Source organism: Apilactobacillus kunkeei DSM 12361 = ATCC 700308, assembly GCF_001281265.1.
Taxonomy (GTDB): domain Bacteria; phylum Bacillota; class Bacilli; order Lactobacillales; family Lactobacillaceae; genus Apilactobacillus; species Apilactobacillus kunkeei.
In genome coordinates this window covers 173015-288357 of the sequence record NZ_JXDB01000007.1, presented here as the reverse complement: position 1 = coordinate 288357, position 115343 = coordinate 173015, and the positions used below count along the sequence as shown (strand labels likewise).

106 protein-coding genes, 1 tRNA gene and 1 riboswitch (2 of these 108 running past the window's edge) are annotated in these 115343 nt (G+C 36.1%); of the genes, 100 read left to right on the top strand and 7 right to left on the bottom strand.

Annotation, left to right across the window (positions count from 1 at the left end):
* Positions 1 to 405 carry the 3' portion of a ribosome biogenesis GTP-binding protein YihA/YsxC gene (gene yihA / locus RZ79_RS04235; protein WP_053795605.1) on the top strand. It extends 186 nt beyond the left edge of the window, so 405 of the gene's 591 nt are visible here — the last part of the coding sequence; its start codon lies beyond the left edge, outside the window; the stop codon is at positions 403 to 405.
* On the top strand, positions 406 to 678 hold the full coding sequence (locus RZ79_RS04230) for a nucleoside triphosphate pyrophosphohydrolase family protein (protein WP_053795604.1): 273 nt from the start codon (positions 406 to 408) through the stop codon (positions 676 to 678). It begins immediately after the preceding gene.
* 40 nt (positions 679 to 718) lie between these two features.
* On the opposite strand, the gene RZ79_RS07265 is transcribed toward RZ79_RS04230, so the two are convergent.
* Positions 719 to 859, bottom strand: a complete 141-nt coding sequence (locus tag RZ79_RS07265) for an SPJ_0845 family protein (RefSeq protein WP_167540463.1) — start codon at positions 857 to 859, stop codon at positions 719 to 721.
* 87 nt (positions 860 to 946) lie between these two features.
* On the opposite strand from RZ79_RS07265, the gene uvrC reads away from it, so the two are divergent.
* The 9 genes from uvrC to RZ79_RS04185 all read left to right on the top strand — a co-directional run bounded on the left by uvrC (position 947) and on the right by RZ79_RS04185 (position 11642).
* The gene (uvrC, locus tag RZ79_RS04225) at positions 947 to 2734 is read left to right on the top strand and encodes an excinuclease ABC subunit UvrC (protein WP_054450176.1); all 1788 of its coding nucleotides are present in this window, start codon (positions 947 to 949) and stop codon (positions 2732 to 2734) included.
* A gap of 70 nt (positions 2735 to 2804) precedes the next feature.
* The gene (gene obgE, locus RZ79_RS04220; RefSeq protein WP_053795602.1) at positions 2805 to 4097 is read left to right on the top strand and encodes a GTPase ObgE; all 1293 of its coding nucleotides are present in this window, start codon (positions 2805 to 2807) and stop codon (positions 4095 to 4097) included.
* An 87-nt stretch (positions 4098 to 4184) separates the two neighbouring features.
* A complete protein-coding gene (gene rnz / locus RZ79_RS04215) occupies positions 4185 to 5120 on the top strand; it encodes a ribonuclease Z (protein WP_053795601.1) in 936 nt (311 codons plus the stop codon).
* Positions 5121 to 5138: 18 nt separating this feature from the next.
* Positions 5139 to 7442 (top strand): single-stranded-DNA-specific exonuclease RecJ, encoded by a 2304-nt coding sequence (recJ, locus tag RZ79_RS04210; protein ID WP_054450174.1) that lies wholly within the window; start codon positions 5139 to 5141, stop codon positions 7440 to 7442.
* A gap of 20 nt (positions 7443 to 7462) precedes the next feature.
* On the top strand, positions 7463 to 7981 hold the full coding sequence (locus RZ79_RS04205) for an adenine phosphoribosyltransferase (RefSeq protein WP_034531719.1): 519 nt from the start codon (positions 7463 to 7465) through the stop codon (positions 7979 to 7981).
* A gap of 32 nt (positions 7982 to 8013) precedes the next feature.
* Positions 8014 to 8100: transfer RNA gene (locus RZ79_RS04200), tRNA-Ser, on the top strand.
* A 676-nt stretch (positions 8101 to 8776) separates the two neighbouring features.
* Positions 8777 to 9922, top strand: a complete 1146-nt coding sequence (locus RZ79_RS04195) for a family 20 glycosylhydrolase (RefSeq protein ID WP_054450172.1) — start codon at positions 8777 to 8779, stop codon at positions 9920 to 9922.
* 103 nt (positions 9923 to 10025) lie between these two features.
* Complete coding sequence (locus tag RZ79_RS04190) at positions 10026 to 11192, top strand: hydroxymethylglutaryl-CoA synthase (RefSeq protein WP_054450169.1); 1167 nt, start codon at positions 10026 to 10028, stop codon at positions 11190 to 11192.
* Positions 11193 to 11201: 9 nt separating this feature from the next.
* Entirely contained in the window at positions 11202 to 11642 is a 441-nt protein-coding gene (locus tag RZ79_RS04185; RefSeq protein WP_053795537.1) for a nucleoside 2-deoxyribosyltransferase, read from the top strand.
* Here the strand turns inward: RZ79_RS04185 and lexA are convergent.
* Positions 11639 to 12274 carry a transcriptional repressor LexA gene (lexA, locus tag RZ79_RS04180; RefSeq protein ID WP_054450167.1) on the bottom strand — a complete coding sequence of 212 codons (636 nt, stop codon included), beginning with the start codon at positions 12272 to 12274 and terminating at the stop codon, positions 11639 to 11641. The genes RZ79_RS04185 and lexA overlap by 4 nt on opposite strands.
* Positions 12275 to 12360: 86 nt before the next feature.
* Here lexA and RZ79_RS04175 point away from each other — a divergent pair, with 86 nt between their 5' ends.
* Positions 12361 to 12618 (top strand): DUF896 domain-containing protein, encoded by a 258-nt coding sequence (locus RZ79_RS04175; RefSeq protein WP_054450165.1) that lies wholly within the window; start codon positions 12361 to 12363, stop codon positions 12616 to 12618.
* Between the two features lie 70 nt (positions 12619 to 12688).
* Positions 12689 to 12907, top strand: a complete 219-nt coding sequence (locus RZ79_RS04170; RefSeq protein ID WP_034531707.1) for a YneF family protein — start codon at positions 12689 to 12691, stop codon at positions 12905 to 12907.
* A gap of 43 nt (positions 12908 to 12950) precedes the next feature.
* Here the strand turns inward: RZ79_RS04170 and RZ79_RS04165 are convergent, their stop codons facing one another.
* Complete coding sequence (locus RZ79_RS04165) at positions 12951 to 13574, bottom strand: lysophospholipid acyltransferase family protein (RefSeq protein ID WP_054450163.1); 624 nt, start codon at positions 13572 to 13574, stop codon at positions 12951 to 12953.
* Between the two features lie 86 nt (positions 13575 to 13660).
* On the opposite strand from RZ79_RS04165, the gene RZ79_RS04160 reads away from it, so the two are divergent.
* The 35 genes from RZ79_RS04160 (at position 13661) to RZ79_RS03990 (ending at position 55594) form a co-directional block, all read left to right on the top strand.
* Positions 13661 to 14410 (top strand): tRNA1(Val) (adenine(37)-N6)-methyltransferase, encoded by a 750-nt coding sequence (locus RZ79_RS04160; RefSeq protein WP_054450161.1) that lies wholly within the window; start codon positions 13661 to 13663, stop codon positions 14408 to 14410.
* Positions 14403 to 14687: a GIY-YIG nuclease family protein gene (locus RZ79_RS04155; RefSeq protein ID WP_053795533.1), complete on the top strand. Its 285-nt coding sequence runs from the start codon at positions 14403 to 14405 to the stop codon at positions 14685 to 14687. The genes RZ79_RS04160 and RZ79_RS04155 overlap by 8 nt, the downstream gene beginning before the upstream one ends.
* A gap of 59 nt (positions 14688 to 14746) precedes the next feature.
* The gene (locus RZ79_RS04150) at positions 14747 to 15745 is read left to right on the top strand and encodes a D-2-hydroxyacid dehydrogenase (RefSeq protein ID WP_054450159.1); all 999 of its coding nucleotides are present in this window, start codon (positions 14747 to 14749) and stop codon (positions 15743 to 15745) included.
* A gap of 159 nt (positions 15746 to 15904) precedes the next feature.
* Entirely contained in the window at positions 15905 to 16651 is a 747-nt protein-coding gene (gene rpsB, locus RZ79_RS04145; protein ID WP_034531696.1) for a 30S ribosomal protein S2, read from the top strand.
* A 113-nt stretch (positions 16652 to 16764) separates the two neighbouring features.
* Positions 16765 to 17640 (top strand): translation elongation factor Ts, encoded by an 876-nt coding sequence (tsf, locus tag RZ79_RS04140; protein ID WP_054450157.1) that lies wholly within the window; start codon positions 16765 to 16767, stop codon positions 17638 to 17640.
* 133 nt (positions 17641 to 17773) lie between these two features.
* Complete coding sequence (gene pyrH / locus RZ79_RS04135) at positions 17774 to 18496, top strand: UMP kinase (protein WP_034531692.1); 723 nt, start codon at positions 17774 to 17776, stop codon at positions 18494 to 18496.
* Between the two features lie 3 nt (positions 18497 to 18499).
* Complete coding sequence (gene frr, locus RZ79_RS04130; protein WP_054450156.1) at positions 18500 to 19063, top strand: ribosome recycling factor; 564 nt, start codon at positions 18500 to 18502, stop codon at positions 19061 to 19063.
* Between the two features lie 22 nt (positions 19064 to 19085).
* Positions 19086 to 19484, top strand: a complete 399-nt coding sequence (locus tag RZ79_RS04125) for a hypothetical protein (protein ID WP_034531688.1) — start codon at positions 19086 to 19088, stop codon at positions 19482 to 19484.
* Between the two features lie 68 nt (positions 19485 to 19552).
* Complete coding sequence (locus RZ79_RS04120; RefSeq protein ID WP_054450155.1) at positions 19553 to 20311, top strand: isoprenyl transferase; 759 nt, start codon at positions 19553 to 19555, stop codon at positions 20309 to 20311.
* 15 nt (positions 20312 to 20326) lie between these two features.
* A complete protein-coding gene (locus RZ79_RS04115; RefSeq protein WP_054450153.1) occupies positions 20327 to 21115 on the top strand; it encodes a phosphatidate cytidylyltransferase in 789 nt (262 codons plus the stop codon).
* Between the two features lie 19 nt (positions 21116 to 21134).
* Positions 21135 to 22406, top strand: coding sequence for an RIP metalloprotease RseP (gene rseP / locus RZ79_RS04110; protein ID WP_054450151.1), 1272 nt, complete (start codon positions 21135 to 21137; stop codon positions 22404 to 22406).
* A gap of 22 nt (positions 22407 to 22428) precedes the next feature.
* On the top strand, positions 22429 to 24138 hold the full coding sequence (locus tag RZ79_RS04105) for a proline--tRNA ligase (protein ID WP_054450150.1): 1710 nt from the start codon (positions 22429 to 22431) through the stop codon (positions 24136 to 24138).
* Positions 24139 to 24195: 57 nt separating this feature from the next.
* Positions 24196 to 28521, top strand: a complete 4326-nt coding sequence (locus tag RZ79_RS04100; protein WP_054450148.1) for a PolC-type DNA polymerase III — start codon at positions 24196 to 24198, stop codon at positions 28519 to 28521.
* Positions 28522 to 28636: 115 nt separating this feature from the next.
* On the top strand, positions 28637 to 29110 hold the full coding sequence (rimP, locus tag RZ79_RS04095; protein ID WP_034531677.1) for a ribosome maturation factor RimP: 474 nt from the start codon (positions 28637 to 28639) through the stop codon (positions 29108 to 29110).
* A 19-nt stretch (positions 29111 to 29129) separates the two neighbouring features.
* Positions 29130 to 30218 carry a transcription termination factor NusA gene (nusA, locus tag RZ79_RS04090; RefSeq protein WP_053795523.1) on the top strand — a complete coding sequence of 363 codons (1089 nt, stop codon included), beginning with the start codon at positions 29130 to 29132 and terminating at the stop codon, positions 30216 to 30218.
* 26 nt (positions 30219 to 30244) lie between these two features.
* Entirely contained in the window at positions 30245 to 30544 is a 300-nt protein-coding gene (rnpM, locus tag RZ79_RS04085) for an RNase P modulator RnpM (protein WP_034531674.1), read from the top strand.
* On the top strand, positions 30534 to 30836 hold the full coding sequence (locus RZ79_RS04080; RefSeq protein WP_034531672.1) for a L7Ae/L30e/S12e/Gadd45 family ribosomal protein: 303 nt from the start codon (positions 30534 to 30536) through the stop codon (positions 30834 to 30836). Before rnpM ends, RZ79_RS04080 begins: the two co-directional genes overlap by 11 nt.
* 20 nt (positions 30837 to 30856) lie before the next feature.
* Positions 30857 to 33097, top strand: coding sequence for a translation initiation factor IF-2 (gene infB / locus RZ79_RS04075; protein WP_054450146.1), 2241 nt, complete (start codon positions 30857 to 30859; stop codon positions 33095 to 33097).
* A gap of 14 nt (positions 33098 to 33111) precedes the next feature.
* Complete coding sequence (gene rbfA, locus RZ79_RS04070; protein ID WP_041152352.1) at positions 33112 to 33465, top strand: 30S ribosome-binding factor RbfA; 354 nt, start codon at positions 33112 to 33114, stop codon at positions 33463 to 33465.
* 113 nt (positions 33466 to 33578) lie between these two features.
* Positions 33579 to 34490, top strand: a complete 912-nt coding sequence (truB, locus tag RZ79_RS04065) for a tRNA pseudouridine(55) synthase TruB (protein WP_054450144.1) — start codon at positions 33579 to 33581, stop codon at positions 34488 to 34490.
* 17 nt (positions 34491 to 34507) lie between these two features.
* On the top strand, positions 34508 to 35446 hold the full coding sequence (gene ribF, locus RZ79_RS04060; RefSeq protein WP_054450142.1) for a riboflavin biosynthesis protein RibF: 939 nt from the start codon (positions 34508 to 34510) through the stop codon (positions 35444 to 35446).
* Positions 35447 to 35550: 104 nt separating this feature from the next.
* Positions 35551 to 36591 carry a heat-inducible transcriptional repressor HrcA gene (gene hrcA, locus RZ79_RS04055; RefSeq protein ID WP_054450140.1) on the top strand — a complete coding sequence of 347 codons (1041 nt, stop codon included), beginning with the start codon at positions 35551 to 35553 and terminating at the stop codon, positions 36589 to 36591.
* A 14-nt stretch (positions 36592 to 36605) separates the two neighbouring features.
* Positions 36606 to 37178, top strand: coding sequence for a nucleotide exchange factor GrpE (gene grpE / locus RZ79_RS04050; protein ID WP_181401462.1), 573 nt, complete (start codon positions 36606 to 36608; stop codon positions 37176 to 37178).
* Between the two features lie 25 nt (positions 37179 to 37203).
* Positions 37204 to 39063, top strand: coding sequence for a molecular chaperone DnaK (gene dnaK, locus RZ79_RS04045; protein ID WP_053795517.1), 1860 nt, complete (start codon positions 37204 to 37206; stop codon positions 39061 to 39063).
* A gap of 81 nt (positions 39064 to 39144) precedes the next feature.
* Positions 39145 to 40302 (top strand): molecular chaperone DnaJ, encoded by a 1158-nt coding sequence (gene dnaJ / locus RZ79_RS04040; RefSeq protein ID WP_054450136.1) that lies wholly within the window; start codon positions 39145 to 39147, stop codon positions 40300 to 40302.
* Positions 40303 to 40429: 127 nt separating this feature from the next.
* The gene (lepA, locus tag RZ79_RS04035; protein ID WP_054450134.1) at positions 40430 to 42268 is read left to right on the top strand and encodes a translation elongation factor 4; all 1839 of its coding nucleotides are present in this window, start codon (positions 40430 to 40432) and stop codon (positions 42266 to 42268) included.
* A 177-nt stretch (positions 42269 to 42445) separates the two neighbouring features.
* Complete coding sequence (locus RZ79_RS04030) at positions 42446 to 43696, top strand: uracil-xanthine permease family protein (RefSeq protein WP_054450133.1); 1251 nt, start codon at positions 42446 to 42448, stop codon at positions 43694 to 43696.
* A 151-nt stretch (positions 43697 to 43847) separates the two neighbouring features.
* On the top strand, positions 43848 to 48887 hold the full coding sequence (locus RZ79_RS04025; RefSeq protein WP_054450131.1) for a bifunctional glycosyltransferase/CDP-glycerol:glycerophosphate glycerophosphotransferase: 5040 nt from the start codon (positions 43848 to 43850) through the stop codon (positions 48885 to 48887).
* Between the two features lie 360 nt (positions 48888 to 49247).
* Positions 49248 to 49988, top strand: coding sequence for a DUF6198 family protein (locus RZ79_RS04020; protein WP_053792770.1), 741 nt, complete (start codon positions 49248 to 49250; stop codon positions 49986 to 49988).
* Positions 49989 to 50165: 177 nt separating this feature from the next.
* Entirely contained in the window at positions 50166 to 50495 is a 330-nt protein-coding gene (locus tag RZ79_RS04015) for a hypothetical protein (RefSeq protein WP_034531650.1), read from the top strand.
* Between the two features lie 75 nt (positions 50496 to 50570).
* On the top strand, positions 50571 to 51455 hold the full coding sequence (gene prmA / locus RZ79_RS04010; RefSeq protein WP_054450129.1) for a 50S ribosomal protein L11 methyltransferase: 885 nt from the start codon (positions 50571 to 50573) through the stop codon (positions 51453 to 51455).
* Positions 51456 to 52199, top strand: coding sequence for an RsmE family RNA methyltransferase (locus tag RZ79_RS04005; RefSeq protein WP_053795510.1), 744 nt, complete (start codon positions 51456 to 51458; stop codon positions 52197 to 52199).
* Positions 52200 to 52242: 43 nt separating this feature from the next.
* Positions 52243 to 54465, top strand: a complete 2223-nt coding sequence (locus RZ79_RS04000) for a RelA/SpoT family protein (protein ID WP_054450127.1) — start codon at positions 52243 to 52245, stop codon at positions 54463 to 54465.
* Positions 54466 to 54475: 10 nt separating this feature from the next.
* Complete coding sequence (gene dtd / locus RZ79_RS03995; RefSeq protein WP_054450125.1) at positions 54476 to 54922, top strand: D-aminoacyl-tRNA deacylase; 447 nt, start codon at positions 54476 to 54478, stop codon at positions 54920 to 54922.
* Between the two features lie 42 nt (positions 54923 to 54964).
* Positions 54965 to 55594, top strand: coding sequence for an HAD-IA family hydrolase (locus RZ79_RS03990; protein WP_054450121.1), 630 nt, complete (start codon positions 54965 to 54967; stop codon positions 55592 to 55594).
* Here the strand turns inward: RZ79_RS03990 and RZ79_RS03985 are convergent.
* Complete coding sequence (locus RZ79_RS03985; RefSeq protein WP_053795506.1) at positions 55591 to 56439, bottom strand: fructosamine kinase family protein; 849 nt, start codon at positions 56437 to 56439, stop codon at positions 55591 to 55593. The genes RZ79_RS03990 and RZ79_RS03985 overlap by 4 nt on opposite strands.
* 349 nt (positions 56440 to 56788) lie before the next feature.
* Here RZ79_RS03985 and hisS point away from each other — a divergent pair, with 349 nt between their 5' ends.
* The 7 genes from hisS to RZ79_RS03950 all read left to right on the top strand — a co-directional run bounded on the left by hisS (position 56789) and on the right by RZ79_RS03950 (position 65058).
* Positions 56789 to 58078, top strand: coding sequence for a histidine--tRNA ligase (gene hisS, locus RZ79_RS03980; protein WP_054450119.1), 1290 nt, complete (start codon positions 56789 to 56791; stop codon positions 58076 to 58078).
* 23 nt (positions 58079 to 58101) lie between these two features.
* Entirely contained in the window at positions 58102 to 59883 is a 1782-nt protein-coding gene (aspS, locus tag RZ79_RS03975; protein ID WP_054450117.1) for an aspartate--tRNA ligase, read from the top strand.
* A gap of 90 nt (positions 59884 to 59973) precedes the next feature.
* Positions 59974 to 60852 (top strand): YitT family protein, encoded by an 879-nt coding sequence (locus tag RZ79_RS03970; RefSeq protein ID WP_053795503.1) that lies wholly within the window; start codon positions 59974 to 59976, stop codon positions 60850 to 60852.
* A gap of 65 nt (positions 60853 to 60917) precedes the next feature.
* On the top strand, positions 60918 to 62084 hold the full coding sequence (locus RZ79_RS03965; protein WP_191978968.1) for a CDP-glycerol glycerophosphotransferase family protein: 1167 nt from the start codon (positions 60918 to 60920) through the stop codon (positions 62082 to 62084).
* 16 nt (positions 62085 to 62100) lie between these two features.
* Positions 62101 to 62910, top strand: coding sequence for an ABC transporter permease (locus RZ79_RS03960; protein WP_034530755.1), 810 nt, complete (start codon positions 62101 to 62103; stop codon positions 62908 to 62910).
* A 38-nt stretch (positions 62911 to 62948) separates the two neighbouring features.
* On the top strand, positions 62949 to 64163 hold the full coding sequence (locus RZ79_RS03955; RefSeq protein WP_054450260.1) for a CDP-glycerol glycerophosphotransferase family protein: 1215 nt from the start codon (positions 62949 to 62951) through the stop codon (positions 64161 to 64163).
* Entirely contained in the window at positions 64153 to 65058 is a 906-nt protein-coding gene (locus RZ79_RS03950) for a deoxyribonuclease IV (protein ID WP_080997455.1), read from the top strand. Before RZ79_RS03955 ends, RZ79_RS03950 begins: the two co-directional genes overlap by 11 nt.
* 24 nt (positions 65059 to 65082) lie before the next feature.
* On the opposite strand, the gene RZ79_RS03945 is transcribed toward RZ79_RS03950, so the two are convergent.
* On the bottom strand, positions 65083 to 65895 hold the full coding sequence (locus RZ79_RS03945; protein WP_053791816.1) for a pyruvate, water dikinase regulatory protein: 813 nt from the start codon (positions 65893 to 65895) through the stop codon (positions 65083 to 65085).
* Positions 65896 to 66069: 174 nt separating this feature from the next.
* Here RZ79_RS03945 and rpsU point away from each other — a divergent pair, with 174 nt between their 5' ends.
* The 15 genes from rpsU (at position 66070) to clpB (ending at position 82368) form a co-directional block, all read left to right on the top strand.
* On the top strand, positions 66070 to 66264 hold the full coding sequence (gene rpsU / locus RZ79_RS03940) for a 30S ribosomal protein S21 (protein WP_034530758.1): 195 nt from the start codon (positions 66070 to 66072) through the stop codon (positions 66262 to 66264).
* An 80-nt stretch (positions 66265 to 66344) separates the two neighbouring features.
* Positions 66345 to 66788: a GatB/YqeY domain-containing protein gene (locus tag RZ79_RS03935; protein ID WP_054450113.1), complete on the top strand. Its 444-nt coding sequence runs from the start codon at positions 66345 to 66347 to the stop codon at positions 66786 to 66788.
* 120 nt (positions 66789 to 66908) lie between these two features.
* Positions 66909 to 67877: a PhoH family protein gene (locus RZ79_RS03930; RefSeq protein WP_054450110.1), complete on the top strand. Its 969-nt coding sequence runs from the start codon at positions 66909 to 66911 to the stop codon at positions 67875 to 67877.
* A gap of 24 nt (positions 67878 to 67901) precedes the next feature.
* A complete protein-coding gene (ybeY, locus tag RZ79_RS03925) occupies positions 67902 to 68381 on the top strand; it encodes an rRNA maturation RNase YbeY (RefSeq protein ID WP_054450109.1) in 480 nt (159 codons plus the stop codon).
* Positions 68359 to 68754, top strand: coding sequence for a diacylglycerol kinase family protein (locus RZ79_RS03920; protein WP_054450106.1), 396 nt, complete (start codon positions 68359 to 68361; stop codon positions 68752 to 68754). The genes ybeY and RZ79_RS03920 overlap by 23 nt, the downstream gene beginning before the upstream one ends.
* A 15-nt stretch (positions 68755 to 68769) precedes the next feature.
* Entirely contained in the window at positions 68770 to 69681 is a 912-nt protein-coding gene (era, locus tag RZ79_RS03915) for a GTPase Era (RefSeq protein WP_420313688.1), read from the top strand.
* Positions 69682 to 69709: 28 nt separating this feature from the next.
* Positions 69710 to 70471, top strand: coding sequence for a DNA repair protein RecO (gene recO / locus RZ79_RS03910; protein WP_053795497.1), 762 nt, complete (start codon positions 69710 to 69712; stop codon positions 70469 to 70471).
* Between the two features lie 281 nt (positions 70472 to 70752).
* On the top strand, positions 70753 to 71685 hold the full coding sequence (glyQ, locus tag RZ79_RS03905; protein ID WP_034530772.1) for a glycine--tRNA ligase subunit alpha: 933 nt from the start codon (positions 70753 to 70755) through the stop codon (positions 71683 to 71685).
* Positions 71685 to 73763, top strand: coding sequence for a glycine--tRNA ligase subunit beta (glyS, locus tag RZ79_RS03900; RefSeq protein WP_054450101.1), 2079 nt, complete (start codon positions 71685 to 71687; stop codon positions 73761 to 73763). The genes glyQ and glyS overlap by 1 nt, the downstream gene beginning before the upstream one ends.
* 111 nt (positions 73764 to 73874) lie before the next feature.
* On the top strand, positions 73875 to 75716 hold the full coding sequence (gene dnaG / locus RZ79_RS03895; protein ID WP_237756538.1) for a DNA primase: 1842 nt from the start codon (positions 73875 to 73877) through the stop codon (positions 75714 to 75716).
* 16 nt (positions 75717 to 75732) lie between these two features.
* Positions 75733 to 76845, top strand: a complete 1113-nt coding sequence (gene rpoD, locus RZ79_RS03890) for an RNA polymerase sigma factor RpoD (RefSeq protein ID WP_053795494.1) — start codon at positions 75733 to 75735, stop codon at positions 76843 to 76845.
* A gap of 88 nt (positions 76846 to 76933) precedes the next feature.
* Complete coding sequence (locus RZ79_RS03885) at positions 76934 to 77629, top strand: tRNA (adenine(22)-N(1))-methyltransferase (RefSeq protein WP_054450097.1); 696 nt, start codon at positions 76934 to 76936, stop codon at positions 77627 to 77629.
* Positions 77630 to 78433 carry a Nif3-like dinuclear metal center hexameric protein gene (locus RZ79_RS03880; RefSeq protein WP_054450095.1) on the top strand — a complete coding sequence of 268 codons (804 nt, stop codon included), beginning with the start codon at positions 77630 to 77632 and terminating at the stop codon, positions 78431 to 78433.
* 11 nt (positions 78434 to 78444) lie between these two features.
* Positions 78445 to 79680: a peptidase T gene (gene pepT, locus RZ79_RS03875; RefSeq protein WP_054450093.1), complete on the top strand. Its 1236-nt coding sequence runs from the start codon at positions 78445 to 78447 to the stop codon at positions 79678 to 79680.
* Positions 79681 to 79785: 105 nt separating this feature from the next.
* Positions 79786 to 82368: an ATP-dependent chaperone ClpB gene (gene clpB / locus RZ79_RS03870; RefSeq protein WP_054450091.1), complete on the top strand. Its 2583-nt coding sequence runs from the start codon at positions 79786 to 79788 to the stop codon at positions 82366 to 82368.
* Between the two features lie 36 nt (positions 82369 to 82404).
* On the opposite strand, the gene RZ79_RS03865 is transcribed toward clpB, so the two are convergent.
* On the bottom strand, positions 82405 to 82593 hold the full coding sequence (locus RZ79_RS03865; protein WP_034530781.1) for a DUF2929 family protein: 189 nt from the start codon (positions 82591 to 82593) through the stop codon (positions 82405 to 82407).
* Positions 82594 to 82710: 117 nt separating this feature from the next.
* Here RZ79_RS03865 and dnaE point away from each other — a divergent pair, with 117 nt between their 5' ends.
* The 17 genes from dnaE (at position 82711) to RZ79_RS03780 (ending at position 101348) form a co-directional block, all read left to right on the top strand.
* Complete coding sequence (gene dnaE, locus RZ79_RS03860; RefSeq protein ID WP_054450089.1) at positions 82711 to 86079, top strand: DNA polymerase III subunit alpha; 3369 nt, start codon at positions 82711 to 82713, stop codon at positions 86077 to 86079.
* 142 nt (positions 86080 to 86221) lie between these two features.
* On the top strand, positions 86222 to 87982 hold the full coding sequence (gene pyk / locus RZ79_RS03855) for a pyruvate kinase (RefSeq protein ID WP_054450087.1): 1761 nt from the start codon (positions 86222 to 86224) through the stop codon (positions 87980 to 87982).
* Positions 87983 to 88090: 108 nt separating this feature from the next.
* The gene (locus RZ79_RS03850; RefSeq protein ID WP_034530787.1) at positions 88091 to 88975 is read left to right on the top strand and encodes a CvfB family protein; all 885 of its coding nucleotides are present in this window, start codon (positions 88091 to 88093) and stop codon (positions 88973 to 88975) included.
* Positions 88976 to 88989: 14 nt separating this feature from the next.
* Entirely contained in the window at positions 88990 to 89877 is an 888-nt protein-coding gene (gene xerD / locus RZ79_RS03845) for a site-specific tyrosine recombinase XerD (protein WP_054450085.1), read from the top strand.
* A 23-nt stretch (positions 89878 to 89900) separates the two neighbouring features.
* Positions 89901 to 90269: a hypothetical protein gene (locus tag RZ79_RS03840; protein WP_034530791.1), complete on the top strand. Its 369-nt coding sequence runs from the start codon at positions 89901 to 89903 to the stop codon at positions 90267 to 90269.
* On the top strand, positions 90250 to 91005 hold the full coding sequence (locus tag RZ79_RS03835; RefSeq protein WP_054450083.1) for a segregation and condensation protein A: 756 nt from the start codon (positions 90250 to 90252) through the stop codon (positions 91003 to 91005). The genes RZ79_RS03840 and RZ79_RS03835 overlap by 20 nt, the downstream gene beginning before the upstream one ends.
* Complete coding sequence (gene scpB, locus RZ79_RS03830; protein WP_054450081.1) at positions 91006 to 91566, top strand: SMC-Scp complex subunit ScpB; 561 nt, start codon at positions 91006 to 91008, stop codon at positions 91564 to 91566. It begins immediately after the preceding gene.
* Entirely contained in the window at positions 91535 to 92260 is a 726-nt protein-coding gene (locus RZ79_RS03825; protein WP_034530795.1) for a pseudouridine synthase, read from the top strand. The genes scpB and RZ79_RS03825 overlap by 32 nt, the downstream gene beginning before the upstream one ends.
* Before the next feature lie 58 nt (positions 92261 to 92318).
* Positions 92319 to 92439, top strand: a riboswitch (FMN riboswitch).
* Positions 92440 to 92520: 81 nt separating this feature from the next.
* Positions 92521 to 93102 carry an ECF transporter S component gene (locus RZ79_RS03820; protein WP_054450079.1) on the top strand — a complete coding sequence of 194 codons (582 nt, stop codon included), beginning with the start codon at positions 92521 to 92523 and terminating at the stop codon, positions 93100 to 93102.
* Positions 93103 to 93105: 3 nt separating this feature from the next.
* Entirely contained in the window at positions 93106 to 94143 is a 1038-nt protein-coding gene (locus tag RZ79_RS03815; protein WP_054450077.1) for a helix-turn-helix domain-containing protein, read from the top strand.
* A complete protein-coding gene (locus tag RZ79_RS03810; protein ID WP_054450075.1) occupies positions 94133 to 95578 on the top strand; it encodes a RecQ family ATP-dependent DNA helicase in 1446 nt (481 codons plus the stop codon). Before RZ79_RS03815 ends, RZ79_RS03810 begins: the two co-directional genes overlap by 11 nt.
* A gap of 50 nt (positions 95579 to 95628) precedes the next feature.
* Positions 95629 to 96183 (top strand): LysM peptidoglycan-binding domain-containing protein, encoded by a 555-nt coding sequence (locus tag RZ79_RS03805; protein WP_054450073.1) that lies wholly within the window; start codon positions 95629 to 95631, stop codon positions 96181 to 96183.
* Positions 96184 to 96204: 21 nt separating this feature from the next.
* Positions 96205 to 96885, top strand: coding sequence for a (d)CMP kinase (gene cmk / locus RZ79_RS03800; protein ID WP_054450071.1), 681 nt, complete (start codon positions 96205 to 96207; stop codon positions 96883 to 96885).
* Between the two features lie 77 nt (positions 96886 to 96962).
* Complete coding sequence (gene rpsA / locus RZ79_RS03795) at positions 96963 to 98168, top strand: 30S ribosomal protein S1 (RefSeq protein WP_053795478.1); 1206 nt, start codon at positions 96963 to 96965, stop codon at positions 98166 to 98168.
* A gap of 80 nt (positions 98169 to 98248) precedes the next feature.
* On the top strand, positions 98249 to 99556 hold the full coding sequence (gene der / locus RZ79_RS03790) for a ribosome biogenesis GTPase Der (RefSeq protein ID WP_053795477.1): 1308 nt from the start codon (positions 98249 to 98251) through the stop codon (positions 99554 to 99556).
* Between the two features lie 173 nt (positions 99557 to 99729).
* The gene (locus RZ79_RS03785; RefSeq protein WP_034530808.1) at positions 99730 to 100005 is read left to right on the top strand and encodes an HU family DNA-binding protein; all 276 of its coding nucleotides are present in this window, start codon (positions 99730 to 99732) and stop codon (positions 100003 to 100005) included.
* Positions 100006 to 100085: 80 nt separating this feature from the next.
* Positions 100086 to 101348: a tetratricopeptide repeat protein gene (locus tag RZ79_RS03780; RefSeq protein WP_054450068.1), complete on the top strand. Its 1263-nt coding sequence runs from the start codon at positions 100086 to 100088 to the stop codon at positions 101346 to 101348.
* Here RZ79_RS03780 and RZ79_RS03775 read toward each other — a convergent pair.
* The gene (locus RZ79_RS03775) at positions 101345 to 102166 is read right to left on the bottom strand and encodes a phage integrase N-terminal SAM-like domain-containing protein (RefSeq protein ID WP_054450066.1); all 822 of its coding nucleotides are present in this window, start codon (positions 102164 to 102166) and stop codon (positions 101345 to 101347) included. The two genes, RZ79_RS03780 and RZ79_RS03775, sit on opposite strands and share 4 nt — an antisense overlap.
* 128 nt (positions 102167 to 102294) lie before the next feature.
* Between RZ79_RS03775 and RZ79_RS03770 the strand changes: the two genes are divergently transcribed.
* From RZ79_RS03770 to RZ79_RS03710, 13 genes are all read left to right on the top strand, one after another.
* Positions 102295 to 103503: a CCA tRNA nucleotidyltransferase gene (locus RZ79_RS03770; protein ID WP_054450064.1), complete on the top strand. Its 1209-nt coding sequence runs from the start codon at positions 102295 to 102297 to the stop codon at positions 103501 to 103503.
* A 4-nt stretch (positions 103504 to 103507) separates the two neighbouring features.
* Positions 103508 to 105412, top strand: coding sequence for an ABC-F family ATP-binding cassette domain-containing protein (locus RZ79_RS03765; RefSeq protein WP_054450063.1), 1905 nt, complete (start codon positions 103508 to 103510; stop codon positions 105410 to 105412).
* Between the two features lie 10 nt (positions 105413 to 105422).
* Positions 105423 to 106373, top strand: coding sequence for a thymidylate synthase (locus RZ79_RS03760; RefSeq protein WP_034533914.1), 951 nt, complete (start codon positions 105423 to 105425; stop codon positions 106371 to 106373).
* Between the two features lie 22 nt (positions 106374 to 106395).
* Positions 106396 to 106887: a dihydrofolate reductase gene (locus RZ79_RS03755; protein WP_054450060.1), complete on the top strand. Its 492-nt coding sequence runs from the start codon at positions 106396 to 106398 to the stop codon at positions 106885 to 106887.
* Positions 106888 to 106943: 56 nt separating this feature from the next.
* The gene (locus RZ79_RS03750) at positions 106944 to 107828 is read left to right on the top strand and encodes a GDSL-type esterase/lipase family protein (protein WP_054450059.1); all 885 of its coding nucleotides are present in this window, start codon (positions 106944 to 106946) and stop codon (positions 107826 to 107828) included.
* A gap of 11 nt (positions 107829 to 107839) precedes the next feature.
* Positions 107840 to 108430, top strand: coding sequence for a YpmS family protein (locus tag RZ79_RS03745; RefSeq protein ID WP_053792735.1), 591 nt, complete (start codon positions 107840 to 107842; stop codon positions 108428 to 108430).
* A gap of 10 nt (positions 108431 to 108440) precedes the next feature.
* Positions 108441 to 108659, top strand: coding sequence for a YozE family protein (locus tag RZ79_RS03740; RefSeq protein ID WP_034530821.1), 219 nt, complete (start codon positions 108441 to 108443; stop codon positions 108657 to 108659).
* A gap of 82 nt (positions 108660 to 108741) precedes the next feature.
* Positions 108742 to 109599 (top strand): ribosome biogenesis GTPase YlqF, encoded by an 858-nt coding sequence (gene ylqF / locus RZ79_RS03735; RefSeq protein ID WP_054450057.1) that lies wholly within the window; start codon positions 108742 to 108744, stop codon positions 109597 to 109599.
* A gap of 2 nt (positions 109600 to 109601) precedes the next feature.
* Complete coding sequence (locus RZ79_RS03730) at positions 109602 to 110366, top strand: ribonuclease HII (protein WP_054450055.1); 765 nt, start codon at positions 109602 to 109604, stop codon at positions 110364 to 110366.
* A gap of 40 nt (positions 110367 to 110406) precedes the next feature.
* A complete protein-coding gene (gene dprA, locus RZ79_RS03725; protein ID WP_054450053.1) occupies positions 110407 to 111285 on the top strand; it encodes a DNA-processing protein DprA in 879 nt (292 codons plus the stop codon).
* A 52-nt stretch (positions 111286 to 111337) separates the two neighbouring features.
* The gene (gene topA, locus RZ79_RS03720) at positions 111338 to 113446 is read left to right on the top strand and encodes a type I DNA topoisomerase (RefSeq protein WP_054450051.1); all 2109 of its coding nucleotides are present in this window, start codon (positions 111338 to 111340) and stop codon (positions 113444 to 113446) included.
* A 66-nt stretch (positions 113447 to 113512) separates the two neighbouring features.
* Positions 113513 to 114424, top strand: a complete 912-nt coding sequence (xerC, locus tag RZ79_RS03715) for a tyrosine recombinase XerC (protein WP_054450050.1) — start codon at positions 113513 to 113515, stop codon at positions 114422 to 114424.
* 67 nt (positions 114425 to 114491) lie between these two features.
* Positions 114492 to 115343, top strand: the 5' portion of a protein-coding gene (locus RZ79_RS03710) for an aldose 1-epimerase family protein (RefSeq protein WP_225428466.1). 24 nt of this gene lie beyond the right edge of the window; only the first 852 of its 876 coding nucleotides appear in the window; the start codon lies at positions 114492 to 114494; the stop codon falls past the right edge of the window.

Here is a 115343-nt window from a genome sequence, read left to right as displayed (position 1 = left end):
AACTTCTATAACTTAGACGAAAAACTATTCTTTGTTGATATTCCAGGTTATGGTTATGCGAAAATTTCAAAGGCACAACGTGCTAAATGGGGAGAAATGATTGAAACATATCTAACCACTAGAAGACAACTAAAAGGGGTTGTTTTATTAATTGACGGTAGACGTGCACCAAGTCAAGATGATTTGCAAATGTACGAGTTTCTAAAATACTATGACATTCCAACTTTAGTCTTGGCTACTAAGATGGATAAGACTCCTAAGAGCAAGTGGAATAAAGAAGTAAGTATTTTGAACAAGACGGTTGACTTAAACGACGGTGATGAAATACAATTATTCTCTGCTTTAAGTAAGTACGGAAAAGAAGAAGTTTGGAAATGGATCGAAAATAAAACGGGGGTAAAATAATTGGAATTTAACGAATACCAAAAAGCTGCAAATAAAACATTACACGGAAATGAACAAGTCTTAACTAACTGTGCACTAGGATTAGCTAGTGAAACCGGTCAAGTTGTTGACCTAGTTAAGAAGTACACTTTCCATGGCGATTCACTAGATCGTGAAAAGCTTGTTAAGGAAATGGGTGACGTACTTTGGTACCTATCTCAAGTTGCAGAATGGAACAATATTGATTTTGAAGAAATTGCTGAATTCAATATTAACCGCCTAAATAAACAATAAAAAATAGGCATCACAATTTAATTGTGATGCCTAAATTATATTATTTTTCTTTCTTTTTATCGGTTGATTTTTTATCTTTACGTTTTAAAAATTTATCGCGATCTTCGTTCTTAGTGTCCAGTTTGGCAAACTTATCGAACATAGCATTTAAGTCGTTGTTACGTTGAATATTTAAACCCATAATTATGCATCTCCTTATTTATGGTATATGATAGCAAATTAAATCGAATTTGTCATATTGAAGTGTTTTTTCAAACGAGGTGATAAAATGGCAACTTCACACATTGAGCATAAACTTAGATTATTACCAGATTTACCTGGATGTTATTTGATGAAGAATAAATTAGGTAAAATCATTTATGTTGGTAAGGCAAAAAATCTAAAGAATCGTGTTAGGTCATACTTTAAGAGTAGCCATGAGGGAAAGACAGCCAAGTTGGTTTCACAAATTAGGGACTTCGAAACCATTATTACTACTAATGATAAAGAAGCATTCCTACTAGAAATCACATTGATTCAAAAGCATCGACCTTACTATAATATTCAATTAAAACAAGGTAATGGTGGATACCCATACATCAAGATTACAAACGAACGTGATCCACAACTAAAAATTGTTAATACTATTAAAAAAGACGGTGGATACTACTTTGGTCCATATCCAAACGTATACGCTGCTGATGAAACGTTGCACTTCTTACAAAAGGTTTATCCACTGAGAAGATGTAATGGTTATCAACACAGACCTTGTCTTTACTATCACATGGGACAATGTTTAGGAGCTTGTTTTAAAAAGGTTCCTAAGTCTGAATACCAAAACCAAATTCGCCACATTAAGTCGTTTTTAAATGGTGATGTGGGAATTGCCAAGAAGATGTTAACTGAAAAGATGAAGATTGCTGCGGATTCATTACAATACGAACGCGCTGCCGAAATCAGGGACCAATTAAAGTACATCGAAATCACTGTGGAAAAACAAAAGATTATTTCAAATGACACCACACCTCGTGACATTTTCAATTACTATGTGAACCATGGATGGATTTCAATTCAAATCTTCTTTATCAGACAAGCTCGTTTATTGAAACGAGTTAAGCGTAGTTTTCCAATTGTCGATGACCCCGTTGAAACAATGGAAGACTTTATCGGTCAGTTCTACTCTGAAGAAAATCACCAAACACCAAGGGAAGTCTTGATTCCTGAAACTTTGGATGCTGATTTGATTTCAGAAGCGATTGGAACACCGGTGAGAGTTCCACAAAGGGGTCAAAAGAAAGACTTAATCGATATGGCACAAAAGAACGCCAAGCTAGTCTTGGATGAAAAGTTCCGTTTAATGGAATTGGATAACATCAAGACTAAGGGCGCTGCCGAAGAATTAGCGGTTGCCCTGAACATTTCTTCAGCTAAAACGATTGAAGCCTTTGACCACTCACACATTCAAGGGGCTGACATTGTTTCAGCCATGATTCAATTCGTGGATGGTAAACCAAATAAGAATGCTTATCGTAAGTACAAACTCCAAAACGAAGATCACGCTGATGAAGCAGCAAGTACCAGAGAAGTTATTAGAAGAAGATATACAAGACTTTTGAAGGAACATGCTGACTTACCAGACTTAATCCTAATGGATGGTGGAGAAATCCAATTGAACGCCGTTAAGGATGTTTTGGAAAACGAATTAGGTTTGGAAATTCCGGTTGCCGGAATGGTTAAGAATGATAAGCATAAGACTGCCGACTTATTGTTTGGACAATTGGATGAACATATTTCGTTGAATCCAAAGAGTCAGGCATTCTATCTTGTTCAAAGAATTCAAGACGAAGTTCATAGATTTGCGATTAACTTCCATCGCAAAGTTCACACTAAGCACTCACTTAGCTCGGAACTTGATACAATCGAGGGAGTTGGACCAAAGACTAGAAGTAAGTTGTTGAACAAGTTTAAGACAATGAAGAAAATTGCCAACGCGCCAATTAACGAAATTGAGGCGTTGGGGATTAATACCAAAACAGCAAAGAATATCAAATACTCATTAAATAATATTGAAAAATGATGTGGACTGTTTACGGTCTTCAAAAATAAAGTTATACTATGTATAAAATAAAAAGTAGAGCGGAGATAACATGTTTGTTGATCAAGTAAAAATTAATGTAAAGTCAGGAAAAGGTGGTAACGGAATAGTTGCCTTTAGAAGAGAAAAATACGTTCCAAACGGTGGACCTGCCGGTGGTGATGGTGGCCGCGGAGGAAACGTTATTTTTGCTGTGGACACAGGGATGAACACCTTGATGGACTTCAGATATAAGCGTAAGTTTGCCGCTAAAAACGGGGCAGACGGTGGAAATAAACGAATGACCGGTAAGAGTGCCGATGATTTATATATTTATCTTCCAGAAGGAACATCAGTATATAATGATGATACCAACCAATTGTTATTTGACTTGGTAAATCCTGAAGATGAATACGTTGCATTGAAAGGTGGACGTGGTGGACGAGGAAACACCCACTTTGCTTCTGCCAAGAACTCAGCACCAGAAATTGCCGAAAACGGTGAACCTGGTGAAGAATTAAACATTCGTTTAGAATTAAAAGTATTAGCTGATGTTGGACTAGTTGGATTCCCATCAGTTGGTAAATCAACACTACTATCTACAATCACTAGTTCAAAACCTAAGGTTGCTGAATACCACTTTACAACATTGGTACCTAACCTAGGGATGGTTAGACTAGATGACGGTAGAGACTTCGTAATTGCCGATTTACCTGGATTAATTGAAGGAGCATCATCTGGAATTGGTTTAGGTTTCCAATTCCTACGTCACGTTGAAAGAACACGTGTCATCTTGCATTTAGTTGATATGAGTGGCCAAGAAGGAAGAGATCCTTACGTTGACTACAAGAAAATTAACGATGAATTAGCTAAGTACGATGAAAATCTGCTAAAACGACCACAAATCGTGGTAGCAACCAAGATGGATATGCCTGATGCTGCTGAAAATCTAGAAACATTTAAAGAACAAATTAAAGACGATGAATTAGCTCACGAAGTATTGGCTATTTCTTCAATCACCCATGAAGGCCTTAAGGAATTAATTTCTAAGACTTCAGACCTATTGGAAACTACTCCTAAGTTCCCAATCACTGACGTTGAAGACGTTGATGAAGAAGTTGAATACAATGCTGATGATGAAGAAGCACCATTCAACATCAGACGTGATGAAGACGGTGTTTGGGTTCTATACGGTAAGAAGATTGAACGTCTATTCCAAATGACAGATACAACTCACGACCAAAGTATGCTACGTTTCGCAAGACAGCTTAAGGGAATGGGTGTAGATGACGCACTAAGAGAACATGGCGCAAAAGACGGCGACATGGTTTCAATTCTAGACTTCACATTCTCATTTGTGGACTAATAAAAGTAGATGGGACTAATCCCATCTTTTTTTATGTGCTACAATTTATATATCGAATATTACGAATAGAAAAGGAAAAATGAATTTATGCAATTAGAATTTTTAGGAACTGGATCAGGGGTTCCAGGTAAATTTAGAAATGTGGCTGCAACAGCATTAAAACTATTGGATGAATGCAACTCAGTATGGTTGTTTGATTGTGGTGAAGGTACTCAACAACAAATCTTGAGAACTAACTTAAAGCCTCGTAAAATTAATAAAATTTTCATTACTCATTTACATGGTGATCATATTTTTGGTTTACCAGGTCTATTAAGTTCACGTTCATTCCAAGGTGGCGACACTCCATTAACAATTTATGGACCAAAGGGAATCGCCGACTTTGTTCGTGTAAGTTTAGCAGTATCTCAAACTAAACTTGCTTACAAGATTAATTTTGAAGAATTAACACAACCAGGTGTTGTTTTTGAAGATGATAAATTTAAGGTAACCATGGGTGAATTAGATCATCAAATTACTTGTTACGGCTTTAGAATCGAAGAAAAAGACCACCAAGGTGAACTACTAGTCGATAAGTTAAAAGAAGCAAACATTCCATCTGGTCCGGTATATGGAAAGATTAAGAACGGTGAAACTGTTACTTTAGATGACGGTAGAGAAATTAATGGCCAAAACTTCATTGGACCAGCTCAAAAGGGTAGAACAGTTACCATTATTGGTGATACTAGAAGCAACCCAACCAGCTACAACTTGGCACAAAATGCCGATGTATTGGTTCATGAAAGTACATTTGGTAAGGGCGAAAGCAGATTGGCTCACAACTACTACCATTCAACCAACATGCAAGCTGCGAAGTTAGCAACTAAAGCTAATGTTGGTCGTCTATTACTTACTCACGTTTCGGCCAGATATACAGGTAAAATGGCTTATGAATTACAAAATCAAGCAAAAACTGTCTTTAATAACACTAAGGTTGTTAAGGACTTCGACGTGATAGATATACCATTTGAAAAAAATAATTAAGATAAAAGGATTGATTAGATGATCTCCGCTAATTTTGATTGGAAACATACGAATACGAAACTCTCAAATGATGCTACGACAATTGGGAAATCACTATCGATTAGCCCTAGAATTGTCGAATCATTGATTGAGAAGGGATATGACAGTGAAGACAAGATAAATGGTTTCTTAAACCCTCAGTTGAGTGATCTAAGAAATCCTTTTTTGTTGCATGATATGGAAAAGGCATGCAAACGAATTTTTAGAGCCATCGAAAACGATGAAAAAATCACCGTTTATGGTGATTACGATGCTGATGGAATCACAAGTACATCGGTGATGTATGAAACACTAGAAAATTTGGGTGCCAACGTTGAATACTTTGTTCCTAATCGTTTTACCGACGGTTATGGTCCAAATCCTGAAGTATACAAGCGTTTAATTAATGACGGGACCAAATTAATGGTGACCGTTGATAACGGTGTCTCCGGCAAAGAATCTGTCGATGCCGCAAACAAAATGGGATGCGATGTCATCATTACCGATCACCATCAAATGCCAGATGAACTACCCGATGCTTATGCGATTGTGCATGCTAGATATCCTGGCCATGAATACCCATTTGGTGAATTCTCTGGTGTGGGAATCGCTTTTAAAGTAGCAACTGCGCTATTGGGTGAACTACCAGAAGAATTCTTGGATTTAGCCGCAATTGGGACTGTTGCCGATTTAGTTTCCTTAACTGATGAAAACAGGGTGATTGTAAAGTACGGTCTACAAATGATTGCTAACACTGAACGTCCAGGTTTATACAGCTTAGCTAAGCTAGCCGGGATTAAAGAGGTTGTTAACGAACAAAGCATTGGTTTTGGCTTAGCACCTCGTTTGAACGCATTAGGTCGAATGGGTAGTGCCAGTTCCGGAGTTGAACTATTAACAACATTTGATGATATCAAGGCCGAAGAATTAGCTAAGGACACTGAGGACCAAAATAAAAAGCGTCGTAAGTTTGTAGAAGACATCAGTACCGAAGCAATTATTCAAGCTCAAACTCAACCAGAAAGTGCGGTGTTGGTCGTATATGGTCAAAACTGGCACGAAGGAGTTGTTGGAATTGTTGCCAGTCGTTTGGTAGAACAATTCCATAAACCAAGCATCGTAATGAACTTGGATACTAATACCAGAATCCTAAAGGGGTCAGGTAGAAGTGTCGAAGGATTTAATTTATTCGATGCAATCAATGGTATGAGAAATCAAATGGTTTCATTTGGTGGACATGAAATGGCTGTTGGACTAAGCATCAAAGAAGATGACGTCACGGCATTAACTGATCACTTAGATGAATATGCTAAGGAACACGAATTATCAGACCAAGTTAAAGCACCATTGAACATTTTTGCGGACTTAAGTTGCAGTGATGTAAACGAAGACTTGTTTAACCAAGTTCAATTATTGGCACCGTTTGGTACCGACAATGAATTCCCAGTATTCGAATTTACACCACAAAACGTTACTAACGTTCAAACAATGGGTAAGGATAATAGTCATCTAAAATTCCAAATGGTTGATCATGGTAGTAAGGTCAATGTACTAGCATTTAAGAACGGTGCACTTGCCGATGACCTATTGGACAATAGCGATGCAATGAAAGTTGCTGGTCACTTGGAAAAGAATACCTGGAAAGGTCGTACGACCATTCAAATCATGTTGGATGATATGTACAGCAGCGGTGTTGAAATTGTTGATAAAAGAACACAAGTTGTAGCAAAAGAAATGTTTGAACCGGATGCTGCATACTTATTCTTTAATGAAAAACTATACAACAAGTTGCGTCCATTTGTAGGATCTGACTCCACTGTTGGCTTATATCCTGATTTGTCATCATTTGATAAATTTGATAATATAATAATTGTTGATTGTCCTAGTGATATTTCACATTTGCAAGATGCTTTAAGTGAAATTAGTTTTAATAGCGTGACATTTTACCTTTTCAAAAATCATTATATTTTTAAAAAGGGGATGCCAAACCGTGCTCAATATGCTAAACTATTTAAGTTCATTAAGACGCATAACAACATTCAGATACATGATAAAGTAGATGAAATTAGTCGCTATTTAGGCATTGACCGTGATATATTTATCTTCATGGTAGATGTATTTAATGAACTAAATTTCGTTTATATTAATGATGGAATTATGAATTACAATCCTGATCTGGTTAACAGTGATTTATCAAACAGTCGCGCATACCAGAATAGAGAGAAACAAATCGAAGCTGAAAAACAACTTTTGACAATTAGTAAAGAGAAGTTTAAACAAGCTATTCGTATTTGTTTGGGTTAATGAAAGGAAGTTATTGGCTAATGGCACTTGATTTGCATGACTACATTGCAAGTTACGAAGATTTTCCAGAACCAGGTGTTTTATTTAGAGATATCTCACCATTAATGGAAGATGGACAAGCATATCACCAAGCTACCGATGAGATAGTAAAATATGCTAAAGAAAAGAAAGTCGACTTAATCGTTGGCCCCGAAGCGCGTGGCTTCATTGTTGGTTGTCCAGTTGCTTATGATTTAGGCATTGGATTCGTACCAGCTAGAAAAAAAGGTAAATTACCAGGTAAGACAGTTAGTGCTTCTTACGGATTAGAATACGGAAAGTCATCACTTTACCTACATTCTGATGCTGTAAAGCCTGGCCAAAGAGTTCTTATCACTGATGATTTACTTGCAACTGGTGGAACAATTGAAGCAACAATCAAGCTTGTTGAACAATTAGGCGGAATTGTTGTTGGAGCTGCTTTCATTGTTGAAATTGAAGCATTAAAGGGTAGAGAAAAGATTAAGGATTACGATATTCTTAGCCTACTAAAATACTAAATTTATTGGATGCCTAGTACATCCTTTTTTATGGAGAGTTGGCAGAGCGGTAATGCATCGGACTCGAAATCCGACGACCCGGTAACACCGGCGGGCAGGTTCGACTCCTGTACTCTCCTTTTGATACTTTCATGATCATAAATGTAAAAGAAAAAAGCACCTTACTATACAGATAGTAGGGTGCTTTTCATTTAGGAATTTCAATTTAAGTTAAATATTTTTTTATCAATTATTAACAAAAGAAGAATTATTAAAATGGATGCAAGAAATTGCATTGTTGCTGCTTATAATATGTAAAGGACAAAACCTAATATGAATAATACGAGAGAAATCATCGCTTCTTTTTTCAAATCTATTTTACGGATGAAGAATGAAATAATTTGAATTAATGCTAAGACTACAAACAAAAGTTGAATAACAATTACTGAATCTATTTTTAAATTATTTAAGTAAGTTTCAGCTGAGTACCAGTTAGAACAAACTCCAAACATTGTAAATACAATTAATGAAAAGTTTATCAATGTGCAGATTAGTTTAAAAAATTGATGACGCTTTTTTTCATGTATAACATACTCCTATTATCATACATGTCTATTTGTAACATCTTTAATCGTATTACCGTGGAGAATAATTAAATTATTGTATATCTTAGATTTAAATTAGATTTAAGATTAAAACACTATTATTAACATGTAACTATTTCATAATGATTACAAAATATGAAAATAGATAGATTTATGAAATTTTAATGCTATACTAAAAAATATAATAATCGCAAAGAAAAGAGTGGTGATTATGCCGAAAAAAAGATATCTAATCATAGGAGCAGTTCTTGCTTTAATTTTGATTTTTGTTCAAATGGGTTCACTTTCTAAAAAGACCCTAGCAGCAACTAATAATAATACCAAACGAATTGGTTTGTCATTGGATTGTTCAAGAACATATTACGCACCATCAACAATCAAAAAGTACATTGAGTTACTTAAAAAAGATCACGGTACATATCTTCAACTTCACTTAAATGATAATGAAAGATATGGTGTTGAAAGTTCAACATTAGGTCAAACTGTTAAGAATTCATATGAAAAAAATGGTGTTTACTATAACAAAAAGACTAAGAGGGCGTTTTTAACCAAGGATCAACTATTGGATATCATTCAATATGGTTATATGAATGGAATCGAAGTTATCCCGGAAATTGACCTGCCCGGACATGATAAATCTATTATTAAACTTCTTTCTTACACATCTGCTGGTAAGAAGTTAGCTAAACAATTGGATAACAAAGATGGTTATAACGAAATGTACTACCACAAGAAGGCGACTCTGGATTTTTCTAAGAAACTTTTGAGTGAATACGTTGGATTATTACCAAAGGGATACCACATTATTGTTGGTGCTGATGAAATCACCATTAATAATCGTAGTGATCAAAATGCTGCTGTTAAATACATCAATGCAATTGATGATTACGTTAAACAACATAATTTAAAACTTGAAATGTGGAATGATAGTTTCCATAAAGCGGTTTTAAATAAGTATCACAAGGATATTTTGATTAATTACTGGAGTTTAACTGGTGAGGTTAGTTCAAGTAAGGACCGTAAGGATAACATCAGAATGCGTGCAACTTTGCCTGAACTAAACAAGGCCGGTTTTAAGACAATCAACTACAATAATTACTACCTATACATGATTACAGATCCTACTTCATTCACAAAAGAATCAAAGAAAATTTGGACAAGTGAATTTAAGAAGTGGAAGATGAGCATGTGGAATGACCAATCCAAGAAGAATCTTGCTAAGAGCAAGAACAATATTGGAGCGGCATTCTCCATTTGGGGTGAATATCCTAACCAATACACAGGTGAACAAACCTACCAAAAAACTTATTACTATGCTGATGCATTCTTAAAGGCAAAGAAGCAATTTAAAAAATAAAAAGACGCACTTAACGGTGCGCCTTTTTATTATTTCTTTTGTGAAGAATGTTGTTTCATAGTACAATTAAAATAATATTTATATGAAAGTGTGGATTATCATTATGAATGTTGGAATTGACAAGATGAGTTTTTACTCATCAGATATGTATTTAGATATGGTCGATCTAGCTAACGCTAGAAACGAGGACCCAAACAAGTATTTGATTGGAATTGGCCAAAAGAAACAAGCTGTAATTCCAAATACCCAAGATGTTGTCACAATGGCAGCAAATGCTTGTACCAAGATTATTGATGATGATAATCGTAAAAAAATTGATCTAATTATTTTTGGAACAGAAACCGGGGTAGATAACTCCAAATCTGCTGCCATTTACTTACAAAACATGTTAGGGTTAAACCGTCGAGCTCGTGCTTTTGAAATCAAGCAAGCTTGTTATGGTGCAACTGCTGGTCTTCAAATGGCCAAAGAATATGTGCAAAACCATCCTGAAAGACAAGCCTTAGTAATTGGTGCCGATATTGCTAGATACGGTATTAAGACACCTGGTGAAGTTACTCAAGGTGGGGGCGCCGTTGCCATGGTAATTTCTGCCAACCCTTTAATTGCTGAATTCGATGGCCCAAGCACATTCTATTCTGATGATGTAATGGACTTCTGGAGACCATTATACAGAACAGAAGCCGTTGTTGATGGTCATTATTCAAACGATGTTTACGTTGATTTCTTCAAGAAGACATGGGATGAATACAAGGAAATCACTGGGCAAACCATCGCCGATTTCAAAGCAATGACATTCCATTTACCTTATCCAAAGATGGGAATCAAGGCACTAAGATCAATCATTGATGAAGCCGATGAAGAACAACAAGCTAACTTGAAGAAAGAATTCGAACAGGGTCGTATTTACAACGAAAATGTTGGTAACCTATACACCGGTTCATTGTACCTAAACTTCCTATCATTAATTAATAACTCAGATGATTTACAATCTGGTGATCGTATTGCGTTATTCAGTTATGGTTCTGGTGCCCAGGGTGAATTTTTCCCAATGAAACTAAGGGATAACTTTAGAAATGATGAATTAGCTAAATCATTAGATGATGCTTTGAAGTCAAGAAAACAAGTTTCTGTTGAAGAATACGAAGAAATCTTTACTAACTGGATTCCAATCGCTGATGGTGATATCAAGTTGGATACTAGTAATGATAAGGCGGAATTTTTCCTTGAAGGGGTAAAAGACCACCAAAGAATTTATGGAAGAAAGTAGGAGACTGACATGAAATTATATTTAGCAGGACCATTTTTCGATGATGAACAAATTGACCGTATTCAAAGAATTGAAAAGGCATTGGATAACAATCCTTCAGTTTCAGAATACTTTAGCCCAAGAAACTCAAATGTAAACGACGGGGCAGAAATTGGCAGTAGCCAATGGTCTAAAGATGTTTTTCAACTTGATGTGGATGAAATAAAAAAAGCTGATGCCGTTATCGCGATTATCGACTTTGTAGACGACAATGTTGACAGCGGTACAGCTTTCGAAATTGGGTATGCTTATGCAATTGATAAACCAGTTGTTTTATTCCATGAAAAAGATGCGATTGTTAACTTAATGTTATCAAACGGATCAAAATCATATCTAACAAAGGTGTCCGATGTTGAAAAATTTGATTTCCAAGAAATGCCTGAATATCACTACGAAGGTGAAGTATTTTAAAAAATACTGTCACGGTATAATCCGACAACCTTACCAACGATTGATACGTGATCCAATATGATTGGAGCTAAGTTATCGTTTTCAGGCTGTAAGCGATAGTGACTGGATTCCTTGAAGAATCGTTTGCAAGTGACTTCGTTTTCATCAGTCATTGCAATAACGATATCACCATTTTCAGCAGTTGATTGCTTTTTAACGATGACTTTATCACCGTTTAAAATACCTATGTTGATCATACTTTCGCCTTGAATGACTAACATGAAAACATCATCTGAGTTTTCATATTGGTCGGGCATTGAGAAGTATTCTGATGTATCTTCAACCGCTAGGATTGGTTCACCAGCAGCAACGGTACCTAAAACAGGGATTTCACCAGGGTGAGTGTTAACACCAATTTTCTTAAGACCATCTTCGGTGATTTCAAGTGCTCTTGGTTTAGCAGGATTTTTAACGATAAAACCCTTCTTTTCAAGGCGACTTAAATGACCGTGGACGGTTGATGTGGATGAAAGATTAACGGCTTCACCTATTTCTCTTACTGTAGGAGGATAGCCTTGGCTATTGATTCTTTTCCAGATAAATTCTAAAATAGCTAATTGTTTAGAAGTCTTTTCTTCTTTTGAAAAAGTCACATAAATACCCCGTTTCTTGTAATATAATAGCTTTAATATAGCATAACGGGAAAATAAAAACAAATGTTCGCAAAGGAGATAATTAAATGTCAGAAGCAGAAGATCCAATTTTAAAGAAACTTATTCCACGTATTAACGAATTAGCACATAAAGCTAAGGAAGGTGGATTGACTAAGGAAGAAGAAGCTGAAAGAGCTGACCTTAGAAAACAATACCTAAAACGTTTTAAAGAAAACATGAGAAGCCAAATTGAAATGGTTCAAGTTTTCAATAAAGAAGGTAAAGAAGTTACACCAGAAAAGGTTAAGGAAGTTCAACGTAAAAAAGGTTTACGTGACGATTAAAACTTTTTTTGAATTTAATAATTAAGTTGTGTAAAATTAATATTAGTAACTAACGGGAGGAGGAAGAATTATGTCAACATTCTTATGGATTATCCTAATTCTTTTAGCTTTAATCGTAGGTTTGATCGGTGGATTCTTCATGGCACGTAAGTACATGGAAAAATATCTTAAAGATAATCCCCCAATTAACAAGGATCAATTAAGAGCAATGATGCTACAAATGGGTCAAAAACCTTCAGCTAAGAAGTTAAATCAAATGATGAACAGTATGAAGGCTAACGCCAAATAAATAAAAAAAGACTTAATTCAAAGATTAAGTCTTTTTTTATTGCTTATTTTTTTGATGAAGGATCAACGTACTTAAAGTCAGGATTAATTTCTTTATCTAATTTATCGAAAGCATCTTGCATTTGCTGTTCGACTGCTTTTTGACCTTCTTCGTTTAGCTTAATTGATTTGTCCAAGTAAATAGGGTCACCAAAGTTGATGACAGCTTTCTTACGTGAGAACAAACTCTTAAATGTAAGTGGACCTTGGTAAACAGCAGGAAGTAAAGGTGCTTTAGAAAGCTTGGCGATTAAAGTAGCGCCACCTTTTAGAGCCTGAGAATGTCTAGTTCCTGAAGGGAAAATGATTAGTGACTTATCAGTGTTTTGAAGAATCTTAACAGGTTCTTTAATTACTGATGGACCAGGATTTTCACGATCAACACTTAATACGTTTGCATGTCTTAATACGTATGCTAAAAGTGGGTTTTTGAATAGTTCCTTTTTAGCGATGAAAGCAAATTCTTTAGGACTTGCTGCTAGGGCAAAGTACAATGGGTCAAACCATGTACGGTGCGGTGCAACTAATATGTAATTGCCTTCCGGAATTCTTTGTTTATTTTCAAACTTAGGCATTCCATTAATTGGATATAAAATGATTCTACATAAGAACTTTAAAAAAGAATACATTAAATAAACTCCTCTCGTACTTTATTATTTAATAGTATTCTATTATTATTGATTTATGCAAGAAAAAAATAAGGTGGAATATTCAAGTGGACGATGTTTTAAAGGAAAACGAAAGAATAGATCAACTATATAGTAATGATATAAAGATAATTCAAAATCCCGAAGTGTTCTCATTCTCTTTGGATGCGGTGCTTTTAGCAGATTTTGCTAGATTGCCTAAGAAGAGTGCTTCAAAGACTGTCGATTTGTGTGCCGGCAATGGTGCAGTTGGATTATTTATGTCACATAAAACCAATGGAAATATTTACGAAATCGAACTACAGGACAAACTGGCTGACATGGCAAAACGCAGTGTTAGTCTAAATAGATTAGATGACAAGTTGACCGTGATAAATGATGACCTTGATAATACATTTGATTATGTGGAAAAAGATTCTGTTGACGTGATAACTTGTAACCCACCTTATTTCCCTGACTTAGAGGACAGTAAGAAAAATCCAAATCCATATTTAGCAATCGCTAGACATGAAATTACAACTAATCTAGATAAAATCCTAACCGTGTGTGAGGGACTCTTAAAGACAAACGCTAAAGCGTTCTTTGTTTACCGTCCTGATCGCATGCTAGAACTATTTGATGCCATGCAATCTCACAACGTAATGCCAAAAAGAATTCAATACATTTATCCACGTGAGGGAAAAGAGTCAAACATGATTCTAGTTGAAGGAATTAAAGCGGGAAAGAATGGTGGAACTAAGGTACTACCACCTATTTTTGTTTACAAAGATAATTCGAACGAATATACAGATTTTGTAAGGAAGATTTTATATGGATAATAATTTTTATATGTATGTTTTAAAGTGTGGAGATGGTTCGTTGTATGGTGGGTACACGACCGATTTGAAACATCGGTTAGAACAACATCAAAGTGGAAAAGGTGCCAAGTACACTAGGAATCATTTGCCAGTGGAAATGATATATTCAGAAAGTTTTGACAATAAACATGATGCTTTGAGTGCCGAGTATCATTTTAAGCATCAAAGTAGAGCCAAGAAGTTAGAATACCTAAATGAAAATGGGGTAAAGTTAGCTAAATACGGCCTAAATCTTTAAGACGCGATGTAAAGTGTTATAATTCTAACTGTAACGATGAATATTTGGAGGTTTTTGTATTGAAAATTATTGCTTATGGAATCAGAAATGATGAAATGCCATATTTAAAAGAATGGGAACAAAAAAATCCGGAAGTAGAAGTAAAGGTGGAAACCAAATTACTTGATTCATCAACTGTTGAAGAAGCTAATGGATTTGATGGTGTGGTTGCTTACCAACAAAAACCATACACTAAAGAAATTTTAGATAAATTAGGTAGTTTTAACATCAAGTACTTATCACTAAGAAACGTTGGGGTAGATAACGTTGATTCTGATGCTGCAAAAGCAAATGGAATTACCGTAACAAACGTTCCAGCATATTCTCCAAACGCAATTGCGGAACTAGCAATTACTGAAATTATGAGATTACTAAGAAATACAAAACGTTTTGAAGACAAGCAACGTTCAGGTGACTTAAGATGGGCACCTGAAATCGGTCAAGAATTAAATTCAAAGACTGTTGGTGTTTTCGGAACAGGTCGTATTGGTCACGTATTGGTTGATATCTGTCGTGGATTCGGCGCAAAAGTGATTGCATATGATCCATTTAGAAACCCTGAACTAGAAAAACAAGGTATCTACGTTGATACTCCAGACGATTTATACAAACAAGCTGATATCATTTCACTTCACGCACCAGCCGTTAAGGAAAATGAACACATGGTAAACGACAAGACTTTATCAGAAATGAAAGATGGTTCATACATTATTAACGCTGCTCGTGGTTCACTAATTGATACTGACGCGTTAATCAAGGCATTAGATTCAGGTAAACTAGCAGGTGCTGCTTTGGATACTTATGAATCAGAAGTAGGTGTCTTCAATGTTAACTTTGATAGTTTCGATGATATCTCAGATAATCTTCTAAAGAACCTAATGAGCAGAGACAATGTTTTGATTACTCCACACATTGCTTTCTACACTGAAACAGCGGTTAGAAACATGGTTACTCTATCATTGGATGCTAACAGAGACCTAATAAACACAGGTAAATCAGGTAAGATTGTTAAATTGTAATATTTAGCTTGATAAATATTGGAGTTTAATATACAATAATATTCGGTATTTATTACCAATTCACACCTGTCATGACAACTCAGATAGTGCTATCGATTGATAGTTTCTGAATTGATAGATTGACGGGGAGGAAAAAACTATTTTTGGAGGGCTATTAATATGGCTGTTATTTCTATGAAACAATTACTAGAAGCTGGTGTCCACTTCGGTCACCAAACTCGTCGTTGGAACCCTAAGATGAAGAAATACATCTTTACCCAACGTAACGGAATCTACATCATCGACTTACAAAAGACTGTTAAGATGATTGATTCAGCATACAACTTTATGAAGGATGAAGCTGCTAAGGGCGCTACTGTACTATTTGTTGGTACTAAGAAGCAAGCTCAAGACTCAATCCAAGAAGAAGCTGTACGTGCAGGTCAATTCTACGTTAACCACCGTTGGTTAGGTGGAACTTTAACTAACTGGGACACTATCCAAAGTCGTATCAAGTACCTAAAGGATCTTAAGAAGATGGCTGAAGATGGTACTTTCGAAAGACTACCTAAGAAGGAAGTTGCTCTTCTAAAGAAGAAGACTGACAAGCTTGAAAAATTCCTTGGTGGTATCGAAGACATGCCTAAGATTCCAGATGTTATGTTCATCGTTGACCCTCGTAAAGAACAAATTGCTGTTCACGAAGCTCACAAGTTAAACATTCCTATCGTTGCTATGGTTGATACTAACACTGACCCAGATGACGTTGATGTTATTATCCCATCAAACGATGACGCTATTCGTGCCGTTCGTCTAATTACTGCTAAGATGGCTGACGCTATCATTGAAGGTAACCAAGGTGAAGAAAATGTTAGCGAAAGCACATTCGAAGACACTAAAGATGAAAATGAAAGTGAAGACAAGTAATATTTTTTAAATATTGATTTTGTTTGAACACTTAGGCTGACTCATGTTTTTGGACCGATAAGGCCTGGGATGAGTCGGCCTTTTTTAATATAAAACTTAAGGAGGCCATAACAATGGCAAAGATTACTGCTGCTCAAGTAAAAGAATTACGTGAAAAGACAAGTGTAGGTATGATGGATGCTAAGAAAGCTTTAGTTGCTTCAGATGGTGACGAAAAGAAAGCTCTAGAATACTTACGTGAAAAGGGTATCGCAAAAGCTGAAAAGAAGAGTGACCGTGTTGCCGCTGCTGGTTTAACTCGTGTTGTTACTCACGGTAACGATGCTGCTATCGTTGAAGTTAACGCTGAAACTGACTTCGTTTCAGGTAACGATGACTTCAAGAACCTAATTGATTTAATCGCAGCTAAGATTGTTGAAGCTAAGCCAGCTGATGTTGAAGCTGCTTTAGCACTTGACGTTGATGGTGAAACTATTAACGACAAGATCATCAACACTACTCAAATTACTGGTGAAAAGATCACTCTACGTCGTTTCGTTGTTTTAACTAAGAACGATGACGAAAGCTTTGGTCACTACCTACACAACCAAGGTCTAATTGGTGCCTTAGTTCAAATCCAAGGTGTTGACGAAACTGTTGCTAAGCACGTTGCAATGCACATTGCTGCTACTAAGCCAGAATACCTAGACAGAAACGATGTTCCTCAAGACAGACTAGAAGCTGAAAGAGAAGAACTAAAGAAGGAAGCCCTACAAGAAGGCAAACCTGAAAACATCGTTGAAAAGATGGTTGAAGGTCGTCTAAACAAGTTCCTTTCTGAAATTAGTTTAGCTGACCAAGAATTCGTTATGGACTCAGACAAGACTGTTGCTGAATATGTTAAGGAAAACGGCGGTCAACTAAAAGCCTTTGTTCGTTACGAAGTCGGTGAAGGTATTGAAAAAGAAGAAACTAACTTTGCTGATGAAGTTAACTCACAAATCAAATAATTAATGAAAAAGGATGCGGATTCGTATCCTTTTTTTATACATATTTATAATTAAATAATTGCAGTTATAAACTGTTTTTAAATTTCATATTATGCTAAAATTAAATTAACGATCATGTAATGGAGGAAATTCGATGTCTGACTTAAAATATAAGCGTATTGTTTTAAAGCTAAGTGGTGAAGCACTTGCTGGTGATGAAGGTCACGGTATTAACCCACCTGTAATCAAAAAAATTGCGCAAGAAGTAAAAAATGTTTACGAACTAGGAATTCAAATTGCTATTGTTGTCGGTGGCGGTAACATGTGGCGTGGAGTATCTGGTTCAAAAATGGGCATGGAAAGAACACAAGCTGATTACATTGGAATGTTAGCAACTGTTATGAACGGTTTAGCATTACAAGAAAATTTAGAATCACTTGGTGTTCCAACAAGAGTTCAAACCTCAATCGAAATGAGACAAATTGCTGAACCATATATTCGTAGAAAGGCAGTTCGTCATCTTGAAAAGAATCGTGTCGTTATCTTCTCTGGTGGAACAGGTAACCCATTCTTCTCAACAGATACAACTGCTGCTTTACGTGCTGCGGAAGTACATGCAGATGCTATTTTAATGGCTAAAAACGGAGTTGATGGTATTTACTCAGCTGATCCTAACAAGGATCCAAATGCTGTTAAATTTGATGAATTAACTCAAATGGATATCATTAACAAGAACCTACAAGTAATGGATACTACAGCAAGTTCATTATCAATGGACAACGATATTCCATTAGTAGTGTTTAACTTAAATGAATCCGGCAACATTGAAAAAGTTGTTAAGGGTGAAAAAATCGGAACTACAGTTAAGGGGAAATAAAGTATGGCAACTCAAAATGAAATTTTAGATACAGCAAAAAACAAGATGCAAAAGTCAATTGCATCATTAAGACAAGAATTAGCAAGTATTAGAGCAGGTCGTGCTAACGCCAGTCTATTAAACGGTGTTACTGCTGAATACTATGGTGCACCAACACCATTAAATCAAATTGCTTCAATCACTGTTCCTGAAGCTAGAGTTATTATGGTTACTCCATATGACAAATCAGCTCTAGATGATATCGAAAAGGGAATCCTTGAAGCCGATATTGGTATTAACCCAGCTAACGATGGTGATAATATTCGTTTAGTTGTTCCACAACTAACTGAAGAACGTAGAAAAGAAATTTCTAAGAAGGTTAAGGCTGCCGGTGAACAAGGTAAAGTCGCTATTAGAAATGTTCGTCGTGAAGCTATGGACGCTGTAAAGAAGGGTAACAAGAACGATGACTTTACAGATGATGAAACTCACGCACTAGAAGACAAGGTTCAAAAGTTGACAGATTCACAAATTACAGATTTAGATGAAGTTATTGCTGCCAAAGAAAAGGAAGTACTAAACGGATAAACTAATAAAAGGGGATGTCACCATGCAAGAACAAGAAGTTACACCAGGTACAGAGGAATTCAATAAGATGGTTTTCAAACTATCTGAAAGTATGAACGATGATACCAAGCAAGCATTGTCTTACAATGGTAATCAACTTGAAGAAATTCAAGATGGAATCTATGTTATGCCGGTATATGTTACCGACGATTTCAACATCTTTTTTGTGGTTTCACAATTAATTGAAGATGATTGGATTGTTGCGTTTACTGAAGCAACAATTGAAAATGAAACTGAAATTACAGATTTAAGTGATCCAATTCCTACGGGTGAAGGATTAAATCTTTTAGGTGAACATAGTCCAAACGACGCTAACCAATTATTAAAATATTTCGAAACTTTAGTAGAAGCTAAACGTGGCGAATGGAGATTAATCCAATAAAATAACTTTACAAATGTGGGATGAGGATTGTTTCTCATCCTTTATTTGTATTAATAGGCGAGGTATATATGTTTAAGTTTAAGAAAAAAACTACCACAGAACTTGACTACAATAATATTCCCAAACATATTGCCATTATCATGGATGGAAATGGAAGATGGGCCCAACAAAGACATTTGCCAAGAATTGCTGGACATAAAAAGGGAATGAATGTGGTAAAGGACATTACAAAAGCAGCTAGTGATTTAGGTGTGAAGGCATTAACTTTGTACGCCTTTTCTACCGAAAACTGGAAACGTCCGGATCAAGAAGTTAACTACTTGATGGACTTGCCAGAGAAATTTTTCTCTACTTTTGTTCCTGATTTAGTAAAGAATAACGTTAAAGTTAACGTTATGGGATATGTAGATCAATTACCTGAATCTACACAAAAAGCTATCAATGATGCCATCGAGGATACCAAGAAATGCGATGGAATGATTTTGAACTTTGCTTTAAACTATGGAAGCCAAGACGAAATCGTTACTGCAGTTCAAAAGATTGCTCAAAAGGTATCTGATGGTAGTTTAAACGTCGACGACATTAATAAGGACGTCGTTAGTGATAATCTAATGACTTCTTCACTTGGTGAATTTTCTAACCCAGATTTATTAATTAGAACAAGTGGGGAAGAAAGATTATCTAACTTCTTATTATGGCAAGTTGCATACAGTGAGTTTGTATTTGACGACACTAAGTGGCCTGACTACACTAAAGAAGATTTAATGAATTGTATTGCTAGGTTCCAAGGACGTCATCGTCGTTTTGGGGGATTAAAAAACAAGTAACATTAGGAGATTATTATGAAAACAAGAGTATTAACGGCAATTATTGCCTTATTATTATTTGTGCCAATAGTTTTATTGGGTGGCATTTTTATTCAAATTGGAGCAATTGCTTTAGGAATTGTTGCGATGTCTGAAGTACTAATTATGAAGAAAAAGTTAGTAATTTCACCAGAAGCAATTCTATCATTTATTGGTGTAACATTATTAATTGCACCAAGTAACTGGTTCAATGATCTACCATCATTTCTATCAGTTAACTTTTTATTCTACTTAGTAGTAATGCTATTGATGTTAAGAAATGTTGTTACTAAGAACATTTTTTCATTTGATGATGCCGGTGTAATTACAATAGCAATGTTATATATTGGAATGGGCTTCCATTACTTTATTGCAGCTAGACATGTTGGAATCGCAGTATTGTTCTACGCGTTATTTATCGTTTGGTTAACCGACTCAGGTGCATATATTTTCGGTAAGCAATTTGGTAAACACAAACTAGCTCCACATGTAAGTCCTAATAAGACATGGGAAGGATCGATTTGTGGATCATTATTAGCAACTATCATTGCTACTGCATGGATGTACTACTTCTCTGTTGGTCATACATCACTACTTGTTGCTGTTATCGTAACTCTTGTATTATCAATTGCTGGTCAATTTGGTGATTTAGTTGAATCAGCTCTTAAGAGATACTACCAAGTTAAAGATTCTGGAAAAATTTTACCAGGACATGGTGGAATTTTAGATAGATTTGATAGTTTACTATTTGTTTTGCCACTTCTTCACCTATTTGGCATTATTTAGATGTAAAGGAGTGATTTAATTGATTATCACAATACTAGCTTTCGTTATTGTTTTTGGAATTTTAGTGTTTGTTCATGAATTTGGACACTTTATCGTTGCCAAAAAATCAGGAATAATGGTTAGAGAATTTTCTATTGGAATGGGTCCGAAGATTTTCTTTTATCGTCACAATCAAACCACGTATACAATTCGTATTCTTCCTCTAGGTGGATATGTTCGAATGGCTGGGATTGCCGATAACGATTCACAGGAACTAGATCCTGGTACTCCAGTTACACTTAAATTTAATGAACAAAATGAAGTTATTTTAATTAATACCAGTCAAAAGCAAAAGACTTTAGATGGGCTACCTCTTGAAGTTTCCAATGTTGATCTTGAACACGAGTTATTTATCGAAGGTTACCAAGATAACAATGAAGAGGTTAAGCGATTTAAAGTAAATCATGATGCGCTAATGGTTGAGCACGACGGAACAAAGGTACAAATTGCACCCGAAGATGTTCAATTCCAAAATGCACCAGTATTCAAAAAATTATTAACCAACGCGGCTGGAATTGTGAATAACGTGATTTTAGCAATTGTTGCGTTTACAATTTTGACATTCATGCAAGGTGGGGTAGCTTCAAATCAAAATACAGTTACTCTAATTCAGGGACATTCTGTTGCAAGGAATGCCGGAATTAAGAATGGTGACAGAATTATTCAAGTCGATAATCAAAAGACCAACAATTGGAACGAATTAAGTTCAGCAATTCAAGCTAGACCGAATCAAAAGTTAACCTTACTCGTTAAACGAGATGGTCAAGTTAAAGTAATTAAATTAATCACTGAATCGCAAAAGAATAATGGAAAAAAATATGGTTTAATTGGAATTGGCAATACGGTCGATTCTAGTTTTACAACCAAGCTATTATCTGGTTTCACCAGAACTTGGAACATGACTAAGCAACTTGTGTCAGAATTGGCTTACATGGTATCTGGTCACTTTAGTTTAAATGACTTAGGTGGTCCGGTTGCAATCTATGCTTCCACATCACAAGCTACTAAATTAGGACTACAAGGAGTAGTTTACTTTATCGCATTCTTATCAATTAACTTGGCGATTATGAATTTAATTCCAATTCCGGTCCTAGATGGTGGTAAAATATTAATGAACATAGTTGAGGCCGTTAGAAGAAAACCAACTTCTGAAAAAGTGGAAACAATTGTTACCCTTATTGGTTTTGCATTCTTAGTTGTATTAATGCTACTAGTAACAATTAACGACATTCAAAGATACTTTATCCATTAAGAACATATTTAAGGAGATTTTTATGAAGCAATCAAAAATGTTAATCCCAACGCTAAAAGAAGCGCCAAAAGGTGCTGAAGCTCTTAGTCATAAGTTAATGTTAAGAGCTGGATACATTAAGCAAATTTCAGCAGGGATGTACGCATACTTGCCTTTGGCATACAAAGTAATTTCAAAAATTGAAAACATTATTCGTAAGGAAATGGATGAAATTGACGCGAATGAAACTCTAATGCCGGCAGTATTACCTGCAGAGCTTTGGGAAAAATCAGGAAGATTACAAACTTACGGTCCATCTTTATTTAAGCTAAAGAATAGACATGATACTGACTTCATTCTAGGACCAACTCACGAAGAAACTTACACAGAAATCATTCGTGACTCAGTTAAGTCATATAAAAAACTTCCTTTAGTGTTATACCAAATTCAACCAAAATATAGAGATGAAGAACGTCCAAGAAACGGTTTGCTACGTGGACGTGAATTTATCATGAAAGATGGTTACTCATTCTCAATTGATGATGCTGACCTAGATCGTATCTACAACCAAATGGAAGATGCTTACCGTAAGATTTTTGACGAAGTTGGTTTAGATTACCGTACTATCATTGGTGATGGTGGTGCCATGGGTGGTTCAGATTCAATTGAATTCTCTGCACCAGCTGCTGTTGGTGAAGATACCATCGTTTACTCAGACGATAGCGAATATGCTGCTAACCTTGAAATGGCTAAGAGCATGTACGTTCCTGAAAAGTCTAACGAAACTCAAAAAGACTTAGAAAAGATTAGTACTCCAAACGTAAAATCAATCGAAGATGACGTGGAACTATTAGACACAGATGCTTCAAACGTTATCAAGAGTGTTTTATTCATTGCTGACGAAAAACCAGTGATGGTTCTAGTTAGAGGTGATCACGAAGTTAACGACGTTAAGGTTAAGGGTCAACTTGGTGCTTCATTCTTTGACTTGGCAAATGATGAACAAATCAAAGAATTTACAAACACATCAAGAGGATACGTTGGTCCATTTAACCTAGATGAATCTGTAACTGTATTAGCAGATAACTACGTTAAAGATATGACTAATGCATTTGCTGGTGCCAACGAAGATGGTTACCACTTTGCTAACGTTAGCCCAGAACGTGACTTTGAAAATGTTACTTACGGTGACTTTAGAGAAGTTGAAGAAGGCGAAATCTCACCAGACGGTTCTGGTGTATTGAAGTTCACTCGTGGTATTGAAATTGCTCATATCTTCAAGCTAGGAACTAGATACTCAAAGGACTTAGATGCAAACGTCTTGGATGAAAATGGTCGTCAAAAACCAGTTGTAATGGGTTGTTACGGTATCGGTATTAGTAGATTGCTAACTGCTATTGCTGAACAACAAGCTGATGACAATGGTTTAATTTGGCCTAAGTCAATTTCACCATTCGACATTCACTTGATTCCTGTTAACACAAAAGATGAAACTCAAGTTAGTGTTGCTGATGGTATTGAAAAAGAACTTAAGGATGAAGGCTTTGATGTTTTAACTGATGACAGAAAAGAAAGAGCCGGAGTTAAGTTTGCAGATTCAGATCTAATTGGATTACCAATCAGAGTTACTGTTGGTAAGAAGGCTAGTGAAGGAATCGTAGAAATTAAGATTAGAAAAACTGGCGAAACTGTTGAAGTTAAGCAAGAAGAAGTTGTTAACACTGTAAAAATCTTACTTAAAGATTTGAAATAAAAAGGGTCAGTTGAAGAGACTGACCTTTTTTAGCTGACTTAGGATGGAGGTATTAGATTGTCTAACCAAGAAGAATTATTTACAAAATTATTGAATCAATTACAGTTAACAGACCAAATTGATTCCGATAATTTTAAAGGCGGCCAGATTGAGAAGATTGATATCCACAAACGTTCCAAAATTTGGGAATTCCACCTTACACTTCCACAAATTTTAGATTACGAAGTCTTCTTGGATTTTTATAGTCGTATGCAAGCGACTTTTGATGAAATCGCTACTACTAAAATTAATATCAAAACAAACGACAATCAATTTGATAACAAGCAATTAGGCAATTACTGGGAATGGATTGTTAAACATGCTGATATCACTGATGCTATTAAAAATGAACTATTAAGACGTGATGCACCAAAGATAGTTGATCATAAAATTGAACTTAGTGCTGATAACGAAATTGTTAAGAACTTTCTTGTGGATAAAGCAGTTAGTCCAATTGAAGATTTGTACGAACGTTTAGGTTTTCCACACTTTACTATCTCCGTTTTTGTTGATGAAACTGCTTCTCAAGAAAAAATCAAAGATTTTAAAGCTGAAAAGGAAAAGAAGGATGCTGAGCTAGCCCAAAAGGCGATGCAAGCAATCCAAGAATCATTTGCAAAACGTCAAAAGAACTCAAAGAATGCGGTTCCAAAGGGTAAAGTACAAATCGGTAAGAAAATTAAGGATGATCTAGAAGTTACTAAACTAGTTGATATTGTTCAAGAAGAAAAATTAGTGATTGTAAATGGTCACATCTTTAGTAAGGAAATTCGTTCACTTAGATCAGGTCGTCAATTGATGATTTTAAAAATTACTGATTATTCATCATCAATCGAAGTTAAGAAGTTCTCTAACAACGAAAACGATGAAGCTAACTTTGCCGCATTGCAAGAAGGCGACTGGATTAAGGTCCGTGGTGGTATCCAAGAAGATAACTACAGTCACGAATTAACATTGAATGCCTATGACATTAATCCACTACACCATGAAGGTCGTCATGATGATGCAGAAGAAAAACGTGTTGAACTACATCTACACACCAAGATGAGTCAAATGGATGCAACTAACAGCATTGAAGAATACGTGGCTAGAGCTAAAGAATGGGGTCACCCGGCATTAGCGATTACCGACCACGCTGCTGTTCAAGGTTTCCCATTTGCCTATACCGCTGCACAAAAGAATGACATTAAGATGCTATACGGTGTTGAAGCAAACGTTGTAGACGATGGCGTGCCAATTACATTTAACGAAGATGACCGTGATTTAGCAGATGCTACTTACGTTGTTTTCGATATTGAAACAACTGGTCTTTCTGCAATTTACGATAAGGTAATCGAAGTTTCTGCCGTTAGAATGCAGCACAATAATGTTTTAGACCAATTTGAAGAATTTATTGATCCCGGTTTCCACTTATCAGACTTTACAACTGAACTTACTTCTATTACTGATGATATGGTTAGAGGATCTAAGTCCGAAGAAGAAGTCTTTAAGTTATTTAGAGAATTCTGTAGCGACTCCATTGTTGTAGGGCACAACGTTACTTTTGACGTTGGCTTTATGAATGTGGGTTACCAAAGATATGGGATGGAAGAAATCCAAAACCCAATCATTGATACATTGCCATTGGCTCGTTTCTTATATCCAAACTATAAGAGCTATCGGTTAAACACATTGGCTAAGAAGTTTGACGTTGCTTTGGAACACCATCACCGTGCCGTATATGATGCCGAAACAACAGGCCATTTGAATTACTTGTTCATAAAGGATGCCGAAGAACGTTACAACATTACCAAGGTAAATCAACTAAATGAACACATGTCCGATAACGACGCATACAAGCATGCGCGTCCATTCCATGCCATCTTGATGGCTCAAACACAAGCTGGATTAAAGAACATGTTCAAGTTGGTATCATTATCAAATGTTGAATACTTCTACAGAGTGCCAAGAATTCCAAGAAGTGTGCTTGAAAAGTACCGTGAAGGAATTCTAGTTGGTTCTGCTTGTGCAAACGGTGAAGTATTCACCACAATGCTACAAAAGGGTAAAGAAGAAGCCGAGAAGAAAGCTGAATTCTATGACTATCTAGAAGTACAACCAAGCGCGGCTTATCAACCAATGATTGATTCGGAATTAATTCATGGAAAGAAGCACTTACAAGAATTAGTACAAAACATGGTTGATATGGGTCATGAAATGGATAAACCAGTTGTTGCAACTGGGGATGTTCACTATATGGATCCACAAGACTATATTTACCGTAAGATTTTGATTCATTCACAAGGTGGGGCCAACCCATTAAATAGACAAGAATTACCTAAGGTGCCATTCTTAACAACAGACGAAATGTTGAGTGATTTTGAATACTTAGGTGAAGATGTCAGCAAGGAAATCGTTGTTTATAATACCCAAAAGATTGCCAACATGGTTGATGATGGAATTCATCCGGTCTTAGATCGATTATACACACCGCACATGAAGGGTGCCGAAGATGAAATCAGAAACTCAACAATGGATATGGCCCATAAACTTTACGGAGATCCACTACCTGAATTAATTCAGGCCCGTTTGGACCGTGAGTTGAAGAGTATTATCGGTAACGGATTCTCAGTTATTTACTTAATCGCAAAGCGACTTGTAGCAAAGAGTAATAAGGATGGATATCTGGTAGGTTCCCGTGGTTCCGTTGGTTCCAGTTTGGTAGCCACAATGGCGGGGATTACTGAAGTTAATCCATTACCACCACACTATCGTTGTCCAAACTGTAAATACTCTAAGTTCTTCACTAAGGGTGAATATGGTTCAGGATACGATTTACCGCATGAAAACTGTCCAGAATGCGGAACATTAATGATTGGTGACGGTCATAATATCCCGTTCGAAACATTCCTTGGATTTAGTGGTAACAAGGTTCCAGATATCGATTTGAACTTCTCTGGTGATTATCAACCAATCGCACATAACTACCTAAAGGTATTGTTTGGTGAAAATAATGTATACCGTGCTGGAACTATCGGTACTGTTGCCGATAAGACAGCTTATGGATACGTGAAGGCATACGAAAGAGATACCCAACAAACTATTCGTTCTGCCGAAATTGATCGTTTATCAAAGGGTGATACTGGTGTAAAGAGAACAACTGGACAACATCCGGCCGGAATTATTATCGTTCCAGACGATATGGATATCTTTGATTTCACACCAATCCAATATCCAGCTGATGATCAAAACGCAGCTTGGGAAACTACCCACTTTGATTTCCATTCTATCCATGACAACATCTTGAAGATGGATGTGCTGGGACATGATGACCCAACCATGATCAGAATGCTTCAAGATTTATCAGGGATTGATCCTCAATCAATTCCAATGGATGACCCTGGAGTTATGGGACTATTCTCTGGTACAGATACCATCGGTGTTACCCAGGACCAAATCCAATCAAAAACAGGGACTTTGGGAATTCCAGAATTTGGAACCAAGTTCGTTAGAGGGATGCTTGAACAAACTAATCCAAATAATTTCTCACAATTACTACAAATTTCAGGTCTATCCCATGGTACCGACGTTTGGTTAGGAAACGCCGACGAATTAATCAAGGAAGGTAAAGCAACCATCGCCAACGTTATTGGTTGTCGTGATAACATCATGACCGACTTGATTAACTGGGGACTAGATTCAGAAACATCATTCCAAATCATGGAATATGTTCGTAAGGGTCGTGGAATTAAAGACGAATGGCAAAAGAAAATGCATGAAGCCAATATTCCACAGTGGTACATTGATTCATGTCTTAAGATTAAGTACATGTTCCCACGTGCCCATGCGGCAGCCTACGTTTTAATGGCGTTACGTGTGGCTTACTTTAAGGTGTACTTCCCATTGGTATACTACTGTGCATACTTCTCAGTTAGAGCCGATGACTTTGATATTGTTTCAATGTGTCATGGTAAGGAAGCTGTTAAGGCCAAAATGAAAGAAATTAACGATCTTGGAAACGATGCATCTGCAAAGGATAAGAACCTACTAACTGTTCTTGAATTAGCCAACGAAATGATTGAAAGAGGTTTCGAATTCGAAATGGTTGATTTAAACCGTTCTGATGCCGAACAATGGTTAATTGATGGTAACAAGTTAATTGCACCATTTAGAGCCATTCCTGGTCTTGGGTTAAACGTTGCTAAACAAATTGTTGCAGCTCGTGAAGATAAAGAATTTATCTCTAAAGAAGACCTATCCAAACGTGGAAAGGTTTCTAAGAAGTTAATTGAATTTATGACAGAAAACCATATTATCGATAACTTACCTGATGAAAACCAATTAAGTTTATTTGATATGATGTAGTATGTATTGAACAATCTCAGATAGTATGGTATGATACATTATGATTTATATCTGAGAGAAAGGAGTGAGCAGAAATGCTCGCTCTTTTTATTGGATTTTTTTAGGAGGCGTATCATTGAGCGAAGTTACAGAAGTGGTAAAAGAAGTAGTAACTCCAATTCTAGATAGTCATGACTTTTATTTATATGACATCGAATTTGTAAAAGAAAGCAAGAATTGGTATTTAAGGGTTTATGTTGATAAGGACGGCGGTATCAATATTGAAGACTGTGCGTTAGTATCTGACGAACTAAGTGAAAAATTAGATTCAATGGATCCGGATCCAATTCCACAAGCTTACTTTCTAGAAGTCTCATCTCCAGGAGCTGAAAGACCTCTAAAGAAACCAGAAGATTATGAAAAAGCTGTTAATGAATACATTCATGTTTCATTGTATGCACCAATTAACGGTGAAAAAGTCTATGAAGGGACTTTAAAAGAATTAAGCGAAGATGAATTAGTTTTGACTGTTAATTTAAAAGGTCGAATTAAGGATCTAACAATACCAAGAAAATCAATTGCCAAAGCAAGATTAGCAATTAAATTTTAGCTAAGGGAGACAATCAAAAATGAGTAAAGAACTTTTAGGTGCACTAGATGCCCTAGAAAACGACAAAGGGATTTCTAAAGAAACTGTTATTGATGCTTTAGAAGCTGCATTAACTTCAGCATACAAGAGAAACTACAACCAAGCACAAAACGTTGAAGTTGCTTTTGACGACAAGAAGGGTAACATCAATGTTTACGCTGTTAAGACTGTTGTTGAAGATGTAGTTGATCCAAGACTAGAATGCAGTCTATCAGATGCATTACAATTAAACCGTGGTTACGAATTAGGTGACGAAATTAAGTTTGAAGTTACTCCTAAGAACTTTGGTAGAATCGCTGCTCAAACTGCTAAGCAAGTTATCATGCAAAGAGTGAGAGAAGCTGAAAGAACAATTGTTTACAACAAGTACAGCAAATACCAAGACGAACTAATCACTGGTGAAATTGAACGCCAAGACGATCGTTTTGTATATGTTGATTTAGGTAAGGTTGAAGCAGTTATGCCTAAGAACGACCAAATGCCAAATGAAACATACAGACCACAAGACAGAATCAAGGTTTACGTTAACCGTGTTGAAGATGCTACTAAGGGTCCTCAAATCTTCGTTAGTCGTACCGCTCCTGGTTTATTAAAACGACTATTTGAAGAAGAAGTTCCTGAAATTTATGACGGAACTGTTGAAGTCGTATCAATCGCTAGAGAAGCAGGAGACCGTGCTAAGGTAGCCGTTAGATCTAACAACGATGATATCGACCCAGTTGGTACAACTGTTGGACCAAGAGGTCAACGTGTTCAAACTATCGTTAACGAACTAGGTGGCGAAAACATGGACATCGTTCAATGGACTGAAGATCCTGCTGAATTCATTGCCAATTCATTAAACCCATCAGAAGTAGTTGATGTTATCTTTGATGAAGAAAATGAACGTGCATGTACAGTTATCGTACCTGACTACCAACTATCATTAGCAATTGGTAAGCGTGGACAAAACGCACGTCTAGCCGCTAAGTTGACTGGTTACAAGATTGATATCAAGTCTGAATCAGAAGCTGATGGTCTGACTGAAGACGTCCAAGAAGATAGTGACGACGCAATCGATAACGAATAATAACAAGTTTAAGGAGTGTTAATTCAATGAGAACAAGAAAAATTCCAATGAGAAAAGATATTGTTACTGGTGAAATGGCTCCCAAGAAAGATTTAGTTAGAATCGTTAAGGACAAGGAAAATAACGTTACTATCGATGAAACTGGAAAAAAATCAGGTAGAGGGGCATACGTTTCAATTGACGTAAAAGTCGCACAAAAAGCCAAGGATGAAAAGAAACTAAACGAAGTATTTTCAGTTGACTTAAGTGATGAATTTTACGATGATTTAATTGCTTACGTAGACCACAAACAAGCCAGAAAAGAACTTTTCGAAAATGACAAATAAAGAACAAATATTAAACTTTATTGGTTTAGCAAAGCGAGCCGGAAAGATAACTACTGGTGAGGACATATTGCTCAACGCAATCAAGAAGAATAAAATTAAATTTCTGATTATCGCTACTGACTCTGGAAAAGCCAGCTTGAAGAAATTTACAGATAAGGCAAATTCATATAACATTCCTACAAATCAAATGTTTACTAAAGTAGAGATAAGTGATGCAATTGGGATGCCGCGGACCATTATTGGGATCGCAGACAATGGATTTGCCAAACGTTTGAAAGAAATGACAAATTAATTGTAAAGGAACGTGATGGTATGGGTAAGAAAAGAATTTATGAGTTATCTAAAGAGATAAATGTAGCTAGTAAAACAATTATTGATGAAGCAAAGAAGAAGGGATATGACGTTAAAAATCATATGTCAGGTCTAGATTCTAACGAAGAAAAGGCTATCAGAGACCACTTTGCTCCAAAGAAAAAGCCGGTTAATGCAACCAAACCAGCTAACAATAATTCTAATAAACCTGCCGAAAAGCCACACAAGACTTTAAACAAAAATTCTAACAATAAGGCAAAGCAATCTATGAACAATAACAACAGTAATAACAGCAACAACACAAACAAAACAAACAACAATGGTTCTTCAAACTTCAAAAAGGGTGGTAAGAAGAACAAGAAGAAATTCAACAAGAAAAACAACCGTGGTAACAACAAGTTTGCTGGTATGTACACTAAGAACCAACGTATCAGACAAAACCACAAGAACAACAAAGCACCAGAAAGAAAAGAACGTCCATTGCCAGAAACATTGGTATATACAGTTGGTATGAACGCTCAAGAAATCGGTAAGATTATCCATAGAGAACCAGCTGAAATCGTTAAGAAGTTATTCCTATTAGGAGTAATGGTTAACCAAAACGTTTCATTGGATAAGGATACAATCGAACTTCTAGCTGCTGACTATGGTATTAAGGCTGAAGAAAAGGTTGAAGTAAACGTTTCTGATATCGATAAGATCTTCGAAGAAGAAGCAGAAAACACAGACTACCTAGAAGACCGTGCACCAGTTGTTACTATTATGGGACACGTTGACCATGGTAAGACAACATTATTGGATTACTTGAGAAACTCACACATCACTGCTGGTGAAGCTGGTGGAATTACTCAAGCAATCGGTGCTTACCAACTTGAAAGAAACGGTAAGGTTATCACATTCTTGGATACTCCAGGACATGCTGCCTTTACTGCTATGCGTGCTCGTGGTGCTGATATCACTGATATCACAATCTTAGTAGTTGCCGCAGATGATGGTGTTATGCCACAAACAATTGAGGCTATCGACCATGCTAAGGCCGCTAAGACTCCAATTATCGTTGCAATTAACAAGATTGATAAACCAGGTGCAAACCCTAACCACGTTATCGAACAACTAGCAAGTTACGAATTAATCCCAGAAGACTGGGGTGGTGACACTATCTTCGTTGAACTATCAGCTAAGATGGGTACCAACGTTGATGAATTACTAGACATGATTCTTCTACAATCAGACGTGATGGAATTAAAGGCTAACCCTAAACAACATGCTGCCGGTTCAGTTATTGAAGCACGTCTAGATCGTGGAAGAGGTCCAGTTGCAACATTACTTGTTCAACAAGGTACTATGCATGTCGGTGATCCAATCGTAGTTGGTGACACATTCGGTCGTGTTAGAACTATGACTAACGAAAAGGGTAAGGATCTAGATGGTGCTAAACCATCAACTCCAATCGAAATTACTGGTTTAAACGATGTTCCAGAAGCTGGTGACCGTTTCGTAGTATTCGATGACGAAAAGACTGCTCGTGCAGCCGGTGAAGAAAGAGCTAAAGAAGCTCAAATGGAGGAACGTAAGAAGAACAACAGTGTTACTTTGGATAACTTATTCGAATCTCTAAAAGAAGGAGAAATGAAGGAAGTTGCCGTAATTATTAAGGCAGACGTCCAAGGTTCTGTTGAAGCACTTGCATCAAGTCTACAAAAGATTGATGTTGAAGGTGTTAAGGTTAACATCGTCCACAGTTCTGTAGGTGCAATTAATGAAAGTGATATTGCTTTGGCTGAAGCAAGTAACGCTATCATCGTTGGATTTAACGTTCGTGCTACTTCACAAGCTAAGGCTCAAGCTGAAACTGATAACGTTGACATTCGTCTACACCAAGTTATCTACGATGCTATTGATGAAGTAGAATCAGCTATGAAGGGTATGCTAGCACCTAAGTACAAAGAAGAAGTTACTGGTGAAGTTGAAGTAAGACAACTTTACAAAGCTTCTAAGATTGGTACAATTGCAGGTGGAATGGTTACCGACGGTGTAATTAAACGTGACAGTAAGATTCGTTTAATTCGTGATAACGTTGTTATCTACAACGGTGAACTAAATAGTTTGAAGCGTTTCAAAGATGATGCTAAAGAAGTTAAGCAAGGATTTGAATGTGGACTTACTATTGAAAACTACAACGACATCAAGGAAGGTGACGTTGTAGAAGCCTACGAAATGAAAGAAGTTCCTGCTAAGTAAAGGAGTGAATTGATATGGCTCAATACAGAGTTGGAAGACTAGAACAAGAAATTCAAAAAGAAGTTAATGATATCTTATTAAAGCGTGTGAGAGATCCACGAGTTCAAGGTGTAACTATTACTGGTGTTGACGTAACTGGTGACTTACAACAAGCTACTATTTACTACAGCATTCTATCTGATAACGATAATGATGAAGAAACTACCCAAAAAGGTTTGGATAAGGCAACATCATTAATCAGAGGTGAATTAGGTTCTCGTTTGAGCATCTACCGTACACCTGAATTAACATTCAAATTGGATGAATCAATTCAATATGGAAGTAAGATTGATCAACTAATAAACAAGTTAAAACGAGAAGATCGTTAATAAAAAGAGCCCATAACAAAAGTTATGGGTTCTTTTTATTTGCTCTGATTTAGTGAAAAAAAGTGTCTATGATATAATTTAAGATATAAATAACATCTGAGGAGTCGTGTAATATGGACGGAATTATCCCATTATATAAAGAAAAGGGTATGACCAGTTTTGCCTGCGTTAGTCAATTACGAGGCATTTTAAAAATGAAACGAATTGGTCACAGTGGAACACTAGATCCAAACGTAGAAGGAGTTTTACCAATTTGTTTAGGTAAGGGTACCAAACTAGTGGAATACCTAATGAACTCAGGAAAGGTATACCAAGGCAGCATTACCTTAGGTTTTGATACCACTACCGAAGATTTAGACGGTGAAGTAGTAAGTACTAAATCACTAGAAAAACCACTAACAGACGATGAAATTGATGAACTACTTAACAGTTTTGTTTCTGAAGATTTAATTCAAATCCCACCAATGTATTCAGCAGTGAAGGTCAATGGAAAAAGACTTTATGAATACGCCAGAAATGGTGAGAAAGTAGAACGTCCAGAAAGACACGTTCAAATTCATTACTTTAAACAAATCAAAGACAGCATTTACGATGAAGACAAAAAACAACAAACTATCTTCTTTGAAGTTGGTTGTGGTAAGGGAACCTATGTAAGAACACTCGCTGTTGACTTTGGTAAAAAGATTGGTATGCCAGCTGTGATGTCTAGTCTAACTAGAATTAAGAGTGGTGGTTTTACAATTGAAAATACTTTTAAGATTAGCGACGTAAAATCAGCAGTAGAAAATGGCACTATTGATGACATCGTCAAATCAATTGATTACGCATTGACCGACTTTAAGCATGTTGAACTAAACGAAAGCCAATGGAGGATCGTCCAAAATGGTGGTTTCTTGGATTCAGGTGCTTTAGGTATAAATGACGATAAATGTGTGTTAACGTTTAACAGCGAAGTTAAGGCTTTATACTTCTTTGACGAAAATAAAAAAATTTACAAACCTGAAAAAATGTTTAGCAATCAATAATCGAAAGGCATGAAATTATGGAAATAATCAAATTACATCATCCATTGAGTTCTGATTTTTATCAATCAGAAAAGCTAGTTTTAGCAATGGGATACTTCGATGGAATTCATTTAGGCCATCAAAAAGTATTGGAAAAAGCACGCGATATTGCCATGCAAAAGAACCTACCTTTGGCAGTATTAACTTATGACCATAAACCTGCTGTAGTTTATAAACAATTGTCACCACATGATAGAAGAAACATCATCATGCCAGATAGCAAAAATGAAATGTTTGAATCATTGGGTGTTAATAAGGTGTTCGTGGTTAATTATAGTTTTAGTTTTCAAAACCAAACACCACAAGAATTTGTTGATAACTATCTAGTTAGATTTAATGCCGACACCGTAGTTGCCGGAACAGATCATACCTATGGTGCCAAGGACGCAACAATGAACTTACTACCCAATTATGCGAACAATCGATTTGACGTTGTTGCCGTTGACTTGGCAGATTACCAATTAGAAAAGATCAGTTCAACTCGAATTAGAAAGAACCTAGACGAAGGTCACATTCAAACAGTGAACCATTTGATGGGCAGACCATTTCAAACTGGTGGCACTGTTGTTCATGGCTTTGCCCGTGGTCGTGAATTAGGTTACCCAACCGCCAACATCGAACACGATGAACTACAATGGCTACCAACTATTGGTGTCTACGTAGTTGATGTGTTTATCGGTGACCAAAAGTATCATGGAATGGCATCGATTGGACGAAACGTCACCTTTGGTGATAAGAACCCAATCACAGTCGAAATTAATATTTTAGACTTTAATGATAATATATATGGTGAAGTATTAAAGGTAGATTGGCTATACCGTATTCGTGGTGAAGTGAAGTTTGAAGGGATTGATAAGCTAATTAAGCAACTTCAATCTGACGAAGAATTCACTCGTCAATATTTCGAAAATAATTAGTCTTTTTCTTGACTTATATAGATGGCTTTGGTAAATTAATAATTGTGGTTAGCACTTAAAACAGATGACTGCTAAAGGTGCTAATCGATAAGGAGTGATCGGGTATGCTTACTGAAAGAGAAAAAATGATTTTGAAAATCATCGTTAATGATTACACAAAATCAGGTGTTCCTGTTGGTTCAAAGGCATTATCCAGTCAATTACCAATACATGTCAGTTCAGCAACCGTCAGAAATGAAATGGCATTTCTAGAAGAAATTGGTTTAATTACCAAAAATCATTCTTCATCGGGACGTGTTCCATCAATCGAAGGTTATCGCTACTATGTTGATAACTTGTTGAATCCAAATCCAATTGATAATAGTGATATGATGATGATTCAAAATTCACTATCAGGAAGATTTAGACAAATTGATGAAATCGTTCAACAATCAGCTGACATTCTATCTAACTTAACAAATTACACTGCATTGACTTTAAAGCCGGAACAAGAAACAACACCCATTTTGGGTAGCTTTCGTTTAGTTCCGCTTGGTAATCATAAGGTGATGGCAATTCTAATCACTGATAATGATGAAGTTGTTAATCAAGTTTTCCATATTGATGGTGACATGGGTGGTGACAAGTTAGATGCCGTTGTCAGAATGATCAATGACAAGTTAGCAGGGAAGCCTTTAGACGAAGTTATCACTAAGTTGAAGGCAGAAATCGTACCTGAAATTCTCAAGTACGTTAAAAACCCGGATAACTTAGTTCAAACTCTTGATGATGTTTTGATGCAAGCTTCTACTAATCAGTTTTATATCGGTGGTGAATTGAATCTATTGAGTTTTACTGATAATAATGACATCAGTTATCTAAAGCCAATTTACTCATTGTTAAATGATACTGATGATGCTGCGAAGTTCATCAAGAGTTCTGATAATTCGATTTCCGTTCAAATTGGACCGGAATTAAGCAATGATCTATTAAAGGATTACAGTATTATTACTGGTTCCTATGATGTTGGGCCATATGGAAAGGGTGTTATCGCCGTTCTAGGTCCTACTAGGATGCCATATTCGAGAGTAATTGGAATCGTTGATGGATTTAGAAATGAATTATCAAAGAAACTGAGAAATTATTATGATAAATATAATCAGTAAAAGGAGGCATTCATTTGGCTAGCAAGAAGGATGATGAAAAAGACCTAGAAAAAGCAACTTCAAAGAAAGAAGCTGCTAAGGACAAAGGCGCCGACAAAAAGAAGGACGCTAAGAAAGAGAAAAAGGATTCATTAGAAAAGCAAATTGGAGAACTTCAACAACAAGTTGAAGATTTCTCTGATAAGTATCTTCGTGCTGAAGCAGAAATGCAAAACATGCAAACACGATTCAAGCGTGAACGTGCAGATATCTACAAGTATGATGGTCAAAAACTAGCAACTAGTATCTTACCTGCAATGGATAACTTGGAACGTGCATTGGGTGTTGAAGTTTCAGATGACAGTGGAAAGCAATTAAAACAAGGTGTTGAACTTGTTTTAAAGCATTTCAACAAAGCATTATCTGAAAATGGCATTGAAGAAATTGATGTCTTAAACAAACCATTTGACCCAAGCGAGTGTCAAGCGGTTCAAACAGTTCCTGCAGATGATGATCATCCAGCAGACACTGTTGTAGAAATTTTACAAAAGGGCTACAAACTAGCTGATCGTGTTATTCGACCATGCATGGTTGTAGTTGCTCAATAAAAAATAATCAAGGAGATAATAAATTATGGCAAGTAATAAAATTATCGGTATCGATTTAGGTACTACTAACTCAGCTGTTGCTGTTCTTGAAGGTAATGAACCAAAAATCATTACAAACCCAGAAGGTTCACGTACAACTCCATCTGTTGTTGCGTTTAAAGATGGCGAACCACAAGTTGGTGAAGTTGCTAAGCGTCAAATGATTACTAACCCAAACACCATTGCTTCAATTAAGAGTCACATGGGTGAAGAAGGTTACACTGTAGATGTTGATGGTAAGAAGTACACTCCACAACAAATTTCAGCAATGATTCTACAATACATTAAGGGATTCGCTGAAGACTACTTAGGTGACACTGTTAGTGAAGCTGTTATCACTGTTCCTGCATACTTCAATGACTCACAAAGACAAGCAACTAAGGATGCTGGTAAGATTGCTGGTTTAGATGTAAAACGTATCATCAACGAACCAACTGCTGCATCATTAGCTTATGGTCTTGACAAGCAAGACAAAGACGAAAAGGTTCTTGTATATGACCTTGGTGGTGGTACTTTTGATGTTTCTGTTCTTGAATTAGGTGACGGTGTATTCCAAGTACTATCAACTAATGGTGATACTCACTTAGGTGGGGATGACTTTGATAAGAGAGTTATGGACTACCTAGTAGAACAATTTAAGAACGAAAATGGCATCGACTTATCACAAGACAAGATGGCATTACAAAGACTAAAGGATGCTGCTGAAAAGGCTAAGAAGGATCTATCTGGTGTTTCTGAAACTGAAATCAGTCTTCCATTCATCTCATCAGGTGAAAATGGTCCACTTCACTTACAAACTACACTATCACGTGCTAAGTTTAACGAATTAACTTCTGACTTAGTTGACAAGACTAAGGTTGCTTTTGACAACGCTCTAAAAGATGCTGGTCTAAGCACTTCAGATATTGATGAAGTTATCCTAAACGGTGGTTCAACTCGTATTCCAGCTGTTCAAGAAGCTGTTAAGAGCTGGACTGGTAAAGAACCAAACCACTCAATCAACCCTGACGAAGCCGTTGCTTTAGGTGCCGCTGTGCAAGGTGGTGTTCTAACTGGTGATGTTAAGGACGTTGTATTACTTGATGTTACTCCACTATCATTAGGTATCGAAACTATGGGTGGTGTATTCACTAAGTTAATCGATAGAAACACAACTATCCCAACTTCTAAGTCACAAGTATTCTCAACTGCCGCTGATAACCAACCAGCCGTAGATATTCACGTACTACAAGGTGAACGTCCAATGGCAGCTGATAACAAGACTTTAGGTCAATTCCAATTAACTGACATTCCTGCTGCACCTCGTGGTGTTCCTCAAATCGAAGTTAAGTTTGATATCGATAAGAATGGTATTGTAAACGTTTCTGCTAAGGACAAAGGTACTGGTAAGGAACAAAAGATTACCATCAAGGATTCAAACGGTCTATCAGATGATGAAATCAATCGTATGATGGATGAAGCTAAGAAGAACGAAGAACAAGACAAGAAGCGTAAAGAAGAAGTTGATTTGAAGAACGAAGTAGATCAATTAATCTTCCAAACTGACAAGACTCTAAAGGATGTTGAAGGAAAGGTTTCTGAAGATGAAATCAAGAAGGCTAAAGAAGCTGAAGATGCATTGAAGAAGGCTAAAGAAGACAACAACTTAGACGAAATGAAAGCTAAGAAGGATGATTTGAGTCAACAAGTTCAAGCACTTGCTGTTAAGTTATACCAACAACAACAAGAACAAGGTTCAGATCAACAAGGTAACGCAAACGATTCATCAGACAACAAGGGTAAAGACGACAACACTGTTGACGGCGATTTCCATGAAGTTCATGATGATGATAAAAACAATAAGTAATTAGATTACTTTAAAAGGGTCAAAGTCTGACTTGTTGGGCTTTGGCCTTTTATTTCAAAATGAAGGTTATGGGGGATAAAAATGGCAGATAAGGATTACTATTCAATTCTGGGAATATCAAAAGACGCCAGTCAAGATGACATTAAGCACGCTTACCGTAAAATGTCTAAGAAGTATCATCCTGATATCAACAAAGAACCCGGTGCTGAAAAGAAGTTTAAGGAAATTAACGAAGCTTACGAAGTACTAAGTGATGAACAAAAACGTCGTAATTACGACCAATTTGGTTCAGCTGATGGCCCAGCCGGTGGATTCGGTGGAGGTGCCGGAGGCTTCGGTGGCGGAGCTGGAGGATTCTCTGGTTTCGGTGGCGGCGGCTTCGATGACATTTTTAGCCAATTCTTTGGTGGTGGAGCAAGAGGCGCTCAAAGAGATCCAAATGCTCCTGTTAAGGGTCGTGATCTTCAATACCAAATGACAATCAATTTTGAAGATGCCGTTTTCGGTAAGAAGACTACTATCAGATACGACCGTGAAGCTAAGTGTGATACCTGTGATGGTTCAGGTGCAAAACCAGGAACTCATCCAGAAACCTGTCACCAATGTAACGGTAGTGGTTACGTAACATCAGTTCAAAATACACCGTTAGGTCAAATGCAAACTCAACATCCATGTCCTACTTGTGGTGGAACTGGTAAAGAAATTAAGGACAAGTGTCCTAAGTGTGGTGGCTCAGGTCACATGCACGAAAGTCACAAGGTAGAAGTAAACATTCCTGCAGGTGTTGATGATGGACAACAAATGAGGTTACAAGGTCAAGGTGAAGCTGGTGAAAATGGTGGACCTTACGGTGACTTATTCATCGTATTTAGAGTTAAACCTAGTCGTGACTTTGAACGCGATGGCTCTGATTTACATTACTCACAAAACATCTCATTTACTCAAGCTACTCTAGGTAGCACCATCAAGGTTAAGACCGTATATGGTGATGTTGAAATGAAGGTTCCAGCTGGAACTCAATCAAACACTACCTTCAGACTAAGAGGTAAGGGAATGCCTAAGCTTAACAGCAGTTCAAAAGGTGATGAACTAGTTACTGTTAAGATTGTCACTCCTAAGAGTTTAAACAAACAACAAAAACAAGCTCTAAAAGCTTTTGCTGAAGCATCTGGTGAAGAAGAATACAAGAATGGTGGATTCTTCGAAAAGATGAAAGATGCTATGAACGGCAAGAAATAAATTAAGGGTCGCTTATGCGACTCTTTTTTGTTGCCGAAAAGAATTCCGATAGCATGATTTAGTTTGTGCATTGTCTTTTTGGTTGTTATAATTGTATTAATACATTACGTTGAAAGTAGGAATAAACATGGACATAGCAAAAATGAAGGAACATCAAAAATACATTCGTAACTTTTCGATTGTTGCTCATATTGATCATGGTAAATCTACTTTAGCCGATCGAATTTTAGAGATGACAGATACTGTCGCAAAAAGAGATATGCAAAACCAATTATTGGATGACATGGAACTAGAAAGAGAACGTGGAATCACAATTAAGTTGAATGCAGTTGAGCTAAAGTACCATTCTAAGAATGGTCATGACTATGAATTTCATCTTATCGATACACCGGGACATGTCGATTTCTCATATGAAGTATCAAGAAGTTTGGCTGCCTGTGAAGGTGCCGTTTTAGTTGTTGATGCTGCTCAAGGTGTTGAGGCACAAACTCTAGCCAATGTTTACTTGGCAATCGATGATGACTTGGAAATTGTTCCTGTAATTAATAAGATTGATTTACCTTCTGCGCAACCAGACATGGTTAAAAAAGAAGTTGAGGATATCATTGGTATCGATGCCGAAAACGCTGTTTTAGCTAGTGCTAAAAAGGGAATCGGAATTGAAGACCTATTGGAAAGAATCGTAGAAGAAGTACCTGCTCCTCAAGGTGATTTGGATGCACCACTAAAGGCACTTGTCTTCGACTCTGTTTACGATGATTATCGTGGGGTTGTTTTGAGTGTTCGTTTACGTGATGGTGTTGTTAAACCAGGAGACAAAATTCGATTAATGAACAGTGGTAGTGAATACGAAGTTACCGAAGTTGGTGTGAACTCTCCACATCCTGTTCAAAGAGAATACCTAATGGCAGGAGACGTTGGATACATCACCGCAAGTATTAAGGATATCAACCAAACTCGTGTTGGTGATACTGTTACTAATGCGGACCATCCGGCCGATGAGCCATTACCAGGTTACCGTGAAATGGAGCCAATGGTATATTCTGGTTTATACCCAACCGACAATGCTAAGTTTGGTGACTTAAGAGAATCACTTGAAAAACTTAAACTAAATGATGCTGCTTTGGAATTTGAACCTGAATCATCACAAGCACTTGGATTTGGTTTTAGATGTGGATTCTTAGGAATGCTACACATGGATGTTGTGCAAGAACGACTAGAAAGAGAATTCAATCTTGATCTAATCACCACTGCTCCATCTGTTACTTACCACGTCTTTACCACCGATGGTCAAAGAAAAGATGTGGAAAACCCATCGGAAATGCCAGATGCTTCAGAAATCAAAGCGGTTGAAGAGCCATACGTAAAAGCAACTGTAATGGTGCCTAACGATTATGTTGGTGCCGTGATGGAGCTTTGCCAATCACGTCGTGGGCAATTCGAAACAATGGAATATATTGATGATTATCGTGTCAACATCATGTACTCAATTCCATTGTCAGAAATCATCTTTGACTTCTTCGATAAGTTGAAGTCAACCACTAGAGGATATGCTTCACTTGATTACGAATTAGGGGACTACAAGCCTTCTGATCTAGTTAAGATTGATATCCTATTGAACGGTGAAAAGGTCGATGCATTGAGTTTCATTTCTCACCGTCAATTCTCAGCTAGTCGTGCTCGAGTAATCGTTGAAAAACTTAAGAAGATTATTCCACGTCAAAACTTCGAAATTCCTGTCCAAGCTGCAATTGGAGCTAAGGTAATTGCCAGAACTAACATCAAGGCATACCGTAAGGATGTTACTGCTCACCTATATGGTGGTGACAGAACCAGAAGAATGAAGCTATTAGAAAAGCAAAAAGCTGGTAAGAAACGTATGAAGGCCGTTGGTAAGGTGGAAATTCCACAAGCCGCATTCATGGCTGTTCTACAAACTGATGAAGATGAAAGTGATAAAAAGTAATTGACTTCATAAGAAATTATCAGTATGATATATTGAAAATATAGAGTCTTTAATTTAGTCCCGTGAGGCTGATAAGATAAGCGAATTTAATAAAAATTTGTGAAGGTCTATTCGTCTAGGGATGAATGGACCTTTTTTGCTAGATTAAAGCTCTGAAATCATTTAGGGGGATTGGTTATGAATAAAAATTCAGATACCATTTTAGATGTTAACGATAAACCAGGATTCTTGCTTTGGGTCGGGTTATCACTACAACACATGTTTTCAATGTTTGGGAGTACAGTAATCGTACCGCTATTGGTAGGATTAAGCCCCAGCATCGCTTTGTTTACTTCAGGAGTGGGGACTTTAATTCACATTCTAGTAACACAAAAGAAGATTCCAGCTTACATGGGATCTAGTTTCGCGTTCATCGTACCAATGAAGTATTTAATGCAAGTGACTGGTTATCCGGGAATTGCCCAAGGAGTCATCGCTGTTGGTGTAATTTACCTAATTGTTGCACTAGTCATTGCCATGATTGGTTCAGAATGGATTGATAAGTTACTTCCTGCGGTCGTGGTTGGACCGGTTGTAATCGTAATTGGTTTATCATTAGCATCTAGTGCTGCCAATGATGCAATGCTAAACAATGGAAATTATGACTACAAATACGTGTTTGTCGCACTAATAACATTGCTATTAGCAATCTTCTTTAACATGTACCTAAAGGGTTTTCTAGGCTTTATGCCAATTCTATTAGCCATTGTTTGTGGATATGTTCTATCAATTGCGATGGGATTAGTTAGCCTAAGTACAATCGCCAATGCCCCATGGTTCTCAATGCCTAAGTTTGAAATTCCATTTGTTTCATACAATGTGAAATTTGAATGGGGTGCAATTATCGCCATCGCGCCAATTGCCTTCGTTACCATTACAGAACATTTAGGTCACTTGATGGTACTAGATGAATTAACTGGCAGAAACTACTTTAAGGATCCTGGTTTAAACAGAACCTTAACAGGTGACGGTTTAGCTTCAATGTTTGCTGGATTAGTCGGTGGGCCAGCCGTGACTAGTTATGGTGAAAACATCGGAGTGATGGCGATTACTAAGATTCACAGTGTCTATGTATTGATTGGTGCCGCAGTATTTGCCATTTTATTCTCATTTGTGAACAAGTTAAATGTGTTAATTATGCAAATGCCACTACCTGTAATCGGTGGTATCAGTTTCCTATTGTTTGGAACGATTGCTTCTAGCGGGATTAAAATCATGATTGAAAATAAAATTGATTTAGCAAATAAGCGTAATTTAATGATTGTTTCAACCATTTTGGTAATCGGAGTCGGTGGTTTCATTATCAAAATCGGAACATTGCCATTAAATGGACTAGCTGTATCCGTAATCTTAGGAATTTTATTGAATATTGTATTACCTAAAAATTAGTAAAGATTAATAATTACCAATTAAAAACAGTGCTTTTAGTGATATAATGCAGATAGGTAAATTAGAGAGAGTTTGCCGCATTATTAGACTGATATGCCAAGTTTTAATTGGTATTTTTTATTGGAAAATATTATGAGAGAGGCACTTAAATATGAATGAACCATATCTATCCGTGATAGTGGCCTGCTATAACGTACAAGATTACATTGAAAAATGTTTGTCATCCATTGCTAATACAAATTTCCCTATGGAAAGCCTTGAAGTATTGATGATTGATGATGGATCAACTGATAATACAAGTAAAATTATTGATGAATTCGCAAATAAATATAATAGTTTTAGAGCACTACATAAAGAAAACGGTGGTTTAAGTAACACTAGAAATTATGGGATGAAGCACGCTAGAGGAAAGTACATTGCCTTCGTTGATGGTGATGACATTGTTCCTGCTAATGCTTATCCTTCAATGGCGTTTAAAGCACGTCAAAACGACTCAGACTTAGTTGTAGGTTTTGTTAAACGATTTGATAAGGATCGTTATGAAAACTCATACCTACATTCTTTTGCTGTGCACGATGATTACGATAATACGCACATTACAACCAACCATGACTTGATTTATGACACAACCAGTTGGAATAAACTATACAAGCGTTCCTTCTTGCTTGATAACAGCATCAAGTTTGTGGAAGGCATCATCTACGAAGATATTCCATTTTCAATGGAGGCACATTTGAAGTCACGTAAGACTTCAGTTGTAGAAGATGATGTCTATGAATGGAGATGGCGTGAAAGTGCCGATTCCATTACCCAAACAAGAAGTGCGCTTTCAAACTTTGAAAGTCGACTAAGTTCACTTAGAAGAACACTACAAATCATTTTAAGTAATGGATTTAGTGAAGAAGACGCATTTGTTCAGGACTTTAAATATAAGGCATTGTTCCTAGATTTATTTATCTTTATTCAAAATCTAGGTGATAATAGCAGTGATTATATTTACCAAGCTCAAGAAATGGTTTACAAGTTCCTAAGAGATTGGCACTTGTGGGATTCAGAAATCTTCTACCATTTGCCAGTCAAACAACAAATTCTATATTCAGCAATTAGATATAACGATGTCGATGTCATTAACGACATTTCTTATAAAAAGCAAATTGGTGAATTTAAACATTCAATTGGTGGATCAAACTACCGACTAATTGCGCCTGAACTAGGTGATAAGAAGCAACTAGTTGATAATGTTAATTTAAACGATAACAATAGTCGTTTTAACCAAAAGATTAGAGACGTTGAATTTACAAATGTTGATAACGGTGATATTAAAATCGATGGAGCATTCAAGATTACTAAGCTTCACCTTGTTAAACAAACATTTGGTGACGGAAACAAGAACGAATCACTACAAGCTAGCTTGATTAACGTTAAAAATAAAAAGACCGTGAAGGTTAAAATCAAGAGGGTGGAAAGTCCTTTTGTTAGAAGAACTTTAAAACCAAATGCTAAGTACAACAACGCTGATTACGAAGTTAAGTTTAATATCAAGCAAGCTATCGATATTTTAGGCGTTGGAACTTGGAAGGTACAAATCAAAAACACCGTGGATAACCACATCATGGTAAAGGATTTTGCTACTGATCCAATTGAAAAGTTAACCCAAAAAGCCATTCTACCGTTTGAATACAATGGGGTAAAACTGATTACCAGATTTAACAGTGTTGGTTCACTAGTCTTTGAAGTAATCGATTTAAATTCGGATTCTGATAGAAGACCGGTGGTTAGTTATCCAACAGTCAGCGACGATAAGCAAGAACTAAGTTTTAACGTCGATAACATGGATGTATCTGGTTACAATGCAGTCTTGATGGCAGCAAATGGTACTGCTATTCATTCAATTGATCAAAATGACAACAGTTTTGCGTTTAATGTTAAGGAAATTAATGACAAGGCTCATAACCAAGAACTTAAGTTAATTATTTTGGATAACTTTACCCATGCTGAAATGAATTACTCATTCTCTTCAACCAAGATTAACCAACAAATTAATCTAGACGATGGGTATGCTATTTCATTGTTCTATGGTGATATCAAAAATATGCAACTGGTGATTGAAGAAGCACCATTCGTGGCTAAGAAGGTCTCGGTTGATGCCAACAACGTTCTACATGTTTCCGCCAAAATGAACAAAGCAGTCGACCCAAGCAGCGTCTTGGTATCGCAAGCCCATGTTGAATTAATTAGTGCTGATAAGGCAACTAGAAAGACATTAGATTCAGTATCTAACCATTTCCAAATTAATGGTGATAGCTTCGACTTTGACTTTGCACTAACTTCGAACAACAATGAACAACTAGATTTACTTGAAGGTGATTATCAATTTAAGATTTATCTTCAAGTTGATGGTAAAGCGCATACTTACCGCATTAAGTACGCCAAGAAGTGTCGTATCAAGACTACTGAATTACCATTCAATGGCAAGTCTCAAATTTTCTATGCGGTAAAGAAGGATAAGAGCATGAATCTTATCTTTAAGGTAGATCAACCATTCTTCGGAGCGATGGATGCTAAGAAGGGCTTACGTGCCATTTCTTACTCCGTTTTATATCCATTAATGAGATTATTACCACTTAGAAATGTGATGGTCTTTGACTCTTATTGGTCAAGTAAGTTTGATAGTAACGAAAAGTTGATGTACCAATACGTTGAAGAAAATCATCCTGAAATCAAACCGGTATGGATTTTCAACAACATCGAAACCAATATTACTGGAGACGGTGAAAAGGTTCGAGTAAACACATTTAAGTACTGGTACTACTTGGCTGTTTCAAGATACATTATTCAAAACACCAACATGCCTAACCGTTACGCTAAGCGTAAGGGTCAAATCGAAGTGGAAACACTTCACGGAACATTCTTAAAGCACATGGGATTTGATGAACCTCACTTTAAGTTTGGTACCAACAAGTTACAAAATCGTTTTGCGATGAGAAACCGTCGTTGGGACTATTTAGTAGTACCTTCTGATTACATGGAAAAGACTGCTAAACATGCATTTAACTACAGTCAAAAGATTATTAAATCAGGTTTTCCTAGGAACGATGAGCTATACACTCACAACAATACTGATTACATTAATTCAGTTAAGAACAAACTGGGTATTCCGCTAAATAAGCGTGTGGTTTTATATGCACCAACATTTAGAGCTGATGGTGGTTTTGATTTCAAACTTGATTTAGATAAACTACAAGCAAAACTATCAGACGGTTACGTTCTACTTGTTCGTTTGCATTACTTTGTAGCTCATTCAAATAGTTTCTACAACAATCCTGGATTCGTATACGACGTTAGTGACTACGATAATATTAACGATTTGTACCTAATCAGTGATGCAATGATCTCCGATTACTCATCAGTAATGTTTGACTACGCACATCTAAAACGTCCAATGATTTTCTACGCATACGATGCTGATTGGTACTTAGACGAAGCTAACCGAGGTGTCTACTTGGATTACTACAAGCAAATGCCTGGACCAATTGTTAAGACTGAAGACGAATTGATTGATCGCATCAGACATATCGATTCAGTTGCTGACAATTATGCAGACCAAATGGAAACATTCCGTGATGAGTTTGCTCAATACGGTCGTAATGGGGATGCCACTCAACAAGTTGTTGAAACAGTATTGAATACCCAAAGAGAAGATTTAGACCAAGAACCAGCCAAGAGTTTGCTATTTAAGAAGATTGGCCATTTCTGGGATACTAACTTCTTTCAAGCAAAGTTGTTAAATGAACTATCAAAACGTCTTGCTAAGAAGGATATTGTAATTTTCGATAGTTTCTTTGGAACCCAATATTCAGACAATCCTAAGGCAATTTATGAATACATGAAAGCCAACTATCCTGGATTTAAACTATACTGGAACGTCAACAAGGAAGATCGTGACTTCTTTGAATTAAATCAAATTCCTTATGTAACTAGATTTGGTTTCAGAGGAATCTTAAAACAAGCAAGAGCTAAGTACTGGGTAACAAATTCACGTCGTCCATTCAGATGGCACCCAAGTAAAGACACTGTCGTATTACAAACTTGGCATGGAACACCACTAAAGACCATTGGTGCCGACGTTATGAAGGTAACAATGCCTGGTGTAAACGTTGCTAAGTACCACGAAGAAGTCTTCAAGGATAACAGAAGATGGACTAGATTGATTGCGCCTAACATGTATTCAGCAGAAATCATGCAACGCTGCTTTAGAATGCAAGCTAGCCAAATTCAATTGGATGGATATCCAAGAAATGATATCTTAGTAAACCATAATTCTAACGACATCAGAGAAATCAAGGAAGACTTGGGCATTGAAGATAACAAGAAGGTTATCTTGTATGCACCAACTTGGCGTGATAATGAATACATTAAAAACGATGAATTTACCGCCAAGCTACACCTTGACTTACAAAAGATGCGAGAACGTTATGAGGGTAAAGCATACGTATTAGTTAGAACTCATTACTTAATCTCTAACAATCTAGATTTAAGTGATTACGAAGGCTTCGCGCTAAACGTAAGCAACTATCCAGATATTGCTGAATTGTACTTAATCAGTGATGTATTGATTACTGACTACTCATCAGTAATGTTTGATTATGCAACATTAAAACGTCCAATGATTTTCTTTACCTATGATTTAGAAGATTATGCGAATGCCATTCGTGGATTCTACTTTGACTTCATTAAGGAAGCACCGGGTCCAATCGTTAAGACTAATGATGAAGTAATCGAAAGCCTTGATGACATATTCAACAACCGATGGACTCCTGATGATAAGTATGAAGCATTCTACAATAAGTATTCAGCTTGGATGGATGGTAATGCATCTAAACGTTCTGTTGAAAAAATGCTAAGTGATCATAGCCTTGAAACATTCTACAGTGATGATTTATCAACACAAGGATTAAGTGATCAAATGATTGCCAAAGACGGTGCAACACTTTGGGAAAAGGATAAGGACTTCGCTAACTATCGTGATAATCATTTTGTTAAGTATTTAGATGGTGATAGAGAAGTGAAAGTAATTAAGACAGCTCAATTATGTGATAGAGAATTCAAAGAATTCTTAGGTGCTAAATACGCATTAGTCAGTTTAGACAATCATAATTACTGGATAAATACAGAAGAATTAAGCAAATAAGATTGAAGCATCAACGGTTTATCGTTGGTGCTTCTTTTTTTATTGAAAAAAGATTGAGCTTTTTTATGAAAGGGGTTTATTTTATTTTTAAAATGGTTTATAATTTATTTTGTTATAAAGTTCACAAACAAAAAGCAAGTGATGATTATTACAAAAATCATTTGCAAAGACATATTAAACTAATTGATATGTGAGGCAATTAACTTGATTTTATAATATTTCGTGTTATTCTTTATTTGTTAATTAAGTTTGTGCTTTATTGCACTAAGTCTTTGATAGCTTGATAGCTTTCAAACGATAGATAATTTTTTCACAATTAAAAAATAATATTAAAATTTATAGGTAAGGGGTATTTCTATCATGCAAATTAGTGCAAGTGCTACTAAGTCAAAAAGAACCATTTCTTGGACAAGCTCTATTATTTACTTTTTAATCTCACTAGTTATTAACTCATTGGGGAATGTTTTAACACTAGTAACTAGTGCCAAAATTCATCCATCATTTTTAGGATCAGCATACTGGACAGCTGCTGAAAACAATCTAGGATATGCTGTTTTAGGTGATGGTAAATGGGTTTTATTCTGGGCATTCTTTGGACTAGGAATGTTAATTACAGTTCTTAACTCAATTTTAGTTGGAAAATGGAGTTGGAGCAGAGTTATTGGTAACGCTGCTTTCTTAGGACCATTCTCATTATTGATTAACTATTTCAACGGTGTTGTAAGTAACTGGTTACCAGAAGCACACGGAATTGGAATGACATTAGCATATGTATTACTTAACTTCGTTGGTGTTTCATTTATTGCAATCGCAATTTCAATTTACCAAAGAGTTAACATTGCGCTACATCCTGCTGATGATTTAATGCAAATTTTAAGATTTAAATACTGTGATGGAAATGCCTCAAAGGCAATGTGGTTCTCATACATTCCACCAACTATCATGGCAATTATCGCTATTGTAATTACTCACCAATTTAATAACTTTGGATTAGGAACCTTGTTCGCATTCTTCTTCCAAGGAGGAATCACAGGGATTGCCGATAAGCATGTCTTTACCAAGCTAAAGCATCAAGCTCTTGATGTTGGAGAAGTAAAATAATAAATCTTAAACGCCAAATTTCTGTGTAAACAACAGACATTTGGCGTTTTTATTTATATCTAATATAGGTAGACAATTTGGCAAACTTAATATAAAATTTATATAGAATGATTTATGGACAGATTATGCTTTATTAAAAAGCAATTGCAAAATATTAAAAATGGAGGTGTACAAACAATGCTTAATCGAACTAAAAAGTTTTTAAGAGATAATGGATACTACTACAAAAAGACTTACATTAGACCATTGCTTACTCCAGATAACGTTTACGTGTTTAGATTTGGAAAGAAACATCTAGATAACCGTTTGATCATCAGATACGGTCACAAATGGACAGGTAGACAAAAAATTAATGAAATTGATTTAAGACTTCATAAACAAAAACATCCACGAATTTTTAAGGATGAAAATTCATTGATGCTTTATTTGGAATCTCACTTGCAACAACATGAGGAAAAACTTAAGCAGCTAAAGATTCAAGAAAAAGAAAAGACAGAATCGAAATAGTACGCTAAATTAATCGGGGGTGTGTCCTATAAGAGGGATGCACCTTTTTTGTAAAAGTTAACAGGGGTGTTTGAAATGGAATGGACTGAAATATCAGTATTAACAAATGATGAATCTCAAGATGCAGTTATTAACATCTTGATGGAATTTGGATCTCTAGGTGTGGAATTAGATTCAAGAGACGATGGAGTATTGAGTATTAACTCATATTTCCCAGAAGGCTTTGACATTAAATCAAAGGTGCCAGCAATCCAAGAAAGAGTGGACCAATTAAAGAGCTTTGGACTAAATCCAGGAATGGGTAAGGTTGTTACCAAGGATTTAAATGATGACAAGTGGAACACTGAATGGGAAAAGTACTACCACGCAAAACGTATTACCAAGTTCTTAACAATCTCACCAGTATGGGAAGATTATAAGAAAGAATCAGATGACGAATTGGTAATCAAACTAGATCCAAAAAAAGCCTTTGGTACAGGGGTACATCCAACCACTGTTTTATGTCTTCAAGCGATTGAAAACATCATTAGAGAAGGTCAAAGCATTCTAGATATTGGAACTGGTTCTGGGGTCTTAAGTATCGGTGCCAAACTATTAGGTGCTTCCGATATTGAAGCCTATGACTATGATGACGATGCCGTTACATCTGCCAAACAAAATGTTTCTTTAAATGGATTTGCTGACGACATTAAAGTTGGTAAGAATAGTTTGCTAGATGGTATTACTAAAAAGGTAGATATCATTTTTGCGAACATGCTTCCAGAAGCGGTATTACCATTAATTCCACAAGCAGTTAATAATCTAAATCCTGGCGGACAAATTATCATTTCCGGTATTATTAAGGAAAAACTAGATATTACCAATCAAACACTTAAGGACAACGATTTCGTGATTGATCAAGTATCAATGTTAGGTGATTGGTGCGGAATTACAGCACATTTAAGAAGGGATGATGAATAGATGCAACACTACTTTACAGACCAAATATTGAGTAATGATACTGAATTTGAGGTTAGTGCTGATATCGCTCATCATTTTATGGGTGTTTTACGTTCCACAGAGGGTAATCGTTTCGAAATAATCGACGGAAATCATCAACTTTTTGTTGCCGAATTAACCGATAATGAAAACAATCTAGCTAAAGTAGTGGAAGTATCTGATAAGGATGTTGAACTACCAGCTGATGCCGTTATTATTTGCGGTTTGCCAAAGAAGGAAAAGGCTGAATTAGTGGTCCAAAAAGCCACCGAATTAGGGGTAAAAAAGATTATTTTTACCCCAACAGATTGGGCCATTGCTAAATGGAACAATAAAGCAGAAAAGAAATTACAACGTTTTAGAAAAATCGCTAGAAGTGCTGCTGAACAATCACACCGAAATGTGATTCCAGAAGTTGAGTACATTAGCTCAATCAAGGAACTAGCCAACTACGATTTTGATCACCGTTTAATTGCTTACGAAGAATCAGCTAAGCATGGTGAAAAATCTGATTTAATTAAGACGCTAGATCAGACCAAAGCAGGTGAAAGTGTCGCAATGTTCTTTGGACCTGAAGGAGGCATATCTCCTAAGGAAGTTGAAACTTTACAATCCATGGGATATTTGACTTGTGGTTTAGGTCCTAGAATTTTAAGAACTGAAACAGCACCATTTTATTTTTTATCAGCTTTATCAGTTCATATGGAATTAAACTCATTAAATTAATGATAGAATATAGAAAAGAAATGATTGGAAGAAGGTTTTGGAAATGTCTGAACATAAGATTTGGTCTAAAGAAGACTTATTTAAAGAAATTTCCAGTTACATGAATGAACAACATGTAGGAATTGTTAAAAAAGCATACGAATTTGCGTCAATTTGTCATAAAGACCAATTTAGACAATCCGGAGAACCTTATATTGTTCATCCAATTCAAGTAGCTAGTATTTTAGCAACGTTAAAAATGGACCCAGAAACCGTTAGTGCGGGCTTATTGCACGATGTTGTTGAAGATACCGGAGCAGAATTATCTGATATCGCTGAATTATTCGGAAACGATATCGAACTAATCGTAGACGGTGTTACCAAGCTTGGTAAGATCAAGTACAAGTCTAACCAAGAACAATTAGCCGAAAACCATCGTAAGCTATTGCTAGCAATGTGTAAGGATATTCGTGTCATGATTGTTAAATTGGCTGACCGTTTGCATAACATGCGCACCCTAAAGCATTTAAAACCAGAAAAACAACGTCGTATTTCTAATGAAACATTGGAAATCTACGCACCACTTGCCGATCGTTTGGGGATTGGGACAATTAAGTGGGAACTAGAAGATATCTCACTTAGATACCTTAACCCACAACAATACTACCGCATTGTTCACTTAATGAACTCTAAGCGAGACGAACGTGTTTCATACATTAACGAAGCCGTTAAAGAGGTTAACCAACAGGTTAAACAAATGGGACTTAAGAATGTGGAAGTCTATGGTAGACCAAAGCACTTATACTCCGTTTACCACAAGATGGTCATTAAGAAGAAGCAATTCGAACAAATCTATGACCTCTTGGCTGTTAGATGCATTGTTGATTCCATCAAGGACTGTTATGCAGTTTTAGGTGCCATCCATACTAAGTGGTCACCAATGCCTGGTCGTTTTAAGGACTACATTGCAATGCCTAAGGCTAATATGTACCAATCCTTGCACACGACTGTTGTTGGACCTGGTGGACGTCCATTGGAAGTTCAAATCAGGACTAAGGAAATGCATCAAATAGCTGAATACGGGGTTGCTGCTCACTGGGCTTACAAAGAAGGAGCTACAGATGAAGTCAAGGAATCTTCAGACAATAACCGTTTGAACTGGTTTAAACGTATTATTGAACTACAAGAAGATACCGATAGCGCCTCAGACTTTATGGACGGCGTAAAGGGTGACCTATTTGGGGACCACGTATATGCATTCACTCCTCAAGGGGATGTGTTGGAATTACCAAAGGGTGCCGGACCACTTGATATGGCATACCTAATTCATACAGACATCGGTAATCATACCGTTGGTTCACGTGTTAATGGAAAAATTGAACCGTTGGATTACCAAATTAAAACCGGTGACATCGTTGAAATTATGACATCTTCTAGCTCTGCTGGTCCTAGCCAAGACTGGATTAGTCTGGTATCCACCAGCCGTGCTAAGCACAAGATTCGTCAATACTTCAAGACACGTGATCGTGAAAAGAACGTTAACGCCGGAAGAGAAATCTTAACCAAGGCGGTTAAGGATGCTGGTTATGATGTTAATAAAATCATGACCAAGGAACATCTTGAAGATGCAATCAAGGGCACATATTACAATCAAGTCAACGATATGTTTGCTGAAATAGGGTTTGGAAATAAACAACCAAACGGAATTGTTAACATTCTAACTGCCAGCATCAGAGATAAAGCTGAAAAGAAGAGAATTGAACAACAACAAAAAGATATTTTGGAAAACCACCAAACAATCGAAAAGACAAACGATGATGCTAACAAGACTAATAAGAAGCCTTCAGATGGAATTGTAATCGAAGGAGTCGACAACCTATTAGTTCGTTTGAGTCACTGTTGTTCACCAGTTCCCGGCGATGAAGTGGTCGGATACATCACCAAAGGACGTGGGGTATCTGTTCACCGTAAAGACTGTCCAAACATTAACGATAATGACGAACGTTTGGTAAGTGTTACTTGGAACATTTCTTCAGATAATCACGCTTCATTCAGTGCTAACATCGAAGTACAAGGTTACAACCGCAATAACTTGTTGAACGATGTTATCAAGAAGGTCAGCACCATTTGCAAACAAATCAATTCAATTGAAGGAAAAGTGGATCACGATAAGACTGCCGTTATTTCATTGAAGGTAGGAGTTCGTAACATAGAACAATTGGATATGATTATTGACCACTTAAAGAATATTCCTGATGTTTACGTGGTAAAAAGACCATTTATGTAAGGAGCTAATTATGCGAGTTGTACTTCAAAGAGTCAGTCATGCGAGCGTATCAATTGATAACGAACTAGTTGGTAAAATTAACCAGGGTTACTTGCTATTAGTTGGTATTAAAGATGGCGACACCAAAGACGATATTGATTACTTAGTTCGAAAGATTAGTAACTTACGCATTTTCGCTGACGAAGATGGTAAGACTAATTTGAGCTTACAATCAATTAACGGTGAAATCTTATCAGTATCTCAATTTACTTTGTATGCTGATACCAAGAAGGGAAATCGTCCTTCATTCACCAAGGCGGGAAAACCTGATTTTGCATCAGATATGTATGACCAGTTTAACCAAGCATTAAGGGATGCTGGTAATCACGTTGAAACTGGACGTTTTGGCGCAGACATGCAAGTTGATTTGCAAAATGATGGTCCGTTTACAATTATTTTTGATACAGAAAACAAATAAAAAGAGCTTGTGAAAGCTCTTTTTTAATTAGGGGAGAAAGACATGGATTTAATTTGGGATTTTGATGGAACGATTATGGATACGTATCCAATTATGGTTGATGCATTTGCTGATGCCTTAATTGATATGAGAATTGATGAGTTTGAAATTGATGATTATGAAATTAATCAGGTGATGCGTCGACACTCGCTAGCAACATGCGTGCAAAAGTATGCTGCTCATTTCAATATTGATGCCGACAAAATTAATGATAAGTATCACCAATACGAAAAACAAAATGTCAAAAACTCCAATATCTTTATAAATGTAGATAAGGTATTAGCACAAAATATCGATGATGGTGGGAGAAACTTTTTACTAACTCATCGTGATGATGATGCCATTGCAATGTTGGAAGATGCCGGATTAAAGGGTTACTTTACCGAAATGGTAACAAAAAATCAGGCTTTCAAGAGAAAACCTGATCCAGAAGCTGTTAACTATTTAATTAAACATAACGACATTAATCGTGGTGATTGCATGTTCATGGGGGACAGAAAGATAGACGTTGATGCTGCTCATAATGCTGGAATCAAGGCCTGCTTATTTGACCCAGATGGAATGATTAATTCTACAGGTAACCCAGAAGTAACAATCAACAACTATTATGATTTCTTGCATCGTAATGACTAGTATTGACTAAGAATACTCTTTACTTCTAGTCCATAGCCACCGCCAAACATGACGTAGTGAGCCAGTAGATAGAAGAATTGATAGTATTGAATTCTTCTCTTCCATCCAGAATCGAGTGGATAGGTGTCATTGTATCCTTCGTAGAAGTCGGCATTGAAACCACCGAAAACGGTCGTCACACCAATGTCGAATTCACGGTCACCGTAGTAGACATCAGGGTCAATCAAGATTGGATTGCCGTCTTCTAGAAATGAGAAGTTGCCACTCCATAGGTCACCGTGAAGAAGGGATGCATCACTGTGATGGCTATCCATATCTTTTTTGAAAGCTTTCTTTAGGTTATCAAAGTGGTTTAAATCTTCTTTGGAAATTTCACGGTTTTTAATCGCCATATCCATTAATGGGTTCAAACGTTGTTTGATAAAGAAATCAGCCCAATTATCATGCCATGTGTTTGTCTTTGGCACGCGACCTAGTTTAAAGTCTTTGTCTAGACCAAAACGGTCATTGTGGTGCATGTGAACGTTGGCTAACATTTGGCCTAATTGATATTGATTGCCAAATGGTGATAGGTTCATCCATTTTTGAATTAGAAAGCCATCACCATCAATTTCACCATAGTCAATAATAGTTGGGACGGTTGCATATTGACCGATAAGGTTGATTCCTTCGACTTCGTGTTCGAAGAATTCCTTTCCTTTATTGGGTTGGACTTTCATAAAGTATTTTTGGTTATCGGCAATGATTTCATATGAATCATTGATATCGCCACCTGAGACAGGGGTTAGTTTAGTTACGTTTTTAATTGGTAATTGTTCAAGCCATTCTTGTGTTAATTGCTTCATATATATCACCTCTATTCCATTCTACAATGGATTTAGAATGAAGCAAAATATGTGAGTTCTTGACTTTTTAAGTAAATTACATTAACCTAAAACATGAATAGAATACTCGCTGATGAAAAAAGAAGAGTACGGAATTTTCTTAGGTATAAGAGAGCGTTAGTTTGGTGAAATAACGACGAAAGAAATCCTGGAAAGACACTTTTGAGGCTAATGGCTAAGCCATTCGTAATTATACGTTACATAAGAGTTAAAAAAAGGTGGTACCGTGCTTTTTGCGCCCTTGTCTAAATGATTTTATTTAGACAGGGGCTTTTTTTATTCAGTTATTAAAGTTTGCGGAGGGATTATCATGCGATATCAACGTCCAAAAGGAACCGCAGATATTTTGCCAGGAACTTCAGAAAAATGGCAATTTGTTGAAGAAACAGCTAGAAAGTTGTTTGCGGCTTATCGTTATCAAGAAATAAGAACACCGATGTTTGAAAGCTTCGATGTTTTTTCAAGAACATCAGGAGAAACTTCGGATATTGTTACAAAAGAAATGTATGACTTTCACGATAAGGGAGATCGTCATATTACATTAAGACCAGAAGGAACTGCCGGCGTAGTTAGAGCGTTTGTTGAAAATAAACTTTACGGTCCAGATACACCTAAGCCAGTAAAGATGTACTACATGGGACCTATGTTTAGATACGAACGTCCTCAATCTGGTCGTCAACGTCAATTCCACCAAATCGGTGTTGAAGCTTTCGGCAGCGAATCACCAGAATTAGATGTTGAAGTTATTTCAATGGCCGTTAACTACCTACAAAACCTAGGAATTGATGACTTGAGAGTAGCTATTAACACATTAGGTGATAAGCAAACTCGTGCTGACTACCGTCAAGCATTGATTGACTACTTGGAACCACACTTTGAAGAACTAAGTGATGATTCTAAGGAACGTCTACACAAAAATCCACTTCGTGTGCTAGATAGTAAGGCACCAGAAGACCAATTAATCGTTGATGGTGCACCTTCAATTCTAGATTACCTAACCGATGATGCTCAAAAGCATTTCGACAAGGTAACTAGACTATTGGATGATTTAGGCATCAAATACGATGTTGATCACACAATGGTTCGTGGATTGGACTACTACAACCACACAATCTTTGAAATCATGGCTAACGCTAAGGAATTAGGTGAAGGCTACACTACAATCTGTGCCGGTGGTAGATACGATGGCTTAGTTGAAGAACTAGGTGGTCCTCAAATGCCAGGTGTTGGATTTGGTCTAGGGGTAGAAAGATTACTTCTACTTATGGATTCAAAGAACTTCCAATTTCCAGACACATTTGGTTTAGACGCTTATGTAGTTGGAATTGGTGACGATGCTAGTGTTGAAGCACTTAAGATTGTTCAAGCACTAAGAAATCAAGACTTTAAGGCTGATAAAGATTACCTAGCACGTAAGCCAAAGGCGCAATTCAAGAGTGCTGACAAGCTAGATGCTAAGTTCACACTAACTTTAGGTGATAATGAGCTAGAATCAAACACCATTCATGTTAAGAACATGGCTGATGGAAACGAAGTTACTGTAGATATTAATGAAGTAAAAGATAACTTTGCAGAATTAATTTCAAAGAACTTTAAATAGAAAATAAGATTAGGAGAGATATTATGAACCGAACAACTTATTGTGGTTTAGTAGACGAAAGCTACTTAAACCAAGAAGTATGCTTAGACGGATGGGTTGCCAAACGTCGTGACTTAGGTAAATTAATCTTCGTTGACTTAAGAGACCGTAAAGGAATTGTCCAACTAGTATTTAGTGACAAGAACAGCGCAGATGCATTGGCAATCGCTGATCAATTAAGAAATGAATATGTAATCGAAGTAAAAGGAACTGTAGTTGCCAGAAGTGAAAAGGAAGTTAACCCAGACATTAACACTGGTAAGATTGAAATTGCTGTTTCAGAAGTAAAAATCTTAAACAAGTCTGAAAACCCTCCATTTGATATTAAGGACAATATAACAGCTTCAGAAGAAACTAAGTTGAAGTACAGATACTTAGACTTAAGACGTCCAGAGGTACAACGTGGAATTATCTTAAGAAGTAAGATTACTCAAGCAGTTCACGAATACTTTAACAAGAATGGTTTTGTAGACATTGAAACTCCTAACTTAACAGTTTCAACTCCAGAAGGTGCTCGTGATTACCTTGTCCCTTCAAGACTTTACCATGGTTCATTTTATGCACTACCACAATCACCACAACTATTTAAGCAATTATTGATGGGTTCAGGCTTTGACCGTTACTACCAAATTGCTCGTTGTTTCCGTGATGAAGACTTACGTGGTGACAGACAACCAGAATTTACCCAAATCGATATGGAAACTTCATTCTTAAATGCTGAAGACATCCAAGACCTAACTGAAGGCTTAATTGTTAAGGTAATGAAGGATACTTTAAACATCGATATCAAGGCTCCATTCAAGCGTATTACTTGGCAAGAATCGATGGATCGTTTTGGTACCGACCAACCAGATGTTAGATTTGGTATGGAACTAAAGGATCTATCAGACATCGTTAAAGATGTTAAATTTAAGGTATTTAGTGGCGCAATTGAAAACGGCGGTAAGGTAAAAGCAATTGCCGTTCCTGGTGGTGCTGACAAGTACTCGAGAAAAGACATCGACAAATATGCAGAATACGTAGAAAGATTTGGTGCCAAGGGTCTTGCTTGGATGAAGGTTACCGACGAAGGTTTAACTGGTCCAATTGCTAAATTCTTCGATGACCAAAGTGTTGTTGACCAAATGCTTGCAGCTACCGAAGCTAAGGCAGGCGACTTATTGCTATTCGCTGCTGACAGAGACAAAGTTGTTGCTGACACATTAGGTTACCTAAGATGTGCAATCGCTAAGGAACAAGACATGATTCCTTCAGACGTCTTTGACTTCTTATGGGTTGTTGACTGGCCATTATTCGACTACGACGAAGGTATCGACAGATGGGTTCCAGCTCACCATCCATTCACAATGCCTAACGAAGGTGATGAACATTACCTAAACGATGGCGAAGACCCTCACAAGGCTCACGCTCAAAGTTATGACATTATCTTGAATGGTCTAGAACTTGGTGGCGGATCAATCCGTATCCATACTAAGGAACTACAATTGAAGATGCTAAAGGCCTTAGGCTTCACTAGAGAAAGCGCACAAGAACAATTTGGTTACTTCCTAGATGCCTTAGACTACGGTTTCCCACCTCATGGAGGTTTAGCTATTGGTTTAGACCGTTTTGCTAGATTATTAGCACAAACCGAAAATATTAGAGATGTTATCGCATTCCCTAAGAATTCAAAGGCTACTGAACCAATGACTAACGCTCCAGCACCTGTTTCTAAGAAACAATTAGATGACTTAGGACTAGAAACTGAAGACGAACCAGAAGCTTAATAATAAAGAAAGACTTCCATTAGGGAAGTCTTTTTTTAATTCGTATTTATGTTATACTATTTTCATATTAAATGAGAGGTTATGAAACTTATGGACGATGTTCAAAGGATTTTAAGACGACATCAATACTTAGCGAAAGCGTCAACTGCCTTTATGTACGGAATCATGGTATCAATTGCCATGAATTTTTTCTGGACGCCAGGTAAAATCTACTCATCTGGATTTACTGGTTTATCACAGTTGATTAATACTTTATCAGGGAGATTTTTACCATTCTCCATTTCTCCTTCGATTGGTTTATTTGTATTAAATATTCCATTTTTTATACTAGCATGGAAACAAATTGGTCATCAATTTACTTGTTTTACTATCTTAACTGTTTTTCTAGCAAGTTTTATGATTAAGTCATTGCATCCGGTGTATCTAACCAATGACCCAATGATTTGTGCCATCTTTGGTGGTGTGGTTAATGGTTTTGGAACAGGAATGAGTTTGAAAAACGAGATTTCTACAGGTGGATTGGACATTTTAGGAATCGTTATCAGAAGAAAGACGGGGAGGAGTATTGGAACGATTAACATCGCTTTCAACATCTTCATCATTACCGCAGCCGGATTTACGTATGGTTGGCCATACGCATTCTACTCAGCAATTGGGATTGTGGTAAATGCTAAAGCAATCGACTTTGCCTACACCCGTCAACAAAGAATGCAGGTGTTGGTTGTAACCGATCATCCAAAGACGGTGATTGATAGTATTCAAAACCACATTCCACGTGGAATCACCATTATTCACGGCGCTGAGGGTGCCTACAATCATGATGAAAAAACAATTCTATTTACGACCATTTCAAGATATGAACTATCCGAGTTACAGGAAGCTTTAGATGAATCAGATGAACACGCATTTGCAAGTGTGACTGAAGCATCTACTATTATGGGGCATTTCTATGAACACAAGGTTGAATAGTTAAATGTAATAATTTTTATACATTAAGTGTGATATAATACTGGATTGTGTGATAGTTTTTAAATATGGTGGGATCTGTTTTGAAGGTTATGTATATATTTTTAATTAAGATAGTATCTTTACTATTTTATTTCAGAAAAAAAGAGAATGTAATTTACATAATGAGCTTTGATAATAATCTTGGATTAATTAAATCGATGGCTCGTCGATTGCCAAAAAATAAAAGGCTATATGTATATTATGAATCATCAAGCGAAGCAGCTGCGACTGACTTGGCTGCATATGGAATTAAGACCGTCTTATTTCGGGATGGTTTTAAATTAATATTTGATTTAATTCCAAAGATAATGGCAAGTAATGTTGTCTTTTGTGACAATTACTTTCCGTTCATGGGTGGGATTGCCCATCCAAAAGATTTAAAGGTTGTTCAATTATGGCATGCCAACGGAGCAATTAAGAAGTTTGGTTGGGAAGATGCTTCTACTAAGGATAGAAGTGCTTCTGACAAACGTCGTTTTCAAAAGGTTTATAACAGCTTTGATGAATACGTGGTTGCTTCCGAAACAATGGGGCATGTGTTTGAGAACAGTTATCATGTTTCCTTTGAGAAAATGAAGATGATTGGTTATCCAAGATCTGATAGATTATTTAAGGAAAAATGGCAAAAGATTGCGAGAAGACGTGTTTATAGCTTTGCTCCCCAATTGAAGGGCAAACGAGTAATCCTATACGCACCAACATATCGTGATGAGGGTAGGTCATTTAATCCACCTAAGGGTGTTGTTAAGGCCCTATCAAATGATCCTAATGCAATGGTAGTTGTAAAGCTACATCCGCTTCTAAAGGACTTAGAAGAAAAATTGCAAAAAGAATCAAAGAATCCAAACGTGATGTTTTCAAATCAATTATCAACCACAGATTTGTTGGCTGTAACTGATACCTTGGTAACTGACTATTCATCAGTTGCTTTTGATTATTCACTATTGCCTAATGCGCATTCTCTATTGTTCTTTATGTTTGATTTAGACCAATATAAACAAAATCCAGGGATTCAAGATGATTTATTGAATTGGTTACCTACAAACCCAATTACATCCTTGGATGATTTAAGAAAAGCAATTAGTGAAGATAAACAAACAGATTTTACCAATTTCAATCACCATTGGAACAAGTACAATGATGGTTTTGCAACAAGTCGAGTAATCGACAGGTATATTAAAACTTTAAAGTAAAGGAAGTGTGATTGACTTGAAGGAAGTCATTACATTAATCAAAGAGCAAATTCAAAATTTACCAATAATGTTTAGAGTCTCAAAGTACCAAGATAAGTCAGATTATCAGAGTCATTATCTAGGTATTGTTTGGGCATATCTATACCCAATTATTCAAATCTTAATTTACTGGTTAGTATTCGGTGTTGGTTTGAAGAAGGGTACATCTGGAAGTGTTGATTACCTAACTTGGATGGTTATCGGTATTACACCATGGTTCTACATGAACAGCGTTACTTTAGATGCTTCAAAGAGTATCTACCAACAAGTTGGTATGGTATCAAAAATGAAGTTCCCAGTTAGTGTTCTACCATCAATTAAGATTCTAACTAACTTAAGTTCATTTTGGGCTATGTTAGCATGTTCAATTATCTTAGGTTACCTAAAGGGTGGAGTACTACCTAACCTATACTGGATTCAATGGCTATACTACTTCTTTGCAATGATTTGTTGGCTATTAGCATTCGGTATCTTCAACTCAACTGTAACAATTCTTGTTCGTGATTACCGTATCTTCTTACAATCAATCATGAGAGTATTGTTCTACATGTCTGGAGTTCTATTTAACTTTGAAACAAATGCTTTCCCAGCATTCTTTGTAAGATTCTTACAATTGAACCCATTCTTCTACATTGTTTCAGGATTTAGAGAATCAATGCTAGGTGAAGCTTGGTTCTGGCAAAAACCAATGTTGATGTTAATCTTCTGGCTAACAGTATTATTCTTCCTATTGGTTGGATCACATCTACACTACAAGTTCAGAGCTCGTTTCGTAGATTACATTTAGTTAAAAGTTAAAAGGATTGAAATTGTCGTATGATGAAATTGAAGAAAAAAGTAATTAGATTTATTAAGAAGTCAATTCGTCGAGTATTGATCTTGATTAATAACATTTTGATTACTTTACCAGTAAAGAAGAATTTAGTTGTTTTTGAAAGTTTCCAGGGTAAGGACATCAATGATAACCCGGCAGCTGTCTATGAAAAGTGGATTGAAAAGTATCCAGAAGATAAGTCAAAAGCATACTTTACTGTCAGAAAAGCTCAATATAAGACTTTCAAGGAATTATATCCTGAAATCAAGATTGTCAGAAAATTCATGCCTAAATGGGTATGGGTAATGGCCAGAGCTAACTTTTGGGTATTTAATTCCAGAACACCAAAATGGTGGAACAAGAATAAGGGGACTGTATACATGCAAACATGGCATGGTACGCCTTTGAAAAAACTAGGTACTGACATCGAAAACGTTATGATGCCTGGTACTAATACTGAAAAGTATAAAGAAAACTTTACTAATGAAGCCCATCGTTGGGATTACTTAATTGCACCCAATCAATACTCAAAAGATATTTTTTCTAGAGCATTTGATTTTAACAATCATTTCTTAGATATCGGATACCCAAGAAATGACGTCTTATACTATGGTGACAATCAAGACAACATTAGTAGACTTAAGAAAAAATACCTTGGTAGAGATGATTTAAACGTAATCACCTACGCACCAACTTGGCGTGATGATAATTACAAACGTAAGGGTGTTTACAACTTTGAATTACCATTTAGTTTAAAGACTTTCTTTGAACAAGTTGATGACAACACTGTATTAATTATCAGACCACATTACCTTGTAAAAGACTTCATTGATATTAGGGGCTTTGAAGACCGTGTTTACATCATGGTTGAAGAAGACATCAGTGACTTATACCTAATGTCTGATTTGTTAATCACAGACTATTCATCAGTAATGTTTGACTATGCAAACTTGAAACGACCAATGTTGTTCTATGCATATGATTTAAAACATTATGAAGATGATATTCGTGGTTTCTACTTTGACTACAGAACAGAATTACCTGGACCTGTTGTTGAAGACGAAGACGATTTTTACAAGCAAATTGATGCATTTAACAAGGAAAAGAAGTATTCTGATTACGATAAGAAGTATGAAGAATTCTATGAAAAGTATTGTGGATGGGAATCTGCAGACTCTTCAGAAAAATTTGTTGATGAAATGAGGATGATTAGTAATGACAAGTAAGTTTTTAATCGGATCTCACGTTAGCATGAATGGCTCAACCATGTTTTTGGGTTCTGCTAAAGAAGCTGACAGCTATGGTGAAAATGCATTTATGGTTTACACTGGTGCTCCTCAAAACACCAGAAGAAAGCCAATTGATGAATTAAGAGCCGAAGACGGTAAGGAATACATGAAAGAACATGGTATTTTGGAAACCGTTGTTCATGCTCCATACATCATTAATCTAGGAAATGTTTCCAAGCCACAAAACTTTAAGTTTGGTGTTGATTTCTTACACGAAGAAGTTAAACGTGCTGAAGCCATTGGTGCAACACAAATTGTGTTACATCCTGGTTCTCATGTTGGCGAAGGTGCAGATAAAGCAATTGCTCAAATTGCCAAAGGGTTAAACGAAGTCATTGAACCAGATCAAAAGGTTCAAATTGCTTTGGAAACCATGGCAGGTAAGGGAACAGAAGTTGGCCGTACCTTTGAAGAAATTGCCCAAATCATTGATGGTGTTAAGGATAACGATAAAGTATCCGTTACTTTCGACACTTGTCATACTAATGATGCTGGTTACAATGTTAAAGAAGACTTTGACGGCGTACTAAATGAATTCGACCATGTAATTGGTTTAGATCGATTAAAGGTTGTTCATTTAAATGATTCTAAGAATGATTTCGGTAGTCACAAGGATAGACACGAAATTATTGGTTTGGGAACAATCGGGTTCGATGCTTTGAACTACATTGCTCATCACGAATCATTAGTTGATGTTCCAAAGATTATGGAAACACCAGCTGTTGCTGTTGAAGGAAGTAAGAAGAAGTTGTCGCCACATTACTTCGAAGTTAAAATGTTAAAAGAACAACAATTCAATAACAATTTGATGGATGATATTTTAAATCAATAAAAAAAGAGCTGTTAAGCTCTTTTTTTATTGGTATGAATCTAAATCAAGACTTTCCATAATCACAGTGGCTGTTTCTTCGATTGATTTATCGTGGACGTCGATAATTAAACAACCAAGTTTATGGTATAAGTTGTTAGCGTATTCTAATTCCTCGTCAATGTTCTTTGAGTTTGAATATGGTGTATCTTCATCGATACCATATGATGCCATTCTGGCTTTTCTAATTTTTTGAATATCTTTAGTTACGCTGGTAAGACCAATAATCTTCTTTGGATCAACATCAAAGACTTCTTTAGGTAATTGGATGGTAGGACCAATTGGTACGTTTGAAACCTTTACTTGCTTGTTTGCAAGATAAAGTGATAGCGGGGTCTTTGATGTTCTAGAAATTCCTAGGATTACGACATCTGCTTTTGTTAGGTTTTGAGGATTGCTTCCATCATCATTTTCAACGGAGAATTCCATCGCTTCAATGCGCTTAAAGTAGTCGTCATTTAAGTCATGCACCAAACCACTGACACGTTCAGGATTGAAACCTAATTGGCTACTGATTGCCTTCATGGGTTTTTGAACACAGTCAACGTTTTGTAAATTATTGGCCATTGCAAAATCTTCAATTAGTTTACTTAAATCGGCGTTAACTAGGGTATGAAAAATGACAGCTTCTTTTTGTTTAGCAATTTTTAAGATACCACTTAACATTGATTCGGTAGTGATAAATGGGTATCGTTCGTATGAAATATCAGCGCTTTCAAATTGTGCACCAGCAGTTTTAGCTACTTGCATCGCTGTTTCACCACTAGAATCTGAGATGGCAAATATATTAATATGTTTCATCAAAATCACTCCTTTTTTACGACTTTATTATATCTAAAAAACTGTCATAAAAGTAGTTTTAAATTCAAATGTAATATTGACGTTATAAATATTGTTTTGTATAATTATTAAGAACAGTTTTAATAAATAAAAAGTAACTGTTGTATTTCGAGCTCGGAGGGAGGGAATTTTCATATGTCAAAAACAGTCGTTCGTAAAAACGAATCTCTTGATGATGCTCTTCGTCGTTTCAAACGTACAGTTTCCAAGAACGGTACTTTACGTGAATACCGTAAACGAGAATTCTACGAAAAACCAAGTGTTAAACGTAAATTAAAATCTGAAGCAGCAAGAAAGCGCAACAACAAGAAAAAAAGCCGTCGCTTTTAATTACTAAAAACGTTCCTGTTATTTCAGGGACGTTTTTTTTGCTAAAACTAAGCTGAATATTTTGAAAGAGGGAAACTATAATGAGTATCGCTACAAGTCTTAATGAAGATCTTAAAAATGCAATGAAGGAACACAACAAAACTGCTTTGAATGTTATTCGTTCTCTAAAATCAGCCCTAACTAACGAAAAAGTTGCTTTAGGTCATGATTTAAGTGATGACGAAGAACTAACTGTTATCAGTCGTGAAGTTAAGCAAGTTAAGGAATCTATTGCTGAATTCAAAGATGGTGGTAGAGATGATTTAGTTGCCGAACAAGAAGAACAATTAGCTGTGCTAAGCAAGTACGCTCCAAAACAAATGTCAAAAGAAGAAATTGACAAGGTAGTTGAAGAAACTATCAGTGAAGTTGGCGCTTCAGCAATGTCTGATTTTGGTAAAGTAATGGGTGCTATCATGCCAAAGGTTAAGGGTAAAGCTAACGGAAATGAAGTTAACCAATCTGTAAAAGCTCACTTAAGCTAATTATTTATAAAGTATGGTTGTGCTATGCTACAAGCATGCTTTGTTAGTACATATTAATAACTTTTTTAAAGTCAAAATCTGTGCTAATATTTGATTATCAATAAAAAAGGGGTCGCTATATTGACAGAACAAACTGAAGTAACCAAAGAATTTATTATTCATAATTTAGATTTTGAACCTAAGTTATTAGGGGCACAAAATAAATACGTTACAATTCTTGAAGAGGGTATGGAAGTATCAATTAATGCTTTTGGAACTAATTTAAAGGTATCCGGAAGTGAAGATAATGTTAATAAAGTTATTTCAATTTTTAAGAACTTAATGGACTTAATTCAAAATGGTGTCTCATTGAATAGCAGTGACTTTGTTTCTGCTATGAATATGGCCAAAAATGATACGTTAAGTTATTTTAAAGATCTATACAATCAAATATTAATCAAAGACTTTAAGGGCAAGCCAGTCCGTGTTAAGAACTTTGGTCAACGCCAATACGTTCAATCTGTAAAACGTAATGATATTACTTTCGGAATTGGGCCAGCCGGTACTGGTAAAACATATTTAGCTGTGGTTATGGCAATCGCAGCACTAAAACACGGTGATGTCGAAAAGATTATTTTGACAAGACCTGCTGTTGAAGCCGGTGAAAGCCTCGGTTTTCTACCTGGTGATTTAAAAGAAAAAGTTGATCCATATTTGAGACCAATCTACGATGCTCTTCATTCAATTCTAGGAAGAGAACACACTGCTAGGTTGATGGAAAGAGGAGTTATTGAAATTGCGCCTTTAGCATATATGCGTGGTAGAACATTGGACTCTGCTTTCGTTATCTTAGACGAAGCTCAAAACACAACCACTGCTCAAATGAAGATGTTCCTAACTCGTCTTGGCTTTGGTTCAAAGATGATTGTTAACGGTGATATCTCTCAAATTGATTTGCCTAAACATGCAAGTAGTGGTCTAGTTCAAGCCCAATCAATCTTACAAAATGTTGAAAAGATTCGTTTTGTTAAGTTTGATTCTAAGGATGTTGTTAGACATCCAGTGGTTGCTAGAATTATCGATGCCTACGAAGAATATCAACAAAACTAGAAATTTTATAACAGGAGTACCAGAATGGATTTAGAAATTTACGATAAGACAAAAGACGGTGTAGACCAAAAATACATCGATTTAGTGGAAGATGTATTGCAATTTGCTAGCAAAGCATTAGAACTTAAGGATAATACTGAAATGTCAGTAACATTCGTTAATAATGACGAAATTAAGGAAATTAACAGTAAGTATCGTGGTGTTGACCGCGCAACTGACGTTATTAGTTTTGCGATTGAAGACGGTGATGACGATTTTCCATTAATTATGGATGATGAAATGGCCGCAGAAATCCCTGAAAACATTGGTGACATCTTTGTTTCAATCGATAAAGTTGCTGAACAAGCAGAATTTTTAGACCACTCATACGAACGTGAATTAGGTTTCCTTGTTGTTCATGGATTCCTACACTTAAACGGTTATGATCACATGAAGCAAGAAGATGAAGATGTTATGTTCCCATTGCAAAGAAAGATTATGGATGACTATGGGATTAAAAGATAAAAAAGTAGTCGGAAAAAATCGTAGTTTTGCTGAATCATTTAAGCATGCTTTTGATGGTTTAGTGATATTATGCAAGACAGAACGTAACTTTAGATTTCATTTAATTGCATCTTTAATCGTAGTGATTATTTCGTTTATTCTTAAGATTGATTTGAGCCAATGGGTTTGGATTTTGTTAGCAATGTTTATTGTCTTAATCGCTGAAGTTGTAAATACGTTATGTGAATCAATTGTTAATTTAATTGTTGGTAATAAGTATAATGAAATTGCCAAGAAGGCAAAAGATGTAGCTGCTGCAGGTGTGGTCATTGCGTCAATCTTTGCAGCAATCATCGGATTATTGGTATACGTTCCTATCATATTTGGATTTTAACAGCACGGAGGAATTATTATGGAATTTGATCCAAACTTTCATTCAGGATTTGTAGCAATCGTTGGTAGACCAAACGTTGGTAAATCAACGTTCTTGAACCGTATTATCGGTCAAAAGATTGCGATTATGAGTGACAAAGCACAAACAACTAGAAACAAGATTCAAGGTGTATACACCGATGATGAATCACAAATTGTTTTCTTGGATACCCCAGGAATTCACAAACCAAATAACAAATTAGATGATTTCATGGAAAAATCAGCTTTCTCAGCTTTAAAAGAAGTTGATGCTGTTTTATTCATGGTAAGTGCCACTGAAACAAGAGGTGCTGGAGATAACTTTATCATTAACCGCTTGAAGGATATTGATAAGCCAGTTTACTTAATCATCAACAAAATTGATGAAATCAATCCAAACAAACTGCTAAGCATCATGGATATTTACAAGAAGGCGCTTGATTGGAAAGAAGTTTTCCCAATCTCAGCACTACAAGGTAACAACGTTGATGAATTGATGGACAACTTAAAGCAATTATTACCAGCTGGTCCACAATACTACCCAGAAGATGAAGTAACTGATCACCCAGAACGTTTTATCGTTGCTGAACTAATCAGAGAAAAAATCTTAATGTTAGCAAGAGATGAAATTCCATACTCAATTGCGATTGATATCTTAAGCATGAAGACCAAGGAAAACGGCAACGTAGATATCCAAGCTGATATCTTAGTAGACCGTTCTGGTCAAAAGGGAATCTTGATTGGTAAGCAAGGATCAATGCTAAAGAAGATTGGTACCCTTGCTAGACAAGATATCGAAGACCTATTAGGTAGCAAGGTTTATCTAAAACTTTGGGTTAAGGTCCATCCTGGATGGCGTAATGAATCATCCGTTCTTAAGTCACTAGGATACAAGAAGGATAATTATTAAAATTTTAAAAAATGGTCGGTGAATAAAAATGGATTCACAAACATATATGAATTTTCACGGTATTTTACTATACCGAAAGAACTTCAAAGAAAATGATATGTTAGTTAAGTTTTTAACGGCCGAGGCAGGCAAGAAGATGTTTTTCATTCGAGGCGCTCGTAAAAGAGGGTTTAAGATGATGGCGGATATCTTGCCTTTTACCTATGGTACGTATTCTGGAAAGATAAATGCTGAAAACTTATCTTATATTTATAGTGGATTAGATACTGACCATTATGAAAACATTAGCGAGGATATTTTCTTAAATGCTTATGCCACTTACATTATGTCTTTGGTTGACGTTGCGTTTCCTGACTCAACACCAATTCCACATTGGTTTAACCAGTTATTTGCAGCATTACGATTGATTGATAACGGTGTTGATCCTGAGGTGATTACAAACATTTGTGAAATCCAACTTTTAGGTGAGTTTGGGGTGCAACCTGAACTAAGGGGATGTGCCATTTGTGGTCGAAATGATCTAAACTTTGATTACTCCGAAACCTATGGTGGATTGATTTGCCAAAATCATTTTCATTTAGATGATAACCGGTTGCACCTAGATCAAAAGACTATTTATTATTTACGTCGTTTCTCAATTATTGATTTAAATAAATTGGGTAACGTTAATGTAAATGACAATACAAAGCAAAATTTAAGAATGCTTCTCGATAAGATTTACTCGGATTCTGTAGGGATTCACCTAAAGAGTAAAAGTTTCTTAGATCAAATGAATGACTTAAGATTATAGAATTGATTTTTTAGCAATTGTAAACTATAATTAAATTAAATAAATACGAATGGTAATGACAAAAGAGGGTCATTGAATAAAATGATTTTCAGCGATAGTAGGACAGTGTGAGCTACTTGCATTTTTCAATGATTGGCACTTTTTGAACCAAAGAAATCAAGCTGCTGACGAAAGTCAGAAGTAGGGTGGAACCGCGAATAATCGTCCCTATGTAAACTGTATTTAAGTATACTTTTTGCATAGGTTTTTTTTATGCCATTCGTTTATTAGGAGGAAGTAACATGACAGAAAAGTTGTCAATGCAAGACATCATTTTAAAATTACAACAATACTGGTCATCACAAGGTTGTATGTTAATGCAAGCATACGATACTGAAAAGGGTGCTGGAACTATGAGTCCATACACATTCTTACGTGCAATTGGACCTGAACCATGGAACGCAGCATACGTTGAACCTTCAAGAAGACCCGCTGATGGTAGATATGGTGAAAACCCTAACCGTTTATACCAACATCACCAATTCCAAGTAATCATGAAACCATCTCCTGAAAACATCCAAGAACTATACTTGGATAGTTTAAAAGAACTTGGCATTAACCCAGAAGAACACGATATTCGTTTCGTTGAAGACAACTGGGAAAATCCATCAATGGGTTGTGCCGGTGTTGGTTGGGAAATCTGGCTAGACGGAATGGAAGTTACTCAATTTACTTACTTCCAAATCGTTGGTGGTCAAGAAATGAACCCAGTTGCTTCAGAAATCACTTACGGTTTAGAAAGACTTGCTTCATACGTTCAAGACGTTAACAACGTTTTTGAACTAGAATGGAGTGATGGTGTTAAGTACGGTGATATCTTCAAAGAACCAGAATACGAACACTCAAAATACAGTTTTGAAGAAAGTAACCAAGAAATGTTACTAAAGATGTTTGATGACTTCGAAACAGAGGCTAAAAAACAAATCGCAAACGGCTTAGTTCACCCTGCATACGACTACGTTCTAAAATGTAGCCACACATTTAACTTATTAGATGCTAGAGGAGCCGTTTCAGTTACTGAACGTGCCGGATACCTTTCAAGAATCAGAAGAATGGCCAGAGAAATAGCTAAGGCCTTCATTGCTGAAAGAAAGAAACGTGGTTTCCCACTTATTAAAGATGAAAAATTAAGACAATCTCTTCTAAAAGATGATGAAAACAAGGAGGAAAAATAATGGCTCACACATTTTTACTTGAAATTGGACTAGAAGAAATGCCAGCTCATGTGGTAACACCTAGTATCAAACAATTAGTTAAGAAGACTGAAGATTACTTAAAAGATCAACGAATCGATTTTGATGCTGTTAAGCCATTCTCAACTCCTCGTCGTTTAACTATCCAAATTGAAGGTTTAGCTGAAAAACAACCTGACGTAAACGAAACTGTAAAAGGTCCTGCTAAGAAGATTGCTTTAGATGATGAAGGTAACTGGTCAAAGGCAGCCATTGGTTTCACTAAGGGACAAGGATTAAGCACCGATGACATTACCTTTAAAGAAGTTAAGGGTACTGAATATGTTTTTGTTGAAAAACACATTGCCGGAAAGCCTGTTAAAGAAGTCCTAATGGGATTAAAGGATGTTATCACAAGCATGACATTCCCTACACTAATGAAGTGGAACGTTTACCGTTTAGACTTCATTCGTCCAATTAGATGGATGGTAGCTTTGTTAGATGATGAAGTCTTACCAATTCAGATTCTAGATGTCACTGCTTCAAATGTTAGTCGTGGCCACAGATTCTTAGGTCAAGACACAACCATCAACTCAGCTGATGAATACGAAGAAAAGCTAAAAGAACAATTTGTAATTGTTGATGCTCAAAAACGTAAAGACTTAATCGTAAAACAAATCAAAGAAATCCAAGATGAAAACAACTGGGTAATTAACATCAACCCAGGTCTACTTGAAGAAGTTAACAACTTGGTTGAATGGCCAACGGCGTTCTTTGGTAAGTTCGATGAAAAATACCTACAATTACCTTCAGAAGTTCTAATTACTTCAATGAAGGACAACCAAAGATTCTTCTACGTTAACGATCAAAATGGGAACATCTTGCCATTCTTTATCTCTGTTAGAAACGGTAACAGCGAATACATCGAAAACGTGATTGCTGGTAACGAAAAAGTGCTTACTGCACGTCTAGAAGATGCAATGTTCTTCTACCAAGAAGATCAATCTAAGGATATCGACTTCTATGTAAACAAACTAAAGAAGGTAAGTTTCCACGACAAGATCTCAACTATGTTTGAAAAAATGCAACGTGTTGAAAAGATTGCTGAAGTAATTGGTCAACATGCTAAACTAACCGACCAAGAACTAAAAGATGTTAAACGTGCTGCTCAAATTTACAAGTTCGATTTAGTAACCGGTATGGTTGGTGAATTCTCAGAACTACAAGGTGTAATGGGTGAAAAATACGCTCTATTAAAGGGTGAAAATGAAGCCGTTGCTACTGCTATTCGTGAACACTACATGCCAATCTCAGCAACAGGTGAACTACCAGCAACCAAGGTTGGTTCAGTTCTTTCGCTAGCCGATAAGTTTGACAGTATCCTAACTTTCTTTGCCGCTGGTATGATTCCAAGTGGTTCAAATGATCCATATGCATTGAGAAGACAAGCTAACGGTATCGTTAGAATTGTTAAGAATGAAGAATTAAACTTCAACTTAACTGAAATGATGGAAGCATTCATCAACGCTGAAAAAGATGCAAATGTTGCCCCTGACTTGGATCAAAACAAGGAAATTAGCGAAATCGTTTCATTCATCAAGGATAGAATTGTTAAGCAACTAAAGACTGACAAGATTAGACATGATATTATCGATGCTGCAGGTAACTCAAACAATGATAATATCGAATTTATCTTTAACGTTGCCGACATTCTAAACGAACACAAGGAAGATGATAACTTCAAGGAATCAGTTGAAGCATTAACTCGAGTTCTAAGAATTTCAGAAAAACAAGAATTTGCCGCAGACGACTTAAATGTTGATGAATCATTATTTGAAAACGATTCTGAAAAGAACCTTCATTCAAATGTTGAATCAATCTCAGATAATTTCTTCTCACTAAGTGCAAATGATGAATACAACAAGTTATTTGACTTGAAGGATTCAATTAACGATTACTTTGACCAAACAATGGTTATGGCTAAAGATGAAAACGTTAAGAACAATCATTTACGTGAACTAACTAAGTTATCAAACATGATTAACTGGTTTGCTGATTTAAACCAACTAATCGTAAAATAGAATTGATAGACAAACCTATGATGGGTTGATAAAATACTGTATAATATTTATTCGTATTTTTAATAAAAGTCGCACTAAAAATCGGTGCGACTTTTATCAGTGAAAGGAGATATGCTGACAATGATTCCTGAAGAAGTAATTGATCAGATTAGAAATGAAACCAACATTGCCGATGTTGTTGGTCAATTTGTTTCATTGAAAAAATCTGGTAGTAATCTATTTGGTATATGTCCATTTCATAATGAAAACACCGCATCATTTTCTGTTAATGAACAAAAACAAATCTTTCACTGTTTCAGTTGTGGAAGAGGTGGAAATGTCTTTAAGTTCATGATGGAATTGGAAAATCTTTCATATCCGGAAGCGGTAATGAGAGTTGCTGATATGCAAGGAATTGAAATTCCAGACCAATATAAGCATTCCAATAAAGCTAAATCAAACATCAATCCGGTTGAGAAAAAGTTAATCAATATGCATGAGCTAGCCACTGAATTGTATAGTCATATTTTGATGAATACTGAAGTGGGACAACCGGCATTAGATTACTTGCACGAACGTGGATTGACTGATGACACCATCAAGTTCTATCGTTTGGGATTTGCACCTAAGGAACAAATCTTAAATAAGTTTTTGGAAAACAAGAAAGTTCAATATGATGACATGAGAAAATCTGGTCTATTTATTGAAACTGATGATGGTAAACTTCGTGATCGTTTCTTTGACCGTATCATGTTCCCAATTAAAAACGAGTTTGGCAACTTGATTGGTTTCTCAGGACGTGTAATGGATAAAAATGCCTCAACGGCAAAATACCTAAACAGTCCTGAAACTGACATTTTCAACAAACGAAAAGTCTTATTCAACCTATCGGACGCCAAGACAACTATTCAAAAGCAAAAAAACGTTATCTTGTTTGAAGGTTTCATGGATGTCATATCTGCTTATCAATCAGGTGTAACCAACGGAATTGCTTCAATGGGAACTAGTCTTACCACCGAACAAATAGCTACGATTAAACGTTTAACACCAAGCGTTAGTGTTTGTTATGATGGTGATGCACCGGGACAAAATGCGATTAATCGAGCATTGTCATTATTAGGTAATACAGATTTGTCTCTAGGTGTTATTCAAATGCCTGAGGGAATTGATCCCGATGAATATCGCAAACAATATGGTGAGGAAAAGTTTGCTAGTTATATGCATTCTGCTTATGAATCACCACTTTCGTTTAAGATGCGATACTTCAAGTTGAACCGTAACTTGGATAATGAAACTGACCAGATTAGTTATATTAACGATGTCTTACAGGAAGTTGCTAAGATTTCCGATCCATTGGAAAGAGATATTTATGTTAACCAATTATCTGATCAGTTTAACTTGAATAAGTTAGATTTGACTAATCGAATGAATACCTATATTCAAAAGAATAACGTTAACAAGTCGATTCAAAAATCAAGGGATGAACCACAACAAGGTCATCCAGTCATCCAACCAATTGATAACGTCAGATCACACAGCAAGGTTGAATTGGCGGAATTATATCTATTTAATCGCATTTTGATGTCACGTGAAATGTGGCAACATTTGATGAGTAAAGATGGATTTTCATTTGTGGATGATGATTTTCAACTTCTATATACATTGGCACAAGGCTATATGGCGACACATGATGAGTATAAATCAGCAGAGTTTCAAGACTTCATTAAAGAAGAAAAGCTACAAAACATGTTGATTAATATCGAAATGTTACCGTTGAGCGATGCGCCAAATAAAGAAGAGGTTGACGATTATGTTAATATAATAATGAATGAGGCGCCGATCGATGTTCAGCTTAAGAACAAACAGGCTGAATTGAATGATGCCAAGAAGCTAGGGGATGTTGATAAACAAACCGAACTAGCGATGGAAATCATCAAGTTACAAAGACAAAAGCAGTTGAACGACAGATCGTAATTTAGGAGGCACTTTAATGGCTGAAAAGAAGTTAAACAAGAAAGAACTAAAAGAATCAACCAACGCTTTAATTAAGAAGCAAAAGAAAGTTGGTCACGTTACTTATGACGATGTAAATGACACAATTGCTGTGCCATTCAAGCTAACTAAGACTGAAATGTACGAATTACTAGAAAAAATCGAAGACTCTGGTATCAGTGTTGTTGATAAAAATGGTGATCCAGATCCACGTGCCCTAGAAGCAGCTAAAAAGGTTACTCAAGCTGAATTGAAGAACTCAGCTTCAGCTCCTACTGGTGTTAAGATTAACGACCCAGTTAGAATGTACCTAAAAGAAATCGGACGTGTTCCACTTCTAACTGCTGACCAAGAAGTTGACTTGGCTCTTCGTATTGAAGAAGGCGACGAAGAAGCTAAACAAGAACTAGCTGAAGCTAACCTTCGTTTGGTTGTTTCAATCGCTAAGCGTTACGTTGGTCGTGGTATGCAATTCTTGGACTTGATTCAAGAAGGTAACATGGGTCTAATGAAGGCCGTAGAAAAGTTTGATTATAGAAAAGGTTTCAAATTCTCAACTTACGCTACTTGGTGGATTAGACAAGCTATTACACGTGCGATTGCTGACCAAGCTAGAACTATCAGAATTCCAGTTCACATGGTTGAAACAATCAACAAATTAATCCGTATTCAAAGACAATTACTTCAAGATTTAGGTCGTGAACCTACACCTGAAGAAATTGGTGCTGAAATGGATATGCCAACTCAAAAGGTTAGAAGCATTCTAAAGATTTCTCAAGAACCAGTTTCTCTAGAAACACCAATTGGTGAAGAAGATGACTCCCACTTAGGTGACTTTATCGAAGACCAAGATGCAACTAGTCCAGCCGACCACGCTGCATACGAATTACTAAAGGAACAACTTGAAGGTGTCTTAGATACTCTAACTGACCGTGAAGAAAACGTTCTAAGATTACGTTTCGGTCTAGACGATGGTCGTACTAGAACCCTTGAAGAAGTTGGTAAGGTCTTTGGTGTTACTCGTGAAAGAATTAGACAAATTGAAGCTAAGGCTTTGAGAAAGTTACGCCACCCATCCAGAAGTAAACAACTAAAGGATTTCCTTGAATAATAATTAAAACAGATAGCATTTGCTATCTGTTTTTTATTTTCTATAGCGGTTATAATATAAATAATAACAAAGTAGAAAAGGTGTTTTTATGGACGCAAATAAGTTATCTCAAAGATTGAAAGTAGTTGCAGATTTTGTTCCGCAAAATAGTCGAGTAGCAGACATCGGTTCAGATCATGCATACTTGCCAGTTTATTTGATGAAACAAAAACAAATTGAATTTGGAATTGCTAGTGAGGTTGCTAAGGGACCTCTAGACAACGCAATTCAAGAAATTAAGGCTGAAGGTTTAAGTGACAGAATCGACACTAGATTAGCTGATGGGTTATTATCAGTACAACCAGAGGACAAAATTGATTGTGTTACCATTGCAGGAATGGGTGGAACTTTAATCAAGAATATCCTAGAAAATGGTAAGTCACACTTATCAGGTAACGAATTATTGATTCTTCAACCAAACGTTGGTGAAGATCGTTTGAGAATATGGTTAATGAATAACCAATATGAAATTAGTGATGAAACTATCTTAAGAGAAGACGGTCATACCTATGAAATTATCGTTGCGAAAAAGACCGACGAAACAGTAAAATACACAGAACAAGAAATTAAGTTTGGCCCATTTTTACTAAAACAACACTCAGATGTTTTCGTTGAAAAGTGGGAGAACGAAATTGAAAGAATTGAAATGGTAATTGACCAAATGAACTTGGCCAAGCATGATAAACCAGTTGATAAGATTAATTCAATGAAGAAGGAAATTGAGGAAATTAAAGAGGTGTTATAAATGAAAGCATTCGACTTAATTAACCAGTTTGAAAAATTTGCACCAAAGGAGATTGCGGTTGAGCATGACCCAATTGGTTTGCAAATTGGATCGATTAATCAAGAAATTCATAAGGTATTAGTAACCTTAGACGTTAGACCAGAAGTAGTTGAAGAAGCGATTGAAAACGATTGTGATATGATTTTTTCTCATCACCCAGCGATGTTTAGACCCGTTAAAAACATGGATTTAGATGTCCCACAAAACAAGATGTATGCCGATATCATTAAGCACAACATCGTTGTTTATTCTGCACACACCAATTTGGATAATGCAGATGGCGGTATGAACGATTGGTTAGCTGAAGCAATGGACTTAAGAAACGTTGAAGGACTAGTAAGCCAAGGAGACTATAAGGGCGTTGAATATTTCATGGGTCGCATTGGTGAACTAAAGGAAACCACAACAGTCGAACAATTTGCTCGTAATTGTAAGGAATATTTCAATGTTTCCGGTCTTCGACTAATTAGTCATGAATTGAATAAACCAGTTAAAAAGGTCGCCGTTTTAGGTGGCGATGGTGGTAAGTTCTATAACATTGCTAAGGATAAAGGTGCAGACGTTTATGTTACCGGGGATGTTTATTATCACGTTGGTCATGATATGATTGCTGATCACATGTCAGTTGTTGATCCTGGCCACCATATCGAAAGCATTTGCAAACCATATTTGGCAGAAATGTTTAAAGAGTGGGCAAAAGATTATGATTGGCCAATAGATGTGATAGAATCTTCTATAAACACTGATCCATATCAATTTATTTAGGGGGAAACACCATGAGTAAGTATGAAGACTTAGTACCTCGTTTTTTGAGATACGTTAAGATTAATACGCGTTCTGATGAAAGTAGCACTACCATTCCATCAGCAAACCGTGAAACTATATTTTTAAATCAATTAAAAGAAGAACTAAAAGAAATTGGTTTATCTAACGTAAGAACAAATGAAGAAAGTGCATATGTATTTGCAACCCTACCTTCAAACATCGACAAAGATGTAAAGAAAATTGGTTTCATTTCACATATTGATACTGCTGATTTTAATTCAGAAAATGTGAACCCTCAATTTGTAGAAAACTATGATGGAAAATCAAACATCAAATTAGGTGACGGGGAATACAACTTAGATCCAAACGTATTTGAAAGTCTACATAAGTATTCTGGTGATACTCTTATCACAACTGATGGAATCACTTTATTAGGATCTGATGACAAGTCAGGAGTTTCTGAAATCGTTTCATCCATGAAGTACTTAATTGACCATCCTGAAATTAAGCACGGTGAAATCGAAGTTGGTTTTGGCCCGGACGAAGAAATCGGAACTGGTTCATTGAAGTTCGACGTTGAAGATTTCGGTGCTGATATGGCTTATACTGTTGATGGTGGAGCTAAAGGTCAATTACAATACGAAACCTTTAACGCCGCTGGTGCAACCGTTGAAATTAAAGGAACCGATGTCCATCCAGGTGAAGCTAAGGATGTTATGGTCAATGCAGCTCTTCTAGCAATGGAATTCAATGCTAAGCTACCTGCTTACGAAAGACCTGAATACACTGATGGTAAGGAAGGATTCTACTTCTTACTTGAAATCAATGGTACTCCAGATAACACTAAGATGTCTTACATCATCAGAGATCATGACAGAAACCGTTTTGAAGAAAGAAAACAATACTTCAAAAAGATTGCTGATGAAATGAATAAACGCTTTGATTATGACCGCGTTCACGTTGAAGTTAAGGATCAATACTACAACATGGCCGAAGTAATCGAGAAGAACATGGAAGTTGTTGATTTAGCCAAAGAAGCAATGAACAATGTTGATGTTCAACCAGACATTTTCCCAGTTCGTGGGGGAACTGATGGTTCAACAATCTCATTTAAGGGATTACCAACACCAAACTTGTTTGCCGGTGGTGAAAACATGCACGGTCGTTTTGAATACGTATCTGTTCAAACAATGGAAAAAGCTTGTGATGTCATCATTGAAATCGCTAAATTAAACGCAGAAAAATAATTAGTCAAAAAAGGTCAAAATAATTTGATTTAATGTGACCTTTTGGTAAAATTTACCTATGAGATGGATTTCTCATAGGTATTTTTTATTAAGTAGGTGAAATAATTGAATCCAGATGAATTAACAGAAGCAGTATCACAAGCGTTAGCTGAAGCACAAAAGGTGGCTGCTAATCGCAAACATCAAGAAATCACAATTACCCATTTATTCAAGGTATTGGTTCAACCAGGTGAATTAGCAAGACAGATTTTTGCTGAAGCAGGGATGAACGTTGATGATTTCGAAAAGCAATTGGATCAACAGCTAGATGAAATTGCAACAGTAGATGGCCAAGGCGTGGCCTATGGACAAAATATTTCATCCAGTATGCTCGAACTATTACAAAACGCAGAAAAAGAAAAAACAAACTTGGGTGATGGCTATGTCGCCGTTGATACATTAGTAATCGCATTGATGGATACAACAGGTAACAAAGTTGTCGACTATGTAAAAGACCAAGGAATTACAAAACAAAAGATTGAAGAAGTAGTACAAAATATCAGAGGGGGCGAAAAGGTGACTTCAAAGAATCAAGAAGATAATTATCAAGCACTTAAGAAATATGGTGTCGACTTGGTTGCCGAAGCCAGAGCAGGTAAGTTAGGCCCTATTATCGGTAGAGACGAAGAAATTCTAGACGTAATCAGAATTCTTTCCAGAATGACCAAGAACAATCCTGTATTGATTGGAGATCCTGGTGTTGGTAAGACAGCAATCGTTGAAGGTTTAGCAAAGCGTATTGCCGTAAATGATGTTCCTGAAAATTTAAAGGATAAATCATTGTTTGAATTAGACATGAGTTCATTGATTGCTGGTGCCAAGTACCGTGGTGAATTCGAAGAACGTTTGAAGGCGGTTTTAAAGGCTGTTAAAAAGTCTGAAGGCCAAATTATCATGTTCATCGATGAAATTCACAACATCGTTGGTGCCGGAAAATCAGAAGGTAGTATGGATGCCGGAAATATCTTAAAACCAATGTTAGCTCGTGGTGAACTCCATTTGATTGGTGCAACTACTGTTGATGAATACAGAAAGTATATGCAAAAGGATAAGGCACTTGAAAGACGTTTTCAAAAGGTTAGCGTTGACGAACCAAGTGTGGACGACACCATTACAATTCTTCGTGGAATTAAGGAACGACTAGAAATTCATCACGGAGTAAGAATTCATGATAATGCCTTAGTTGCAGCTGCTAAGTTGGCGGACCGTTATATTCCAGACCGTTTCTTACCAGATAAGGCGATTGATTTAGTCGATGAGGCATCTTCAACAATCGAAGTGGAAATGAACTCCAATCCGACTGAATTGGATCAAGCCAACCGTAAGTTAATGCGTGCCGAAGTCGAAGAGGCCGCATTAAAGAACGAAGAAGACGACGAATCAAAGGCTCGTTTGGCTAAACTAGAACCAGAACTAGCTAACTTAAAGGAAACCGTTAATAAGTTAAATGCTAGATGGCAACAAGAAAAGTCATCCATTAAGACATTAGGTGACAAGAAGGCTGAATTAGACCAAGCTAAAAACGACTTGCAACAAGCCGAAAGTTCATACGACTTAAATAAGGCTGCAATTCTAAAACATGGTACGATTCCAAAGCTTGAAGAAGAACTAGCTAAGATGGAGAGCCAAGACCATGAAGACGACTGGTTGGTTAGTGAATCAGTTACAGAAGACGGTATTGCCGAAGTATTAAGCCGTGAAACTAAGATTCCGGTTGCCCGTTTGATGCAAGGTGAAAGAGAAAAACTACTTCATTTAGATGATAACTTACACAAACGAGTAGTTGGTCAAGATGAAGCCGTTGCAGCTGTTTCCGATGCGGTATTACGTTCTAGAGCTGGTTTACAAGATCCAAGCAAACCACTAGGATCATTCCTATTCCTAGGACCTACCGGTGTTGGTAAGACCGAACTTGCCAAATCATTAGCTGAAAACCTATTTGATTCAGAAGAACACATGGTAAGAATTGACATGTCAGAATATATGGAAAAAGAATCCGTTTCTAGACTTGTCGGTGCTGCTCCAGGATACGTTGGTTACGAAGAAGGTGGCCAATTAACTGAAGCCGTTAGAAGAGACCCATACACCATTGTTTTGTTTGATGAAATAGAAAAAGCGCATCCTGATGTCTTCAATGTCTTACTACAAGTGTTAGACGATGGAAGATTAACTGATGGTCAAGGCCACACAGTTGATTTCAAGAATACGCTATTGATTATGACATCAAACCTAGGTTCTGATATCTTATTGAATGGTTTGGATAAGGACGGCAATATTTCTGATAAGGCTAAGAAACAAGTTGATGACTTGTTGAAGAAGAGCTTCAAACCAGAATTCCTAAATAGAATTGATGATATCATCACATTCAAGCCACTATCCAAGAAGGATGTAAGACAAATTGTTAAACATTTAATCGATCAATTAGGTCAACGTTTAAATGATCAACAAATCAAGATTGAAGTCAGTGATGAAGCACTAAACTGGATCACTGATAATGGATACGATCCACAATATGGTGGAAGACCATTACAAAGATTTGTGACAAGAAATGTCGAAACACAATTGGCTAAGTTAATCATTGCAGACAAGGTAAAAGCCAAGTCTACAGTTAAGATTGGATTAGCCAACAACGAATTAACATTTGAATAAACAAAAAAAGCTCAAGTTGATTAACTTGAGCTTTTATTATTTGACTGAGTGTTTTGAAATAAGTGTTAAAGCGTTAACCGCAATTAATACAACGACGGCTGATACGACACCAATTTCAGTTAAGTTATAGGTTAGTCCAGTTAATTGACTGGCAATGTATCCGATGATTTCACCGAAGATAACAGCCCAGAAAATAACTAATAGATTTGAAATAATGAATTTCATCATATCCACCTCACATTTCATAGAAATTTTACCACAGTTAAGAAGTAAAAAACAGTTATAAATAATCCAACCAATTGATATTTTTGTTATAATTGTTGAATGAAAGGGATGATTTTTATGGATTATACACCGTTAAACGTAATGAGTTCATACAGTTTGTTGAATAGTACGATCTCAATAGATGAATTAATTTCAACAGCAATTAAACGTGGGTATACTAACCTGGCGTTGACTGATGACAAAGTTATGTATGGTGCAATTGAATTCTATGATAAGTGTATAAAAAATAATATTCATCCAATTATCGGACTTACTTTTTCCGTTGAGAATGTCTCAGCGGATGAAGAGTCGAATCAATTGATTGTTTTAGCAAAGAATAATGATGGATACAGAAACATCATGAAATTATCAACTCTAGCTAAAACAAGGGAAAACGAAAATCTTTCAATAGATGATGTACTTAGTTTTACCAAAGATACTTTTATAATTGTTCCTGATTACGGCGAGGTAGCAGCGTTTATTAAACAACACCAAGTTGATACAGTGAGTGATTTTATAAGTAATCTTAAGACTGGCCACCAAGAAGATGATATATTCTTAGCGATTAGTGAAGAAAAACTAGAAGATAATGACTACATTGAACAAGTAAAATCATTATCAGAACAATTAGGAATTGATCTAATTGCATCATCTAGAGTCCAAAATCTAAATAGCGATGATGCATTCGCACTGAAGGTAATGCAATGCATTCGAGATGATAATCGTCGTCTAACCAATCCATTGGGTGAAAGCCATGAAGAAACACAGAACTGGTTAAAACAAAGTTCTGAGGTAATTAATGACTACCGGTTAAAGGGACTTGAAGAATGCCTAACTAATAACGAAAAAGTAGCGCAAAGTTGTCATGTCGAGATTAGTAAAAAACAACCGGTTTTACCACACTATGAAAATGGCAAAAATATGTCATCAAAGGATTTCTTAGCTGAGTTATGTATAACTGGATTAAAGAATCGTTTAGTAGAATTAGCGGTTCCAAAAGATAAATGGCTAGTTTATCGTGATCGCTTAAAGCATGAATTACAAGTGATTGATGGAATGGGCTTTAATGATTATTTCCTAATCGTGTGGGACGTTATTAACTATGCTCATCAACAAAACATCATGACCGGTCCCGGACGTGGTTCAGCAGCCGGATCGCTTGTTTCATTTTGCTTGTACATTACAGATGTTGATCCGATTGAATACGACCTATTGTTTGAACGTTTCTTAAATGATCAACGTGCCCAAATGCCGGATATTGATTTGGATATTCCAGACGATAAACGTGAAGTGATTTTAAACTATGTCCATGACAAATACGGACATCAAAACGTTGCCCAAATCGTCACTTTTGATACCATGTCGACCAAACAAGTATTAAGGGATGTTGGTAGAACGTTTGGGTTATCTAAGTTTGAACAAGATGAGTGGAGTAAAGCAATTCCAAACAAGTTAAAGATTACGCTTAAGGAATCTTATGATAACTCACAAAAACTAAGAAACCTGGTTAACGACAATGCATTGAATAAATTGATGTATGAAACGGCAACTAAACTAGAAGGTAACCCTAGACACTCATCGACTCATGCTGCCGGATTGGTGTTAAGCCAAAACAAAATTGTTGAGACTTCACCACTTCAATCAGGAAATGAAGAGCTATTGATTACTCAATATTCTAAGAACTATGTTGAAGAAATTGGTTTGTTGAAAATTGATTTTCTTGGTTTAAAAAACCTTTCAATTTTAAATGACATCATTCAATTAGTCAGAAAAGATGTTAATAGTAATTTTGATATCAGAAAGATTAATTTAAATGATTCAAAAACACTAGAATTATTCCAACAGGGTGATACTAATGGAATCTTCCAATTTGAATCTGACGGGATTAAACGGGTTTTGAAATCATTACACCCTGATAACTTTAATGAAGTTGCGGCTGTTGATGCCTTGTACCGTCCTGGTCCAATGGAAAATATCGATACTTTCATTGCTCGAAAGAAGGGCAATGAAAAGGTTGAAGGAATTGATGCAACCCTTGTTGATGTGTTAGGTCCAACCTACGGAATCATTGTATACCAAGAACAGGTAATGCAAGTGGCATCAATCATGGGTGGTTTCACTCTTGGTGAAGCCGACTTGTTACGTCGTGCAATGAGTAAGAAGAAGCAAGGCGTAATGGAATCCATGAGAGATAAGTTTATTACTGGAGCCGAAAAGAAGGGTTACTCAAAGCAAGCTGCTAGTCAAACCTTCGAATATATTGAACGATTTGCTAGTTACGGTTTCAATAAGTCTCATGCGGTGGCATACAGTAAGATGGCATTCGAATTAGCATACTTGAAGGCTCATTTTAGTCGTCAATTCTTTACCGGATTATTGAACTCCGTAATGGGAAATCACGACAAGATTAACGTTTATGTTGTCGAGGCTAAAAAACGTAATATTAATGTATTGGCACCCGATATCAATAAGTCTTTTGAAGAGTTTATTGACGACGGGCAAAACATTATCTTTGGCCTAAGATGCATCAAAGGAATCCGTAGTGATTTTATTCGTGAAATTGTTGAAGGGCGTGAAGAAAACGGTCCATACAAGGGACTAGAAGAATTTATTTCCAGAATTTCTCCACAGTTTAGAAAGAATGACTTATTAAAACCACTTATTTACGTAGGTGCTTTTGATAGTTTTAGTGATAATCGATCCGAGTTAGCTAATTCGATTGATGAATATGTTGAATCAGTTAACCTAAGTGGTGGATCTCAGGACTTATTCAAGACATTAAAGCCTAAGAAGCGAGTCGCAGAAGAGCTTAGTCTAGTTGATAAACTGGAATTGGAAAATAAATACGTTGGTGTTTATTTATCAGGACATCCAGTGGAACAATATCAACAACTACAAAGTGCGATGAAGATTGTTTCTTCAGACGAATTGGGTAGTTATGACGAACCAATTAACTGCCTATTGTATGTCCAACGAGTTAAGACCATTAGAACCAAGAAGGGTGACAATATGGCATTCGTTGATGGAACCGATGTTGCCGGAGACATTAACGTGACAGTCTTCCCTTCAACTTACAAGCTTATAGCTAATTGGATTAGAACATCCATGGTGATTCTGGTAAGTGGTAAACCCGAAAAGAGAAACGGTCAGTATCAACTGATTGCCGATAAGATGTATCCTGCTGCAAACGTTTTGAGTAAGATCAAAAAACAAATGACTAGTGAAAAATGGTATTTGAAGATTGATGAGGCCCACAATTCCAATCAAGTATTGAGAAATGTTTATGCATTGATGAAACAAAATCATGGAACTCATCAAGTCGTTATATATAATTCACAAAACGGTACCAAAAAGCTGTTAAGTACTGACAATAATTTGAATAATAGCAAGGAATTGTACAATAAACTTATTCAATTATTAGGAGATGGCAATGTAGTTTATAAATAATTTTGAATTATTAAAAAATTGCGCAAAAATAAAAGACATAAATTTTAAAAAGTGATACAATTCTAGATGAAACCTAGTTATGCATGATAGTCATCTTTTAGGGATGATTTATCATACAAAATAAAAGGAGAGATTTTTACTTATGAAGAAAACAAAAATCGTAAGTACATTAGGACCTGCTAGTACCGATGTTGACACTATTGTCAAATTAATCGAATCTGGCGCTAATGTTTTCAGATTTAACTTCTCACATGGTGACCATGAAGAACACTTTGATCGTTTAAACAAAGTTCATGAAGCCGAAAAGAGAACTGGTAAGACTGTTGGTCTTATGCTTGATACTAAGGGTGCTGAAATCCGTACTACTATCCAAAAAGATGGTAAGATCGAATTCCACACTAACGACGAATTTAGAATTTCAATGGACGAATCTATTGAAGGTACTAAAGAAAAAATCGCCGTTACTTACCCTGGCTTATTAGCCGACGTTCACGTTGGTGGCCACATCTTATTTGATGACGGTATCTTAGACTCAGTTATCAAAGAAATCGATGAAGATAACAAAGAACTAGTTGTTGTTGCTCAAAACAACGCTACTCTAGGTTCACGTAAAACTGTTACTGCACCTGGTGTTTCAATTAACTTACCAGGTATTACTGAAAAGGATTCAAGCGACATTCGTTTTGGTCTTTCAGAAATGCACATTAACTTCATCGCCGCTTCATTTGTAAGAAAACCAGAAGATGTTTTAGACATCCGTAAATTACTTGAAGACGAACACAAAGAAGACGTTCAAATCTTCCCTAAGATTGAATCACAAGAAGGTATCGACAACTTTGAAGAAATCATGAAGGTTTCTGATGGTTTGATGATTGCTCGTGGTGACATGGCTGTTGAAATCCCAGCTGAAAATGTTCCAATCGTTCAAAAACACTTAATCCACAGATGTAACGAAATGGGTAAACCAGTTATTACTGCAACTCAAATGTTGGACTCAATGATTGAAAACCCACGTCCTACACGTGCTGAAGCTTCAGACGTTGAATACGCTGTATTAAGCGGTACTGATGCTACTATGCTTTCAGGTGAAAGTGCTAACGGTGACTACCCAGCAGAAGCAGTTGCTACTATGGCTAAGTTAGACGTTAAGGCTGAAAACCACTACGGTGAATACGGTGACGCTCGTCCTGCATTCAACAATGGTGACGTTACTGAAGCATTCGGTAAGCAAGTTGCTGAAATGGTTAAGGATCTTGACATCAAGACTATCGTAACTACTACTTCAACTGGTTACTCAGCTCGTATGATTTCTAAGTACCATCCAAATGCTGATATCTTAGCATTAACTTTTGATGACCGTGTACGTCGTGGTCTAATGGTTAACTGGGGTGTTCAACCAATCGTTGTTGACAAGCCAGAAAACAGTGATGGTATGTTCGACTTCGCAGCTAAGAAGGCAGTTGAAACTGGCTTAGCTAAGGAAGGTGACTTAATCCTTGTAGTTGCAGGTTTACCTGTTGGCGAAAAGGGTACAACTAACGTGATGAGCGTTAAGTTGATCGGTTCAGAACTTGCTCAAGGACAAGGTATTGGTGACAAGACTGTTATCGGTAAAGCTTTTTTAGCAAGTAACGCTGCCGATGCAAACAGCAAGGCTGTTGACGGTGGCGTGTTGGTAGCTAAGAATACCAACAAAGACTTCTTGCCAGCTATTAAGAAGGCAAGCGCAATTATCGTTGAAGATGGTGGTATGACATCACATGCTGCAGTATTAGGTATTTCACTAGGAATTCCTGTTATTGTTAGCGCTAAGGGTGCTACTGAAAACATCTCAGACGGTCAAACTATTACAGTAGACGCACGTCGCGGAATTGTTTACGCAGGCGCTGCTAACTCACTATAATATTTAATCGAAAAGAGGATGCATTTTAAATGCATCCTCTTTTTTTATCGAAATATTATGTAAATTAGTGTAGAATTGACATATAACGATTCGAAATGAGGAATATTAATGAATAACTTTTTAGGCCGTGTTGTTTCTGGTAAAGTAACTGACGAAAATGACAAAAATTATTTTGTTCAAATTGAAGGAACAACATTCCTATTGGATAAGGACGAAATATTAAAGCCACTAAAAATTGGTAGTAACTTTAAGGGATTTGCATATGAAAATGAAAATCACAAGATGCAAATAACAAGAAACATTCCAGATGTTCAAGTGGACCATTATGCATTTGGAACAGTTGTCCAAAGCAAGTATGGATTGGGAATTTTTGTTGATATCGGTTTACCTAACAAGGACATCGCCGTATCAATCGATGATCTTCCCGAATTAACAAAGTTATGGCCTCAACATGGTGATAAAGTCATGATTGCCTTGAAAATCGATAAAAAAGATCGAATTTGGGGTGAATTAGCTGATGAAGAAATCTTTAAGAGCATTTCAATTCCAGCTAATCCCAAGCTAAAAAACCGTAACATGAAGGCGACAACTTACAGATTAAAGCTAGCTGGAACTCGTGTTATCACAGATGACTATCGACTAGGATTTATCCATCCGAGCGAACGTGAAATGGAACCACGCTTAGGTCAACAAGTTGACGTACGTGTGATTGGAATTTTACGAGATGGAACATTGAACCTTTCAATGAAACCTCGTGCATATGAAGCAATTAGTGACGATTCAAAAATGATTTTTGCTGTTTTGAAGAGATCAGAAGATGGAAAAATTGCTTATACCGACAAGAGTACCCCTGAAGATATCAAGGCTTTCTTTGGTATCAGTAAGGGACAATTCAAACGTGCGGTAGGTAATCTTTTGAAGAACCGTCTGATTGAACAAAAAGATGGTGAAATGTTATTAACTGAAAAGGGTAAAGAAACTGATATTGAATAAAATCGGGTGATATTATGGACTCCGCAGTTAAGGACTACTTACATTATTTGGTGATTGAGCGTGGTTTATCAGACAATACGATTAAGAGCTATCATCAAGACATTAAAGGATTTATCAATTACTTAAAGGACAATCATATTAATGAATTTAAAAAAGTTGATTCCAATACAATTTTAGATTATATGAAGTACATGAAGGATTGTGGAAAGGCAAGAAATTCCATAATCCGTTTTGTTTCAACGATGAAAAAGTTTTTTAAGTATTTGCAAAGATATCACTTCATCATCGAAGATCCGATGGTCAATGTAGATACTCCTAAATCAGCCAATCATTTACCAGATGTATTGACAATCAAGGAAATTGATAAGTTGCTGGCAGTTCCTGATACAAACGACAAATATGGCATTAGAGATAGGGCAATATTAGAAGTCATGTATGCAACGGGATTGCGTGTTAGCGAAGTAGTTAATTTGAAGATGGATAATTTACATTTAGATATGGGAATTATTCAAACTATTGGTAAGGGAGACAAGGAAAGAATTATTCCGATTGGCTCTCAAGCCATTAAATGGATATACACTTATATGGAAAACAGTCGCAATCTTTTGCTAAAAAGAAGACATTGTGATTATCTATTCTTAAATGCTCATGGATCTGGTTTGAGTAGACAAAGCATTTGGCAAAAGCTTAAACGCTACGTTGGTTTAGCTGGTATTAAGAAAAAGGTTACACCACATACTTTACGTCATTCATTCGCTACTCATATACTAGAAAATGGAGCCGATTTGAGAGTTGTACAAGAGCTATTGGGGCACTCGGATATTTCGACAACTCAAATCTATACACATGTTTCCCATGAACATTTAAATAAGGCGTTTGATGACTTTCATCCACACGCTTAAATCACAGATTGGAGGAATTGGGGATGCTACTAAAATATAGAACAGAATATAAAAAAATCGCTATGGATATGCTTTCTTTATTACCAGACATGAATAAGGGCAATCATTTAGAAGATGAAATGAACTGGTATGAAGATAGTGATAACCGTGTTATTTACTTATGGAAAAATCAAGATGACAATTGGGCTGGATTAGTCGCAATTGAACAAAAAAATGATTTGTTAGTTCTAAGAAGAGTAGTCTTAACACCAGATTCTTGGAACATTAATAACTGTTGTTCAATGATTGATGATTTAAATAACCTATACATGGGTAAAAAGATTGTCGGAACAATGGATACCACTTCAATCTGTGAAATTTGGGAGAAACGTAATGGAACCAGAGTTCAATAACTCTAACAATATAAATATTCACATTGATGATTTTGATGGCCCCTTAGAATTACTATTACATCTAATCAAGCAATCTGAAATGGATATCTATGACATTCAAATTGAAAAGATTACCAGGCAATATGTTGAATATTTAACTGAGATGAAAAACCTAAACGTTAATATCGCAGGTGAGTACTTCGTAATGGCATCCAATTTGATGGCAATTAAGTCGAAGCTATTGTTGCCTAGAAATGATGAAATCAACGAAGATGATGATTACGAAGATCCAAGGGATGAACTAGTAAATCAACTTTTGATTTATCAAGAATATAAAGAAGTATCAAAAGTATTGAAGAAGATGGAGACTAAGACTAGTCAATATCACAGTGTTGATCCCGTTTTACCAAGTGTCGATGAGATGATTGATTTTAATGATAACGAAAAATTCAGTATCGATTTAATTCAACAAGCGTTTGATCGAATTATTGAAAAGATTAAATCAAACGAACCATACGTACACTCAGTGATTGAATGGGAATACACTGTCAAAGGGCAATCAACGTATGTTATGGATAGATTATCCAAACAGAAATCGGTTGAATTTGATTCCTTATTTGATAAGACCAGTAACGTTGAATTTGTAGTTACTACATTTTTGTCATTACTAGAACTTGTTAAGGAACAAAAGGTCAAGGTCGGTCAAATTGACGAAAAACTATATTTAGAAAAAATCGCAAAGCAAGGTGAAGAGTAATTGGTTAGTAAGTTAGCGCAGCTAGAGAGCCTAATATATATATCTGGTGAAGATGGAATAACATACGACAATCTAAGCACATTATTAAAACTAAGTACTAGTGAGCTAGAAACGTTAATGAATCAACTAAAGGAGTCTTTTGAAAACGAAGACTCACCGTTTACGTTGATGGAATATTCTGATAAGGTTCAAATTGCCACAAAGGAAGAATTAAACGACTTGATTAAGGGATATTTACAAAGCGACGAAAGTATTTCTTTAACTCAAACAGCGCTAGAAACACTTACGATTATTGCTTATAATCAACCAATTACGAGGGTTGAAGTGGATGACATTAGAGGTGTGAACAGCAGTAAGACGGTCCAAAGATTGTTGAGACAAAGTCTAATTGCCACTTCCGGTTACAAGAAAGTACCGGGTCATCCAAAGCTTTATACGACAACTGATAACTTTTTGAAGTTGTTTGGAATTAAGAGCTTAAACGAATTACCAAAAATAGACAATGAAATTTTACTTCAGGAGGAAGAAAATGGCGGAACGACTACAGAAGATAATGGCTAAAGCCGGGGTAGCTTCAAGACGTAAATCAGAAGAAATTATTTTAGCCGGTCGCGTAAAGGTAAATGGTCAAGTTGTTACTGAACTAGGAACAAAGGTTAAAGTTTCTGATGAAGTACAAGTTGATGGTTTACCAATCAACAAGGAAGCACCAGTATACTACTTGTTATACAAACCAAGAAGAATTATCACTTCAGTGTCTGATGAAAAAGATCGAAAGACTGTTCTAGACTTTTTCGAAGATGTTGAACAAAGAATTTATCCAGTTGGTCGATTGGACTACGATACATCTGGTCTTTTACTGATGACTAATGATGGGGACTTGGATAATCGTTTAACTCATCCTAAGTACGAAGTTGAAAAGACGTATGTTGCTAAGGTTGAAGGAATTCCAACTAACGACGAGTTAAAACAACTAAGACTAGGTGTTAAAATTAACGGTAAGAAGACCGCACCTGCCAAGACAAACGTCTTAGAAACCGATAATGGTAAGAAGACTGCCGTTGTGCAATTAACAATTCATGAAGGTAAAAACCATGAGGTTAAGAACATGTTCAAGGCCATCGGTCATCCGGTTAAAAAATTGAAACGTGAATCCTTTGCTTTCTTAAACCTAAAGGGATTACAACCAGGTGATTACCGCCCATTGAAGAAATTCGAAGTTGAAAAGTTATACGAAATGACTGAAAAGAGATAAAAGGCTTGTTTAAAACAAGCCTTTTTTGCTATAATCATTCTTGAAAAAATAAAAATTGGTTTATCTTCAGGGCAGGGTTAGATTCCCGACCGGCGGTTACAGCCCGCTACCTATCGTTTGATAGTTGATTTGGTGAAATTCCAAAGCCGACAGTACAGTCTGGTATAAAGAAGATCTCTTTTTGAGTACGCAAAAGCTCATTGGTCTTCGATGGATCAATGAGCTTTTTTTGAAGATATTCCTCATATGGAGGATTTATTATGTTAAGTAGTACAAGTAGTCGTTTTAGTTTGAAAAACCTGGTTCAGGTTTCTATTTTAGGAGGATTGGCATATCTATTGACCTATCTATCAGTGCCTATCTTACCAATGGCACCATACATGAAGTTAGATTTTGGTGATATCCCAATTCTTTTAGCAACTGTGTTATTATCAACTCGTAGTGGTTTGATTGTAGCACTGCTAAGAGCGGTACTATACTTCGTTTTTACCGGTGTTTCTTTGATTAATCTGATTGGTATTTCAGCGTTATTAATCGCTAGTTTAACAATCGTGTTATCAGTTACATTGGTTAACAAATTAGTTCAAAATAACGCTAAATACGTTATTATGGTTCTGTTCGAAACAGTCATGTTAACTATAGTTATGAGTGTATTGAACTATTTTGTGATTACACCACTATACATCAATTTAACAGGATTTAAATTGAGCTTTAGCCTATTGGATTCTGTATTATATACAGTCGCACCATTTAACATTATCAAGGGACTATTCATTGGTATTGTCTTCGTGATTGTATATAACAGAAGCAATGCATGGGAAAAATATAAAGAAAAGAGATAAACAATGAACAAAGATTTGCTGTTATTGCTTCTATCATCGACGCAACCAAGAAGAATTAAATTAATTCAGAATTTGTTAAACGGAAAAAGAACCGTTTCAACACTTTTCTGGGCAATGCGTTACGGTATCTTACAATACTCAGCAATTCTAAAAACATATGATCTGAATTCTATCAACGGAGCAATCAAAAAGTTAATCTTAGATGGATTAGTTGAACCAGTTAATGAATTTCAGTATCAATTGACCACAAAAGGTCAAATAAAAAAGGATTCTGTAAAGGAATCCTTTTACATATTACAGAACACATCGTATCAATATGATTATGATGTGAGTGAGTTTAAAGCAAGAATATTATTAGCCATTCAATCAGTATCAGAATATAGCTACCAAAATAAGAATTACTATCCCGTTAAAACAGATATGAAGAGCGCGATGATTGTTAAAAGATGGTTTATTCAAAATAAAGGAGAAATCGTAAGTCGATTAGAAGATTATTTAACCACGTACTTATCACAGGTTGATGAGAAGAAGGCTAATATCATCGCTCAACAAATGATTGGCCATGATGTCTATGGGATGACAAACGGTCAATTGGCGGATAGTATGGGCGTTTCAAATGTTGAAGCATTCTTCATGGAATATGATGGTTGGGTCGATTTTATTAACTATATTATTAATGATGATGACCAGTTATTATTACCGTTGATAAATGACGTGCGAACTTTAAAGATGAACCATCATGCTATTCAAACGTATAAGCAATTTGTTAGTGGTAATGCGCTAGATCAAATCGCCAATAACCTAAACGTAAAGCTATCAACTGTAAGAGAACATCTATTAGAGATGGCCATTTGGTTGCCGGAAGGTAAGTTTCCCTACGCTAAAATCATTAGTTCTGAAGATGAAAGAACATTATGCCAAGCTTTTGATAACCAACCAATTGATGATTGGCAATATCGTCAAATAAGCGAAAGCACAGATATCAATTTTTTTGAGTTCAGAATTTATCAAATATTAAGGAGCAAACAAGATGTTATGTGATGAAGAATTAAAGAAACATCTAAAGAAATGGTTTGGCTTTGATGACTTTCGTTCTGGGCAAAAAGAGGTTATCCAATCAATCCTAGATGGCAAAGATACATTAGGCGTGTTGCCAACTGGTACAGGTAAGACACTTATTTATCAATACGTTGGTAAAATGGTTGATGGGATGTTAATCGTGATATCACCGTTAATTTCATTAATGCAAGATCAAGTTGATAGAATGAGGTACCTTGGTGAAAAGAAAACGGTTGCGATAACATCTAATCTTTCTTGGGTTGATCGCAAAAGAGTCATCAAAAATTTAAATAACTACAAGTATGTTTACGTTTCACCAGAGATGTTATCTAATTCAGATGTATTAGATGCTTTTAAGCAGATCAAAATTTCATTGTTTGTGGTAGATGAGGCGCACTGTATTAATCAATGGGGACCAGATTTTAGACCTGAGTATCTAAACCTAAAAGATATAATCATAAGCTTAAATCATCCGACTACATTAATGCTGACTGCTACCGCATCTAATGATGTGATTTTAGACATTAAAGAAAAAATTGGTTTGCCAAACGTAGAAACGATTAAGTATTCGACGAATCGACCTAACATTGCATTGGGCGTTGATACATTTACTAGCAATGAAGATAAAAATGACCAGTTGCTTTACCTAGTCAATAAATTAATGAAACCAGGGATTATTTACTTCTCTAGTAAGAAGGTTGCTAACGCAGTTTGTGAGTGGTTAAAAGCGAAAACCAAACTAAACGTTGAAGTTTATCATGCTGATTTAGATGCTGATAGTCGATATCGGATTCAACATCAGTTTATTAGCGACCAAATTGATATCATTTGTGCTACTAGTGCATTTGGAATGGGAATCGATAAGGATAACATCAGATTTGTCATTCATTACCACATGCCCGCTAATTTGGAATCATACGTTCAAGAAATGGGAAGAGCTGGTAGGGATGGTAAACAAAGCATCTCAGTTATTTTGTATAAAGAAAAAGACGAGATTTTACAATATCGATTTATTGATGACACAATTCCAAGCGAAGATATGATTAACTTCTTTTATGATCACTATCAACAATTGAAAGATAATGAGCTGGACAAAAAAGCCAACCTCATTAATTATTATTTTCAAAGTGGGTTTACGAAAAACGAAGTAATTAATATATTTGATGGAAGAAGAAACGAATTAGTAACATCATTAAACCAAATGTTGGGTTATGTGAAAACAAAAGGATGTAAGCGAGCTTTTTTGCTTAGATATTTTAACGAAATTTTCTCTGAGCACGATGAAAATTGTTGTAATGGGGATGACACCCAATTACAATTAGAACAGATGGATTTAGTTCAAGAAAGCAAAAGCTTGAATTCGCGGCCACGAAACGTTAAATGGCAAAGTATTATTCAAACTCTTTTTTCTAAATAGTAAAATTCATGTATAATTAAGACATAAGATATTATTAGGAGGTCATTATTTTGAATAATAACGACGATTACAGTAATTTTTCAAGAGTAGAAAATAGAAGAAAACATAGAGGACATAAGACAGTTGCAATCGTTTTAATCACAATCCTAGTAGTAATTGGATTATTTGCACTAGTATACGGAATGATTAGTAGCCCAAGTGGTAGCAACAACGTTGAATCTACAACAACTAATTCTTCATCATCTTCTTCAATGTCTTCAAAGAAGAAATCAAGTGATATGGATAAAGAAAGTTCAAGTTCAATGAAGTCTAGCTCAAGTTCAATGAGTAGTTCTTCAGCAATGAGCAGTTCATCAAGCGTGAACAACTCAAACAATAATACTCAAGGCCAAACTAATGGCAATAACACACAAAATCAAACAACAACTACCAACCAATCAACAACTGCTAACAACAGTGGATATGCTGTTATTGGCCAAGATGGTATGACTGATTTATACCGTGTTGCTAAGAAGTATGGTACAAGTGTTCAAAGTCTAATGAGACTTAACGGTATTGCTGATTCTAACAAGGTTAGAAACGGCCAAAAGATTCTAGTAAAATAAAATTAAGTGGTGTTTAAGTTTATGAATAATAGTAAGTTACAAGTAGCGATTGACGGACCAGCGTCTGCTGGAAAAAGTACAGTTGCCAAATTAGTCGCAGCAAGATTCTCATACATTTACTGTGATACTGGTGCGATGTATAGATCAACTACTCTAAAGGCCTTACGATTAGGATATCCTTTGGATGACGAAAAAGTGATTTTGGACATGTTAAATGATACTGAAATTACTTTTGAACCTGGGGAAAAACAACAAAAAGTTTTCCTTGATGGACAAGAAGTTACTAACGATATTAGACAAGAAGATGTTACTAATAACGTATCAACTGTTGCTAGCCTAGGTGCAGTTAGAAAAGAACTTGTTCAAAGACAACAAGACATTGCAGCTAAGGGTGGTATAGTTATGGACGGTAGAGATATCGGAACAACAGTTTTACCAGATGCTGAAGTTAAAATTTTCTTAATTGCTAGTGTTGATGAACGAGCTGATCGTCGTTTTAAAGATAATGCCGAAAAGGGTATTCATGTTCCACTAGAACAATTGAAAAAAGAAATTGAAGAAAGAGACTACAAAGACTCTCATAGAGCCGTGTCTCCATTGACAAAAGCTGCTGATGCAAAGGAAATTGACACTACTTCAATGTCAATTAATCAAGTGGTTAATGCCATCTCTGATGAAATAACAAAAAAACAAACACTATAATTTAATCATTAAACTAGATTTTATTAATAACATAGTCTAGAATGTAAGTTATAGTAGTCTCAAGGAGGAAATATCAGATGAGTGAATCAGATGAACAAACAAACAAAGATTTATTAGAAGCCTTGGATAATGTGGACCAAGTTAATATTAACGATGTTGTCAGTGGTGAAATTTTGGCCTTTGACAAGGATCATCAATTAATTATTGGTATTGACAACACCGGGGTTGAAGGAGTTGTTCCTCGTCGTGAACTATCCTCACAACCTGTTGATGACGTTGAAAGCAAATTTAAAGTTGGCGACAAAGGTAAATTTGTTGTAATTTCACGTATCGGTGATGATAAAGAAGGTGGAAGCTTCCTTCTATCAATTCGTCGTTTAGAAGAACGTAAGGTTTGGGACGAATTAAAGGCAAAAGCTGAAAACAATGAAACTATTACCGTTACTGTTCAAAACGCAGTACGTGGTGGTTTAGTAGTAAACGCTGGTGTACGTGGATTTATCCCTGCATCAATGATTACTAACCACTTTGTAAGAAACTTAAACCAATACAACGGTCAACAATTCGAATGTAAGATTGTTGAAATCGTTCCTGAAAAGAACCGTTTAGTTCTTTCACACAGCGACGTTGTAGCTAAGAACCAAGAAGAAGCTCGTTCAGAAGTTATGGACAAGTTAAACGTTGGCGATGTTGTTGAAGGTAAAGTTGCACGTATGACCGATTTCGGTGCTTTCGTTGACCTTGGTGGTATCGACGGACTAGTTCACGTTTCAGAAATTTCATACGAACGTGTAAACAAACCGGCTGACGTTCTAGAAAATGGCCAAGACGTTAAAGTTAAGGTTATTGCTATGGACGAAGAACGTGGAAGAATTTCACTTTCAATCAAGCAAACTAAGCCACAACCATGGGATGAAGTTGAAGAAAAGGCTCCACAAGGTAGTACTGTAAAGGCAACTATCAAGAGATTAGTTGACTTTGGTGCTTTTGCTGAAGTAATTCCTGGTGTTGAAGGTTTAATTCACATTTCTCAAATTTCACACAAACATGTTAATACACCTTCTGATGTATTAAAGGTTGGTCAAACAGTTGATGCTAAAGTTCTAGATGTTAACCCAAGTGAACATCGTTTAGCTTTATCATTACGTGCTCTTGAACCTGAACCAGAAAATGCTCAAGATTCAAGTGAACATGTCGAAGCTACTGAAAATGCTCCTGAAGAAGAAAATGGATTCACTTTAGGTGACATTGTTGGTAAAGGATTAGACGAAGATAATCAATAATATATTATAATCTTTAAAAATATCCTTCATTTTTTGGTGAAGGATATTTTTTTCATTATGAAAGAAAGGGTGAATATTAAATGAGTTTACCTACAGTTGCAATTGTTGGAAAACCTAACGTTGGGAAATCAACAATTTTTAATCGTATTGCTGGGGAACGAATTTCTATCGTTGAAGATACTCCTGGTGTTACCAGAGATAGAATTTATTCTCACGGTGAATGGTTAGGACACGAATTTAGTATGATTGATACCGGTGGTATTGAAATAGGTGATCAACCATTCGTAAAACAAATCACTGCGCAAGCAGAAATCGCAATGGATGAAGCTGATGTAATTATCTTCATGGTTAATGGAAAAGAAGGAATTACTAACGCTGATGATAATATTGCCAGAATTTTATATAGAACCAATAAGCCAATCGTTTTAGCCGTTAACAAGGTTGATAACTTTGAAAGTCGTGCTAACATCTATGACTTCTATTCCTTAGGATTTGGTGATCCATATCCAATTTCTGGTGCCCATGGATTAGGTCTAGGTGACTTATTGGATGAAGTTATTAAGAACTTCGATGAAAAAACAGAAGAAGAAAATGACGACAACATCAAGTTCAGTCTAATTGGACGTCCTAATGTTGGTAAATCTTCACTTGTTAACGCCATTTTAGGTGAAGATAGAGTAATCGTATCAAACGTTGCCGGAACAACTAGAGATGCCATTAATACTGAATTTGAACAAGATGGTCAAGAGTTCACAATGGTGGATACTGCCGGATTGAGAAAACGTGGTAAAGTTTACGAAAATACAGAAAGATACTCAGTAATGAGAGCGATGAAAGCCATCGATAATAGTGATGTTGCCTTAATCGTTTTAAATGCTGAAGAAGGTATTCGTGAACAAGACAAGCGTATTGCTGGTTATGCCCACGAAGGTGGAAAAGGTGTCATCATCATTGTTAATAAATGGGATACTTTGAAGAAGACCAGTAAGACTCAACAAGAATTCGAAGCAGGGATTAGAAGTCAATTCCAATACCTATCATATGCTCCAATCTTGTTTGTTTCAGCTAAGACTAAGCAACGTCTAAGTCAAATTCCTGACTTGATCAAGCGTGTCTATGACAACCATGCTAAGCGTATTTCTTCATCAATGCTAAATGATGTTTTGATGGATGCAATTGCCATGACACCAACACCAAGTATCAATGGTAGAAAGTTACGTATTTACTATGCAACTCAAGTTACAAGTGAACCACCTACCATTGTTATCTTTGTAAATGATGAAGAACTAATGCATTTCTCATACAGAAGATATATTGAAAATCAAATTAGAGAACACTTTGACTTTTCTGGGACTCCGATTAAAATCATTTCCAGAAAACGTAAGTAATAAAGGTTATTTAGCAAAAAATTTTAATTTTTTATGCTAAAAAACATTAAAAATCGTTGAATTGTGGGCATTTATGTGATATCTTGAATAACTGTAATGACATTAATTTGTTGTGATTACATAAGTCGAAAAGCATAGATTGTTTTCCGAACATTGTGGGAGGTGAAACACACATGGCTAACAAGGCAGAATTAGTAAGTAGTGTTGCTACTAAAACTGGTTTAACTAAGAAGGATGCAACTGCAGCAGTTGATGCTGTATTTGATTCAATCCAAGGTAGTTTGGCTAAGGGCGAAAAGGTACAATTAATCGGCTTCGGTAACTTCGAAGTACGTGAACGTGCTGCTCGTAAGGGTCGTAACCCTCAAACTGGTGCAGAAATTCAAATTCCTGCAAGCAAAGTACCTGCATTCAAACCAGGTAAGGCTTTAAAGGATGCTGTTAAATAATAACAGTATGCTATAATTAGGCTAGTCCGTTTTACGGGCTGGCCTTTTTTATATGTTTTAAATGATAGGAGCGAGATTTTTTGAGCTACTCACAAAAAGCACTAGAATTCCTTGAAGAAGGAAAAATCGATGAATTTAATAAACAATATAATTTAGCATTACACCATGATAGTGATGAAATGGTGTATTCACTTGCTGAAGAACTATACTCATATGGTTTCACCAACCAAGCCAAGGAACTATATGAAAAGCTTTTAAAGAAGTTCCCTGATGAAGATGAACTAAGAACCGACATCGCTGATATTTTAATCAGTGAAGGTAACACTGATGAAGCTTTAGAACAATTAAGCAAGATTAGTAAAGATTCACCTGCTTATCTTCAATCTTTGATGGTTCAAGCCGACTTATACCAAACTCAAGAGTTATTCGAAGTTAGCCGCGAAAAGCTGCTAGAAGCTAGAAAATTAGCTCCTGACGAGGAAGTAATCACATTTGCGTTGGCAGAGTTGTATTACACAATGGGCGAATACAATAAGGCCATTCCTTTGTACTTAAGTTTGATTAAAAAGGGAATCACCAATCTATCAGCTGTAAACATTGTTGAAAGAATTGGTATTTCATACGCTAATGACAGTAACTTTGAAAACGCAATTGGATACCTAAAACAAATTAAGACAATTGATATGTCTTCAGATGTTAAGTTCGAAACAGCGTTCACTTACCTACAACTAAAGGAATATGAAGAATCAATTGATTTATTTGAGGAACTTCGTGACTCAGATCCACAATATGCCACCCTTTACCCATACTTAGGACAAGCATTAGATGCTGTTAATAAACAAGAAGAAGCATATCGTGTATTGCAAGAAGGGCTAAGTGTTGACCAATATAACGAAAAGCTATTCTTAGCAACAGCCCGTGAAGCACTTAAGCTTTCCGAAAATGATGAAGCACTGGGATACCTACAACAAGGAAACGAAATTGATCCAGACGACATTGAAATCGTCTTGGAAATGTCTAACCTATTGGTTGCCAAAGAAGACTATGAAGAAAACATTGAATTGTTGAATAGTTACATTGAAAATCATGAATTGGATCCGCAATTCTACTGGAACCTTGCTGTTTCATACGATAAGTTAGACAAACTAAAAGAAGCTCACAAGAATTACCTAGCTGCCAAACCATATTTCTCTGATAATGCTAGTTTCTTAAAACAAGCAGCATTATTCTTCCGTGAATACGGTGACCGCGATAATTCATATGAACTTCTTAAAAAGTATGTTCAACTTCAACCAAATGATGATGAAGCTGCATTTATGCTTGATGAATACATGGATGATTAGTCTTTTTTGATTAATCCTTTGTAATAATTAATCGATGATAAATCCAGATTTAATTGACTTGATAGTTTTGAGTCACTTAGGTCTGGATTTTTTTTGATGAAATCAATGACATAACCCGTAAATAATTCTGATGGGCTAAGTGAGAATCCTAGATATTGTTCACTAGGGGTTAGGTATTTATGCAATCCAGCAGAAGTGATGTGTGGATCCTCAGCTAGTCGTTGTTTTAAAAAGATATCCTGACTATTTTGTTTTAACTGAATTGGTTGAATGAATTTATCGAACAAGTTTATGAAAAATTTTTCTTCATCCGAGAAAGTAATTTGATTAAACAATCGATAAAAACCAGGTTGGAGGAATTCTTCAGATTTAAATCCCTTACTAATTAGTAGAACGGTCATTCTAGCGTAAAAATGGACGTTTGCGTCAGCTAGAATGACATTTATATTATCTAACCAGGAAGTATCTAATTCGCTCTTAGATTCGTGTTTTAATCCCTTAATATCAATTGTTGGTAAATTACTGTTCAATTGATGGGTGAACAGGTAATTAAAATAGACATTAATGTGTGATAGAACCTTGTTATAGGTGTTATGGTTGATTTTGCGTTCGTCTAAAAGCATTTGAAGATATTCTTCAATATCACGATTAAACAGGTTACTGACTTTATGATTTTCTTGATAGCCCTTATTGAAATCGGATAGGTAGTCAAACATGTCAGATAGGATTTTCGTGTATTCGTTAATCGTTACTTTTGCTAATCCTTTATTCTGTAAATCAATCTCAAAAGTATCTTGATATGGATAATCATTAGACATTTGGCTAGTTCAACTCCTAATAGTTATTTATTCCTATTACAGCACTAAAGTTAGTAAACTTCAATCTGTAAATTGTAATGCTAATCTGTTAGTATTTAATATAGATTGTATTGAGAGTAGGTATAAAGATGAAGATAGAAAACTTACCGAACGAATTTGAAAAAGCTCGTCCAGTCATGCAAAAAATTGAAGATGCTGGTTTTGAAGCTTATTTTGTTGGCGGAAGTGTTCGTGACACAATATTAGGACTAGACATTCATGATGTTGATATCGCAACGAGTGCTTACCCAGAAGAAATTAAAAAAATATTCAAAAAAACCGTGGATACCGGAATTGAACACGGGACGGTAATGGTGATTCATGAAAAAAAAGGTTATGAAATTACCACCTTTAGAACCGAGTCAGGATACCAAGACTATAGACGTCCGGACAAAGTTGAATTTGTAAGATCGCTTGCGGAAGATTTAAAGCGTCGTGACTTTACAATTAATGCATTTGCGATGAGAGAAAACGGGGATGTTACTGATTTATTCGATGGTTTAAGCGATTTAAAAAATCATCTAATTAGAGCAGTTGGTAATCCTAATGAACGTTTCCATGAAGATGCATTAAGAATGATGCGTGCAGTTAGATTTGCCAGCAAACTAGACTTTGATATTGAATCTAAAACACTAGCGGCAATCAAATCAAACAGTGCATTGTTAGAAAAAATTGCGGTAGAAAGAATTTACACCGAATTTCTTAAGATGATGATGGCCAAAAGACCTAAGCAAGGTATTTTAGACATGATTAATACAGATATGTATAAATACGTTCCCGGATTTGCTATTCATCAAAACGAGTTAGAAGCAATTGCTAAGCTTGATGATTTAAACTTATCCGACGAGGTTTCGGTATGGTCATTACTATCATTTGAATTTGGTCTTGATCGAACAAGTATTACTAGTCTCCTAAAGTCATGGAAGGCTTCTAACGACATCATTAAGAAAACAGAAATTTGTACAAAGGCTGTAGAAAAGCTAAGGGATGATTCTCTAGACAAATGGTCAATGTATGAAACTGGTGAGGAACTTCTAGTTTTGGCTAACCAAATTGCTAAAATGTATGGATTTGCCAAATCCGAAGAAGACTTAATAGCTCAATACGATGCTTTACCAATCAAAAACAAAAAAGAAATTGCAGTCAATGGTGGCGATTTGATTAAGAACGGTATTGTCAAACCGGGTCCGGCATTGGGTAAAATATTATATGCAATTGAGACTGGAATCGTGAACGGAGAATTCCAAAATGAAAAAGCTGAATTAATTGAAGCTGCGAAAAAAATTGTGAAAGAGTGATTACATGCAAACGTTAAGAGCGGAAGCTTTAACTAAAACATATGGTGAAAAGACCTTATTCAAGGATCTAGATTTAATTATCAACGAACAAGATCGAATTGGTTTAATTGGGACCAATGGTAGTGGTAAGTCATCACTTTTAAATGTTTTATCACAGGAAGATATTGATTCTACTGGTGAAATTATTACCTCAAAGACATACACAATTGGTTACTTAAAACAACAACCTAAATTGGACGAATCATTAACCATTTTAGAAGCTGTGTTTGCCGGAAGTCAGGATATTTTTAATACCATCAGAAGATATGAACAAACCTTACAAAGCTATTCCAATCATCCAGATGATCCAAAGGCAGAAAGACAATACCTTGATGCCGAAGCCAAGATGAACGAAGAAGATGCATGGAATGCTGAAAACGACGTTAAGACCATCTTGACCCAACTAAAAATTGATGATGTTAACCAAGTGGTTAGCACATTATCTGGAGGTCAAAAGAGACGTGTTGGGTTAGCTCAAGTATTAATTCAATCACCTGATTTGTTAATATTAGACGAACCTACCAACCATTTAGATTTTGATTCAATCGAATGGTTACAAGAATACCTTGCTAAGTATAAGGGTGCTCTACTATTCGTAACCCACGATAGATACTTCTTAGATCAAATCGCTAACAAAATTTGGGAACTATCATTTGGAAGTCTTTACGAATATACAGGTAACTACCAAGATTACTTGGAACAAAAGGCCGAACGAGTTGACCTAGAAGTTGCTGCTGAACATAAAAAACAAAAACTTTACAAACAAGAATTAGCTTGGATGAAAAAGGGTGCTAAGGCCAGAACAACTAAACAACAAGCCAGAATTAATCGTTTTAATGACTTAAAGGAAAATGTTGGTAACTTACAAACAGAAGAAGATATTGACATCAACTTAGGTCAACAACGTCTAGGGAAAAAAGTTATCGAAATTAAGGATGCTAATCTAACTCTAAACGATAAAACGATTTTGAAGAACTTCAGTGATTTGGTTCAACGAAACGAAAGAATTGGTATTTCTGGTGAAAATGGTGCTGGTAAATCATCGCTATTAAACGTGATTACCGGTAAGTTACCATTAGATAGTGGGATCATTGAAATTGGTGAAACCGTTAAGATGGCATACTACACACAACAAACAGAACCAATTCCAGAAGACAAGCGTGTAATTAACTACTTAACAGATGTTGGTGAGCACGTTACTGATAACACAGGAAATAAGATTAGTGTTACCGACTTATTGGAACAATTCCTATTTCCAAAGTTCATGCATGGAACATTGATTCGTAAGTTGTCCGGTGGTGAAAAACGTCGTTTGTATTTATTAAAACTATTGATGCAACAACCAAATGTTTTACTACTTGATGAACCAACCAATGACCTAGATATCTCCACATTAACGGTACTAGAAGACTATATTTCGCACTTTAGTGGAACTGTAATCACCGTTTCTCATGACCGTTACTTCCTAGATAAGGTTGCAAACCGTCTTTTAATCTTTAACGGTGATGGTGATATTGAAAGTCATGTTGGATTGTTCACTGAATACTTAAAGCAAGCAGCCGAACAAAACAAGACAGAAAAGAAACAAGCACATGTTGAATATGCTGCAAAGAAAAAAGAAGAGCAACAACCAGCAGAAGAAAAGACTACCAAGAAGAAACTAACTTATGCTGAACAAATGGAATATGATCAGTTAGAAAAAGACATTGATGATTTAGATCAACAAATCAGTAAATTGAAAGAAGAAATGACCCATTTGGGAAATGATTATGATAAACTAGCTGAAACACAATTAAAGATTGATGACTTAAATAAACAGTCCGACGAAAAGATTAGTCGCTGGGAATATTTAAGCGAATATGTTGAATAGGGGTAATGACATGTTAGAAGATGCTTATTTAAATCTTGCCAAGTACGTTTTAGAAAATGGCCATCGTAAGGAAGATAGAACTGGAACAGGGACAATTAGTACATTTGGTTACCAAATGCGTTTTGACCTATCAAAAGGTTTTCCTTTATTAACTACCAAGAAGGTTCCTTTTGGCTTAATCAAGAGTGAATTATTATGGTTCTTACGCGGGGACACTAATATTCAATTCTTACTAAAGCACAAGAACCACATCTGGGATGAATGGGCTTTTAAAAACTGGGTTGAATCAGATGAATACACTGGCCCAGACATGACCGACTTCGGTTTGAGAGCTGAAAAGGATGCAGAATTTAAGAAACAATACTTAGCTGAAAAGAAAAAATTCTGTCAAAGAATCGTCGAAGATGACGACTTTGCCAAGAAATACGGTGATTTAGGACTTGTTTACGGTAGCCAATGGCGTAAATGGAAGACCACTACTGGTGGCACTATTGACCAAATTCAAAACGTAATTGATCAAATCAAGACAAATCCTGATTCAAGAAGATTAATTGTTTCAGCATGGAATCCAGAAGACATTCCGTTTGTAGCATTACCACCTTGCCACACAATGTTCCAATTCTACGTGAACGACGGTAAGTTAAGCTGTCAATTATACCAACGTTCTGGTGACATCTTCTTAGGAGTACCATTTAATATTGCAAGTTACGCACTATTAACCTCATTAATCGCTAAAGAATGCGGATTAGAACCTGGTGAATTTATCCATACTTTAGGGGATGCTCATATTTACTCAAACCACGTTTCTCAAATTGAAGAACAATTGAGTAGAGAACCATACGAAGCACCTAAGCTATGGTTAAATCCTGACAAGGAAAGTATTTTTGATTACGACATGGACGACATTAAAGTAATCGATTATAAGCACCATGATCCAATCAAGGCACCAGTTGCTGTATAAATAATAAAGGGGACTATTACTAATGATTTCATTTTTATGGGCTGAATCAGATAATCATATTATTGGTTTAAATGGTGGATTACCATGGCATTTACCAGCTGATATGAAATATTTTAAGGAAACTACCACACACCAAATCATCATGGCAGGAAGAACAACATACGAAAGCTTTAAGCGTCCACTACCAAACCGTTTAAACACCGTATTAACTAGTCATGATAAAAGTGAATATCCTAACGACGTTGTTGTCTTTAACACGTTAGAAGAATTTCTAGCTTTTGCTAAAAAGTTTAGTGATAAGGAAATTTTCGTTGTTGGTGGTGCTAAGATTTTTGCTGAATTACTTCCATACGTTGATCGTTTATACAGGACCGTAATTGATTACGACTTTGAAGGTGATACTCAAATGCCAGAGATTGATTACAGTCAATTTGATTTAGTATCAACCAAAGAAGGAATCATTGATGATAAGAACATTTATCCATACCGTTTTGAAATATTTGAACGTAAATAAAATAATAAAAAAAGGTTATGGATTGCTACATAACCTTTTTTTATGGGGTGATTATTATGAAAAAAGTATTTAAATTCATACTATTTTTGATCGTAGTATTTGGAATTGCCGGTGTGAGCTACCAAGTTTATTCAAACGTTAGACACAAGACTAAAATCACGAATGTTAACAAGAACAAAAAAATATCCATCGTTGCGTTAGGTGATTCATTAACACAGGGAGTTGGTGACCCTAAAAAAGCCGGTGGCTATGTATCAAGAACTAAACAGGCATTGGATAAAAAGGGTTATAAGCACGTTACAACAGTTAACTATGGAATTGCTGGACAACGTAGTGATCAAATTGATAAGCGTGTTCAAAACAACGTTAAAGGCCTTTCAAGTAGTTTGAAAAAGGCCAACATTATTGTTCTAACCGTTGGTGGTAATGACTTGCTACAAAGTCTACAAAGTAACGCTTTAGTTGATGGTAAAGCTAAGTTTAATAGTAGAATGAAGCAAGCCTCTATCACTTATCAAGCCAAAGTGAATAGATTAATGAATGATATCAGAAAAGAAAATAAAAAGGCACCAATCTACGTGTTTGGTATTTATAATCCAATCTATGTATACTTTGCAAATGTTGATGTGATTAATCAATACGTTAAGAAGTACAACCAAATTACAAACGGTGTTGTGCTAAGAAATAAAAAAGCTCATTTTGTTGACATCACACCACTATCATATGGACAATATAAGAGTAAGGCCCAAAAAGAAAAGTTAGTTGAATCAAGTGATGAAGTAACTTTTAATCCATTGGACATTTTAAAATTAGATGATACTAAGGGCGAGTTAAATAATTATATTTCCCCAGATGATCATTTCCATCCAAATGATAAGGGATATAACTACATGACCAACAGACTCGTATCACAATTATTTAGATTTAATGACTGGAATTAGAGGCAATTGTAATGGAAAAAGCAAAAGAGAAAAAACTATTTAAGTACCTATTCATTTTATTAGTAATCGTACTACTTGGTGGTGCATTCTATGCTTGGAAGCAAATGAATAGTGAAACCGTAAATCCACAAATGGGAACAGCGTCAAAAAACAATACACCAATTAGTGTTAGTTTGAATAAAAAACAAATTAACGCATTATCAAGTTACTACCTAGAAAAGTTCGAAAAGAAAGAAAAAAACATGGACTATAAGTTCTGGGTAGACAAACAAGCCTACGTTTATGGTAAGATTACCATCTTAGGTTCCAAAGTCGGATACCTATTAAGTTTGGATCCACACTTATTAAGCAATGGTGATGTGGAACTAACTGCAAGTAAACTTGAAGTTGGTAAGTTAAATGTACCACCTCGTTTTGTAATTGGTTATGTTGGCAAACATTACAACATTCCAAAATGGGTCGAATTAGATAGCAAGAACAGTCGTATCATCTTGCATGTCAACAAATTAGGTGGTAAGAAAGAACTTTCATACCAAGCTAATAAAATTGATATGAATGGTGACGGTGACTTTGAATTTAAAGTCTTAATTCCTAATCAATAAAGGAGCAACTATGAAAAGTTTTTACCAGTATTTAATGACTGAACGTAATCCTAAGAGTACCGAAGCGGTTGCTCAATTTGCAAACAACGCATTTTACGATCAATCATTTCCCAAGCAATCTACTGATTATGATGAAATTTCAGAATACTTGGAAGAAAATGCTAGTTATTTACCAAGTATGACAATTTTTGATGATGCTTGGATGGATTTTCAAAATAGTAAACACTAAAAAATGAACCTATTAATTTAGGTTCATTTTTTGGTGATTAATATAGTACAATTAATATATATAAGTTAGGAGCGGATAAAATATGATTCAATGGTTTCCAGGACATATGGCGAAAGCAATTCGTCAATTTGAAGAAAATATTCATTTAGTAGATATTGTATTTGAACTAGTGGATGCAAGATGCCCATTTAGTTCAGTCAACCCGGAAGTAGCAAGAATTAGTCAAGGAAAACCTAGATTAATGATTCTTACAAAGGCAGATTTGGCAAACCCAAACATTACCAACCAATGGTTATCATACTTTAAGAATCAAGGATATGCAGCAATTGCAATTGATTCAAAGAAAAACACCACTGGTAAATACATCACCAAGGTTGTTAAGGATCTTTTAGCTGATAAGATTGATGATGCTAAGGAAAGAGGATTCGATAAGAAGGTTATTCGTGCAATCTGTGTTGGTGTTCCAAACGTTGGTAAGTCAACATTGTTGAACCAAATTGTTAAGAGACGTGCCGCCCAAGTTGGTAACCGTGCCGGAGTTACTAAGGGTCAACAATGGCTAAAATCTAGTGACGAACTAGAATTATTGGATACTCCAGGTATCTTATGGCCTAAGTTTCAAAATGATGACATTGCTAACAAGCTAGCGATGACAGGAGCGATTAAGGACAGCATTTACCACAGTGATGATGTTGGTTTGTTTGCTCTTCATTTCTTTAGAACCACTAATCCAAAAGAGTTAATCAATCGTTACCACCTATCAGAAGATGATATGGACCTATCTGATGTTGATTTACTACTAAAGATTACTAAAAAAGTCGGCATGCAAGATGATTACGAAAGAGCTTCAATGAGAATTATTTTAGATTCCAGAAAAGGTAAGATTGGTCGTTTTACTCTAGATAATGTTAACGACCTATCTACAGAAGAGGAAGAATAAAAATGGCTGAATCAATCAAAGATATTAAAGAAATTTTAAAATCTGTTGATGATATAAATTCGGAATTACTGCAAAAATATAAAGATGATAGCAGAGTCGGAGTGCAAAAATTAATTACACAGCGTGTTAAACAGATTGAGAAAATAAATCATGAGATAGAGGAATTTCATCAAAGATTAAAGTATGAACATGAATTTTGGAATGAGGGAATTAATGTCATTGCTGGAGTCGATGAAGTTGGAAGAGGACCACTAGCTGGACCGGTTGTCACATGTGCAGTGATACTACCTCATGATTTTGATGTCTACGAAGTTAATGATTCAAAGCAACTTTCTGAAAAGAAGAGATATGAATTAGCTGACCAAATTAAAGCTAAGTCAATTGATTATTCATATGGAATTGCTGATAACAAGTTAATTGATGATATTAATATCTATGAAGCAACTAGAGTAGCGATGAAAGAAGCGGTATTGGGATTAAAAGAATTACCACAAGAAATCATCGTTGATGCAATGCAAATTGATGTTGATATCCATCAACTTAAATTGATTAAGGGTGATGCAAAGAGCGCCAGTGTTTCTGCTGCCAGCATCCTAGCCAAGACCTATCGTGATGACTTAATGAAACAATACGATCAGCAATATCCAGAATACGATTTTGCCAACAATGCCGGTTATGGTACCAAGAAGCACTTAGACGCTTTACACAAGTATGGAGCAACGCCAATTCATCGAAGAAGTTTTAAACCAGTTTCTGATTTATTTTAGTCACTTTTATCGTATATACCTTGTAAAACTGGAGGTATATATGAAAACAAGAGAATTATTATTAAAACTAAAATTAGCTAAGAGCATCGGTATTAAATCAGAATATCGATTTTATCGATGGCTAAAAAGCACTTATGAAGTAATTCCTGATGAGTTAAATATGACTGCTGAAGAGATTGCAGAAACATTAATGTTATCTAAAAATAAATCAAAAACATTTATTAATTTCTATAATAGTGATAAATTAAATAGTGAACTTGATCATCATATAAATCATGTTAAATGGCTAACCATTATAGATGACTTATATCCGGAGAAACTAAAAGAAGCATATTTGCCACCAATTGTGTTATTTTACTTTGGTGATTTAAGGCTTTTGGAAAATAAAGCATTAGCAATTGTTGGTTCTAGAAATAATACTGAGTATTCTGTTGAGGTAATTAGGCGTTTAATGCCTGATGTTATTAATAACGGAATCACGATTGTTTCTGGACTAGCCAAGGGAGTTGATAGACTTGCTCACTTGGCAGCAATTGCCAATCATGGTAAAACGATTGCTGTGATTGGAACCGGTTTAGATCAATATTATCCAAGAGAAAATGAATCTCTACAACGAGCGATTGCAAAAAATCATTTGTTGCTAAGCGAATATCCAGTTGGTTGTCGGCCAGCAAGGTATCATTTTCCGGAAAGAAATCGAATTATAGCTGGATTGGTACGTTCTATCCTGGTAACTGAAGCCAAGTATAGATCAGGTAGTTTAATCACCGCTAATTTAGCACTACAAAATAACCGAAACGTCCTAGCAGTCCCAGGAAGGATTGATAGCGAGTTATCGGTTGGTTGTAATGATTTAATTCAGGCTGGTGCCAAACCAGTAATTACTGCCAAAGACATATTAGAAGAATATAAATATTAATAATTAGCCTTTGGGAGATATTAAAAAAGAAATAAAATGACGAGGGATGTAAATGGCGACTACTACAAAATCAACAACAAAGAAAAAAAGACAGTCGGCAAAAAAGAAACTAGTGATTGTCGAATCTCCAACCAAGGCTAAAACAATTCAAAAATACCTAGGTAGAACCTACCGTGTTATTGCTAGTAAGGGTCACGTTAGAGATCTGCCAAAGAGTAAGATGGGGGTCGACGTCGATAACGATTTTGAACCTCACTACATCTCTATTCGTGGTAAGGGCGAAACAATCAAGGAACTAAAGGCTGAAGCAAAAAAAGCCAAAAATGTTTATCTCGCATCTGACCCGGATAGAGAGGGAGAATCTATCGCATGGCATCTATCACACTTGCTTGGATTGAAAGAAGACGATAAGAATCGTGTTGCTTTCCATGAAATTACTAAGGATGCCGTTAAGGAAGCATTTAAGAACCCTCGAGAAATTGACATGAACTTAGTTGATGCTCAACAAGCTCGTCGTGTTTTAGACCGTTTAGTGGGTTACTCAATTTCTCCATTACTATGGAAAAAGGTTAAAAAGGGTCTAAGTGCCGGACGTGTTCAATCAATCGCTTTGTGGTTGATTATCCAAAGAGAACGTGAAATCAAAGAATTCGTTCCAAAGGAATACTGGACCATCGATGCCGACATGAAGAAGGGTCGAGAAGCATTCAAGGCCAGTTTTTACGGAGTGAACGCTAAGAAGACTGAACTAAACAGTAATGATGAAGTTCAAGCTGTGTTGTCTAAATTCGATAAGAACAAACCATTTGAGGTTCAAAACGTTGTTAAAAAGGAACGTAAGAGACAACCTCAACCACCATTTACTACTAGTACAATGCAACAAGACGCCAACGTTAAGTTGAACTTCAAGACAGGAAAGACAATGATGGCGGCTCAACAATTGTATGAAGGTATCAATATTGGTAAAGATGGTAACCAAGGTTTGATTACTTACATGAGAACTGATTCAACTAGAATTTCTGCTTTAGCTAAGCACGAAGCATCCGAATTTATTCACGATAATTATGGTGCTGAGTTTGCAGCAACTAAACCAGTTAAGGGTAAATTACCAGAAGGTGCTCAAGACGCCCATGAAGCGATTCGTCCAACTTCTGTTAAGAGAACTCCAGCAAGCCTAAAACAATATCTAACCAATGATCAATACAAGCTATACAACTTGATTTGGTCAAGATTCATGGCTAGTCAAATGACACCTGCTATCATGGATACCATGACAGTAGACATGGAACAAAATGGTGTTGATTTCAGAGCAAACGGTTCAAAGCTTAAGTTCGAAGGTTTCCTAAAGGTTTACAACAAGGGAAAAGAAAAAGATAATATCTTACCTGACCTAGCCAAGGGTGACGAAGTGAAGATGGCTAAGAACAATCCGGATCAACACTTCACTCAACCACCTGCTAGATACAGTGAAGCTAAGCTAATCAGAACACTTGAAGAAAACGGTGTAGGTAGACCATCTACCTTCGCGCCAACTTTGAGTACGATTCAAAAGAGATACTATGTTAAGTTAGTTGGTAGAAGATTCGAACCTACTGAATTAGGTGAAATCGTTAATAACATTATCGAAGAATACTTCCCTGATATCGTTAACATCGAATTTACTGCCGACCTTGAAAATAACTTAGATGAAATTGAAGACGCTAAGCAAAACTGGGTTGAAGTTGTCGATAAGTACTTCAGACCATTTGAAAAAGAAGTTAAGAACGCCGAAAAGAACATGGAAGATGTTCAAATTAAAGACGAACCAGCTGGTTACAACTGTGAAGTCTGTGGTGCTCCAATGGTTATCAAGATGGGAAGATATGGTAAGTTCTATGCTTGTTCTAGATTCCCAGATTGTCGAAATACACAAGCTATCGTTAAAAAGATTGGTGTTACATGTCCAAAATGTAAGAAGGGCGATGTTATTGAACGTAAATCAAAGAAGAATCGTATCTTCTATGGTTGTTCAAGATATCCTGAATGTGATTTTGTTACATGGGATAAACCAATCGGAAGAGACTGTCCTAAGGATGGAAATTTCTTGGTAGAAAAGAAGATTAAAGGTGGTACCCAAGTGGTATGTCCTAACGGCGATTACGAAGAAGCCGTACAAAAATAGTTAATAGCCCCTAAAGATTTAAAACTCTTAGGGGCTATTAGTTTAATAAGATAAGAGAGATAGCCAATGAAAAAATATCAAGATGAAGAATTAATTGAATGGTACATGAAATATTTAATCAATGAACGTCAATATTCTGATAACACAGCAATTGCTTATCAATCTGATATCAATGAATTTGTAAAAACATTAGGGGAAGAAAATCGTAGCTTACAGCAAACCGATGATTTGGATGTCAGTAACTACCTTACGATTTTGAAGCAATGCGATGAAAGTAGAAATACTGTCATCAGAAAGATTTCATCACTTCGTTCATTCTTTCATTTTTTGGAACGAAACGATGTTGTCTCACAAAATCCGTTTGATCAGGTGAACTTAAAAAAGCATCCTAATCATTTACCGCGCTTCTTTTATCAAAAGGAACTATATGAGCTATTTGAAGCGGCCAAGCGTGGTAAAAGTGAGATTCTTAGTTACAGAAATTATGCAATTATTGAAATCCTGTACGATACGGGGATGCGTGTGAGCGAATGTGTTAACTTGCAGTTTAGCGATATCGATTTTGATAATCGGATTATCAAGGTAATTGGTAAGGGAAATAAACAAAGATACTTACCATTTGGTAACTATTTGATTAAGGCTTTAAAACAATATCAAACTAACTGTCGCGATTTGTTAGTTAATAAGTATCACAAACACCATGATTATGTGTTCGTAAACCAATACGGTGACGAATTAACAAGTCGTGGAGTAGAATACATTTTAGATGAGATTGTTAAGCAAACATCTTTAACAACCAATATTCATCCGCATATGTTAAGACATACGTTTGCTACTGAAATGCTTAATAATGGTGCTGATTTACGGACAGTTCAAGAGTTATTAGGACATAGCAGTTTATCAACGACACAAATTTATACTCACGTTTCTAACGAGCATTTGTTGCGTGATTATAATAAGTTTTTTCCAAGATCTTAACATAACAATTGCAAAATGAAAGCGCTTTATTGTAAAATGTAGTTAGAAACTTGTTAGGGGAGAGACTATGATTAAAACAATTAGTAATGAACACCTAAAAGTGAAAATTAATACGCATGGTGCTGAAATTAACAGTGTTAAAAGTACTGATGGATTAGAATACATTTGGTCCGGTGATAAAAAGTATTGGGCTCGTCATGCGCCAATTTTATTTCCAATTGTTGGACGTCTAAAAGATAATCAATACACTTACGACGGCAAGACTTATGAAATGGGTCAGCATGGATTCGCAAGAGATATGGAATTTCATGTATTAGACCAAGGTAGTGATTGGATTGATTTGCAACTTGTTAGTAACGAAGAAACTAAGAAGATGTATCCTTTTGCTTTCAAACTAGTTATTCACTATCAATTGGATAATCATAAGTTGTCTACTAACATTAACGTTTTTAATACCGACACCAAAGAAATGTACTTTTCAGTAGGTGCCCATCCAGCATTCAACGTGCCATTGATGAATGATGGAAGTGAACAATACGACGATTATTCTGTTAAGTTTGCTAATAAAGGAACATATGACCAAATTCAATTTGATGTTCCATATGCCAACCTTGAAAAAGTTGAAAAAATAGAATTAGATCAACCAATTAAACTATCACATGAATTGTTTTATGATGATGCTAAGGTAGTTGAAATTAAGAATGAAGAGTTTACAACTATTCTATCTAATGACGTTTCAGATCATGGAGTATCTATGACTGCCTACGATATTGAATACGGTGGATTATGGTCTGCAAAAGACGCACCATTCGTTTGTCTTGAACCATGGTGGGGAATCGCAGACGATGTTCATACAGACGGAAAAATTGAACATAAAGTCGGCATTAATAAGATTAGTCCAGACAAAAAGTTCACTGCT

Excerpts from the sequence above, each read along its gene's own strand:
- hrcA (WP_054450140.1), top strand. The coding sequence starts at position 35,551 with ATGCTTACTGAAAGAGAAAAAATGATTTTGAAAATCATCGTTAATGAT.
- rbfA (WP_041152352.1), top strand. The coding sequence starts at position 33,112 with ATGGCTCAATACAGAGTTGGAAGACTAGAACAAGAAATTCAAAAAGAA.
- pyk (WP_054450087.1), top strand. The coding sequence starts at position 86,222 with ATGAAGAAAACAAAAATCGTAAGTACATTAGGACCTGCTAGTACCGAT.
- cmk (WP_054450071.1), top strand. The coding sequence starts at position 96,205 with ATGAATAATAGTAAGTTACAAGTAGCGATTGACGGACCAGCGTCTGCT.
- dtd (WP_054450125.1), top strand. The coding sequence starts at position 54,476 with ATGCGAGTTGTACTTCAAAGAGTCAGTCATGCGAGCGTATCAATTGAT.
- RZ79_RS04125 (WP_034531688.1), top strand. The coding sequence starts at position 19,086 with ATGCAAGAACAAGAAGTTACACCAGGTACAGAGGAATTCAATAAGATG.
- dnaJ (WP_054450136.1), top strand. The coding sequence starts at position 39,145 with ATGGCAGATAAGGATTACTATTCAATTCTGGGAATATCAAAAGACGCC.
- RZ79_RS04165 (WP_054450163.1), bottom strand. The coding sequence starts at position 13,574 with ATGTATTCTTTTTTAAAGTTCTTATGTAGAATCATTTTATATCCAATT.
- rnpM (WP_034531674.1), top strand. The coding sequence starts at position 30,245 with ATGAGAACAAGAAAAATTCCAATGAGAAAAGATATTGTTACTGGTGAA.
- RZ79_RS07265 (WP_167540463.1), bottom strand. The coding sequence starts at position 859 with ATGGGTTTAAATATTCAACGTAACAACGACTTAAATGCTATGTTCGAT.
- rpoD (WP_053795494.1), top strand. The coding sequence starts at position 75,733 with ATGGCTGAAAAGAAGTTAAACAAGAAAGAACTAAAAGAATCAACCAAC.
- RZ79_RS04185 (WP_053795537.1), top strand. The coding sequence starts at position 11,202 with ATGAAATTATATTTAGCAGGACCATTTTTCGATGATGAACAAATTGAC.
- RZ79_RS03815 (WP_054450077.1), top strand. The coding sequence starts at position 93,106 with ATGAACAAAGATTTGCTGTTATTGCTTCTATCATCGACGCAACCAAGA.
- RZ79_RS04205 (WP_034531719.1), top strand. The coding sequence starts at position 7,463 with ATGGCACTTGATTTGCATGACTACATTGCAAGTTACGAAGATTTTCCA.
- dnaE (WP_054450089.1), top strand. The coding sequence starts at position 82,711 with ATGGATTATACACCGTTAAACGTAATGAGTTCATACAGTTTGTTGAAT.
- RZ79_RS03730 (WP_054450055.1), top strand. The coding sequence starts at position 109,602 with ATGGCTGAATCAATCAAAGATATTAAAGAAATTTTAAAATCTGTTGAT.
- RZ79_RS03785 (WP_034530808.1), top strand. The coding sequence starts at position 99,730 with ATGGCTAACAAGGCAGAATTAGTAAGTAGTGTTGCTACTAAAACTGGT.
- RZ79_RS03935 (WP_054450113.1), top strand. The coding sequence starts at position 66,345 with ATGAGTATCGCTACAAGTCTTAATGAAGATCTTAAAAATGCAATGAAG.
- uvrC (WP_054450176.1), top strand. The coding sequence starts at position 947 with ATGGCAACTTCACACATTGAGCATAAACTTAGATTATTACCAGATTTA.
- ylqF (WP_054450057.1), top strand. The coding sequence starts at position 108,742 with ATGATTCAATGGTTTCCAGGACATATGGCGAAAGCAATTCGTCAATTT.
- RZ79_RS04170 (WP_034531707.1), top strand. The coding sequence starts at position 12,689 with ATGTCAACATTCTTATGGATTATCCTAATTCTTTTAGCTTTAATCGTA.
- RZ79_RS04030 (WP_054450133.1), top strand. The coding sequence starts at position 42,446 with ATGAATAAAAATTCAGATACCATTTTAGATGTTAACGATAAACCAGGA.
- RZ79_RS03970 (WP_053795503.1), top strand. The coding sequence starts at position 59,974 with ATGGACGATGTTCAAAGGATTTTAAGACGACATCAATACTTAGCGAAA.
- RZ79_RS04105 (WP_054450150.1), top strand. The coding sequence starts at position 22,429 with ATGAAGCAATCAAAAATGTTAATCCCAACGCTAAAAGAAGCGCCAAAA.
- RZ79_RS03885 (WP_054450097.1), top strand. The coding sequence starts at position 76,934 with ATGGACGCAAATAAGTTATCTCAAAGATTGAAAGTAGTTGCAGATTTT.
- ribF (WP_054450142.1), top strand. The coding sequence starts at position 34,508 with ATGGAAATAATCAAATTACATCATCCATTGAGTTCTGATTTTTATCAA.
- RZ79_RS03740 (WP_034530821.1), top strand. The coding sequence starts at position 108,441 with ATGAAAAGTTTTTACCAGTATTTAATGACTGAACGTAATCCTAAGAGT.
- RZ79_RS03745 (WP_053792735.1), top strand. The coding sequence starts at position 107,840 with ATGGAAAAAGCAAAAGAGAAAAAACTATTTAAGTACCTATTCATTTTA.
- rpsB (WP_034531696.1), top strand. The coding sequence starts at position 15,905 with ATGGCTGTTATTTCTATGAAACAATTACTAGAAGCTGGTGTCCACTTC.
- obgE (WP_053795602.1), top strand. The coding sequence starts at position 2,805 with ATGTTTGTTGATCAAGTAAAAATTAATGTAAAGTCAGGAAAAGGTGGT.
- recJ (WP_054450174.1), top strand. The coding sequence starts at position 5,139 with ATGATCTCCGCTAATTTTGATTGGAAACATACGAATACGAAACTCTCA.
- pepT (WP_054450093.1), top strand. The coding sequence starts at position 78,445 with ATGAGTAAGTATGAAGACTTAGTACCTCGTTTTTTGAGATACGTTAAG.
- nusA (WP_053795523.1), top strand. The coding sequence starts at position 29,130 with ATGAGTAAAGAACTTTTAGGTGCACTAGATGCCCTAGAAAACGACAAA.
- xerD (WP_054450085.1), top strand. The coding sequence starts at position 88,990 with ATGGACTCCGCAGTTAAGGACTACTTACATTATTTGGTGATTGAGCGT.
- RZ79_RS03865 (WP_034530781.1), bottom strand. The coding sequence starts at position 82,593 with ATGAAATTCATTATTTCAAATCTATTAGTTATTTTCTGGGCTGTTATC.
- frr (WP_054450156.1), top strand. The coding sequence starts at position 18,500 with ATGGCAACTCAAAATGAAATTTTAGATACAGCAAAAAACAAGATGCAA.
- truB (WP_054450144.1), top strand. The coding sequence starts at position 33,579 with ATGGACGGAATTATCCCATTATATAAAGAAAAGGGTATGACCAGTTTT.
- RZ79_RS03840 (WP_034530791.1), top strand. The coding sequence starts at position 89,901 with ATGCTACTAAAATATAGAACAGAATATAAAAAAATCGCTATGGATATG.
- RZ79_RS03750 (WP_054450059.1), top strand. The coding sequence starts at position 106,944 with ATGAAAAAAGTATTTAAATTCATACTATTTTTGATCGTAGTATTTGGA.
- RZ79_RS03820 (WP_054450079.1), top strand. The coding sequence starts at position 92,521 with ATGTTAAGTAGTACAAGTAGTCGTTTTAGTTTGAAAAACCTGGTTCAG.
- rpsA (WP_053795478.1), top strand. The coding sequence starts at position 96,963 with ATGAGTGAATCAGATGAACAAACAAACAAAGATTTATTAGAAGCCTTG.
- hisS (WP_054450119.1), top strand. The coding sequence starts at position 56,789 with ATGCGATATCAACGTCCAAAAGGAACCGCAGATATTTTGCCAGGAACT.
- recO (WP_053795497.1), top strand. The coding sequence starts at position 69,710 with ATGGATTCACAAACATATATGAATTTTCACGGTATTTTACTATACCGA.
- RZ79_RS04120 (WP_054450155.1), top strand. The coding sequence starts at position 19,553 with ATGTTTAAGTTTAAGAAAAAAACTACCACAGAACTTGACTACAATAAT.
- RZ79_RS03850 (WP_034530787.1), top strand. The coding sequence starts at position 88,091 with ATGAATAACTTTTTAGGCCGTGTTGTTTCTGGTAAAGTAACTGACGAA.
- RZ79_RS04115 (WP_054450153.1), top strand. The coding sequence starts at position 20,327 with ATGAAAACAAGAGTATTAACGGCAATTATTGCCTTATTATTATTTGTG.
- glyQ (WP_034530772.1), top strand. The coding sequence starts at position 70,753 with ATGACAGAAAAGTTGTCAATGCAAGACATCATTTTAAAATTACAACAA.
- RZ79_RS03770 (WP_054450064.1), top strand. The coding sequence starts at position 102,295 with ATGAAGATAGAAAACTTACCGAACGAATTTGAAAAAGCTCGTCCAGTC.
- infB (WP_054450146.1), top strand. The coding sequence starts at position 30,857 with ATGGGTAAGAAAAGAATTTATGAGTTATCTAAAGAGATAAATGTAGCT.
- RZ79_RS03990 (WP_054450121.1), top strand. The coding sequence starts at position 54,965 with ATGGATTTAATTTGGGATTTTGATGGAACGATTATGGATACGTATCCA.
- RZ79_RS04015 (WP_034531650.1), top strand. The coding sequence starts at position 50,166 with ATGCTTAATCGAACTAAAAAGTTTTTAAGAGATAATGGATACTACTAC.
- RZ79_RS03965 (WP_191978968.1), top strand. The coding sequence starts at position 60,918 with ATGGTGGGATCTGTTTTGAAGGTTATGTATATATTTTTAATTAAGATA.
- RZ79_RS04005 (WP_053795510.1), top strand. The coding sequence starts at position 51,456 with ATGCAACACTACTTTACAGACCAAATATTGAGTAATGATACTGAATTT.
- RZ79_RS03810 (WP_054450075.1), top strand. The coding sequence starts at position 94,133 with ATGTTATGTGATGAAGAATTAAAGAAACATCTAAAGAAATGGTTTGGC.
- RZ79_RS03755 (WP_054450060.1), top strand. The coding sequence starts at position 106,396 with ATGATTTCATTTTTATGGGCTGAATCAGATAATCATATTATTGGTTTA.
- RZ79_RS03835 (WP_054450083.1), top strand. The coding sequence starts at position 90,250 with ATGGAACCAGAGTTCAATAACTCTAACAATATAAATATTCACATTGAT.
- rpsU (WP_034530758.1), top strand. The coding sequence starts at position 66,070 with ATGTCAAAAACAGTCGTTCGTAAAAACGAATCTCTTGATGATGCTCTT.
- RZ79_RS04175 (WP_054450165.1), top strand. The coding sequence starts at position 12,361 with ATGTCAGAAGCAGAAGATCCAATTTTAAAGAAACTTATTCCACGTATT.
- RZ79_RS04025 (WP_054450131.1), top strand. The coding sequence starts at position 43,848 with ATGAATGAACCATATCTATCCGTGATAGTGGCCTGCTATAACGTACAA.
- RZ79_RS04080 (WP_034531672.1), top strand. The coding sequence starts at position 30,534 with ATGACAAATAAAGAACAAATATTAAACTTTATTGGTTTAGCAAAGCGA.
- RZ79_RS04020 (WP_053792770.1), top strand. The coding sequence starts at position 49,248 with ATGCAAATTAGTGCAAGTGCTACTAAGTCAAAAAGAACCATTTCTTGG.
- aspS (WP_054450117.1), top strand. The coding sequence starts at position 58,102 with ATGAACCGAACAACTTATTGTGGTTTAGTAGACGAAAGCTACTTAAAC.
- RZ79_RS03880 (WP_054450095.1), top strand. The coding sequence starts at position 77,630 with ATGAAAGCATTCGACTTAATTAACCAGTTTGAAAAATTTGCACCAAAG.
- prmA (WP_054450129.1), top strand. The coding sequence starts at position 50,571 with ATGGAATGGACTGAAATATCAGTATTAACAAATGATGAATCTCAAGAT.
- glyS (WP_054450101.1), top strand. The coding sequence starts at position 71,685 with ATGGCTCACACATTTTTACTTGAAATTGGACTAGAAGAAATGCCAGCT.
- RZ79_RS03950 (WP_080997455.1), top strand. The coding sequence starts at position 64,153 with ATGACAAGTAAGTTTTTAATCGGATCTCACGTTAGCATGAATGGCTCA.
- dnaG (WP_237756538.1), top strand. The coding sequence starts at position 73,875 with ATGCTGACAATGATTCCTGAAGAAGTAATTGATCAGATTAGAAATGAA.
- RZ79_RS04000 (WP_054450127.1), top strand. The coding sequence starts at position 52,243 with ATGTCTGAACATAAGATTTGGTCTAAAGAAGACTTATTTAAAGAAATT.
- ybeY (WP_054450109.1), top strand. The coding sequence starts at position 67,902 with ATGGATTTAGAAATTTACGATAAGACAAAAGACGGTGTAGACCAAAAA.
- RZ79_RS03825 (WP_034530795.1), top strand. The coding sequence starts at position 91,535 with ATGGCGGAACGACTACAGAAGATAATGGCTAAAGCCGGGGTAGCTTCA.
- RZ79_RS03985 (WP_053795506.1), bottom strand. The coding sequence starts at position 56,439 with ATGAAGCAATTAACACAAGAATGGCTTGAACAATTACCAATTAAAAAC.
- lepA (WP_054450134.1), top strand. The coding sequence starts at position 40,430 with ATGGACATAGCAAAAATGAAGGAACATCAAAAATACATTCGTAACTTT.
- RZ79_RS03760 (WP_034533914.1), top strand. The coding sequence starts at position 105,423 with ATGTTAGAAGATGCTTATTTAAATCTTGCCAAGTACGTTTTAGAAAAT.
- tsf (WP_054450157.1), top strand. The coding sequence starts at position 16,765 with ATGGCAAAGATTACTGCTGCTCAAGTAAAAGAATTACGTGAAAAGACA.
- xerC (WP_054450050.1), top strand. The coding sequence starts at position 113,513 with ATGAAAAAATATCAAGATGAAGAATTAATTGAATGGTACATGAAATAT.
- RZ79_RS04195 (WP_054450172.1), top strand. The coding sequence starts at position 8,777 with ATGCCGAAAAAAAGATATCTAATCATAGGAGCAGTTCTTGCTTTAATT.
- der (WP_053795477.1), top strand. The coding sequence starts at position 98,249 with ATGAGTTTACCTACAGTTGCAATTGTTGGAAAACCTAACGTTGGGAAA.
- RZ79_RS03765 (WP_054450063.1), top strand. The coding sequence starts at position 103,508 with ATGCAAACGTTAAGAGCGGAAGCTTTAACTAAAACATATGGTGAAAAG.
- RZ79_RS03920 (WP_054450106.1), top strand. The coding sequence starts at position 68,359 with ATGACTATGGGATTAAAAGATAAAAAAGTAGTCGGAAAAAATCGTAGT.
- RZ79_RS03775 (WP_054450066.1), bottom strand. The coding sequence starts at position 102,166 with ATGTCTAATGATTATCCATATCAAGATACTTTTGAGATTGATTTACAG.
- pyrH (WP_034531692.1), top strand. The coding sequence starts at position 17,774 with ATGTCTGACTTAAAATATAAGCGTATTGTTTTAAAGCTAAGTGGTGAA.
- RZ79_RS03945 (WP_053791816.1), bottom strand. The coding sequence starts at position 65,895 with ATGAAACATATTAATATATTTGCCATCTCAGATTCTAGTGGTGAAACA.
- dnaK (WP_053795517.1), top strand. The coding sequence starts at position 37,204 with ATGGCAAGTAATAAAATTATCGGTATCGATTTAGGTACTACTAACTCA.
- dprA (WP_054450053.1), top strand. The coding sequence starts at position 110,407 with ATGAAAACAAGAGAATTATTATTAAAACTAAAATTAGCTAAGAGCATC.
- rnz (WP_053795601.1), top strand. The coding sequence starts at position 4,185 with ATGCAATTAGAATTTTTAGGAACTGGATCAGGGGTTCCAGGTAAATTT.
- RZ79_RS04155 (WP_053795533.1), top strand. The coding sequence starts at position 14,403 with ATGGATAATAATTTTTATATGTATGTTTTAAAGTGTGGAGATGGTTCG.
- topA (WP_054450051.1), top strand. The coding sequence starts at position 111,338 with ATGGCGACTACTACAAAATCAACAACAAAGAAAAAAAGACAGTCGGCA.
- RZ79_RS04190 (WP_054450169.1), top strand. The coding sequence starts at position 10,026 with ATGAATGTTGGAATTGACAAGATGAGTTTTTACTCATCAGATATGTAT.